Raw genomic sequence first — 115,343 nt, forward strand, 5'->3', positions numbered from 1 at the left:
CAAATTGGCATGAGCGTTCGCACCTTGCAGCGCTGGGTACACCCTTGTGGGCACGAAGGAGACCGGCGTGTCAGCACGCTACGTGCGCACAGCGTGCCGCCAAACCAGCTCAGTCAAGCTGAGCGAGAGGCCGCGATGAGCGTGCTTAACAGCGAGGAGTTCAAAGATTTGCCACCCAGCCAAATCGTGCCTCGCTTGGCCGACCAGGGCAAGTACGTGTGCAGTGAATCGACGATGTACCGACTGCTCCATTGCGCCCAGCAGATGGGCCATCGCCGCCTGGAGCGTGTGCCGCGCAAGGTGAGCAAGCCGCGCGCATTGGTCGCTACCGAGCCCGATCAAGTCTATTGTTGGGACATTACCTATTTGCCCACTCAGGTGCGAGGAATGCATTTCTACCTCTACCTTTTTGTGGATATCTTCAGCCGAAAAATTGTCGGCTGGCAGGTATTTGATTGTGAGAGCGCACAGCTGGCCGCCGATTTGCTTCGTGATATCTGCGAGCGCCAATGCATTCCCGAAGGGCAGCTCACGGTGCATTCAGACAATGGCTCGCCGATGAAGGGTGAGACCATGCTGGCGACAATGTGGCGCTTGGGTATCACGCCTTCGCGCAGTCGGCCCTCAGTCAGCAATGACAACCCCTACTCGGAATCGCTGTTCCGAACACTGAAGTTCCGCCCGCAGCTACCTCTGGGGCCCTTTACCGACATCTTGCATGCGCGCCGCTGGGTGACAGATTTGGTCCATTGGTACAACACCGAGCACAGGCACAGCGCCATTCGTTTTGTAACCCCAACTCAGCGCCACGCAGGGCTTGACGGGCCAATGCTTGCAAAGCGCAACGATGTTTACGCCGCTGCACGACAGGCCAATCCGAACCGATGGTCCGCAACTGCACGCAATTGGCACCCGGTCAACGAAGTCCACCTCAATCCCCATACCCCTAAACCCACGGAGAACAAAAACTTACGAAAAGCAGCCTGAACCACCAAAATAAATGCGACAACTAGCTTGAAAACGGCCGGTTCGAGAGCTTGAGGTTCATGGGCAGGTCCTCAGTGAGCCACCTGTGCCCATCCTTGAACCCGTCCATCCCCGTGTCTGGGTGCTCATGCAACGTACCTCCAGCTTCGTCGCTGATGGGATCACGCCCGGCTTCACCGTACGCTACGCCCACCCGCCCAGGTCACCCCAGCATCTGACGCATGGCCTTGCAGCTTTGCACGTCCTCAGACTCTCACTCTCGTTCGGTCCTTCACGGTCTCCATCCGGCCTTGTGGGCCTCGTACTGCCGCTACTACGACCTCTGCTGACTTCTCGCTCCGGCTAAGCCGTCGCCCTTTCAGGCACAAGGCGAGATCTCCCCAGGTAAGGGTCGCACACCTTCATCGCACAACCGCCGCATTTACGCCACCTCGCCTTGGTCACAAGAGCTTTGCAGTAATGGGCCTGCTCGCCCTGCTTGGCAACGCCTTCTATGCGGTTCTTGTTCATCGGCTCACGATTTACGCTCCACGCTTCCTTCCCACGCTCGGTCGCCCTCACGCAGTTGCGCTTCACTTTGCTCACTGTGACCAGCTCGCAGCGGGACTTGCACCCGCAGGTGTGCGCCCATGCTGGGCGCACCCCAAAAAACGTCGGACTCTTCGAGTGCCGACCTACGGGGATGCATTCGTAGGTCGGTGGTCGAAGACCCCGACATGAGCTTGTGACGAAGACGTTTACTCGGCTTTGATGTTGGCCGCTTTGACCACCGCCGCATAGCGCGACAGGTCACGCGCCATGTCGCGGCCAAATTTTTCAGGACCACCGGGGCTGGCGGTGATGCCCAAGGTGTTCAAGCGCTCGCGCACCGCCGGGTCGTTCAGGACCGCGTTCAGCTCGGTGTTGAGCTTGTCCACAATCGCCCGGGGGGTTTTGGCCGGAGCCAGCAGGCCCACCCAGGAGTTGATGTCGAAATCGGGCACGCCCGATTCGATGAAGGTGGGCACATCGGGCATGGACGGGGCCCGTTGCGCGCTTGACACGGCCACCGCGTGCAACTTGCCCGCCTTGACGTGCGAAATGGCACCCGCCACGGCGGTGTAGACCAGCGGGATGGTGCCGCCCAGCAAGTCGGTCATGGCCTGGCCACCGCCTTTGTATGGGATGTGCGTGAGGTTGGCACCTGTGCGCTGTTTGAGCAATTCGCCCGCGATGTGCGGCGTGCCGCCCGTGCCCGATGTGCCATACGACAAACCGCCCGACTGGGTTTTGGACAAGGCGATCACTTGTTGCAGGGTTTTGGCGGGCACACCGGGGTGCGACACCACAATCAAAATCGCGTCGCCGATTTTGCCGATCGGGGCAAAGTCTTTGGCGGTGTCAAAACCCACTTTGGGAAACACATGCGGGTTGATCACCAAGGTGCCGTCAAAGCCCAAGAGCAAGGTGTAACCATCGGGTTCGGCCGAGGCCACCATTTGCGTGCCAATGTTGCCCGAGGCACCAGGTTTGTTGTCCACGATCACCTGTTGGCCCAAGCGCTTGGACAGCTGCTCCGCGATCAGACGGCCGCTGGTGTCGGTCACCCCTCCCGTGGCAAAGGGCACGACCAGGCGGATCGGTTTGCTGGGGTAAGTAGATTGCGCAAAGGCTGTGCCTGCGCCCAGCGCCAAGCAGGCGGTCACGCTGGTGCTCAGCAAGGTTTTCAGCCATTGGCGGCGGGGTGAAGCGTTCAGTCTGGACATACAGATCTCCTGATGAATGGGGTCAAGTGAAGGCAGAGGGTTGGCGAACTGCGGGTATGTTTTTTTTGCAGGATATTGCCCTGCAAGCGATCACCAGCTGTGCGCAAGCGCCCATCGCCAGCAGGGCTGGCTCCTACGAAGGGCGTGACTTGGGAGATCAGCAGCAATTTACGGGCAGGGGACTTTTGCAGGAGCTTGCCCTGCAAGCGATGGTTTATGGGCTGCATGGGGTCGTGCATCTCGCCGATGCTTATTCGGTTTCGGCGTAGCGTTTTTCAAACGCCCACACATCTTCAAAACCCATCAAACGCGTGAGGTCGGCAAAGTCATACAGCGCCGTCTGGCCACCGGCCGATGAGCCCGTGTCCTTGAACTGCTGGTACACCTGCGTCATGGCCTGCACACCTGCCAACAAGGCCGTCACCGGAAAAATCGCGATCTTGTAGCCCAGCGCCTCCAATTCGGGGCGGGTCAGCACCGGCGTGCGGCCCTTCTCCACCATATTGGCCACCAAAGGCACATCAAAGCTCTGGCCGATGCGGCGCATCTCTTCTTCGGACTCGGGCGACTCGACAAACAAAATGTCGGCCCCCGCTTTGGCATAAGCCTCGGCCCGGCGCAGCGCCTCGTCCAGGCCCAGCGTGGTGCGGGCGTCGGTGCGGGCAATGATCAGAAAATCTTTCGACGCACGCGCATCCACCGCCACCCGAATCTTGCGCACCATGTCTGCGGTGGGAATCACGCGGCGTCCCGGCGTGTGGCCGCACTTCTTGGGAAACTCCTGGTCCTCCAGCTGAATCGCGCAGGCTCCGGCGGCCTCGTAACCGCGCACCGTGTGGCGCATGTTGAGCAAGCCGCCATAGCCCGTATCGCCATCGGCCATCAAGGGCGTGCGCGCCATGCCCGCCATGGCCGTCACCCGGCCCACCATGTCGCTGTAGGTGGCCAGACCCGCATCGGGCAAACCCATGTGCGACGCCACCGTGCCGTAGCCCGTCATGTACAGCGCATCAAAACCAAAACTGTCGGCCAGACGCAAAGACACCATGTCAAAAACGCCCGGCGCGACCACCAAGCCCGGTTGATTCAAACGCGCACGCAAGGCAGAGGTTTTTGTGTTCATGAAGGCACGGCTTTCCAAAAGGATGTTCAAATCTGCGGCTCAATTTCCTCATTTCAGCAGAAGAAAACTCCATGGACTTGCACCTAAGCGACAAACATGTGTTGATCACCGGCGGCAGCAAAGGAATTGGCCTGGCCTGTGCCCACGCCTTCTTGCAAGAAGGTGCCAAAGTGAGCCTGGTCTCGCGAAACATCGCCAACCTGAGCGCCGCACGCGCCCAGCTGCAAGCCACCTTCCCCGCCGAGCACATCCACACTGTGGCCGCCAATTTGCGTGATGCGCAAGCCGCCCTGGTCGCCCTCGATTCGGCCGAAGCCGCATTCGGCCCCGTCGACGTGCTGGTCAACTCGGCCGGCGCTGCCAAGCGCACCACCGCGCCCGAACTCACCCCCGAAGCCTGGGCCGACGCCATGCAGGCCAAATACTTCACCTACATCCACATGATCAACCCCAGCATCCAGCGCATGGCCGCACGCGGGCAAGGCACCGTGGTCAACGTGGTCGGCAACGGCGGCAAAGTCGCCAGCCCCATGCACCTGCCCGGCGGCGCAGCCAACGCAGCCTTGATGCTGGCCAGCGCTGGCCTGGCCGCCGCCTACGGCCCGCAAGGCATCCGCGTCAACGCCATCAACCCGGGCCTCACGCGCACCGACCGCCTGCAAGAAGGCATGGTCACCAATGCACGCATGCAAGGCATCAGCATCGAACAGGCCATGCAACAAGCCGTCGACAAAATCCCCCTGGGCCGCATGGCCGAGCCTGAAGAAATCGCCCACGCCGTGCTCTTTTTGGCATCGTCCAAAGCCAGCTACATCACCGGCATCTGCATGAGCATGGACGGCGCGCTCAACCCCATCGTGGTCTGACAGCGCCATGAACCACTCACGCACCCATCGCCTGCTGTGCAGCCTGCGCCAATGTGTGGCTACGTGCTTGCTGGCAAGCGCGGCCAGCCTGGCCACTGCACAGGCCCCACTGCCGCCCTTGCAAATCGTGCCTTCGGTGGACGTGCCGCGCTACATGGGCACCTGGCACGAGATCGCCAAATACCCCAACTGGTTCCAGAGAAAATGTGCCAGCAGCACGCAAGCCACCTACAGCCTGAAAAACAATGGCCGGGTGCAAGTGCTCAACCGCTGCAAAACCGACAAAGGCGAATGGATAGACGCACAAGGCGAAGCCCGCCAAATCGGCGGCCCGACCTCTGCGCAACTCAAGGTGCGGTTTGCGCCCGAGTGGCTGTCATTCATTCCGCTGGTGTGGGGTGACTACTGGATCATTGAACTCGACCCAGACTACCAATGGGTGGTGGTGAGCGAACCCCAACGCGAGTATTTGTGGATCTTGTCGCGCACACCACAGATGCCTGCCGCCACCTACCAAGTCCTGCTGGACAAATTGCAACACCGGGGCTTCGACCTGAAACGGATCGAGGCCAGTCTGCCGTAAGGCGCATTGCCCTTGAACATGTCGATTTTGTTGCCCCCGACCTGCAACAGGCTTTGCCTCGTAGGCGGGCAGCTTCAGAACCCGACAAGCGCCTGAACCAGAACCACCGATGTCGCAGCTGAAGCTACCGACCTGTTGATTCGGCCCGATGAAGTCTGAACCGTTCACAAGCGACTGATCGCCAGCAGGGCTAGCGCCCACAAGGTGCAAGATTGTTTCATTGTGCAGACTTCATTGAAATGGTGTCAGTACCGCATGTCCAGATCGATCAGCAGTTGGGCGCAGACATCGGTCGTAGAACCATACACCGCATACGTGTGCGCACCGTCGCTCACCGTGGTGCCTGTGTGGGCCCACTCGCTGGCTGTCAACTGCACGCTGTCATTGGCATCTCCGGTGAGCTTCAGTACATGTACACCGTGGGTGGTGGCGATGCCCATCACGTCGGCCAAGGTCAGCTTGACGGTGTTGGCGAACGTGTCATTGCGCATGTCAATGGCAGAAACCATACCCACATTACCCAAACCAGACAGGTCGAGGTTGTTGCCGCCCGTCAAGGTGAACAAGTTGGACGTGGCGTTTTGCACCATGAAGCCCACATCTGCCACGCTGTGCCTTGCGCCGTCGGTGGTGGTAAAGCTCGACGCCATTTGCACCAAATTACCGTTTTGTTGCACGCTGCTGTTGTCATGATTGAGGTTGATGCTGGCAATGTGCTCATCGGCCAAGGTGTGCAACTCGCCTGCATCGGTGACGCCATCGCCATTGGCATCCACCCACACACGCAACTTGTCGAAGTTGGCGTCTTGCGCGTCAATCTTGCCGTCATGGTTGCTGTCTTGTGCTGACAAAGCGACCCAGCCGTTTGAGGCCAAAGTGCCGTCGGCCAACACCGTGTGATCGCCAAACAGCTCTGCGCCACTGTTGATGCTGCCGTCGCCGTTCAAGTCCATGGCCAACAAGCCGTCTTGCTTGCTCACCCAGCCCACGTTGATCTTCTTGCCAGTGTTGAGCAAATCGAACTGCGTGCCTTCGTTCAAGCTGGTGGTTTGCACGCCGTCGCCGTTCAAGTCGAGCACCAGCGGTGTTGATGCCAGCGTGATGAAAAATGTGCCCGAAGTCTGCAGCGTACTGCCCAGGTTCATATCTTCCAATTGCGCCTCAATTTGGTATGTACCTGCCGACATGAGGCCCGAAGGAACAGTCCACGACCAATTGGTGCCTGTCACTGTCGCTGGCTGTAGCGCTTGAGTCGGAACTTCACCTGGGAGTCTCCACAAAATACCCACAGTTTGAGTATTTGCCAACGCACCGACCAACACACCATGGAATGTCGGCGTCAACCCGCACACCAAAGAGCCACTGCCCATGCGAAGCGTCGCCCCCGAAGCCACCACATCCGTGATGGTAATTTGGTCATAAGGACGCCACGTCACCGTTGAACTTGCGTTGCTTGCCAAGTTACTCACGATCTGGGCCGCCGTGATGGCGTTGTTGCCATTGATAAAGGCATCAACACTCGTCCCGCTGTAGGTTGGGACAGCCGAAAAGTAAGAAGCTTGAGACAGCACATTACTCAGACCCGTCACCGCGTAAGAAACAACATTGCCGGTCGTGCTGGCAGTTGTGAGCTGCGCCGTCGTTTGCCCAGCCAAATTCTCGCCAGAGGCGTAAATGGTGGCACCATTGAGTCGCAGCCCCCAGTCAACTCGGCTATACGCAGTGATTGAGTCGATGCGGTAATAAGCGCCCAAGTCCACTTGCACCCACTGCTCACCCTCCTCGCTGGCCTCCAGATAAGTGCTTGTATTGTTATCTGTCATCGCTGCCGAACTGGTGGTGCTGGTGGTTTGACCCATGCCATAAGTCGCTGCCTTACCAGTGGCCACATTCACACCGCCAGACATCACCGAAATTTCGGAAACATCAAACGCAGCATTCTGAGATAAAGGGTCAATCGCAGCAGAGCCGTCCACCGTCTTACGCACCATGACATAACGCACTACGGGCTTCAACTTGGTGTCGTAGCTCCAGTTGCCAGATGCATCGGCCACCACCGAGCGCGCAGTGCTGTTGACGGTTAAGTTCACCGTGGCGCCTGGGTTGGCTGTGCCCGTCAAAGGCACAGCCTCGTTCATGGCCACAATGTTGTCGGTGGACACCGTGTTGATCGTCACAGCACGAACCACCAGCTCTGAAATGGTGTCTGTGGCACTCGAGAAAGCGGTCGTGCCACCGTTTGTCTCGGTGGAAACGTAGCTGCCTTCCGTGCCTGTGGTTTGGTCCCACGCGCGAAAAGTCACGTCATTGGCGGTGCCCGAGTAAGCCGCCGTTGGCTTGAGGTAAATGCGGTTGTCTGCGTCAGAGCCCAACAGCAGAGCGTTGCTGTCACTGGCGGTATCGGTGAATGCCGTCCAGCTGGTGCCGCCGTCGGTGCTGTAGTACAGCGTGCCATTGGCCACGCCAGTGATGGCGATGCCTTTGGCAGCGCCTGCATCCACATCTGTTGCACCACCGACCAAGTCGCTGACCAAGGAGCCCACTGCGCCAATCGGATCGGCCGAGTCTTGCATGACGGCAGGCAAGGCAAGCGTGGTGTCTGCCAACACCGGCGCGTCGTTCACTGCGGTCACGTCGAACACAAACATATTCTCCCCCGTCATGGTGTCCTTGCCACCATTGACCGTGCCACCGTTGTCTTGCAATTTGAAATAAATGCTGGCGTAGTCTTCACCGCTGGCGTTCGCAGCCGGTGCGTACACCAGACCGCCCAAGTCCGCCACCGCAATGCTTTGGCCTTCGGTGACCGCTGTGCCATTGAGCTTGAGCGTACCGGCGGTGGGCAGCGTGGTGATGATGACCGCTTGCAGCGCATTGGCCGGTGAGTCGCTGCCATCCGCAAACGAAAAGTCCAACGCCGGAAAGTTTTTGCTGCCGTCTTCCAAAATAGTGACCCTGGTGCTGCCACCTGTGGGCGCGTCGTTGACTGCGGTAACGTGGATCGTCAGTGTGTTCGCAACTGCGCTGGTGTCCACACCACCGTTGAGCGTGCCGCCGTTGTCTTGCACTTTGAAGCCAATGGTGGCGTAACCCGCACCGTTGGCGTTGGCGGCTGGGGCGAAGACGAGGTTGCCCAAGTTCGCCACCCCAATGCTTTGGCCTGCGGCGACTGCTGTGCCATTGAGCTTGAGCGTGCCTGCGGTCGGCAGTGTGGTGATGATCACTGCGCTCAGTGCATTGCCGTCCACATCAATGAAACCAAAGTCAGAGGGTGCAAACGTTTTGCTGCCATCTTCGAGCACGGCAATGGCGCTGCTGGTGCCGGTAGGCGCGTCGTTGACCGGCGTCACATTGATCGTCAACGTGTTTGCAAAGGCGCTGGTGTCCACACCGTAGTTAGCCGTGCCGCCGTTGTCTTGCACTTTGAAGCCAATGGTGTCGTAACCGGCACCGTTGGCGTTGGCTGCTGGGGCGAACACGAGGTTGCCCAAGTCCGCCACCGCAATGCTTTGGCCTGTGGCGACCGCTGTGCCACCAAGTTTGAGCGTGCCTGCAGTGGGCAGCGTGGTGATGATCACCGCGCTCAGCGCGTTGCCATCGACATCGCTGAAACCAAAGTCCGATGCGGCAAAGGTTTTGCTTCCATCTTCGAGTACGGCAATGGCGCTGATGGTGCCGGTAGGCGCGTCGTTGACCGGCGTCACATTGATCGTCAAGGTGTTGGCCGCTGCACTGGTGTCCGCACCGCCGTTAGCCGTGCCACCGTTGTCTTGCACTTTGAAGCCAATGGTGGCGTAACCGGTACCGTTGGCGTTGGTTGCTGGGGCGAAGACGAGGTTGCCCAAGTCCGCCACCGCAATGCTTTGGCCTGCGACGACCGCTGTGCCGTTGAGCTTGAGCGTGCCCGCGGTCGGCAGCGTGGTGATGATCACTGCGCTCAGTGCATTGCCGTCCACATCGCTGAAACCAAAGTCCGATGCGGCAAAGGTTTTGCTGCCGTCTTCGAGCACGTCAATGGCGCTGCTGGTGCCGGTCGGCGCGTCGTTGATCGGCGTCACATTGATCGTCAAGGTGTTGGCTGTGGCACTGGTGTCCGCACCGTCGTTAGCCGTGCCGCCGTTGTCTTGCACTTTGAAGCCGATGGTGGCATAGCCCGTACCGTTGGCGTTGGCTGCTGGGGTGAAGACGAGGTTGCCCAAGTTCGCCACCGCAATGCTTTGGCCTGCGGCGACCGCTGTGTCATTGAGCTTGAGCGTGCCCGCGGTCGGCAGCGTGGTGATGATCACTGCGCTCAGTGCGTTGCCGTCCACATCGCTGAAACCAAAGTCCGATGCGGCAAAGGTTTTGCTGCCATCTTCGAGCACGGCAATGGCCGCGTTGGTGCCTGTAGGCGCGTCGTTCACCGCCGTCACATTGATCGTCAACGTGTTGGCCACAGCGCTGGTGTCCACACCGCCGTTAGCCGTGCCACCGTTGTCTTGCACTTTGAAGCCAATGGTGGCGTAACCGGTACCGTTGACGTTGGCTGCTGGGGCGAACACGAGGTTGCCCAAGTCCGCCACCGCAATGCTTTGGCCTGCGGCGAACGCTGTGCCGTTGAGCTTGAGCGTGCCCGCGGTCGGCAGCGTGGTGATGATCACTGCGCTCAGTGCATTGCCGTCCACATCGCTGAAACCAAAGTCAGAGGCTGCAAAGGCTTTGCTGCCATCTTCGAGCACGGCAATGGCCGCGTTGGTGCCGGTAGGCGCGTCGTTGACCGGCGTCACATTGATCGTCAAGGTGTTTGCAACTGCGCTGGTGTCCACACCGTCGTTAGCCGTGCCGCCGTTGTCTTGCACTTTGAAGCCGATGGTGGCATAGCCCGTACCGTTGGCGTTGGCTGCTGGGGCGAACACCAGGTCGCCCAAGTTCGCCACCGCAATGCTTTGGCCTGCGTCGACCGCTGTGCCGTTGAGCTTGAGCGTGCCCGCGGTCGGCAGCGTGGTGATGATCACTGCGCTCAGTGCATTGCCGTCCACATCGCTGAAACCAAAGTCCGATGCGGAAAAGGCTTTGCTGCCGTCTTCGAGCACGGCAATGGCCGCGTTGGTGCCGGTAGGCGCGTCGTTGACCGGCGTCACATTGATAGTCAACGTGTTTGCAACTGCGCTGGTGTCCACACCATCGTTAGCCGTGCCGCCGTTGTCTTGCACTTTGAAACCAATGCTGGCGAAGCCCGTACCGTTGGCATTCGCAGCCGGTGCGTACACAAAGCCGCCCAAGTTCCACACCGCAATGCTTTGGCCTGCGGCGACCGCTGTGCCGTAGAGCTTGAGCGTGCCTGCAGTGGGCAGCGTGGTGATGATCACCGCTCTCAGTGCGTTGCCATCGACATCGCTGAAACCGAAGTAAAAGTCGGCAAAGGTTTTGCTGCCGTCTTCCAAAACAGTGAATGTGTTGTTGGTGCCCGTAGGCGCATCATTGACTGACTTGACAGTAATGGCCACAGTGTCGCTGTCGGTCACGCCTTGGCTGTCGGTGGACAGGACGGTGATCGCATCAGGTCCGTTGTAGTTGCCAGCCCCGGTGTACTTGAGGCTGGCCAGTGTGGCGTTGATGTCCGCTTGGCTGCCGCTGAGGGTCAGGGTGCCTGTGCCGTTGCTGCCTGCGCTGATGGTGGCGGAGCCTGCCAGCGTGACATTGAGCTTGCCCTTCAACACGCTCAATTTTGTGGAGGTCAAGTTGCCGTCAGCGTCATTGACCATCAGGCCGATGTTGATCAGTGGCGTGTCTTCATCTATTGCTTGTGCATCAGGCAATGTGTTGATGGGCGCGACGTTGAGGTTGACGGCGTAGTTTTGCATGGCGTTGGCCACTGAGCCGCCAGTACCAGTGATGCGGCCTTCAACTTGCGTGTTGACATCTGCCACCAGTTGGGCGGAGGGCACGACGATCCGGAAGTTTCCGTAGCCATCAGCGGTGCCGGTGTATGCGTTGCCGTTGGCCATGATGGTGACGATGTCATTGATGACAAATGCACCAGTGACTTGACCCTCGATGATGGTGCCACCGTTGCTTTCTGCGCTATGGATGATGTTGTCGACGGTGATGGGATCAATGCTCAAACCCGTTTGCTGACCTGCAGTGCTGCTGCTTTCGACGACATAGTCTTGTGCTGCAACAGCGGTTTGTTTGTGGCTGCCCACGGTGGCGGCAATACGGGCTTCGACTTTGGTGTCTGCATCCGCCACCAGATCTGCCGTGGCGACGTCGATGTTGTAGTTGCCGTTGGCACCCACTGTGCCTGTGAATGTTTTGTCGTTCACACTCAGGGTGACCACGTCACCTGCGTCGAAGCTGCCTGTCGCTTTGCCAGCCAGAGTGGTGGTGTTCATACCGCTTTTGTTGACGGTGATGATGTTGTCACCGGCCACAGGATTCAGGCTGAGTGCGGTTTGAAGCGCATCGGGCTTGTTGTCCACGGTGTAGAGGCGTGTCTTCGTGTACGTCGTGTAATTCCACGCACCGTCATGAGCCAGGACACTGGCGACCACCTGGGTATTTGCCGCCAGCTCTGTAGCAAGTACACCAGCCATGGTGTATTTTCCTGCGGCATTCACCGTGGTGCTATAGAGCGTAGCTGCGCCACCCACCTTGATGGTGACCACGTCGCCAGATTTGTATTCTCCCGTCACGGTTCCGGTGATGGTCACCGTGCCTGCGGTTTCGCTGACGGTCAGGAAATCGTCACCTGTGATGGCGTCGATCCCGATAGAGCCCACTGGGGCGGTGGTGTCCACTGTGATCGCAAACGCCGCACTGACATTGGTCGTGCCGTTGGTCGTGGATTCGGCGGTCAAGTTTCGCTTGCCCTCGGCTAATTCTGTTGCTGGGGTAAAAGACCAGTTGCCGTTGGCGTCCGTTGTGGTCGTGCCCAGCACTGTGCTGCCATCTTTGATGGTTATGACCGAGCCCGCTGGCGCCTTGCCTGTCAACGTTGGAGTCTTGTCATTGGTCACCCCCCCATTGACCAGGGCTTCCGAGGCGTCATTGGGGTTGCCCTCGTTGTCTGTGACGCTGCCAATGGTGGTGCTTGCAAGGGCTGTCGTGGTGCCCGGTGCAGCCGCAGCGGCTGCAACCCCCACGCCCGCCAGCCCCAACGTGCCCATCAAGGGATTGACGCCAGCAACCAGCACCCCTACCGCAGCGCCTGCACCACTGACCTCTGAGCCCCCCAGTGCCTGAGACACCGCCTGCATGCCCTCATTCAAGTGCCCGATCATGCCGTCTTCATTGGGGTCTTGTGTCAGGTATTCATAAAAATTACCGTTTTCTGCCCGACCCACCATCCCGTTGTAGCCCTTGGCCATGACCTCGTAGTAGTCCTCGATGATCAGATCCGCATCCTTGCTGCCTTCAAAGATGATGTGCAAGTGCTTTCCCACCCGTTTGGCCTTGATGCTTTCAGGTGCAAAGCTTTGGCCTTTGCCTATTTCCTGCAGTTGGTATTTGTCGCCAGCAATGGCTTTGATGCGCAACGCCTTGCCTTGGTATGACGCGCCTTGTTCTATCTCCAGAATTTGATTTTTTTCTGTAGTGGCCGTGTTGATCAGGACTCTGAATTTTTTTGACATTTTTTCTGCTGTATCAAAACTTTGTGCCATGGCGAACTTGTCTTACCGTGCCATGGCACTCGAAAATTGGCGAATGAATGTGGAGGCGATGAATGAAGGTGAGCCCTCTTGAGCGAATCATCCAAAGGGCGCTGACCTTAGCGCCTGGTGCCGCTGATTTCAACCATCACGCGCCGGTTGGGGCTGTTGCAAGCTATATCTGCTTCTGTGGCGGCACGTCCACAAGTGCTCACCACAAGCGCACTGGACCCACGTCCTTGCGCTGTGATGCGGCTCGATTGCAGTCCGTTTTCTTGCAAATATTCTTTGACTGTCTGCGCGCGCTCAAACGACAGTCGTTCGTTTTGCTGCTCTGAGCCTATAGGATCTGCATACCCAATCACCCTCACGTGATTGACAATGCTGTAGTTGGCCCGAACGTTGTTCATCAAGTTGTCCAGCACTACACGTCCTTGCACACCCAAGGCTTTGCGGCCCGAACCAGCAAAATCAAACAAAGCATCTGCACCCAAGCTCATGGTTTGCACCGGTTCCTTGGGCTTGGGCGTTTCAGCGACTGAATGGCGGCACACCTGTGCAGGGGTGACGCGTGAGAGGGTGTGAATTTGCTCACGGCTACCCGCTATTTCCAGCAATGCCTCAGCTTCGCGGACAGGCTGCAACACCTTGATCACACCATCCTCGACCACACGCACATACTGGTTACCGCCAGCTTGCAACTCTAAAGCGCTGATGCTGTCGTATCTGTCCTTGTCTTGACTGCCAACCTTTACTGGTTTAACCCCCAAATTGACGGCACCGGGGTTGACGCACAAAAAGCTGTAAGCGTTACGCTCCAAGGTTGCGTGATACATGTCATTGAAATAGATGCTGGCACCGCCTTGAAAGCTAGAGGTGTTGGCTCTGTAGAAAATCAAACGTGTTTGCTGCTTGGCCACGGAACCTGGCGCCACAAATGCCTCACCCAGCTCGAATGCACCTGCGTTCTGGGCGCTGCTGGTGACGCTGCTTCTTGGCGTGCTTTGCGCCTGGGCCCATGTCGGTGTGATGACGACATCCATCGCAACGAATGCGCATACAAGGACAAATAATTTTGAAAAACATGGTTTCTTTGCTGAAGCGGGTGATCTTTCTTGGCTTGTCATGTGTTTGTTTAGTTTGAAATCGATGGTTTCACTTCACGCAATTTTTTCCGCCCACTTATGAAATTTTTTGTATTTCACAGCAAATTAAAAATAATTATTTTCAGCGTGATGTTTGTTTTTTGTTGGTTTTAGAATCTGATTTGTCGATTGTTGATATTAATTATTTAATACTTCTTATGAATTAATTCTATTTCTTTTTTAGTGCTCGTTTGCGTAGAAATTGTCTCTTCCGCATCTCTTGAATTTTTGCTGCGCACCGCAAAGATTGCCTTCATCCTGTTGATCCGGCCTTGTGAACTTGGCAGAGTCACTTCAATCTTGCACCTTGTGAAAGCTCGCCCTGCTGGCGATCAGACGCTGGTGGACCACATGCTTTTCGCTTGGCTGGCAAGCGCCCACAAAATCTTCCCAGCGGGCAACACAAGGCTCAGACTTGATCAGGCCAAATCTATAAATCCGTGACTTGATGCACGAAAAAATGTTTTTTCTCTATTGAAATCAACAACTTACCCGTCATGAACTCTTCACGCTGAAGGTGACCAACTCATGACCGTTTTTTTATCAAGAAACGCCCCACCAAATCGGCGGCCCGACCTCTGCGCAACTCAAGGTGCGGTTTGCGCCCGAGTGGCTGTCATTCATTCCGCTGGCGTGGGGGTGCTACTGGATCATTGAACTCGACCCAGACTAGAAATGGGTGATGGTGAGCGAACCCCAACGCGAGAATTTGTGCCCGTGTCGCGAACACCGCAGATACCTACCGCTACCTACCAAGCCCTGCTGGGCAAGTTGCAAAACTTGGGCTTCGCCCTGAAACGGATCGAGGCCAGTCTGCAGCGATGTCGGGGTCTTCGACCGTCGACCTACGGCGTGCAGTTCCCCAGGGCGGCTGTTGGTAGGTCGGCACTCGCAGAGTCCGACGTTTGCCTGCTCAAGCGTTGGTTTTTGAAGCAAGCAATAACTGTTGTTCAACCAACGTCGGGGTCTACGACCGCCGACCTACGGCGTTCATGTCCCGCAGGGCGGCTGTTGGTAGGTCGGTACTCGCAGAGTCCGACGTTTGCTTGCTCAAGCGTTGGTTTTTGAAGCACGCATCAGCTGTTGTTCAACCAACGTCGGGGTCTTCGACCGCCGACCTACGGCGTTCATGTCCCTCAGGGTGGCTGTTGGCAGGTCGGCACTCGCAGAGTCCGACGTTTGCCTGCTCAAGCGTTGGTTTTTGAAGCACGCATCAGCTGTTGTTCAACCAACGTCGGGGTCTTCGACCGCCGACCTACGGCGTTCATTTCCCGCAGGGCGGCTGTTGGTAGGTCGGTACTCGCAGAGTCCGACGCTTGCTTCTCAAGCGTTGGGTTTTGAAGCAAGCATCAGCTGTAGTTCAACCAACGTCGGAATCTTCGACCACCGACCTACAGCGTTCATGTCCCGCAGGGCGGCTGTTGGTAGGTCGGCACTCGCAGAGTCCGACGCTTGCCTGCTCAAGCTTTGGTTTTTGAAGCACGCATCTGCTGTTGTTCAACCAACGTCGGGGTCTTCGACCACCGACATACGGCGTGCAGTTCCACCAGGGCGGCTGTTTGTAGGTCGGCACTCGCAGAGTCCGACGTTTGCTTGCTCCAGCTTTGGTTTTTGAAGCACGCATCAGCAGCTGTTCAACCAACGTCGGGGTCTTCGACCACCGACCTACAGCGTTCATGTCCCGCAGGGCGGCTGTTGGTAGGTCGGTACTCGCAGAGTCCGACGTTTGCTTGCTCAAACTTTGGTTTTTGAGGCAAGCAATAACTGTTGTTCAACCAACGTCGGGGTCTTCGACCGCCGACCTACAGCGTGCAGTTACCGCAGGGCGGCAGCTTGGTGGCCGACGTTGACTGACTTGACGCAAGTCGAAATCAGTGCGCCTCTTCCGTCGCGCGCACCTGGCTGAGTTGCGCCCCGGCCTGCAGTCGCTGCGCGGCGTCCGAGAAGTTGTGCGCCGCCTCGGCCAGATCGTCAGGGTCCAAAGTCGTGGGTTTGTAGACCGGGCTACAAGACACCTTTTGACCCAGTGCCTGGTAAAAAACTGCCGCTAGGCTGGCCGATGCACCATACACACTGCGCATTTGACCCGCCACCATCACACGCAAGGTGTAACCGTATTTGCCCTTGACGCAATCGGCCTGAGTGATGTCCTTCAAATCGATAGCAAGCACTGATGTGCCCGTGTCGTTCTCTGAAATCAGCAAATTCTGGTCGGTCAACAGCCAAAGACCGCGACCGGCCAGCACCACACGGCCCAACACATAAGCCAAGACCCGTTCATCGGGCTGGATGTGGGCGCGCATTTGGTCCACATCGGTTTGTTTCAGCAAACTGGCCCCGTAGGGATTACAGCCCTCGATCAAGAGCTCGCTCAGTTCATTGCCATTTTTCAAAAAATCCATCCAAGCCATAGGTACCTCCTCAACAACGCGACATGTTCGTGCATGCGTGAGTTTGTGTTGGCTACTGCCCAGAAATAGGCACTGATACAGCAAGGTTAATGCGCCGATCTTGCGCAGTTGCGGGGCACTACTTCCGATGCATTGATTCCACCCTGTGAGTAATCAATGCTCAAGGATTTTGTTGGCTGTCGAAGACCCCGACATAGGGCCTGTGCCGAACCCATCATGTCGGACTCTTCGAGTGCCGACCTACTAACAGCCGCACTGCGGGAACTACATGCTGTAGGTCGGTGGTCGAAGACCCCGACGTTGGTTGAACAACAGTTGATGCTTGCTTCAAAAATCAACGCTTGAACAAGCAAACGTCGGACTCTGCGAGTGCCGACCTACGAACAGCCGCACTGCGGGAACTGCATGCTGTAGGTCGGTGGTCGAAGACCCCGACGTTGGTTGAACAACAGCTGATGCTTGCTTCAAAAACCAACGCTTGAACAAGCAAACGTCGGACTCTGCGAGTGCCGACCTACGACATCAATGCTCAAAGATGTTGTTGGCTGTCAAAGATCCCGACTTGGGGCCTGTGTTGAAACCCATCATGTCGGACTCTGCGAGTGCCGACCTACTAACAACCGCACTTCGGGAACTGCATGCTGTAGGTCGGTGGTCGAAGACCCCGACGTTGGTCGAACAACAGCTGATGCTTGCTTCAAAAATCAACGCTTGAGCAAGCAAACGTCAGACTCTGCGAGTGCCGACCTACGAACAGCCGCACTGCGGGAACTGCATGCTGTAGGTCGGTGGTCGAAGACCCCGACGTTGGTTGAACAACAGCTGATGCTTGCTTCAAAAATCAACGCTTGAGCAAGCAAACGTCGGACTCTGCGAGTACCGACCTACGAATTCAATGCTCAAAGATTTTGTTGGCTGTCGAAGACCCCGACATAGGGCCTGTGACGAACCCATCATGTCGGACTCTGCGAGTGCCGACCTACTAACAGCCGCACTGCGGGAACTACATGCTGTAGGTCGGTGGTCGAAGACCCCGACGTTGGTTGAACAACAGCTGATGCTTGCTTCAAAAACCAACGCTTGAGCAAGCAAACGTCGGACTCTTCGAGTGCCGACCTACCAATTCAATGCTCAAGGATTTTGTTGGCTGTCGAAGACCCCGACATGGGGCCTGTGCCGAACCCATCATGTCGGACTCTGCGAGTGCCGACCTACGGGGTGACTGGATGCAAACTTGTCGGTCTTCAACATGGCGTACCCACATTCACGCAGACAGCGTGGGCAATTGCCGCAAGCCTCAAGGCACCTGAATCGACTCCAGGTACTTCAACAAAGACACGATCCGGTTGCGGGCGGACCACTCGGCGGTGGTGGCTGAATCGCCGGGCTGGCCCATGGCGCGGGCCTTGAATTCAGTGCCCCAAACCGGCATTTCGCGCGAACCATGCCGACCGCCATCGCCCGACCAGCGGCCGTCAATCACTTCCCACATCAGGTCTTGCGGAAACTTGCCGCCGTGACGTTGTGTAATCCGAGTCAGGTCGGATGGCGGTTTGACCAAAAAAGACCGCACCGGGCCATCGCCCTTGCCTGCAGCGCCGTGGCAACTGGCGCAGTTGTCCTTGAAATCTGCGCGCCCCAATGCCGCTGATGTTTGCCCCCAAGACGACGACGTGATGGCCAAAATACTGGCGATCAAGGCTTGACTCATAGGCGGATGTTTCATGCTGATCCTTCAAAGTGGAAAGACCCATCATCGAAAAATCAACGTCCCTGCACTGTGCGACGAAACACACAATCTTGAATGGACAATGCGCCAAACAGACCCCATCGCCGCTGCCTACAAAAGCCATTCAATGCAGCGCACCGCCTGAGACCTTCACATCTGACTGCCCCATGGGATAGGCCTGCGCCAACAAAGCCAGCGCCTGCGACACCCCAGCTTGCTGCACCGCCAAAGCCATGCTCGGCAAAGCAGGTCCAGGCCATGAAGCTGCCTGTTCAGGCAACAAAGGCAAATGCATGAAACCACTCAAAGCCCCCCGCCCGGCCAATGCATGCTGCAAGGCATAAAACACCTGATTGCACACATAGGTGCCCGCCGTTTGCGAGACCGACGCAGGAAATCCCGCAGCCTTCAATCCGACCACCAAAGCCTTGATCGGCAAGGTGCTGAAATAAGCCGCAGCCGCCCCAGCCACCACCGGCTCATCAATCGGCTGGTCACCCGCGTTGTCAGCAATGCGCGCATCCATCACATTGATCGCCACCCGCTCCACCGACAAATCACTGCGCCCCTCGGCCTGGCCCAACGCCAACACAATGTGCGGCTGCAGCGCCTGCAAAGCCTCATTCAGCGCCTGGCTGGCCTTTGCAAACACACAGGGCAACTGCACCGCAGTCACCGCTGCGCCGTGAATGAAAGTCCCATGCAAAGCCCGCGCCACCTCCCAAGAAGGATTGACGCGCTGCCCACCAAAAGGCTCGAAGCCGGTCACCAAAATACGAACAGTTGCAGCGTCTGCCATGACACGTCTTTCATGAAATGTGGAGTCCCATCATGCCCGAAGCGCGTGCTGCATTTCGCGTCATTGCGAGCGCAGCGTGGCAAGCCAGTTGCTGAGGCCGTTCTGCGCGTCAGTGCTGGTGCAAACGACACTGCTGGATTGCCGCGTCGCAGGCGCCTCGCAATGACGGAAATTTGGCTCCTCGCCATGACGGGAAGTCGGCTCCGCGCGATGACAAGCTCGTGTCATTGCGAGCGAAGAGTGGCAATCCAGTTGCTGAGGTTGTTCTGCGCGTCAGTGCTGGAGCAAACGACACAGCTGGATTGCCGCGTCGCAGGCTCCTCGCAATGACGGGAGATAGCGCCATGGTGCGCCACTTGCCGGCGGGTCAAGCGGACACCAGTGCTTTGTACAAGTCTTTTTGTGTCACACCACAAGATGGGGCGGTTTCCACGATGATGCGGGCAAGCAAAGCGGTACTCATGGCACAAGACAGTTCATGCAGTTGGTGTTGCTCGATGATTTCTTTCAGACCCTCGGCAAAGTCTTATTCGTTTTGGTAAGTGGTGGTGTTCATATTCAATTTTCTTGGTGTTGTGTTGATCGAATGAGTTGACAAATATTTCTGTGCCAAGCCACATATGTCGGGGTCTTCGACCACCGACCTACGGCGTGCAGTTCCCTTAGTTGGCTGTTGGTAGGTCGGTACTCGAAGAGTCCGACGTTTGCTTGCTCTAGCGTTTTTTTTGAAGCAAGCATCAGCTTTGTTAACCCAACGTCGGGGTCTTCGACCACCGACCTAGGGCGTGCAGTTCCCGCAGGTAGGCTGTTGGTAGGTCGGTACTCGAAGAGTCCGACGTTTGCTTGCTCATACGTTGGTTTTTAAAGCAAGCATCAGATGTTGTTTGATCAACGTCGGGGTCTTCGACCGCCGACCTACAACAGGCAACGCCTCGCAGGTCGGCTGTAGGTAGGTCGGTACTCGAAGTGTCCGACATTGCAAAACAACCTGGCTCGATTTACTTGCTCTTGCAGAACTGCGTCCACATGCTGCGCAATGCTTTTTCCATGTCGCGGGTGTAGGTGTCGACGTTCCAGGCGGGCAGGGCCAATTGGCGGTCGCGCAGGCCTTGTTTGAGCTTGAGCAAGGACTGGCGGTCTTGGGCCATGCGGGCGGCGATTTGCACGTATTCGGCATCGTCTTTGGCCACCCACTCGGGCAAGGCGGCGGCGCGCATGAAGCTGGCGCCCATGCGTGAGACGAAGTTGTTGCCTTCCTTGACGACCACCGGCACGCCCATCCACATGGCTTGCAGCGTGGTGGTGCCGCCGTTGTAGGGCACGGGGTCCAGGGCGATGTCCACGTCGGCGTATTCGGCCATCATGTCGGTCAGGCCGACCGGGCCGCGGAACTCCAGGCGCGAGGCATCGACGCCTTCTTTTTCCAGACGTTCGCGGAACACCTTGATGGCCGACTCGTCCTTGAAGCTCGGGGCCTTGAGCAACAAGCGCGAATCGGGCACCGCCTTGAGCACCTGCGCCCACAGCTTGAGCGTGTGCGGCGTGAGTTTGGGCACGTTGTTGAACGAGCCGAAGGTCAAAGGTCGCTTGGCGTGTTCTTCGTTGTATTTCGGGAAGGGGTAATTGGCTTCTGGCGCGTAGCAGAACACCGTGTTGGGCAAGCGCATGACCTGCTCGGTGCACAAGGCTTCGGCACCCTGGGGCACCACCACCGAGTCGGCCAGCATCCAGTCGATGTTGGGCACGCCAGTCGAGCCGGGATAACCCAAAAATGTGGCCTGCACGGGTGCCGTGCGCTGCGCCAACATACCCACGCGCTGCAAGGACGTGTGCCCAGCCAGGTCCATCAAAATGTCGATGCCATCGGCCTCGATGCGGCGCACCAGCTGCACCTCGGTCAGTGTGGCGCACGACACCCAATGGTCCACACGCTTGCGGGCCAGCTGCGTTTGCTCATCGTGCGAGACACCCGTGTGGTAAATCGTCACTTCAAACTGCGTCTTGTCCAAGCGCGCCAGCACTGGCTGCATGAAAATATTCACCGGATGCTGGTGGTGGAAATCACCGCTGACCATGCCCAACTTCAGGCGCTTTTTCGGGTCACGGTCGTTCTTGAAACTGCTGGCCGCACGCGCGTTCTGGCCCAGCGGTGCAAACAAATCGCGGTGCAACTTGGCCACTTCTTGGGCGGTCAGTGAATCGCTGTACAAAGAACTCATCGCTGCACTCGAACGCATGGCCGAACGCGGGCCTTCCTCTTCGGACAACTCGCTGTACAGGCGCATGGCCGTGTCCGCATCGCCCAAGCGACCGGCCACCGAAGCGCGCATCGACTTGGCCCCTGGCTGCGGTGCAATCGCCTCGGCTTTGGCCAGGGCTTCCATGGCCTCTTCCATCATCCAGCTTTCGGCATACGAGTGCGCCAAATTCCAATACGCCGGGGCGCTGTTCGGGTGCAACTCGACGTTGCGCTTGAGCACCTCTTGCGCCTCGACCCACAAATTGTTTTGAAACGACTGCGCCGCCAAACGCGACAACACTGTCTCGGACGTGGCCACCGAAGCGCGTTCAAACGCACGGTGTGCCTCTTCATGCAAGCCCAGACGCATCAGGATCTCGCCCAGATCAATCTGCACATCGGCACGCTCATTCACATCGGGCTCGGGCTTTTCAATGCGCATCATGCCCAGCGTCTGGCGCATCGATTCCAGCGCACGCGCCGTGTCGCCACGCTCCAGGCGGTAACGCGACATCAGGCGGTGCACCTGGCGAATGCCGCCGGGCTTTTCAGAAGCCAATGGCAAAGCGCGGTGGTATTGCGCAGCCGCCTCTTCAAAGCGGCCCGCATCTTCCAGTTCACGCGCCAGCGACAACACGCCTTCCCAACGGTCTGGCGCCACCATCACGGCACGCTGATAACTGATCAAAGCCTGCGCCGGAATGCCCAGCTGACGGCACAAATGCCCCGCTTCCAGCCACGCCGTGAAATGGTTCGGATTGGCCTTGAGGATCTGCGCAAACAACTCACGCGCCTGCTTGGGATCGTTCATGCGCACCGCGCAACGTGCCAGCTGCAAAGCCGCAGGCTCCATGGTCGGGTCGCGCTGCAAAGCTTCTTCAAAGGCCTTGCGTGCATCCACCAGATTGCCCGAATCCATGAGCGCATTGCCCAGATTGAAAAACACCACGCCAGGTGCGCCGCTCATGGCTGCGGCCTGTTTGTAAACCACCAAGGCCTCTTGCACCTTGCCATCGCGGCGCAGCTGCACACCCTGGTCCACCAATGCACTGATCTCTTTCGGGATCACGTCCGTCACTTCTTGCATCTCTTGTGTCATGTCATTCACTCCTTGTTGGGGTCTTGTTCAATCGTTGAAAAAAATCAGCAGCCTGCTTCACAAACAAGCCATCCACTGCACCAAGTTCTCCTTGGGCAAAAACACATGGTCGCGAGCGCGGTCATTGGGCACCACCTGCAGTTCGGCATTGAGCCAAGGCGCCTGCGGCTTCATGGCAAAGTGCACATAGTCAAAACGCTGCACCAGGCCCTGCCAAAAACGCACATCCGTGCCCTGCAAAATCTCGCACACCAGCGCCGGGCGCCAGTGGTGCAGCACCTGCATGGCACCGGTCAATACTTCTGACTCGGCCGTCTCCACATCGATCTTCATGAGCAGCGGCTGGCCGGGCGTCATGCCCTGCGTCAGGCTGGGCATCAAGTCATCGAGCTTGCGCACCGGCACCGCCCGCTGGCCCGAATGCTGGCTGCGGAACTTCGGATTCAACGAAGCCGATGTCTCCACCAGCCCATGCTCGGTCGTGGGCATGAACAACAAACCCTCGCCCGCCTGCGCACCCAAAGCCACCTGATGCAGCGTGATGCGCTCAGACAACTCCGAGATGGTCACGTTCGCCTGCAAGACCTCGACGATTTCCGTCACCGGCTCGAACGCATGCACATGGCGTGCGCCGCAAGCGGCGGCCAGCAAACTGTAAAAACCCGTGTTCGCCCCGATGTCGATCATCAAAGGCTGCAAGCCGTGGCACCAGCGTGCCAACAGATCGGGCAACGGTGCCTCATACGCCTGCCAACCATCGCGCTGCATCTGCTGCGCCACCTGATCGCGACCGCCGCAAGAATCCATCCAAAAGCGCGCATGCGCGCCCGCTGCCACCACCGGCGCTGTCACATCCGCCTGGATCAAATGGTTAATTCGCATGCGCTTCTCCTGCAGGATGAGGCAACATGAAATCGCTGCACTGATCGCCCAGCACTGTGCGCCAGGCCAATTCCAGCTCTTGTTCAAAACGCGACTCGGTGTAATGCGACACCGTTGCCTGCCCCATCAACACCCGCATCTGCGCCTCCTCGGCAGGCAGCTCCAGGGCCTTGGCCACGGCATGGGCAAAGCCCTCCAGATCGCCGTCGGCCACCCAAAAACCGTTGTCCGGCGTGGCGTATTCCTGCCCCCCTTGACCGTCAAAACCACACACCAACGAACCTGCAGCCATGGCCTCCAAAGGCGGCAAACCCAGGCCCTCGTAATGGCTCAAACTCGCAAACACCTGCGACTCGCCCAGCACCTGCGCCACCTGCGGGCGCGCCATGTTGCTGATCTCCACCCAAGGCACATCGGCCAGGTGCGGGTGCAAATTGGCAAAGATCTGACGCAACAACATGCCATCCACCGGCCGCTTGCGCGGCATGAACGCCACCTGGCGCTTCTTGGGCTTGTCCGCCCCTTGCGCAAACACCGGCAACACAAAAGGCCGAACCACTTGCCAGTTCAGCTGCGTGCCCAGGCGGCCCAGCATCTGCGCCGTGAAGCGGCTGCAACACAGCCCCCCCGCCAGCCCATAGGCATTGAGCGCCTGCATCGACGCGAAACTTTGAAACGTGTAATAGGGATTCTGGTTGTGCATCACCTTGCGACAAGGCAAAGCCGCAAACTTCTCCCAGGCCGAAGGCGGCGTGATCTCGGGCAGCACCAACACATCGTCAGGCTGAAACACCATCGCATCACCCAGCTGCACCATCGGCACCGCATACGGCCGACTGGGCACAGCCACCTTGGAGCCGTCATCGAGCAGCGCAAAAGCCCGCCACCCCTTGCGCCGCAAAATCGCCACATGCTGAAAATTCACCAACTCGCCCCCGGCAGCCACCGGCAAACGACAAGCGTAATAAATAGAAGGCTTCATCTGGAAAGCCCCCCGCATGCATTCATGGTCATCCGCATCCCTTCAATCCAAGTCATCACCTCGTCAACTTCCCACAAACGTGACGCTTCTGTCCATAAATTGACATAAAGCGCAAATTTAATGGAAGTTTTTAAAACCAGAATTGGTTTTGTTTTTTGGCGATTAAATTAATTTGTTTTGAAGATATCGATAAATACAGCAAGAAAAAACCCCCAATTGGGTAATTTCACGGGAAGTTTTTGAGCCTGCAACTATTTTGCTGGCTGATCAGGAAGATGTCGGACTCTTCGAGTACCGACCTACGAGGGCGCGGTGCGCGCAGGTCGGTGGTCGGAGACCCCGAGGTTGGGTTGTGATGGCCGCGATGGGCAAGCGGTATGCGTAGGTCGGTGGTCGAAGACCCCGACGTTTGGCTGAAATGGCACGAATGGCAGGGTGAGCGATGGGGTGGATCGGGCGTCCATGTCGGACTCTTCGAGTGCCGACCTACGGGGGCGCGGTATGCGTAGGTCGGCGGTCGGAGACCCCGACGTTTGGTTGCAATGGCACGAATGGCCGGGGTGGGAGATGGAGTTGTTCTGGTGCCAACTTCACGGTGAGGGGCTGAGCAGACGTTCGGCCAGAGTAACGAACACGGTGCGGGCTTCGACGAATGGGACGGATTCGCCGAAGACCAATTCATTGACAAACTGGCGGTAGTCGCGCTCAAAACTGTTGGGCTCTTTGTGCAATGCCTGCAGCACTTCGCGCATCTGGCCGACGGGGTCGCGCTCGAACTCGGGGTATTGATTACGGTACTGCGCGGCATCACCAGCCACCAGCGCGCCGAAATGGGCGTGGGGCAATGCGCTCATCAAACGATCATGACTGGCTGCAATCGCGCGCACATCGTAGAGGTGACGCACCAGGCGGTCGTCGTAAGCCGCACGGTTACGTCCTGCACGCGCCTCGGCGGTGCGGCGCAAAAAAGACAAGACCTTTTCGGCCAAGGTCTCATCCACACTGATGCACTCGATTTTGAAGTCATCCGTGGGCGCGTCCAGCAACTCATCAAGAATGGACCGTATCGGCAGGGGCGCCGTGGGCAGCATCGGTGGGCGGGCGTTGAACTCCACCTTGATCTCGGGTCGCAAACTTGCGACAGGCGAAAAACGGCTCGCGTAATGCAAATTAAGCGCCACATAACTGTTCTCGTCACGCGCCACGATCTGCTCTGGCGGCACATGGAATCCGGCGTCTTGCAGCACCTGGACCAAGCGTTTTTTGAACTGACTGAGGCGCTTGCTGCGGGCAGTGCGCGACAGCCCATCGGGCACGACCAATTTGAAATCCACATCCTCGGACATCCGCTCGATCAGCCTGTGCGCTTTGGACAAACATGTGCCCCCGCAAAACACCAGCTGAATGCCATCGTTGTCGGTATGAGCGATGTGGCGAATGGCTTGGGTCAGGATAAGGTCTTTTTCCAGAATCGCCTCAGCCAGCGACGTCAGCCCTTCACCGATGACGTCCTCAATCCAATCATGCTCTTGCGTTGTAATTGTTTTCATAGCGCACCGTGCTGATTCCAACTGTGATCTTGCGGGTAATGCGGCGATGACCGGTATCGAACGTTGTGCGCACCGGAATCTGCGTGGTCCGGCCTTCTGCATAAGCCCGCTGGGCTCGGCCCAACTTGACAGGCACATCGAGCTTTTCAAGCGCCTCCAGAGCCAAATCGGCAAGCGACACACGCGGCACCGGTTTACCCGAAATCGTGCTGGGCCGCGCCTTGGCATAGGTGCCGTAACCCAAACGCACAATCTTGCCATCGGCGATCAGCTCCTTGAGCACCCGGCTGATCTGGCTGGGGCTGCCCATGCGCTCAAAATCCGCACGCATGACCACCTCACCCTTGCGCAAAGCAATGGACCGAACCATCTTGTCTTTCAAACTGTACCGACTCATCGCGCCCTCCCTGGTGATGCAAACAATGCTCATGCACTATATATGAAATCGAGATATTTGCAGGGGTGATATGGCAGATGTCGGACTCTTCGAGTGCCGACCTACGAACAGCCGACCTACGGGGGCGCGGTATGCGTAGGTCGGCGGTCGGAGACCCCGACGTTTGGATGAAATGGCCGCTTCGTCAGGCAATCGCCAGCAAGCCCTTGTGCTGGATCACGGTGAGCAGGCGCAGGGCGGGGCCGCCGGGTTTTTTGATGCCGCGTTCCCAATCGGACACCAGGTTTTTTGACACATTCAAATACCTTGCAAACACAGGTTGAGAAATGTGTTCACGCAGCCGCAAAGCCTTGATCGCCTCGGGGGCCAAAGGCTCAATGGGTGTCAGGCACGACTCGTCAAATTCGCGCATGGTTTGGCGGCCCACTGCACCCACTTCATGCAGCGCCTCCATCGTCTCGTGGACAGCGGCAAGCGCATCGCTTTTGTATTTTTTTACCATCTCAATTCACCTCTTCAAACTGACCATTGTTTACGCGATGGACGGCGTTCAAAAGATCGCAGGGTGCTATCGCCAGCAGGGCTGGCTCCTACAGGGGGCAGGGCTTTCGGTATTCGCAGGTCGGTGGCTTTAGCCCCGACAGTGGTTGAGCGGGCAACGTCGGACTCTTCGAGCACCGACTTACGGATACCAAAACGCATATCGGTGCGGAGACCGAATACGCATCCCGGCACGCATGCAGAAACGGTATTCGGTATGCGTAGGTCGGTGGCTTTAGCCCCGACGGTGGTTGAGCGGGCGCACATTTATCGCCAGCAGGGCTGGCTCCTACGGGGGTGTGGAAAAAAACCGGCCACGGAGCGTGTTTGTTATCTTGGGCTGACGAGGTGGCCGCTGACAAATTTGTGAAGCAAACTGGCTGCGAACGTTTGATAAGGAACGCCCTCCTCCAGTGCGCGGGCCTGGAGGTTTTTCAAGTCTCGGCTTGAAATTCGGATATTCAGGCGCTGGTCTTTTTTGAACGTGGCCTCGGCTGCAGCGCGGTGTTTTTTGATTTGCGCCGAAGCATTGCGCACCGATTTCAGCGTACCGGCCTCCAAGGCCTGGAGGATCTCCAACTCTTCGTTGTCGTAGCTTGGTTTTTTCTTCATCACTTGCTCCTGTATTGCCGCATCGCCTTGCCACTTGGGATGATGGTTTTTAAAAAAATTTCGGTTTCGTTTTCAACGAATGGTACGGCGTAGACGTATTCATCTACCTGCACAAGCGAAATCAACTGGCCCGGATACTTGTCTTGATTGGGATGCGCGACCACATCAATTTCATTGCCGTTGGTAATTTCAAAAACAATCCGTTCAAAAGAAATGCCGCGTTCACGAATCAACAGATGGTTTTTTTCAGCATTCCAATTGTAAATTTTCGGATTCTGCATGTGTGCATTTTAGGCACACATAAAAAGTACCGTCAATGGCATGGATAAACGTCTGATTTTTTTACACTTCTGAATGAATGAGACGTCGACGTCGGACTCTTCGCGTGGCGACCTACGATGACGATCGACGGCGTTGCGAAGCGAAGCGGAGTTCGTGTGTAGCACCCCGTCGGAACGCGGGGGATTTTCGAAGCGGAACGATTTCGCACCATCGGGATACGTGGCATTTGTTTTTCGTAGGTCGGTGGTCGAAGACCCCGACGTTGGTGGTTTGGCCAGCGTTGATCGCCAGCAGGGCTGGCTCCTACAGGGGGAGCACACGCGGTGCTCGTAGGTCGGTGGTCGGAGACCCCGACGTTGTTTGAAATGGCACGGATGGCCGGGGTGGTCTTTGGGGTGGATCGGGCGTCCACGTCGGACTCTTCGAGTGCCGACCTACGGGGATGCGGTATGCGTAGGTCGGTGGTAGAAGACCCCGACGTTTGGTAGAAATGGCCGCCATGGGTGATGGGCAAGCGGTACGCGTAGGTCGGTGGTCGGAGACCCCGACGTTGGTTGAGCGGCCAACGTAGGACTCTTCGAGTGCCGACCTGTGAGAGAAGTCAACACATGCGCGTTATGTGTGGCGCAACCTTGTGCAAACTTACAGGCACTCAGTTTTGCATGCCGACATCGTCTTCGTCATTGATGTCACGCATGGCTTTCTGTATTTGAAAATACAAGCTTGGAAGGTCACGCTCGATTGTTTTCCAGACGATTTCAAAGTCCACCTTGAAGTAGCCATGAGCCACAGCGTTGCGCATCTGATAAGCAAAGGCCAGCGGCAACTCAGGATGCTCGGCAACGAAACTTGGATAGTGCTTCCCGATGTTGTTGCTGGCCTCACCGATGACCTCAAAATTACGAATCACGGCATCCTGTACCAACTTGCTGCCCAGAAATGCCAATTCGTCCATGTCAGAGACATAATCTTCGATGCGCTAGATGGCTTCGAGAATGTGCGCGAGGTAGTCCGTCAAACGCTGTTGATCACGCGTCATACCGGTCGGGCCTCGGCAAGAACTTGGGCACGGAATTTTTCGGGTAAGGCATTGGGCGTCAGCACATCAACCGGTACTCCCAGCAGTTGCAGCAGCTCATGACGAATGGCACCGATGTCGAACAGCGTAGTTTCGGGCGTCGGGTCAATCAGAATGTCCAAATCGCTGCCCTCCTGATCATCACCGTGCAGCACAGATCCAAACACCCGCGCATTGCTGGCGTGATGACGCTCGACCACTGTGCGAATAGTGACTCGGTGCATTTGAAAAGCATCTGAAGGCTTCATGCGATTACCCCAAATTGGACGACTTTTTTGATCATACAGCCCGTCATCCAAAGGCTTGATGCATTGCGTTTTTTCTGCGCCGTTATCGGTAGCCAAAGGGCAAACTGAAACGGGATTCATCGGTGATAGAAGTTGATGGGCGAGTTGAGCGACGGTGATTGAGTGGGCGTCCATGTCGGGGCTAAAGCCACCGACCTACGAGGGGAATGCGTGACATGAAACAGCATGTGGTGTTCGCAGGTCGGTGGTCGGAGACCCCGACGTTTGGTTGAAATGGCCGCCATGGGTGATGGGCAAGCGGTATGCGTAGGTCGGTGGTCGGAGACCCCGACGTTTGGTTGAAATGGCACGGATGGCCGGGTGGGAGATGGGGTTGATCGGGCATCCATGTCGGACTCTTCGAGTGCCGACCTACGGGCAAGCGGTATTCGTAGGTCGGCGGTCAAAGACCCCGACGTTTGGTTGAAACAGCGCGCAATCTTGATGAGCTTGCTAACTTGGAGGAATAGATTTCAGATGGCCAGATGTTGCGTATCCGGTTGAATGGCCAGGCGCAGGCCTAGGGCTTTGAGCACCACAAAGAGGCTGCGCAATTCGGGGTTGCCTTGCGCTGAAAGGGTGCGATAGAGCTGGTTCGCGTTGAGCGCTGTTTCCTTGGCAACGGCGCGCACACCGCCGTGGGCGTTTGCGATCTGACGCAAAGCGACCAACAAATCAGCAGGCTCGCCGTCTTGCAGCAACTGAGTGAGGTAATCGGCAGCGAACTGCGGGTCGTCCCGAAACAGCTCCACCATGGCCTCTTCGTGGCTTCGATCTTTCATTTGTCAGGCCTCCGTTGCCAGTCTTTCCAATACCCAATGGCCCGCTCGATGTCGGCATCTTGGGAACCCTTGTCACCACCGCAAACCAGCAGCACAACCACGTTGCTGGCCAACGCGTAGTACACGCGATAACCAGCGCCCTGATCGATTCGCAGTTCCCACACCCCTTCGCGGCAGGGCTTGTGGTCACCGAAATTTCCACCCTCTATCCGATTGATTCGTTTGACCACTTGCACCTTTGCAATGGGGTCACGCAGCCTCTTCAACCACTCCTGAAAAGGATCTCGCGCATCTTCAGTCAGGTAATGGCGGACGGTGAACATCGTCAAATTATCGTCTATAAACGACAAAATTCAAGCACATCAGGACATGTCGGACTCTTCGAGTGCCGACCTACGGGCGCTGTGCTCGTAGGTCGGCGGTCGTAGACCCCGACGTTGGGTTGGAATGGCCGCAATGGCCGCTTCGTCAGGCAATCGCCAGCAAGCCCTTGTGCTGGATCACGGTAAGCAAGCGCAGGGCGGGGCCGCCGGGTTTTTTGATGCCGCGTTCCCAATCGGACACCAGGTTTTTTGACACATTCAAATACCTTGCAAACACAGGTTGAGAAATGTGTTCACGCAGCCGCAAAGCCTTGATCGCTTCGGGGGCCAAAGGCTCAATGGGTGTCAGGCATGACGCATCAAATTCGCGCATGGTTTGGCGGCCCACTGCACCCACTTCATGCAGCGCTTCCATCGTCTCGTGCACAGCGGCGAGCGCATCGCTTTTGTATTTTTTCACCATATCAATTCACCTCTTCAAACTGGCCGTTGGCCATCAACAAGGCCAACTGATCCTGCGACAAATTCAACACATGACGCGCCATCAAACGGAACTGAATTTCTTCTTGCGCCGTGATATTTTCCAACTCGCTCTTGGCATAACCGTAGACAAAAAAACACCGCTCATCTTTGCGAAACAACAGGATGCTGCGATAGCCTTTTGATCTGCCCTGCCCCGGCCTGGCGATGCGCTGTTTGTAGACCCCTGAACCCAAATCGGCATCGAACAAACCTTGCGATACGCGATTCACAGCGTCCAAGAGATCGTCCGACGAAATTCTTTCTTTTCGAGCAAAACGTGTGAACCACGCATTTTTAAACACCTGCATTTTTGTCCCCCTGCCCTCTTTCCAAGTGTCACACAAAGTGTTATCCAAGTCAAATGCAGGAATGGTGCTGTCAAAAGGCTATGGGTGATTAGGGGCACTGTGGGTGATCGGGCATCCATGTCGGACTCTTCGAGTGCCGACCTACGGGGAAGCGGTGTGCGTAGGTCGGTGGTCGGAGACCCCGACGTTGGTTGCAATGGTCGCGATGGCCTACGGGTTGTGTGCGTGTTTTGGGTGATGGTTTTGGGTTTGTTGCTGGATTGGTGGGTGTTTACAAATTAAAACAATCGGAATTGGTGTGGTTGGTCATTTTTGGTAATGATGATGGATACTTAAGGTGTCAATCGGGGAGGTTGTTAGAAGTTATTTTGTAGGTTGTTGGGTTGGGTTTTGACGTTGTGGGTGGGCTGGCAATGTCGGACTCTTCGAGTGCCGACCTACGAAAAGCCAACGGTTCGCATACGAGGAAACGGTATGCGTAGGTCGGTGGTTGGAGACCCCGACGGTTGGTTGGAATGGTGTGAATGGTTGGGTTGGGTTTTGACGTTGTGGGTGGGCTGGCAACGTCGGACTCTTCGAGTGCCGACCTACGCGGACAGGCTTGCTGGAGGCGGGGTAAAAAAAACCCGCCATGGGGGGCGGGTTTTGGGGGGAGAGAGCGGCGTTGTGGGTGGGGCCAGCAACGTCGGACTCTTCGAGTACCGACCTACAAGGACCGACCTACAGGGGGTCGACCTGTAGGACAGCCACGGTTACACCTGGCTCACTGCCAATTGCTGGTCAATCAGCAGTTGGGCGGCGCTGGTGTTGTGGTTGTAGGCCACGTAGGTGGTGCCGTTGGCGACGACGTTGGTGGCGTCGGCGGTCCAGTTGGTGAGGTCGGAGAGGACGACTTTGTCGCCGGTGTCGCCGTCGATCATCAGCTGGTTCTTTGTCACCTTGGCGGCCAGGCCGCTGGTGGTGTTGCTGGCGTTGAACGCGTTCGATGTGTTGGCGTGTTGCAGCACGTCGAACAGGTTCAGTTTCAGCGTGTTGTCGCCGGAGCCGCTCACATCGACCTTCTCGATGTTTTGCACCACGTTCGGGGCCAGGGCTGTCAGGTCCAGCACCAGGCCAGCGCCGTCGAGCTTGAGCGTGTCGATGCCCGTGCCGCCGTCGACGCGCATGATGTTCTGGCTCGTGCCCGTCGTGCCCAGCTGGGCCAGGTTGTCGGCGTTCAGCACCAAGGTGTCGTCGCCACGGGCGCCATACAGCACGTCCGCGCCACCGCCGCCAATCAGCGTGTCGTTGCCGTCACCGGCCACCAGCTGGTTGTTGCCTGTGGTGCCTGTCAGCGTGTCGGCGCCTGTGGTGCCCAAGGCGTCGCCATTGGCCGTCTGGAACGTCATGCTGTCGAGCTTGTCCACGCCACCGTAGATCACGCGCACCACACCGGCGTTGGTCAGTGTGCCCACATTCTCGCCCTGATAGGTGGCGATCACGATGTCGGTCAAGCCATCACCGTTGAGGTCTTCAGCCGAGGCGACCGAGCGGCCCAACTGCTTGCCGGCCGTTGCGCTGAAACCGTCGATGCGGAAGCCCTCGGATGCGGCCATCTCTGGCAAGTTGATCGCGGTGGTGGCCGTGCGGCCATACACCACATAGGCACCGCCCACATTCACGCCATTGATCGCCATGACATTGTTCGACACAACCATGTCGGCCAAGCCGTCACCGTTGAAGTCACCGATCACATCGGCATCCCACAACTTCGAATCTGGATTGCCTGTGGTGTTGGGCCCTGCGCCGTTGATGACAAAGCCACCGCTGCCTGCGGCCAACTGGGTCACGTTCACCGAACTCATGTTCGACTTGCCAAACATCACATACGCAGTCGTCTCACTGCCGTTCAAGATCATGTCGTCGAAGCCGTCGCCGTTGATGTCACCGGAGTTGGCCGAACTGTACAGACTGCCGATGACAAAACCCTGGCTGGTGCCCGCACCAGTCAGCGTCGCGTTGGTGATGTTGGTCATGGCCGAGCCGCCAAAATACACATACGAAGGGGTGACGGCGAAACCTTGTGTCGGGTATGTGGCCACCACAAAGTCGTTGTAACCGTCGCCGTTGAAGTCGCCATTCATGGTCGAATTGCGGAAGCCCGAGTGATTGCCCGAGTTCGGTGTGATGGTGATGCCGGGCAGGGACGCAAGAGCCACGGTGCCCGTTGGTGCCAGGTTCGAGCCGCCATACACCAGAAAGTTCTTGAAGCTCACGACATCGTTGAACAAGAGGTCCTCATACCCGTCGCCGTTCACGTCACCCAACACACTCGGTGCAGACAGCTCATTGGACGATGTGATCTTGAAGCCAAGGCTGGCCACCAGGGTTGCCGGGGTGATCTTGCCGGGGCTGCTGGTCGCACCATACACCACATAGCTCGTCGTGCCACCGCTGACCATGATGTCATTCATGCCGTCGCCGTTGATGTCACCCGCACGGGTTGTTTCTGCACCCGAGCCAGGGGCCACGAGGAAACCATTGGTGTTGCCCGGCGCTGTCAAGTCCGACAGGTTCAGTGCCGTGTTGCGGTTGCCGCCATACACCACATAGCGCTGCGACACCAGGTCCAAGATCATCATGTCGGCATAACCGTCCCCGTTGACATCGCCCACGTTGATCACGCCGACGTTTCCGTTGCTGAGCCCGATCTGCGCGCCGGACGTGCTGCCGTTGATGAGGAAGCCCTGGCTCATCGCGGTCAGGTCAGACAGCGGCAAGTCATATTTCCAGTTCAAGGTCAGGGGTGCAGTCAACGACGTGTTGCCACTGACCGCACTGGTCACCTCGGCAGTGACCGTGACCGAGCCAAAAGGCTGGCTTTCCACCATGGCCTGCGACACCATCACATCCACATACTGGTTGGTGATGTTCGTGGCCGACAGCGTGCCCACATTGATCACCTGATCGCCATAACGCACGACCAGCGTATCGCCCGCCTGCGTGGGCATAGGCGCAGCTCTCGACACCGTGGCCAGCTGCACCCGCACAATCGTGCCCGGGTTGGCCGTGTTCACTACCTCGGTGTAATACAAGGAGTTGTCCACTGCTGGCGAGCCAACTGTGGTGGGCCAAGCTGAATACCCCATGCTGAACTGCGCCTCGGGCACACCGCTGATGCTGCTCGCCGTGGCGGTCGGGGTCCATTGCTGCGCACTGATGATGGGCGTGGACGGCAAAGTGAAGTCCACGGCAATGGGCTGACCATCCGATTGCGAGACCGCCGTTGTGCCGTCGAGCAGCGTCACGATGCCGTTCACATTGGCCTTGGTGCCCATGGGCGTCACGGTCGTCAGTGCAGCCAAAGGCACCGTCACATCGACATAGTTGGCCGCCACATCGGCAGCGGTCAACACCACGGTGAACTTCTGGCCGCCCCAGTTCAGCTCAATCGTGTTGCCAACGACCGCGCCCGTGTCGGCCAGCGTCACGCGCACCGGGGTGCTGCTGTCGCTGTTGGCCTCGGGCACGTTCAGCACACCGGCCAACTCGTTGGCGCTGGTCATGATCGTGGGCGAGATGTACAGCTTGACCGTGTCTGCCACCAGCACCTGGGCCATGGCCAAAGACAAGTCTTCCAGCACACGGTAAACCTTGCCACCGTTTTCGACCTTGCCCATGTTCTGCCAATTGCCGCGCAGGTACAAATCGCTGCTCGTGGTGCCATCCACCACCACTTGCGCGCCGGTGTTGACCGCACCCCAGTTGGCGGGGCCGCCGGTGGCGCTGGCTGTCCAGCCCGTGGTTGTGTTGAACGGGTTGTTCTTCTCGGACAGCGTCAACACATCCATCACACCCATGGTGAGCTTGGCGCCCGTGCCCGTCATGTTGAAGCGCTCGATGCTCTGAATCGCATCATTGCTGATGGCCTTCAGGTCCAGCACACCGTTGAACTCAATGGTGTCCACACCATTGCCGCCGTCAATGCGGGCAATGGCCTGGGCCGTGTTGCCCGTGTTGGTGCCCAACGCCGTGATGTTGCTGGCGTTGATGACGATGGTGTCGTCACCACGTCCGCCATACAGCACGTCTGCACCGCCTGCGCCCACCAGCGTGTCGTTACCGTCACCGGCCATGATCTGGTTGTTGCCTGCTGTGCCCGTGAGCGTTTCGGCGGTGGTGGTGCCGATGAAGTCGCCGTTGCTGGCCTGGATCACCATGTTGTTGATCATCGATGGGCCGCCAAACACCACACGGGTCACACCAGCGTCTGCGCGTGCCGGGTTGATCGGGTCCGATTTGGGCGATGTGATCACCAGATCGGCAAAGCCATCACCGTTGATGTCGCCGCCCGCCGTGACGGACTGGCCAGTGCCACCGAGGTCGCTGTAGCCATTGATGCGGAAGCCCTCTGAAGCGGCCAAGGCCGACAAATGCATTGCCGTGGTGCCTGTACGGCCATAGACCAGAAAAGCAGACCCAGTCGTCAAACTGTTCACAGTCGACACGTTCGAGCTGATCAACATATCGGCCAGACCGTCACCGTTGAAATCACCCACCACATCGACATCGCTGATTCTGAAGATCGAGTTGATGAAGAAACCACCTGAACCGGCAATCAGTGACGACACATTGATCGGCGCATCACTGGTTTTGCCAAACGCCACAAAAGTGCGCGTGCTGCTGCCTGAGTCGTTGCCTTCGTTGATGATCAGATCGTCCAGACCGTCACCGTTGATGTCGCCCGCATTACCGGTGGTGAAGGAATTGATGTTGGTCAATCCCGTGATGGAGAACCCTAAACCCGAACCGGCTGCACTCAGGGCTGTGGTGGTCATGCCACTCAAAGCCGGGCCACCAAAGTAAACATTGACACCGTTGGTGGCCGCACTGCGCATGCTCACAGCCACATCGCCATAGCCGTCGCCGTTGAAATCGCCCTGCAAAGGTGGGATCTTGCTGGCAATACCCACATCAGAACCAGTGGGTGTGTTGATGATGAAGCCACCACTCCAACTGCCGGTAGAAATTGTCGGCAAGTCGATGTTGCCATTTGTTGAGCCGCCGTAAATCACATAAGTGTTGCTGGTGCCATAGCCATTGCCACCGCCTTCTTTCAACATGACATCGTCATAGCCATCACCGTTCATGTCGCCAATCACGTTGATGCTTTGGATGAATTTTTGTCCCGAGAAGGACAGGCCGTCGGTGGCCTTGAAGTTGCTGAGATGGACGGAGCCCATGCTGCTCGTCTTGCCAAAGTAAACATACGATGGTGTGGCAGGATTGGCGTAGTTGATCGCGATGTCATTCAAGCCATCGCCGTTGACGTCGCCTGACGTCGTGACATACGAGACTTGCATGCCGTTGATGATGTATCCGTTGGAGTTGCCCACAGCCTGCAGGCTCGACAACTCCACATTGGCCAGACCGGGGCGGCCGTACACCACATACATCGTTTGAAGGTTATCGCTCAGGGAGAAATCGTCGTAGCCGTCACCGTTGACGTCACCCACGTTGATCACGCCCGCGCCTTGCGCGCTCAGGCCCGACTGGTCGCTGGCCGCACGGCCATTGATGTTGAATCCGCTGGCCGTTGTGGTCATGGCCAAGTCATAAGACCAGTCCACCGTCAACGACGGGGCTTGCACGCTGTTGCCACTGACCGCGCTGGTCAGCGTGACCCCCACCACCACATTGCCAAAGGCCTGGCTGTCGATGGTGGCAAAAGGCACCACCACATCCACATACTTGGCCGTGATGTCGGCAGCTGTGATGGTGTACTCGGCCAATGTCTGGTCGCCCCAGGTCATGGTGAGCTTGTCACCGGCCAGCGCCGGGCTGGTGGCACCCGCTGTGCCCGCTGTGGGCAACTGCACGCGCATGATGGTGCCGCTGTCGGCGGGGTCGGACGCCTCGCTGTAATACAGCTTGTTGTCCGGCGACACACCCGTTGACGCAGTGATGCTGGCAAACGGTGTGGCGTGCTTGTCGTAATACGCCTCGGGAATACCGGTGAGCGCACTCGTGTTGCCCGCACCCGTGGCGGCCCAGGTGAGTGAGTTGATGGTCGGGGCCGATCCGGTGATGAAGTTCACCGGCACAGGCACCACATCCGATGCCGACACGGCGGTGCTGCCGTCCAGTAGCGTCACGCCCACATCCACGTTGGCAGCTGAACCAATGGCCGTCACCGTGGTCAGTGTGGCCGTGGGCACGGGCACATTGGCTGTGCCTGCGGCAATGTCAGCGGCGGTCAGGGTGTAGCTGATGGTCTGGCCGCCCCAGTTCAGTTGCAGGGTGTTGCCTGCCACTGCGCCGGTGTCGGCCAGGCTGATGGCCACGGGCGTGCCGCCGTTGCTGTTGGCTTCGGCCAGGTTCAGGCTACCGGCCAGTTCGTTGGCCGTGCTCAGCACGCTGGGTGCCATTTGCACTTGCACGTCGTTGTAGACGATGACTTGGGCTCTGCCGGTGGCGCTTTGCAGCACTTTGTAGACCTTGCCACTGTTTTCCACGGTGCCGATGTTGGACCAGCTGTTGCCCAGGCTCAGGGTGTTGGTGCTGTCACCGTCCACCACCACTTGGGCATAACTGTTGATGGCGCCCCAGTTGGTGGCGCCGCCGGTGGCGCTGGCCACCCAGCCGGTGGTGGTGTTGAAGTTGTTGTTCTCGCTGGCCAGACCGATCACGTCGAGCTTGTTCATCTTCAGCTTGTTGCTGTTGCCGTTCAGGTCAAAGCGGTCGATGTCGTCGATGGCCGCGGTGCGGATCGCGGTCAGGTCCAGACTGGCTTTGTCCAGGCGGATGGTGTCGATGCCGTTGCCGCCGTCAATGCGGGCCACCGCTTGTGCGGCGTTGCCTGCGTTGCGGGCCAGCATGGCCACGTTGTCGGCATTGAGCACGAACACGTCGTCGCCCTTGCCGCCATACAACACGTCGGCGCCGCCGCCACCCACCAGGGTGTCGTTGCCGTCGCCTGAAATCAGCTGGTTGTTGCCGCTGGTGCCGGTCAGCGTGTCAGCGGCGGTGGTGCCGATGACATCGCCGTTACTCGCTTGCACCACCAGCGACGAGACTTCAGAGAAGCCACCAAACACCACGTAAGACCTGCCTTCGGTCACGGTGTTGGCACCGCTTGGGTCGGATTTGGGCACACCCACCAACAGGTCGGCAAAGCCGTCACCGTTGACGTCGCCTGCCGCCGTGATCATGGCCTGGCCCATGGCGCTTTGCACGGTGCCCTTGGGGTTGATCTGGTTGGCAATGGGCACAAACTTGTTGAGGTCGGGGATTGTCAAATCGACTGCGGTGTTGCCCGTCTGGCCAAACACCAGGTAGGAGCGACCTTGCGAAGAGTTCACGGCCAAGTCGTCCAGGCCGTCGCCGTTCACGTCGCCCACATTGGACAAGAAGCCCATGTAGCCGTCGAGGGCAGACGAGCCCTTGACCACAAAGCCTTCGCTGCTGGTGCCTGCGGCAATGGCGCTGACACTGACCGAGCTGCCATCGGCCTTGCCAAACACCACCACAGCGCGGTCGTATTGGGTGACGGACACATCGTCCAGACCGTCGCCGTTGACGTCGCCAAGCATCTGGATTTTGGGGGTCTGGTCCACGCCCAAGGTCTCCAGGCCTTGCACGGCATCGGTGATCTTGAAGCCGTTGGTGCCCGCTGCAGCCGTGAGGCCCGACACGCTCAGCGTGCTGCCATTGGCTTTGCCAAACACCACATAGGCCGAGCCACCCACCTTGCCAAAGGTACCGGCCACCACCAGATCGGCCAGGCCGTCGCCGTTGACGTCGCCGCCACCGCCCACGCTGCCCATGGTTTGCGGCCCATCGCCGTTGATGAAGAAGCCATTGCTCATGGACGCGGGGTTGCTGCTCATGTGCGGCAGCACCACATTGGGCGTGTTGGTGCCCGTGGTGCCAAACATCACAAAGGCGCGGCCATTGGTCGTGTCGGTGTTAGCCCAGCTTTCACCCACGATGAAGTCGTTGATGCCGTCGCCGTTGACATCGCCCGCATCGAACAGGCCAATGTTGGACGGCAAACCTGCGCCACCGAAACGGGGTCTTACATCGGTTGAACCTGCGTAGGTGTAGTTGTTATTGCCCATGCCGGCGCCCGAGTTGGCGTCGATGACCATGAGGCCCTGACTCACAGCGGTGCCGCCCTCAATCTTGCTGACATCGACCACCGAGCCATCGGTACGGCCATAGACCACAAACACGCGGTTGCCACTGCCGTCAGGGTTTGTCGCCGATTTGGCCATGGTCAGCATGACGTCGTTCAGACCGTCGCCGTTGAAGTCGGTGCTGGCCGAGTTGTAGTACAGGCGGCCTACGTAACCGGGGCTGGAGATGGCAAAACCCTGGGTGTTGCTGCCCGCGTCCAGCGTCGACAGTTCCACCTTGGTGTTGCCGGTCTGGCCATAGACCACATAGGTTTTGAAGTTGATGCTGTCGGCAACCAGCACATCGTCCAGGCCATCGCGGTTGAGGTCGCCCACGCTGACCACCGTGCCGCCCACAGCGTTGTACTGGTTGTTGACCGCGCCAGTGGTGCCAGCGGCGCCCCCACCGTTCAAGACATAGCCATAACCTGGCGCAGTGGGGCTGCCCGGAATGGCCAGCGGCAAGTCAAAGGCAAAGTTGACGTCGACCGAGGCCAGCGCCGATTCGGCCCCGCTGGCGGTGACGATTTGCGCTGTCACGTTAGCCATGCCATAGCCCTGGCTGCGGATGGTGGCCTCGGGCACGGTGAAGTCCACAAACTTGGCCGTGATGTCAGCGGCCAGCAGGGTGTAGCTGATGGGCTCAGCAGTGCCCCAGTCCAGCAGCACGGTGTCGCCCGCCTTGGGCGGCACAGTACCTGTCATGGGCAGCTGCACGCGCACCACGGTGCCGGTGCCTAAGACTTCCGAGTTGTAGAGTGCGCTGTCCACAGCCACCCCCGCCGGTGCAGTGGTGGGCACGGTGGTGGTTGGCAGCGCGTAGTTGGCCTCTGGAATACCCGTCAGGCTGCTGGAGTTGCCCGCGCCGGTGGCGGCCCAGGCGGTGGCGCTGATGGTGGGCGCGGTGGCGGTGATGAAGTTGACCGGGATGGTCTGCTGTTCACCCGCCGACACCGTGGTCGTGCCGTCCAGCAAAGTCACCGAAGCGGGCACATTGCCGGTTGTGCCCATGGCGGTCACGGCAGTCAGTGTGGCTGTGGGCACGGGCACATTGGCGGTGCCTGCGGCAATGTCAGCCGCTGTCAGGGTGTAGCTGACGATCTGGCCACCCCAGTTGAGCTGGATGGTGTTGCCTGCCACCGCGCCGGTGTCGGCCAGGTTGACGGCCACCGGTGTGCCGCCGCTGCTGTTGGCCTCGCTGGCGTTCAGGCCACCAGCCAGCTCGTTGGCGCTGGCCAGGATCTGTGGCGGCATGAACAGGCGCACGCTGGCTTCCACCAGCACCTGGGCCATGGCCTTGGTGCTGTCTTCCAGCACTTTGTAGGTCTTGCCGTTGTTTTGCACAGTGCCCACATTGGTCCAGCTGCCTGCCAGGTACAGGTCGCTGGTGGTCGTGCCGTCCACCACCACTTGCGCGCCGGTGTTGACCGCGCCCCACTTGGCGGGGCCGCCCGTGGCGCTGGCTGTCCAGCCGGTGGTGGTGTTGAAGGGGTTGTTCTTCTCGGACAAACCAACCACCTCAAGCGCCGACAACTTGAGCACCGTGCCGGTGCCGGTCAGGTTGAAGCGTTCGATGCTCTGGATGGCCGATGGGCGGATGGTGGACATGTCGAGCACGGCGCTGTCGAGCTGCAGCGTGTCGGTGCCGTTGCCGCCGTCCACGCGGGCAATGGCCTGCGTGTCGTTGCCGCTGTTGCGGGCCAGCATGGCCACGTTGTCGGCGTTGATGACGAGGGTGTCGTCACCCCGGCCGCCATACAGCACGTCTGCACCGCCTGCGCCCACCAGGGTGTCGTTGCCGTCACCGGCCACGATCTGGTTGTTGCCCGTGGTGCCGGTCAGGGTGTTGGCAGCGCTGGTGCCAATGGCGTCGCCGTTGGCGGTCTGGAACGTCATGGTTTCCAGTCGGTCCACACCGCCGTAGATGACGCGCGAGACACCGCCCGAGCCGCGTGTGGCGTCGGGGCTGTCGTTGCGGGCGTTGACGATCAGGTCGGCAAAGCCGTCACCGTTGACGTCGCCAGCAGCGCTGACCGACATGCCCATTTGCACAGATACGGTGCCGCCGTCGATGCGGAAGCCCTCTGAGGCCGCCAGATCGGTCATGGTGACCGAGGTGCCGCTGGTGCGGCCATAGACCAGGTAGGCACCGCCAGTGGTCTTGTCGTTCATGGTCATGTTGGGGTGGCCCACCACCATGTCGGCCAGGCCGTCGCCGTTGAAGTCGCCCACCACGTCCACGTCCATGGTGTTGCTGGCCGTTGTATGGCCCACGATGACAAAGCCACCGCTGCCCGCTTGGATGGCGCTGAGGGTGACCGGCGCATCGCCTGTTTTGCCAAACATCACATACGAAATCTTGGAACCATCGTTGAAGATGATGTCGTCCAGGCCGTCACCGTTGACGTCACCGGTGGCTTGGCCCAAGGCCGAGTAGCTCTCCACGCCAGTGGCCGTCATGGCGCTGATGGCATAGCCTTTGCCGTTGCCTGCAGCCGACAGGGCGTTGACGTTGAATGCGCTCAGGTTGGAGCCACCAAATACCACGTAGTTCGTTGCGGGGTTACCCGAGGTGTTCATGCCCGTGAGCATGAAGTCGCTGTAGCCGTCGCCGTTGAAGTCGCCCACCTGGGTGGCGTCAGAGCCGCCCATCTTCTGACCGCTGCTGCCAATGTAGAAGCCCAGGCTGGAGCTGCCGGTCACCCCTGTTGGCAGGGTGATGTTGCTCATGTTGGTGCTGCCATAGAGCAAGAAGTTGCCATAGGCAACACCTGTGCCGTAGCTGTTGTCGTCAGCGATGTTGATGAGCACGTCGTCAAAACCGTCGCCGTTGACGTCACCGACCACGCTGCTGGCGCCCAACATGTTGGCGTGGGTGATTTTGAAACCGGCCGATGCGGGCATGGTGTTGATGGGTGAAACCAAGCCCATGCTGCGGGTGTTGCCCAGCACCACATAGTCGCTGTAACCGGCGTAGCGCACCAGGATGTCGTTCAGGCCATCGCCGTTGAAGTCGCCGGCCAGCGTGTTGTGCGAGCCGGTGCCGTTGCCCGTCAAGATGAACCCGTTGCTGTTGCCAGCCACTTCCAGTGTGGACAACTCCACCGTGGACAGGCCGGGTTTGCCATACACCACGTAATGGGTGTTGCCCGCCTGGTTGGTGAAGCCCATATCGTCGTAGCCGTCGCCGTTGACGTCGCCCACATTGACCGAGCCTTGCTGGTAGCCGTTGGAGGCGAGCTGTTCGCTGGCGGCCCGGCCATTGATGGCAAAGCCGTTTTCCAGGCTGGTCAGGTCCATGGTGGGCAGGTCATAGGCCCACTTGACGTTGAGCGGCGCGGCGTTGGAGGTGCTGCCTGTGGCGGCACTGACGATCTGAGCCAACACCGGCACGATGCCAAAAGCCTGCGTTTCCAGCACGCTCAGGGGCACGGTGACATCGACATATTTGGCCGTGATGTCTGCCGCCGTGAGTGTGCCCACCTGGATGATCTGGTCTCCCCACTTGAGGGCCAACGAGTCACCCGCCACGGCTGGCACGCTGGCACTTGCGGCCGCTGTCGGCAGCTGCACGCGCACGATGGTGCCTGCGTCTGCCGTGTTGCTGACCTCGCTCAAATAGAGCGTCAAGTCGCTGGCGTTGCCGGTGATGGTGCTGAAGGTGGGGTTGTGCTTGTCGTAGAAGGCCTCGGGAATGCCTTTGAGGCTGCTGGTGTTGCCTTCGCCCGTGGCGGCCCAAGGCACGTTGCTGATGGTGGGCGCGGTGGGCACGGGGACGTTTTCGATGGTGACGGGCAGCGCCGTGGCCGGGCTGGTCAAACCAGATGGGCTGGTTTCGGTCACGCTCAGCGCGTTGGCACCTGTGGGCAGCGGTGTGGTGGGTGTGATGGCCCATGAACCGTCGGGTGCCACGGTGGCAGAGCCAATCACGTTGCCTTGCGGGTCGGTGATCTTGATGGTGTTGCCGGGTGTGCCGGTGCCGCTCAAAGTAGGCGTGTTGTCGGTGGTGCTGCCGTCGCCCTTGGTGCCGCTGTCGGTGGCCGGGTCGAGCTTGGCCCCTGGGGCGGCTGGCGCAACTTCTACGGCTGCGCCTTCGATGGTGATGGGCAGTGTGGACGGTGCGCTGGTTTGGCCGTTACCGTCGGTGGCAGTGATGGCCAGCGGTGTGGTGCCTGTGGGCAGCGGTGTGGTGGGCGTGACGGCCCATGACCCATCGGGCGCCACGGTGGCGGTGCCAATGATGTTGCCTTGCGGGTCTTTGATGGTGATGGTGTCACCCGGTGTGCCGCCCGCGCCGCTGATGGTGGGCGTGGTGTCGGTGGTGCTGCTGTCGCCTTTGGTGCCGCTGTCGGTGGCGGGGTCGAGCTTGGCCGCAGGCGCTGCTGGGGCGCCCGCTGGTGCCTCGATGGTGATGGGCAGTGTGGACGGTGCGCTGGTTTGGCCGTTGCCGTCGGTGGCGGTGATGGCCAGCGGTGTGGTGCCAGTGGGCAGCGGTGTGGTGGGCGTGACCGACCAGCTGCCATCGGGCGCCACGGTGGCGGTGCCAATGACGTTGCCTTGTGGGTCTTTGATGGTGATGGTGTCACCCGGGTTGCCGCCTGCGCCGCTGATGGTGGGCGTGTTGTCGGTGGTGCTGCTGTCGCCTTTGGTGCCGCTGTCGGTGGCGGGGTCGAGCACGCCCTTGGGCGCGTCGGGGCCTGCAACGATGGTGTTGATGGGCAACTCGATCAGCAGCTGGCCTTGTGTGGTGCTGTGGTCGTAGATTTTGTAGGTCTTGCCGCCCAGCACGACTTGGCCTTTGTAGTCCCACTGGCCCGTCAGGCCCGTGTTGCCTTGCACGCCAGCGGTGCCAGTCACGCCGTCCACGGCCAGGCCGGTCATGTCCACGGTGTCGGTCAGGGTGCCGTTGACCACAAACTGCACTTTGCCTTTGCTGCTGGTGGAGCCCGTGGCCGCAATGTTGCCAATGGCGGTTTGGGTGGTGGCGGTGAAGCTGTAGCCGGTCAGCTCGGTGCCGCCCAGGCTGAGCACATTGTTGGCGTCAAGCGTGACTTTGCTGGTGCCTTGCAGCTGGAAGACTTCAATTTCTTGAATGGTCTTGACGGTTTGGTTGTGCGTCAGGGCCACCAGGTCGAGCGTGGTGCCAGCGGCCAGTTTGAGGGTGTCGACCTTGGCGCCGCCGTCGAGCATGTTGCCGCCTGCTGCCAGCAGGGTTTGCAAGTTGGTGCCTGCGCTGATGGTGTCTGCGCCGTCCATGGTGTCGAGCACGCCGCCGGTGAAGGTGAGCGTGTCGGGGTTGGGGGTGGCGCCGCCAAATGCGCCACCTGCGGTCAGGCTGACTGCGGGTGCCACGGGTGCGAAGACCATATCGTCAAACGCCACATCGGAGCCATTCCATGCGGAATACGACTGGAAAGTGAGCGGGATCGAGCCGGTGATGGGCGCTGTGTAGCTGATGTGAATGACACCTGCCGAACCGGCTTTGGTGGTCATGATGGTTTCACCATTGATCACCACGTCCATGGCGGTGCGGTTGCCGCTGTCCGACACCACTTTGATGTACTGCGTCATGTAGTCAAAGGTGAAGTCATAGGTCTGACCTTGCACCACATTGACGCTTTGTTGCCAGATCTTGAACGGCGCAGCTGCTGTGCCTTTGCCATCCATGCTGGCCAGGAAATACTGGCCGTCAAACAGGCTCAAGGCGGCGGCAGCCGTGGGTGACGTAGCAGCCACCGTTTCGTCATACCAGGTGCCATGGGCATAGGTGGAGACGGGCGATTTCGTCAGTGGGCTGGCTGCGGGAGTGGTGGTTTTTGTCTGGATCGAATAGAAGGCAATCGAGTAGTCCAGGACTGTGGAATATGCGGCTTCGCTGGTGATGGCGCTGTTGCCCGCAGAGAAGTCACCGTTGACGATGCCGTTGACCAATGTTTTGACGGTCCACATATTGGACGAGACGCTTTGGTTGCCCAAAGAGTCCAGCTGTATCGCCACAAAGCTGTCGCTCGAATTGGAGGTGCCTGTCAGGCTGCTGACCGTCCACTTGCCATCAGCGCCCACCACGGCGGTACCCACCATGTTGTTGTAGACGTTGTCATAAAGCTGAATGGTGCTGCCTGCCGTGCCCGTGCCGCTGACGCTGGACAGGGCGTTTTTGGTGGCTCCGGTGTTGGCCGCATTGACGCCGGTGGCGCCCACGCTGACCTGTGCCGAGTCCAGCACGCCGGTGATGACGGGTGCCGCTTCGGTGGTGTCCAGCGTGACCAACTGGCTGACCACGGGGCCTGCCTGGTTGGTGCTGTTGACCACTTTGGCGGTGTAGGTCCAGTTGGCGTTGTAGCCATTGGTGTCGGTGATGGCCCATTCGGTGCCGTTGACCACGGCGTTGCCAATGAGTTTGCCGTCTGCAAACACTTGCACGGTGTCGCCAGTGCCCAGGGGTTGGGCGATGTGGCCCGACAGCAAGCGGCCTGCGCTGGCGTCGTTGGTGGTCCAGTCGGCGTTGGCAGCGGTCAGGCTGCTGTCCTTGGTCATGCTGGAGAAGGTGGCCGTATTCGGTTCGATGGTGACGGGCAGTGCCGTGGCCGGGCTGGTCAAACCCGATGGGCTGGTTTCGGTCACGCTCAGTGCGTTGGCACCTGTGGGCAGCGGTGTGGTGGGCGTGATGGCCCAGCTGCCGTCTGGCGCCACGGTGGCAGAGCCAATCACGTTGCCTTGCGGGTCGGTGATCTTGATGGTGTTGCCCGGTGTGCCGGTGCCGCTCAAAGTGGGCGTGGTGTCGGTGGTGCTGCCGTCGCCTTTGGTGCCGCTGTCGGTGGATGGGTCGAGCTTGGCCGCAGGCGCTGCTGGGGCCACGGCTGCCGCTTCGATGGTGATGGGCAGTGTGGTGGGTGGGCTGACGTTGCCAGACGGGTCGGTGGCGGTGATGGCCAGCGGTGTGGTGCCTGTGGGCAGCGGTGTGGTGGGCGTGATGGCCCAGCTGCCGTCGGGCGCGACCATGGCGCTGCCAATGACGTTGCCTTGTGGGTCTTTGATGGTGATGACGTTGCCGGGGGTGCCCGAGCCGCTCAGGGTGGGCGTGGTGTCGGTGGTGCTGTTGTCGCCGGGGGTGCCGCTGTCGCTGGTGGGGTCGAGCTTGGCGGCCGGGGCCACGGGGGCCACGGTGTCGACGACGACGGTGATGACCAGCGGGTTGGTGCTGGTGTTGCCGGCCGGGTCGGTGGCGGTGACGCTCATGGCGTTGATGCCTTCGGGCAGCGCGGTGGTGGGCGTGGCCGCCCAGGTGCCGTCGGCCGCGACGGTGGTGGTGGCAATGACGTTGCCTTGGGCGTCTTTGATGGTGATGACGTCACCGGGCTCGCCTTTGCCACTGAGGGTGGGGGTGTTGTCGCTGGTGGTGTTGTCGCCTTTGGTGCCGGTGTCGCTGGTGGGGTCGAGCACGGCGATCAGGCCCACGGGGGCTGTGGTGTCGATGGTGACGGGCAGCGTGGTGGAGGGGCTGACGTTGCCAGACGGGTCGGTGGCGGTGATGCCCAGGTTGTTGAGGCCTTCGGAAAGCGGCGTGGTGGGGGTGATGGCCCAAGAGCCGTCGGGTGCAACCACGGCGGTGCCGATGACCGCGCCTTGTGGGTTTTTGAGGGTGATGGTGTCACCCGGTGTGGCACCCGCGCCGCTGATGGTGGGCGTGGTGTCGGTGGTGGTGCTGTCGAGCTTTTTGCCGCTGTCGCTGGTGGGGTCGAGCACGGCGGCGGGTGCGGCCGGTGCGTTGGGGTCGATGACCACGGTGACGGTGAGCGGGCTGGTGATGGTGTTGCCTGCCGGGTCGGTGGCGGTGGCGCTCAGGGCATTGGAGCCACTGGCCAGCGGTGTGGTGGGTGTGACGGACCAGCTGCCGTTGGCAGCGACCACGGCGGTGCCGATGACCACGCCGTTGGCGTCTTTGATGGTGATGGTGTCGCCCGGTGTGCCACTGCCCGACAGGGTGGGCGTGGTGTCGTTGGTGGTGTTGTCACCTTTGGTGCCGCTGTCGCTTAAGGGGTCGAGCGCGGCAGTCAGTGCGCCTGCGCCGGTGTTGGCGGGCGGCGTGGTGTCGATGGTGACGGGCAGCGGCGTGGGGGCGCTGGTGTTGCCTGCGGGGTCGGTGGCGGTGACGCTGAGCGCGTTGGTGCCTTCGGGCAGGGGTGTGGTGGGGGTGATGGCCCAGGTGCCGTCGGGTGCCACGGTGGCGGTGCCGATGACGTTGCCTTGCACGTCTTTGATGGTGATGGTGTCACCGGGCGTGGCGCCGCCGCCGCTCAATGTGGGCGTGGTGTCGCTGGTGGTGCTGTCGCCTTTTTTGCCGCTGTCGCTGATGGGGTCGAGCACGGCCGCAGGGGCTGCGGGCGGTGTGGTGTCCACGGTGACGGGCAGCGGGCCGAAGGGGCCGACGTTGCCTGCCGGGTCGGTGGCGTTGATTTGCAGGGCGTTGGCGCCTTCTTTGAGCGGTGTGGTCGGCGTGATGGACCAATGGCCTGAGGCATCGACGATGGCGGTGCCGATGACTTGTCCGGTGGCGTCTTTGATGGTGATGAGGTCACCAAAGGTGCCGGTGCCCGAGAGCACGGGGGTGGTGTCGTTGGTGGTGGCATCACCCAGTTTGCCGCTGTCGCTGATGGGGTCGAGTGCGCCGGTGGGTGCGGGCGGGGCGACGCTGTCCACGGTGACGGGCGAGGTGGTGGCCGGGCTGGTGACGCCGCCTACGGTGGCGGTGACGCTGAGCTGGCTTTGGCCTTCGGGCAGCGGGTTGGTGGGGGTGGCGGACCAGGTGCCGTCGGGTGCGACGGTGGCGCTGGCCACGACTTGGCCGTTGCTGTCTTTGATGGCAATCAGGGCGCCGGGGGTGCCGGTGCCGGAGAAGGTGGGCGTGTTGTCGGTGGTGATGCCGTCGCCGGGGGTGCCGGTGTCGGTGACCGCGTTGAGGCTGACCACGGGGATGGTGTTGTTGACGTTGAGCGTAGCGGGGTCGGTGGCGACGTTGCCTGCGGCGTCGGTCAGGGTGGCGACCACAGGGTAGGTTTGGCCGCTGGTGAAGGCGCCCAGGGTGCCGCTGGCGGGGGTGGCGGCGTTGGGTCCGGTGACGGGCAAGTTCCAGTTGCCCAGTGCGTCGGGGGTGACGTTGTAGGTGGCGCCGTTGACGGTGACGGTGAGCACGTCGCCTGCGGTGTAGCTGGCGGGCACGGTGCCGCTGAGCACCACGCCGTCAGGGTTGGCGTTTTGGTCGTTGGCGGTCACGCCGGTGGGCACGCTGGTGTCCACGGTGATGGGCAGCGGGGTGGGTGCGCTGGTCTGGCCGGTGGGGTTGGTTTCCGTGACGCTGAGGTTGTTCAGGCCTTCGGGCAGCGCTGTGGTGGGCGTGATGGCCCATTGGCCGTTGGCCGCGACCACGGCGGTGCCGATGGTGTTGCCTTGTGGGTCTTTGATGGTGATGGTGTCACCGGGCGTGCCGGTGCCGCTGAGCACGGGGGTGCTGTCGTTGGTGGTGCTGTCACCTTTGGTGCCGGTGTCGCTGACGGGGTCGAGCACGGCGCCGGGCGCTGCGGGGGCAGGCGGTGTGGTGTCGATGACCAGCGGCAGCGATGTGGGCGCGCTGGTGTTGCCAGCAGGGTCGGTGGCAGTGATGGCCAGGTTGTTGATGCCGTCGGGCAGCGCTGTGGTGGGCGTGGCGGCCCAGGTGCCGTTGGGCTGGACCACGGCGGTGGCAATGACGTTGCCTTGCGGGTCTTTGATGGTGATGGTGTCGCCAGGCGTGCCGCTGCCACTGATGGTGGGGGTGTTGTCGTTGGTGGTGTTGTCACCCAATTTGCCGCTGTCGCTGATGGGCGCGAGGATGGCCGCTGGGGCCACGGGGCCTGCGGTGTCCACCACCACGGTGACGAGCAGCGGGTTGGTGGTGGTGTTGCCAGCCGGGTCGGTGGCGCTGACGCTTAAGGGGTTGCTGCCGGTGGGCAGCGGTGTGGTGGGGGTGATGGACCAGTTGCCCGATGCGTCGACCACGGCGGTGCCGATGACGGTGCCGGTGGCGTCTTTGATGGCGATGACATCACCGGGGTTGCCTTTGCCGCTCAGGGTGGGCGTGCTGTCGCTGGTGGTGTTGTCGCCCTTGGTGCCGGTGTCGCTGGTGGGGTCGAGCGCGGCCGTGAGGGCACCTGCACCGCCTGCACCGCCTGCACCACCGCCTGCGCCTGTGCCGGTGGCGGGCGGCGTGGTGTCGATGGTGATGGGCAGTGTGGCCGGGGCGCTGGTGTTGCCAGCGGGGTCGGTGGCGGTGGCCGTGAGGTTGTTCAGGCCTTCGGGCAGCGGTGTGGTGGGTGTGATGGCCCAGGTGCCGTCGGGTGCGACCACGGCGGTGCCGAGCACGGTGCCGTCGGGTGCTTTGAGGGTGATGGTGTCGCCGGGCGTGCCGGTGCCGTCGATGGTGGGGGTGTTGTCGTTGGTGGTTTTGTCACCCTTGGTGCCGCTGTCGCTGCCGGGGGCCAGGTTGGCACCGGGGGCGGCTGGGGCCAGGGTGTCGATGACCAGGGGCAGCGTAGCCGGTGGGCTGACGTTGCCTGCGGGGTCGGTGGCGGTGACGGCCAGGGCGATGGGGCCTTCGGGCAGCGGTGTGGTGGGCGTGGCGGCCCAGGTGCCGTCGGGTTGCACGGTGGCGGTGGCAATCACGTTGCCCTGTGGGTCTTTGAGGGTGATGGTGTCACCCGGTGTGCCGGTGCCGGTGATGGTGGGGGTGTTGTCGTTGGTGGTGCCGTCGCCTTTGACGCCGCTGTCGCTTGGGGCAGACAGAACAGCTGCCGGGGCGGCAGGGCCTGCGGTGTCGATGGCGATGACGAGCACCAGCGGTGCGCTGGCGGTGGTGTTGCCTGCCGGGTCGGTGGCGGTGACGACCAGCGGGACGCTGCCGGTGGGCAGCGGTGTGGTGGGCGTGATGGCCCAGGTGCCGTTGGCCAGCACAGTGGCGGTGCCGATCAGGTTGCCAGCGGCGTCTTTGATGGTGACGGTGTCGCCAGGCGTGCCGGTGCCGCTGAGCGTGGGCGTGGTGTCGTTGGTGGTTTTGTCACCCAATTTGCCGCTGTCGCTGGTGGGGTCGAGCACGGCAGTCAGGCCGCCTGCGCCGGTGGTAGCCGGTGCCGTGGTGTCGATGATGACGGGCAGCGGCGCGGGGGCGCTGGTGTTGCCTGCCGGGTCGGTGGCGGTGATGGTCAGCGCATTGGGGCCTTCGGCCAGCGGTGTGGTGGGGGTGATGGCCCAAGTGCCGTTGGCAGCGACCACGGCGGTGCCGAGCACGGTGCCGTCTGGCGCTTTGAGGGTGATGGTGTCACCCGGTGTGCCCTGCCCGCTCAGGGTGGGCGTGGTGTCGTTGGTGGTTTTGTCGAGCTTGGTGCCGCTGTCGCTGGTGGGGTCGAGCAGGCCGGTGGGCGCTGCGGGCGGTGTGGTGTCGATGGTGACGGGCAGCGGTGTGGGGGCGCTGGTGTTGCCTGCCGGGTCGGTGGCGGTGACGGTCAGGGGGATGGTGCCGTCTGGCAGCGCTGTGGTGGGCGTGATGGCCCAGGTGCCGTCGGGTGCCACGGTGGTGGTGCCGATGACGTTGCCCTGAGGGTCTTTGATGGTGATGACATCACCGGGCGTGGCACCGCCACCACTCAAGGTGGGCGTGTTGTCGTTGGTGGTGCTGTCGAGCTTTTTGCCGCTGTCGCTGGTGGGGTCGAGCACGGCCGCAGGCGCTGCGGGGGCCGTGGTGTCCACCGTGACGGGCAGCGGTGTGGCGGGGCTGGTTTGGCCTGCGGGGTTGGCTTCGGTGACGCTGAGGTTGTTGAGGCCTTCAGTCAGCGGTGTGGTGGGGGTGATGGCCCAGTTGCCGTTGGCGTCGACCACGGCGGTGCCGATGGTGTTGCCTTGGGGGTCTTTGATGGCGATGGTGTTGCCGGGGGTGCCGGTGCCAGACAGCACGGGGGTGTTGTCGTTGGTGGTGTTGTCGTAGAGCTTGCCGCTGTCGCTGACCATGTCGAGCGCTGCTTCTGGGGCGGCGGGTGCAGCACCCGCACCGGCTTCGATGGTGACGGGCAGGGGCGTGGCGGGGCTGACGAAGCCTTCGGGGTCGGTTTGGGTGATGCTGAGGTTGTTCAGGCCCAGGGGCAGTGGGTTGACCGGGGTGGCGGTCCAGGTGCCGTTGGGGGCGACCACGGCGGTGGCGATGACGTTGCCTTCGGGGTCTTTGATGGTGATGGTGTCACCGGGGGTGCCGCTGCCGCTCAGGGTGGGGGTGCTGTCGGTGGTTTTGCCGTCGCCCACGGTGCCGCTGTCGCTGATGAGGGCGATGGCGGCGGTGGGTGCTGCGGGCAGCGCGTGGATGGTGGCGGCGGGCTGGATCAGGCCGTCGGTGCCGGTGAAGGTGATCTCTTGGCCTGCGGCGGGTATTTGCGCCGTGGTGAGCGGCACGGTGAAGGTGCCGGTGGCGTCGGCCACGGCAGTGGTGGTGCCGCCGCCAGGCAGTTTGACGGTGACGGTGCTGCCCGGCAGGGCCTGGCCGGTGAGCACGGCGCCGGTGGGGGTGATGGTTTGTTCAACGATGGTGATGTCACCGAGCAGCCAGCGGTTGAACGGGGTGTCGATGGTGAAGGTGTTTTCTGGGTTGGTGCCGTCGGTGACGCCTTTGAGGGCTTCGAGGGCTTCGATGCGGCCAGCATCCACCATGGCGGCTCCGGCAGCGCTCAGGGTGCCGTTGGCTTGCACATGGCCTTGCAGGGCGTCGAGGCTGGCGTCGATGTTGCCGTTGATGGCGTCCATGCCCGAGAGTTTGGCCAGCACGAGGCCGTATTTTTCTCCGGCAGTGAGGACGACCATGCCGTCGGCGTCGTAGCGGTCGGTGGCGGTGAAGTCGTTGCTGTTGGTGGTGGTGGGTTGACCAATGATGTTCACACCGGCCATGCCCAGTGCCGAGGCGACGTTGGCGTTGGCGGTGGCGATGGCGGTGGTGCTGACGGGCGTGGTGGCGCTGTCGCTCACGCCTGCGGTGCGCACGGCCAGTTCGGTGACGGGGGTGATGTAGATGGTCAACACCGAGTTGAGGGCGTCGGGCACCTGGAAGTTGGGCTGGCCGAATTCGGCCACGCCCATGGCGCGCAAGGTGGTGTCAAACGATTTGCCTGCGGCGCTGACTTCGTCGATGTAGTTGACGGAGGTGCCGTTGGCGTCGACGACCTTGACGAGGATGGCACCCCGGTAGTCTTGTTTGTTCTCGACATCGAGACGCCAGGTGCCGTCGGATGCGAGCGTGGTTTGGCCCAGCAGGGTGCCGGTGTTGTCGTAGACAAAGACGGTGGCACCGCCGGTGGCGTTGGTGCTGACGAGGTTGTCGGGCTGGCCGGGCTTGAACACGAGTTGCGAGACGAGGCCGGGGTCGGTGAGGATGAGGCCGCCGTCGTTTTGAGCGCCGGGTGGGGGTGCGCTGCCGTTGCCGGTGACGTCGGTTTCTGTGGTGCCACCGGTGCTGGTGCCGGGGATGGAGCCGGTGCCTGTGCCTGTGCTGGTCGTACCTGTGCCGGTGCCGCTGGTGATGGTGGGGTTGCCGGTCAGGCCAGGGTCGGCAAGCATGATGTCGCCGTCATTGCTGACGCCGGGTGGCAGTGCGCTGCCGCTGCCGGTGACGTCGGCTTCTGTGGTGGTGCCGGTGCTGGTGCCGGGGATGGCGCCGGAGCCGGTGCCTGTGCTGGTTGTGCCGGTGCTGGTGCCCGGGCCGCTGGTGACGGTGGGGTTGCCGGTGAGGCCGGGGTCGGTGAGCATGAGGCCGCCGTCATTGCTGACGCCCGGTGGCAGTGCGCTGCCGTTGCCGGTGACGTCGGCTTCTGTGGTGGTGGTGACGATGGGCGCTGTGGTGCCGGTGCTGGTGGCTGTGGCGTCAGCGCTGGTGACAGGCCCGGCATAGACGCCGCCTTGGATGATGAGTTTGCCGACCTGCGTCTGGATGGTGATGGGCAGCGCGGTGGGGGCGCTGGTGTTGCCGGACGAGTCGGTGGCGGTCACAGCCAGGTTGTTCAGGCCGGTGGGCAGGGGCGTGGTGGGTGTGGCCGTCCAGGTGCCGTCGGGTTGCACGGTGGCCGTGGCAATGACGTTGCCTTGGGGGTCTTTGACCGAGATGGTGTCACCCGGTGTGCCGGTGCCCGACAAGGTGGGCGTGGTGTCGGTGGTGGCTTTGTCGCCTTTGGTGCCGCTGTCGCTGATGGGGTCGAGGATGGCGCCGGGCGCTGCGGGCGCGATGGGGTCGATGACGATGGCCAGGGGCAGGACGTTGCTGGCCGTGATTTGGCCGGCCGGGTTGGTAGCCACCACGGTGAGCGGGTTGGTGCCTGCGGGCAGCGGCGTGGTGGGCGTGGCCGCCCAGGTGCCGTCGGGTTGCACGGTGGCGGTGGCAATGACTTGGCCTGCGGCGTTGGTGATGCTGACGGTGTCGCCAGGGGTGCCGGTGCCGGTCAGGGTGGGGGTGGTGTCGTTGGTGGTGTTGTCACCTTTGGTGCCGCTGTCGCTGGGGCCTGACAGTGCGGCTGTGAGCGCACCAGCGGCCGGGGCCACGATGGTGATGGGCAGCGGTGTGGGGGCGCTGGTGATGCCGCTGGGGCTGGTTTGCACCACGCTGAGGTTTTGCAGGCCCAGGGGCAGTGCGGTGGTGGGGGTGGTTGACCAGGTGCCGTCTGGGGCAACGGTGGCTGTGGCAATCACGTTGCCTTGGGGGTCTTTGATGGCGATGGTGTCGCCGGGCACGCCGGTGCCGCTCAAGGTGGGCGTGGTGTCGGTGGTGGTGTTGTCACCCACGGTGCCGGTGTCGCTGGTCAGGTCGAGCTTGGCACCGGGGGCGGCGACGGTTTCGGCCTGGATGGTGATGGGCAGTGCGGTGGGGGCGCTGGTGTTGCCGGCGGGGTTGGTTTCGGTGACGCTGAGGTTATTCAGGCCCAGGGGCAGCGGGTTGGTCGGGGTGGCTTGCCAGGTGCCGTTGGGTTGAACCACGGCGGTGGCAATGACGTTGCCTTGGGGGTCTTTGACGGTGATGGTGTTGCCGGGTGTGCCGGTGCCGCTCAGGGTGGGCGTGGTGTCGGTGGTGGCTTTGTCGCCTTGGGTGCCGCTGTCGCTGATGGGGTCGAGGATGGCACCGGGCGCTGCAGGGGGCGGCGCGACAGGGGTGGCGCTGATGCTGAAGCTGGCGATGTTGTTGGTGTCGGCACCGTCTTTGTTGAGGTTGCCTGAGGCGTCGCTGAATTTGTCGCTGGTCACGAACAGCATGGCGCTTTGGGCACCGGCGGTGGGCGTGAAGGTGGCGGTGTAGACGAGCGGGTTGGTGGGGCTTTGGGCAAAGCCGGTCAGGGTGCCACCCATGACGGTGATGTCAGCGGCGGTGAAGTCGCTGGTGGCGTCAGACAGGGTGAAGGTGACGGTGGCGGTGTCGCTGGTGGACATCAGCGATTTGTTGGCGCTGACGATGACGGTGGGGCCTGCGCTGTCGATGGTGACGGGCAGCGGCGCGGCGGGGCTGGTGTTGCCGGCCGGGTCGGTGGCGGTCATGGTGAGGGCGTTGAGGCCTTCGGGCAGCGGTGTGCTGGGTGTGGCGGCCCAGGTGCCGTTGGGGGCGACCACGGCGGTGGCAATGACGTTGCCTGCTGCGTCTTTGATGGTGATGGTGTCGCCAGGCGTGCCGGTGCCGCTGAGCGTGGGGGTGGTGTCGTTGGTGGTTTTGTCACCCTTGGTGCCGGTGTCGCTGGTGGGGTCGAGTGTGCCTGCGGGGGCGGCGGGGGCCAGGCTGTCGATGGTGATGGGCAGCGTGGTGGGGGGGCTGGTGTTGCCGGCCGGGTCGGTGGTGGTGACGGCCAGGTTGTTCAGGCCCTGTGGCAGGGGCGTGGTGGGTGTGGCCGTCCAGGTGCCGTCGGGGCCGACGGTGGTGGTGGCAATGACGTTGCCCTGGGGGTCTTTGACGGTGATGACGTTGCCGGGGGTGCCGGAGCCGCTCAGGGTGGGGGTGGTGTCAATGGTGATGTTGTCGGTCAGCAGGCCGCTGTTGCTGCTGGGCGCGAGGATGGCCGCTGGCGCTACGGGCGCGACGGTGTCGACCACGATGGTGATGGGCAGCTGGGCGGTGGTGCTGGTGCCTGTGGGGCTGGTGGCGACCACGTTCAGGCTGTTCATGCCTTGGGGCAGCGCTGTGGTGGGGGTGGCCGTCCAGGTGCCGTTGGGCTGCACGGTGGCGGTGGCGATGGTGTTGCCCGCGGCGTCTTTGATGGCGATGGTGTCGCCGGGCGTGCCGGTGCCGCTGAGCGTGGGGGTGGTGTCGTTGGTGGTTTTGTCACCCTGGGTGCCGCTGTCGCTGGTGGCGTCGAGTGTGGCAGTCAGGGGGGTGAGTACGGCACCAGAGCTGATGCTGTAGGACAGGGCGTTGTTGGTGTCGGCACCGTCGAGGTTGATGTTGCCTGCGGCGTCGCTGAATTTGTTGCTGGTGACCAGCACGGCAGCGCTGCTGGCACCGGCTGTGGGGGTGAAGGTGGCGGTGTAGACGAGCGGGTTGGTGGGGCTTTGCGTCAGGCCGCTGAGGCTGCCGCCGACGACGGTGATGTCTGCGGTGGTGAAGTCTGAGCTGGCTTCACTCAGGGTGAAGGTGACGGTGGCGGTTTGGCCGGTGGTGAGCGCTGTGGCAGGGGTGCTGAGCGCAATGGTGGGCGCGCCGCTGTCGATGACGATGGGCAGCTGGGCGGTGCTGGTGGCACCGGTGGGGCTGGTGGAGACGACGCTCAGGTTGTTGAGGCCTTGGGGCAGTGGGTTGGCCGGGGTGGCGGTCCAGGTGCCGTTGGGCTGGACGGTGGCGGTGGCGATGACGTTGCCAGCGGGGTCTTTGATGGCGATGGTGTCACCGGGCGTGCCAGAGCCGCTGATGGTGGGGGTGGTGTCGTTGGTGACGTTGTCGGTGGTCAACCCGCTGTTGCTGATGGGGTTGAGGATGGCGCCCAGGGGCGATGGGGCCACGCTGTCGATGGTGATGGGCAGCGGTGTGGCGGGGCTGGACTGGCCAGCGGGGTTGGTTTCAACGGCGCTGAGGTTGTTGAGGCCTTGGGGCAGTGGGTTGACCGGGGTGGCGGTCCAGGTGCCGTTGGGCTGGACGATGGCGGTGGCAATGACGTTGCCAGCGGGGTCTTTGATGGCGATGGTGTTGCCAGGCGTGCCGGTGCCGCTGATGGTGGGCGTGGTGTCGTTGGTGAGTTGGTCACCTTTGGTGCCGCTGTCGCTGGTGGGGTCAAGGATGGCGGCGGGGGCGGCGGGCGCGGTGGGGGCGGCCGTTGCGTTGATGCTGAAGCTGGCGAGGTTGTTGAGTTCGGCACCGTCTTGATTGAGGTTGCCGGAGGCATCGGCAAATTTGTCGTTGCCCACGAAGACCATGGCGCTGCGTGCACCGGCGGCGGGGGTGAAGGTGGCGGTGTAGACGAGCGGGTTGGTGGGGCTTTGGGTGAAGCCGCTCAGGGTGCCGCCGATGGCGGTGATGTCGGCCAACGTGAAGTCGCTGCTGGCGTCACTCAGGGTGAAGGTGATGGTGGTGGCTTCACCGGCGGCCAGCACGCCTTTGGGGGCGCTGATGGCGATGGTGGGTGCGCCGCTGTCGATGGTGATGGGCAGCGCTGTGGCGGGGCTGGCGGGGCCCGTGGGGCCGGTTTCGATGACGCTCAGGTTGTTCAGGCCCTGGGGCAGCGGGGTGCTGGGGGTGGCTTGCCAAGTGCCGTTGGCCGCAACAAGGGCGGTGGCGATGGTGTTGCCAGCGGGGTCTTTGATGGCGATCGTGTTGCCGGGGGTGCCGGTGCCAGACAGGGTGGGCGTGGTGTCGTTGGTGGCGTTGTCACCTTTTGTGCCGCTGTCGCTGATGCCATTGAGGGTGGCACCGGGGGCTGCGGGAGCAACCGGTGTGGGTGGCACGACCGCGCTTTGGATGGTGAGCGGTAATGCGGTGGGGGTGCTGGCCATGCCCGCCGGGCTGGTTTCGATGACGCTGAGGTTGTTCAGGCCCACGGGCAGTGGGTTGACGGGCGTGGTCATCCAGGTGCCGTTGGCCGCCACCACGGCGGTGGCGATGGTGTTGCCTGCCGCGTCTTTGATGGCGATGGTGTTGCCGGGCGTGCCGGTGCCGCTGAGCGTGGGGGTGTTGTCGGTGGTGGTGTTGTCCCCTGGGGTGCCGCTGTCGCTGGTGGCGTTCAGGATGACGCCGGGGGCTGCGGGGGTTGCGGGGGCCACGGCAGCTTCGTTGATGCTGAAGCTGGCGAGGTTGTTTGGGTCGCCGCCGTCTTGGTTGAGGTTGCCTGAGGCGTCGGTGAATTTGTCGCTGGCCACGAACAGCAAGGCGCTCTTGGCGGTGGGTGCGGGGGTGAAGGTGGCGGTGTAGACCTTGCCGCTCCCCACGAAGTTGCTGAGCGTGCCGCCCAGCAGGGTGATGTCGGCCAGGCTGAAGTCGGTGCTGTCTTCGCTGAGCGAAAAGGTGACGGTGGTGACTTCACCGACAGCGAGTGAATTTTTGGCGGCGCTGATGGCGATGGTGGGGGGAGTGGCGTCGACAGCGGGGGCAGTGACGGGGGGGAGGTTGGTTTTGAGGCTGACGGCGTTGTTGATGTCGGTGCCGTCTTTGTTGTTGTTGCCTGAGGCGTCGGTGAAGCGGTTGCTGTCGACCTTGACGCTGGCGGTGCTGGCACCGGCGGTGGGCGTGAAGGTGGCGGTGTAGCCGGTGCCGGAGCCCTGGAAGTTACTCAAGGTGCCGCCGGTGACGCTGATGTCGCTCAGGGAGAAGTTGCTGCTGGCTTCAGACAGGGTGAAGGTGATGGTGGCGGTTTGGCCTGCCAGCAGGTCGACTTTGTCGGCGCTGACGATGATGGTGGGGGGCGTGACGTCGAGACTGATCGTGAAGTTGGCGGTGTTGTTGGCGTCTGCGCCGTCGGCGTTCTGGTTGCCCGAGGCGTCGGTGAATTTGTTGCTGTCCACGGTGACGCTTCCGCTGATCGCACCGCCTGTGGGGGCCTCCAAGCCGCCCAAGACGGTCACGTCAAAGGCCGTGAAGGTGGCGGTGTAGACCAGGGGGTTGGTGGCGCTTTGGGCAAAACCGCTGAGCGTGCCGCCGGAGACGGTGACGTCAGCGGCGGTGAAATCGGTGGCCAGTTCGCTCAGGGTGAAGGTGATGAGGGCGGTCTGCCCTCCAGCCAAGGTGGCTTTGTCTGCGGTGACCGCAATCGTGGGCGGGGTGGTGTCGATCTTGCACTGGATGGCGATCGAGGCCATGTTGTTGAGCTCCATGCCGTCTTGGTTGAAGTTGCCTGCGGCGTCGGTGAAGCTTTCGCTGGCAATGAAGAGGGCCGCGCTCAGGGCGTTGGGGTTGGGCGTGAAGATGGCGGTGTAGACGAGCGGGTTGGTGGCGCTTTGGGCCCAGCCGCTCAGGGTGCCGCCGATGACGGTGACGTCGCTTTGCGTGAAGTTGCTGCTGGCTTCTGACAGGGTGAAGGTGATGAGGTCGGTTTCACCAGTGAATATGCTCGTTTTGGTGTTGCTGATCATCACCGAGGGGGCGGTGGTGTCTGCGGGGGCGTCGGTGTTGACCAGCAGGCCCACGCTGAAGGAGACGGCGTTGTTAGCGTCGGCACCGTCTTTGTTCAAGGTGCCTGCGACGTTGCTGAAGACGTCGTTGCCGACCATGACGAAGGCACTCGACACGTTGGCGCTGGGCGTGAAAGTGGCGGAGTAGCTGGTGCCCGAGCCGGTGAAGTTGGACAGCGTGCCACCAATGGTTGTCACGTCAGCGGCGCTGAAGTTGGTGCTGGCCTGGGACAGGGTGAACGACAGGGTAGCGGTCTCGCCCATGACCAGGTTGTTTTTGCTGGCGTTGATGGCGATGACGGGGTTGGTGCTGTCGTTCATGACTGTGCTTCCTGCTGTTGTTGTGTTGCTTGCGGTGTTGGCCGCTGCCAAACATCGCCCGTGAGCGTGAGGGGCTGTGTTGTTAATACGCCTAATTCAAGCGTGAAGTTGTTGCTGCTGATCGTCATGTCCGTACCCAGGTGTTGGTCATCGGTTTGTTTTTTTGTGTTCGCTGTCACGCCTGTTTTGGCTGCAATTCCAGCACTGCGCATTGCCCCCTTGCAGGCTCGAAAAGCCCCGCAAACCGATTCGCCAAAGCACCTCACGCCCCTCTGTAGAAGGCCGATCGGTGCTCCGCTGGCGATGACATCCGAAATTCATTTTTCTCTCATGATTTCGATCTTTTCAGACTCAAAAAACGACATATCTACCAATGTCTTATCTATGAATATTTGACGGATTTATTGATTCAAACTTCAAGATATTGGCAAAAATGTCATTTATAAACCCCCAATTGGGGTGGACCAGATGATGTTCTTGCTGAATTTTTTGTCGCAATTTGTCTTTACTGACAATTTGGATGTGCGGAAAGGAACTCGCTTATGGGTGCCACGGTGGCGTCATTGCAAGGGCAGCGAAGGGGTATCCGTAGGTCGGCGGTCGAAGACCCCGACGTTTGGTGGAATTGGCCAGGTTGGGCGGCGAGCGGTATTCGTAGGTCGGCGGTCGAAGACTCCGACGTTCTTTTGAAATGTCGCGAATGGCCCGGGTGGGCGATGGGGGTTGTTCGAGCTTCTATGTCGGACTCTTCGAGTACCGACCTACAAGCTGCCGTCAATACGCGCCCCCCCCTCCCCGTCATTGCGATCGAAGCGTGGCAATCCAATTGTGGTGGCCCGGTTGGGCGGCGAGCGGCATTCGTAGGTCGGCGGTCGAAGACCCCGACGTTTGCTTGAAATGTCGCGAATGGCCCGGGTGGGCGATGGGGTTGTTCGGGCATTCATGTCGGACTCTTCGAGTACCGACCTACCAACTGCCGTCAATACGCGCCCCCTCCCCGTCATTGCGATCGAAGCGTGGCAATCCAATTGTGGTGGCCCGGTTGGGCGGCGAGCGGCATTCGTAGGTCGGCGGTCGAAGACTCCGACGTTTGCTTGAAATGTCGCGAATGGCCCGGGTGGGTGATGGGGTTGTTCAGGCATCCATGTCGGACTCTTCGAGTGCCGACCTACAAACAGCTGACCTACGGGGACCGATATGCGGGCTCGTTTTGGGTCAGGTTCCGCGCTTGAAGTCGTGGTACTTCTGGACCCAGGCCAGTAACTTTTGCGGCGTATGGGCGCGTTTCCATTCGCCCGCTGCGTATTTGTTGGCCTCGGACATGGTGGGGTAGGTGTGGATGGTGCCCAAGATCTTGTTCAGGCCCAGGCCGTGTTTCATGGCCAGCACGTACTCGGCCAGCAAATCCGCCGCGTGTGTGCCGACGATGGTCACGCCCAAAATTTTATCTTTGCCCGGCACGGTGAGCACCTTCACAAAACCGTGCGCTTGGCTGTCTGCGATGGCGCGGTCCAGATCGTCGATGCCGTACTTTGTCACTTCATAAGGGGTGTTTTTCTCTTGGGCTTCTTGCTCGTTCAGGCCCACACGCGCCACCTCGGGGTCAATGAACGTCGCCCACGGAATCACCGAGTAGTCGGCCTTGAACAACTTCCACTCGCCAAACAACGCATTGACGGCCGCGTACCACGCTTGGTGGGCTGCGGTGTGCGTGAACTGGAAGGGGCCAGCCACGTCGCCTGCGGCGTAGATGTTTGGGTAGATGGTTTGCAGGTACTCGTTGGTCTGCACGGTGCGGTGCGTGGGAATGCCCAGGTCTTCCAGGCCATAGCCCTGCAGCCGCGCCACGCGGCCCACGGCGCACAGCAGGTGGTCAAACGGAATGGCCTGCTCTTGACCGTTGTGCTCGACGATCAGGTATTTTTCGTGTGTGGTCGCGACAGCATCATTTGTCATCGCGTGCGAAGCGTGACGATCCATGGATGGCTTCGCTGCGCTCGCTATGCCTGTGGAGGGGCGCAGCTCGCAGCGCAGCGCCTTGTGACCGGTGAGCACTTGCACGCCATCGGCCTGCAACGCGGCTTGGGCGAGTGCGCTCACCTCCGCGTCTTCGCGCACCATGAGGCGTGCGCCCATTTCCACTTGGGTGACGTGTGAGCCCAGTCGCGCGAAGCTTTGCGCGAGTTCGCATCCGACTGGGCCACCACCCAGCACCACCAGGCGCTGGGGCACTTCATCGAGCTGGGCGAATGCGTCCCACAGCGTGTCGCTGGTCACATAGCCCACTTCGTCCAAGCCGGGCAGTGGCGGCACGAAGGGGCTGGCGCCAGCGGCGATGACGATGCTGCGGGCAGTCAGTCGTTGGGTTGTGCCGTCGTTCAACGCCACCTCCACCGTCCACGGGTTCACTAATCTGCCGTAACCCTGCAGCACCTCCACACCCAAGCCGGTGTAACGCTCAATGCTGTCGTGTGGCTCGATCGCTTTGATCACATCGTGCACGCGCTGCATCACCGCTTTGAAGCTGAAGCTCGGGGCCGCATCGCTCAGGCCGTAGTTCGACGCGTGGCGCATTTGGTGCGCTATGTTTGCGCTTTTGATCAGCGCTTTGCTGGGCACACAGCCGAAGTTCAGGCAGTCGCCGCCCATCTTGTGCGCCTCGATCAGCGTGACCTTGGCCTTGACGGCTGCCGCGATGTAGGCGCTGACCAAACCGCCCGCGCCGCCGCCGATGACGATCAGGTTGCGGTCAAAGGTCTTGGGGCGCTGGTCGGCCCAGGGGGCGTAGACCTGGCGCTTTTGCACAGCGGCCACAATGCGGCGCGCCAACAAGGGGAAGATGCCCAGCAACACAAAGCTGCCCAACAGCGCGGGGCTCAAGATGCCCTTCACCGAATCGAGTTGCGCCAACTGCGTGCCCGCGTTCACATACACCGCCGTGCCCGCCAGCATGCCAATCTGGCTGACCCAGTAATACGTCCACACCTTTATGCGCGTCAGGCCCATGAGCAGGTTGATCAAGAAGAACGGCACGACCGGAATCAGGCGCAACGTGAAGAGGTAAAACCCGCCCTCTTTGTCCACACCGGCATTGATGTCGGCCAGGCGCTGGCCAAAGCGGGCTTCCACCCAGTCGCGCAACAAAAAGCGCGACGCCAAAAACGCCAAGACCGCGCCCACGGTGGACGCAAAGGACACGATCAGCAAACCCTGCCACAAGCCAAAGATGGCCCCACCGGCCAAGGTGATGACCACGGCCCCCGGAATGGACATCGCTGTCGCCAGCACATAGATCAGGAAGTACACCGCCGCCACCGTGAGCGGCTGCTCGGCGTGCAATTGGGCAAAACTGGCTTGGCTGGCTTTGAGTTGCTCAAAGCTCAAGAAACGCCCCAAGTCCAGCGCCACAAACGCGCCGATGGCCAGCGCCAGCGAAAGCAACAACACAGTTTGACGAAGGCGCATGAAAGGGGAACTCCTGATTGATCCGGCACGTTGAAGTTTGACATGCGTGACCAATGTCATCTCGCAGGTCGGCACTGGCAGAGTCCGACATCATGGGTTTCAGCAAAGGCCCATGTCGGGGTCTTCGACCACCGACCTACGAATCACCTCCAACTCGTAGGTCGGTACTCGAAGAGTCCGACATGGATGCCCAAACAACCCCATCGCCCAGCCGGGTCATTTCCGCCATTTCAAACCAATGTCGGGGTCTTCGACCGCCGACCTACGAAAACACCCATCTCGTAGGTCGGTACTCGAAGAGTCCGACATGGATGCCCGAACAACCCCATCGCCCCGCCGGGTCATTCGTGCCATTTCAAACCAACGTCGGGGTCTTCGACCGCCGACCTACAACATCTTTGCGCATTAATTACTTCACATTGCCGAATCATTAGTGCGCAATGACGTGGCGAGAAGTTACAGGTGATCGCCACCACCCGAGCAAACCAACTGCCAGGCCAGGTATTCCGAGCGACGCAGCCGGTAACGGGCCACGCTGCCTTCGTGCAACTGCTGCAGCGCCTCGGCCAGCATGTGGGTGAACGCGTCCTGGTCGGCGGCGGGCACCTGCATGCGCGCCACCACAGTGGCCAGCGAGTCTGGGCTGGGCGCTTGCAGGCCTTTGACCACCGCCTGCACGGCCTGAATCAGCGCCTCGCGGTATTTGATTTTGAGGGGGTCCGGCTCGACCATGGTCTGGGTGATGGCCAGATAACGCTGGCACGAACGCTCATACGCCCACACAAACACGTCGCGCAACAAATCGACCTCGTTGAGCTCATACACCCCCAAAGTGCCTTCGATGTAAGCCCGCTCGGGCACGTCGATGAACGACAAAGGGCAAAGGTTTTGCTGGATCAGCGGCATGTTGGCGGCAATGCGCGACAAGCGTTTGTTCACATCTTCAAACGGCTGCAAATAGGGCAGCTGCACCATGAGGAAAAACGCCTGCTCAAACGGATCGGGAATGGCGGCAGCTTTGCTCAGCAGCAGCTCAAAACAATCCTCAATCACCTGGGGCATGGCAAGGGGATGGAACACCGTGCCCGAAATCTCCACCACGCGCCGACGCAGCCTGCCACTGGCCTGCGGGTCGCGCATCAGTTCTTGCGACAAGACGGCATGCAGATTTTTGAATGTGAAGGCATCAAAGCCCACCTCGTTCGTGTCCTCAATGAGCATCTCGATGGCGGCTTTGTGGTTCAGGATCATCTGCGTTTCGATGGCGTCCTTGCCCTGCGCGGCCTGACCATGCTCGATCAGGTTTTGCGTGTCCAGGCGGCTGTAGGTGTTGCCCTCCAGCCGCGATGAAGCCCACGACAAATCCACCAACAAACGGCCCAAGATGTCGCGGGCGTAGGTGCCTGCGGGTCGCTCATGGGCAGGCGTGCGGCCCATCTCGTGCAACTGGCTTCGCAAGTCAGCTGGCAAATAGAACGTGACGCCCGGCTGATACGCCTCCAAAAACTCACGCCGATAACCCACCGGGCGGCGGAGCATCAACGGCTGTCGAACCCGATCACGGATGCGGGCGCCTGCGGGCGAAACCGGCAGATCGGGTTCCGCCTCTGCCACGCCGACAGGGGCAATCACGCCCCGGCCACCGCCCGCAAGTTGCGACCAGGCCAGCGCCACTGGCTTGTAGACCAGCGCAATGCTCTGCCCCTCAGACGCGATCCGCTTCGCATCGATGAGTTTGAGCAAGCGGCGTTGCAAGGAGCGGCGGTTCAGCGACCCTCCTTGGCGCTGCGCCATGGCCAGCTCGATATCGGCAATGCCGATGCCGCCGGGGTGCGCGGCCACGATGGATTCGATCAATTGCAATTCGTCGGCGGGGGTGATGCGGGGCATGGGGTGGCCTTTGGGGGCAATTTGTCGCGCTCAGGGGGTTTAGGGCCACCAAGGGTGACAGTATTGGCCGTCATTATGTCGCGCAATGTGTCGTGCTTGCAAGCCATTGTGTCGCGGCAGCTGATGGGCTATGTGGTGTGAACTGGCTGCCGGTGCCCATAATGCGGTGAATCAGTGGTGCATTCACCGCAGAAAGTGCGGTGAATAAAGTAGGTTTTCGCCGCATCAAGTGGCCTTTCTACTTGAGGCAAACCTCAGCCGGGGGTCATTCGGTAGCCGACTGCGATGATGGCGTCCAGGCTGTTGTGCTTGAGCATGCGCCGGACGGCACCGCCACCTTCGTTTTGAACTACCGAGAAATCCACGGCAGTTGCCGATTCCACCAGTTCGCCTTCGGCGTAGATGTTCTTGAGGTGCAAGCCGACGTTATCGGGGATGGTCTAGAACAGTTCGGCCATCAAGCGGTGCGGCAGCCACAGCGTCTCCGCGTGGATGCCCGCCGCCTGCGCGGCCTCAATGGCTTGCAGCGCGGTCTGATAACGGTTGGTGGCGTGCCGCAAAAAACACATCCAACACGGACATGGAATATTCCGTGGCCGTGAGGTTGGACTTGGCACGGAGCTGATCGGCGGCTTCCCACAAGCTGGTATTAATTTACGCGATGTTGTGGAAGACGTTGGCGGTCATCTGTGCGGGGGCTGATTGTTGTTTTTGGCGGTTTGCCAGAGGGGCGCATGGACTGATGCCACCCACCGCCAAGCGGCTCCTTGGATGCGATACTAGAAAGTTGAAGGGCGCAACACATGGCCGTCCAAAAATCAGAAGTTTTCAGGAGGCTTTCCCATGGCAACAGACTTTGCCTTTCGCAAAAAAGCGATGAAGGAGCTGCCCACCAGCACCGGCGTTTATATCTTGTGCGATTTGGACGAAGTACCGATTTATGTAGGGCAGTCCAAAGATGGCATCCGCTCACGCGTATCGAGGCACTTGACTTCGGCCAGGTCGGACATCATTGCAAACCTCCAAATTGATGTGTGGGAAATTGCCTATGTTTGGGCCTATCCCATTGCCGATGTTCAGGACATCACACCCACTGAAAACCGTCTGTATCACCACTTCAATAAAAAGTCGAAATTAATGAACGGCACGGTGCCCCGCACACCAGAGAAAGCGCCCATTCCGAAGGCTTCCGTCAAGGTGCAAGTGATGTCAGACAAAGAAATTGCTGAACGAAAAACACCGGAACAACGCTTGCCTCGTCAAGCCAACCACTACGCACAAATCGTGGGTCACTTTTTGGCAGTGAAAAATTCGACGCAAATTGCCGGCGCTATGGACGCACACTTTCAGCGCCTGAACAAGTACCACTCTTTGCTGGTTAAATCGGCAGTGTCTTATTCGGACGACGGTGCAGAAAGCTGAAAGTAACGCAACACGAGCGGCTCGGTAGCACTTAAAATAACTGTACAAATAGACAGCATCGAGTGATCAACATGCACAGTTTTTACGAATTTTTTGCTGGTGGCGGTATGGCTCGGGCTGGACTGGGTTCGGATTGGCAGTGCTTGTTTGCCAACGACATCAGTGCAAGCAAGGGGCATTCCTACAAAGCCAACTGGGGTGACGAGCACCTTTCGGTCAAAGACATTTACAACGTACAAGCCAAAGATCTTCCGGCAAATGCTGACATGGCATGGGGCTCATTTCCCTGCCAAGACCTTTCACTGGCGGGTGATGGTGCCGGACTGGAAGGTGAACGCTCTGGTGCATTTTGGGGATTTTGGAAATTGATCTGCGACCTCGATGCCGAAGGCCGTAAACCCAAGATGGTCGTTTTGGAAAACGTGTTCGGCGCTCTCACTTCGCGGGATGGCAAAGACTTCGAACTGATTGCCAAAGCCATCGCATCACAAGGCTACCTGGTGGGTGGCATGCTGATCGATGCCATTCACTTTCTGCCCCAATCCAGGCCACGCTTGTTCATCGTGGGGGTCGATGCCCATCTGAAATTGCCCGAGTTCTCGCACACCCACACCCCCAACCCCGCATGGCACCCTGCCGCCATGATCCGAGCGCACAACCGTTTGTCGGGTGAGGCCAAAGCTGCATGGCGTTGGTGGTCGGTGCCTCAAAACGAGAAACCCCTGCTCACACTTGAGAGTTTGATTGAAACCCATCCGCAAAGCGTGCAATGGCATTCTGAAAAAGAAACACGGCAACTGCTGGACATGATGGCACCTCTGCACCGCAGAAAAGTTCTTGCAGCTCAAGCATCCAAATCGCCTCGCGTGGGCACCATTTACAAACGCACACGCGACGGCGTGCAAAGAGCAGAGGTTCGCTTTGATGGCATTGCCGGATGCTTGCGCACGCCAGGTGGTGGCTCCAGCAGGCAAACCATCATGGTGGTTCACGGCAACAGCATCAAAAGTCGCTTGATTTCATCTCGCGAAGCAGCTCGTTTGATGGGCCTGCCCGACGACTACAAATTGCCCGAAAAATACAACGAGGCCTACCACCTCTTGGGCGATGGGGTGGTGGTGCCCGTCGTCCAACATTTGAGCCAACATCTCTTGCTCCCCATCGCCCAACTGAATCGACTGTCGAGCCATCAAGGTCAGAAGCTCCCTCGCGCAGCCTGAGTTTGAAATGAAGCTTGGGTGGTGACCACCTCACCCCAACCTCCTATACCCCCACCAAACCCGTATCCCCGTAGTGACGGCAAACACAGTGATGGTCTCGGTGGCTTCGGTGAGGCCCCCTAAAAAGTAAAAACTTTTGCCCAGCAAGGCGGTGTGCGTCAGGCCGCGTTTTTCGGCCAGTGCGGAGAATGCCAAAAAGCTGCTGCCGGTGCCAATGAAGCTGACCAGCAAGGCCGCAGCGGGCCACGCTGCCGTTCAGGCCGTCGAGCAAACGCAAGGCCTGCAGCAGCTTACAATTATCTCAAACATGCTATATTTCTGGAATGAAGTGGGACATCAAATATCACGATGAAAAGTTACAGGCTGATGTGCTGGCTTTGCCGCCCGGTATTTTGGCAAGGTACTTTCATTGCACTGATCGAATGATGGAATTTGGCCCGGATTTGGGAATGCCCCACACGCGGGCCATGAGTTCAGGGCTTTTTGAGCTGCGTTTGAAGTCCCGAGAAGGTATTGGTCGTGTATTTTTTTGCACGGTGGTGGATCGCAAAATTGTCATGCTCCATCAGTTTGTGAAGAAGACCGACAAAACACCGCCCAAAGAATTGGCACTTGCGCGCAAGCGTATGAAGGAGTGGAAAGATGTTGACGCATAAACAACTGCGCACCCAGGCACTGGCCGATGCGGCCGTCAAAGCAGAATTTGACAAGCTGAGCGATGAGTTTTCTCTTTTGGATGAGTTCTTGAAGGCCCGCACGTCGCAAGGCCTGACCCAAGCGCAAGTTGCTGAAAAAATCGGAACCACCCAATCTGCTGTGGCGCGCATGGAGTCCGGCAGTGGCAAGCACTCGCCCTCATTGGCAACGCTGACCAAGTATGCAGATGCCTTGGATTGCAAGCTGGAGATTCGGCTGGTTCGCAGGCCTCGGGCAACTGGTAATTTACCAAGTCGTGCCAAGCAGGGCACACCCAAGCCTGTTGCCGCATAAGCTCTGAGTGCCTTACCACTGCCTGCTCATACCCAACCCGCATCCCCATTCAATTGAAACCCGCTTGCCTAAGCCCGCAAGCTCTTCTGCCGAATGTGCTGGTAAACCAATTGCGCCACATCCGCTTTGTCTTGTGGCGTGTAGGGTGGCTCGGGCAGTGACAAGTAGACCTGATCCATGATGAAGGTTTCCACCTCGGCTTGGGTCTGTTCTTTTTCGGTCCAGCGGTCGAGCGGGGCAATGACCGCCATCACGCTACACAGAGCGCATAAAATCGAAATCGTTGGTCGGTTAAGAACTTCAATGCAAGGAACTCGCATGTTCAAGTTCGAATGGGATAATCAAAAAGCGCAAAGCAACTTACTTAAGCACGGCGTGTCTTTTGACGAAGCTGTCAGCGTTTTTGGAGATGCTTTAGCCTTGACTTTTTCAGACTCTGATCACTCAATGGACGAAGACCGCAGTCGAACCTACGGAATATCAACCAAAGAACGACTGTTGGTGGTCGTTCACACTGAGCGTCGCAACAGCATTCGAATCATCAGCGCAAGAAAGGCAACCCGGTATGAAAAAGACATCTACAAAAATGGCTGATCTGGATATTCCCGAATTGAAGCGCGATCAACTGGGCAAGGGTGTTCGCGGCAAGTACCTGAAACATTTCGTGCAAGGCAGCAATGTCGTGGTGTTGCAGCCCGAAATTCTGAAGGCGTTTCCGACTTCTGAAGCCGTCAACAAGGCTTTGGCCAGCATGCTGGCTTTCGCTCACGAAACGCAAGTTTTATCTGTCCGTACAAAAACCGCCACGCGCAAGCGCTTGGCGGCTTCATGATCGAAATGTGCAACATCAGTGCGCCGCGCACGCACAGAAGAGGTGGCACTTTATGAATGCTATTGTTCTGGCACGCTGAAGTTTGAAATGTGTGAGAAATGTCACACGTAGGTCGGTACTCGAAGAGTCCGACATGGATGTCCGAACAACCCCATCGCCCAGCCGGGTCATTCGCGCCATTTCAAACCGACGTCGGGGTCTTGCCTATTGATTCGGCCCGGTGAAGTTTTGAATGCATCAAAGATCTTGTAGGTCGGCGGTCGAAGACTCCGACATGGGCCTTTGCCCAAACCAATAACGTCGGACTCTGCGAGTACCGACCTACAAGATGTCCTTTCTCACACATTTCAAACTTCAGCGTGCCGGATCAATAAGCCCGCAAGCTCTGCTGCCGAATGTGCTGGTAAACCAATTGCGCCACGTCGGCTTTGTCTTGTGGCGTGTAAGGTGGCTCGGGCAGTGACAGGTAGACCTGATCCATGATGAAGATTTCCACCTCGGCTTGGGTCTGTTCTTTTTCAGTCCAGCGGTCGAGCGGGGCAATGACCGCCATCACGCCCGCCAGCAAATCGCGGCTGGCTTGTTTGATGCGTTCGCGTTCGGTCTTGTTCAAGTCACCGCGTTGCACCAAATCAAACAGCGCCAGCTGGTCTTCACTCAAGCCCTCTTGCACAGCGCGTTGCTGCTCCACGTCCAGCGCGGCCATCACATCCAGCAGCTTGGCAAAGGTGTCTTCGATGGTGGCGCGGTCTTTGTCTTGGTTGTAGGCGGCGATGATCTCTTGGTACTTTTTCTCGTAGTTCATGCGCAGCGGGTTTTGCGCCAGCATCTGCGCCAGCTTTTCTTCCACGATCTGGCGAATGTCTTCAATGGCCGTGGCCTTGCGTTGCACCTTGCTGGCAAATTCGTCGCGCAGCTTTTCCATGTTGATCTGCGACAAGTCCACCGTCAGGCCATTGGCCTGATCCACACCGGATGCATGCGTGGCAATGGCTTCGTTGACGATGCGGCGCAGCTCTTTGAGCAACTCGCTCACATCGGCGGTGTCGCGCCGCTCGCTCAGCTTTTTGTAAATCGCTTCGATGTTGTCGTGCCGCTCGGCATAGACCAGCGCTGATGGTTCCACCAGAAGCGCCTTGAAACGGCTGAACACCACACGCGACAAGATTTCATACCGGCGCTTGGTCTCGTCGCTGGTGTAGACCGCATTCACCGCATCGGCCAGCAAGCCAATGCGCGCAAAACCTTTGCTGCCCAGCAGGCGGCTAGCGTTAAAGCCCAGGCCCATCAAATGCGCCTCGGTCACGGCAATGGCATCGGCGAGGGCCGCCACACGCTCTTCAATGGGGGCCACAATCTCGGCCTCGCCGCCATCGTCGCCCAGCGCGTATTGCGCCAAGGCTTCGCGCAGGCTTTTGAGCATGCCGTTGTAATCCACGATCAGGCCAAAGTCTTTGCCCGGATACACCCGGTTGGCGCGGGCAATGGCCTGCATCAGGGTGTGTGCCCGCATGGGTTTGTCGATGTAGAGCGTGGACAAACACTCCACGTCAAAACCCGTGAGCCACATGGCACACACCACCGCCACGCGGAACGGGTGTTTGGGGTTTTTGAAAGCGGTTTCCACATCCACGCGCTGGCCGTCTGCCGTCTCAAACCCCAGCTTCATCACCTCGCGGTGGGGAATGATGTCGAAACCCCACTCCTTGAAGTCGGCCACCTCGTTTTGCGCCTCGCTGATGATCAGCTCGATCAGCGTCTCGTCCATCCAAGTGGCTTTGGCCAGCAGGCGGTCGCGCTGGGCGTGCAGCACCTGCCGCATTTCGTCATCGGTCGCGGCGTTGATGGCTTGTAGCTTGTGCTGCGCATCGGCGCGCACGGCGGCGGCTTTGGTTTTCCAGAGCGGCCCGATCAGCTGCAACATGCGGGCGCAAGTGATCTTGTCGATGCACACCAGCATGGCCTTGCCCGCTTCCCAGCGGGTGCTGCAATGGTCGACAAAGTCAGCGGCGATGCGCTCCAGCCGCTCGTCGGCGGTCACCACTTCGTAGTCTTTGCCCAGCAGCTTTTCCAGCAAGGCCGTTTGGTCGGTGTCCAGATCGGCGGCGTCCACCGCTTCGGCAATTTTGTCGTTCAAATCCAGCTTGGCCAGGCCCAGCTTTTCGCCCCGGTTCTCGTACACCAGCTTGACGGTGGCGCCGTCTTCTTCGCTGCGCTTGAAGTCGTAGCGCGACACGTAGTCGCCAAAAATGCGCTTGGTCAGTTGGTCGTGTTTGAACAGGGGGGTGCCCGTAAAACCGATGAACGCCGCATTGGGCAGCGCCATGCGCATGTTGCGGGCCAGCTTGCCCGACTGCGTGCGGTGCGCCTCGTCCGACACGACGATGATGTCGTCGCGCTCGCTGTAGGGCGCGTCGGGCTTCACCTCTTGGTTGAACTTGTGGATCAGGCTGAACACAAAGCGGTGGTTCTCGGCCAGCAGGCGCTGCAGCTCGCGGCCCGAGCTGGCACGCGGCGTTTGCTCGTCGGCCACGCCGCATCCGATGAAAGTCTTGTAAATCTGGCTGTCCAGATCGTCGCGGTCGGTCATGAACACAAAGGTGAAATTGCCAGGCACCGTGCGGCGCACCTTCTCGGCAAAAAACGCCATCGAATACGACTTGCCGCTGCCCTGCGTGTGCCACACCACGCCCAAGCGGCCCAGGTCGGGGTGCGCCCGTTCGATGATTTGCAAATACTGCGGCAACGGCTCTGCGGCCAGGGGGTAAAGCACTTGCGGCTCATTGGCCGCTGTGCTCAAGCTGGCAGGCAGCTCAACAGTGCGCTGCGTCAGCCGTGTGGGGAACTCGCGCTTCAAAGTCTCTTGCCGCAGCACCGAGGCCACCGCCTGGTTCACCCCCAGCAGCTGGTGGTTGCGGGCTACCACCTTGCGCGTGTGGCCTGCCTTGCTGGCGTCAAACAAGATGAAGTTTTCCAAGATGTCGAGCAAGCGGTCTTTGGCCAGCATGCCATTCAGCAAGACCTCGGCCGCCACATTGCCCACATCGTTTTCGCTCAGGCGCTTCCACTCGCCAAAGTGTTCCCAAGTGCTGGTGATGGAGCCAAACCGGGCGTTGTGCCCGTTGCTCACCACCAAAAATGCGTTGTGGTGAAAGGCGTGCGCCACCACGTTCTCGTCCATGTAATCGCGCAAATTGCCGTCAAACCCGGCGCGGATGTTTTTGTAAACCGCCTTCAGCTCAATGAACACCAACGGCAAACCGTTGACGAAACACACCAAGTCAGCGCGGCGGTTGTAGTTGGGCGTGCGCAAGCCGGTCAGCTTGAGTTCGCGCACCACGAGAAAACGGTTGTGGGCCGGGTTGCGAAAGTCGATCACCTTGGCCTGCGTGTGGCTCAGCTGCCCCTGCGCATTCTTGAAGCTCACCGGCACGCCATCACGCACCAGCTTGTGAAACGCCTGGTTGTGCTGCAAGAGCGAGCGCGAAAAGTCGTGGTGCGTCAGCTGCGCCACCGCGTCTTCGATGGCAGGCGGCGGCAGCTGCGGGTTGAGCCGGGTCAGCGCCTCGCGCAAGTCGCGCACCAACACCGCCTCGCGCTCACTGCTGCGCCCCAGCGTGCCGGTGGGACCAAAGCTCTCTTGGTTGAAGGCATAGACGCTGTCCCAGCCCAACTCACGCTCCAAGTGCTCGGCAAACGTGGCCTGCACCAGGCGGTCTTCACTGTTGATGTCGGTGTAGGCCATGGCATCTATTGGCCAAAGCCACGGTTTCTAAAGGACAAACTGCAGATTTGTCCTTTAGAAAAATTCATACAGATCAACGACTTACTAATTTCTATCAACCCGAAAGGTCTTTGCCTCTTCATGATTCACCCTGTTTTGTCTTTTAGAAACCCTGCTCATCTATCAGATGGTGGCACCCCGTAATTCGAAACACCCTTGTCCGAACAAGCGACCAATCGATCCTTGCGCCAGCAACTTGGGCAATTGCGCGATGTCTTCCAACAGCGTCAACACGCTGTCACCCGTAGCAGGATCATGGTTGGCCACGGTGATGAAGGGCACCATCTGCGTGCCCATGGCGTCCAACAGCGCCGGGTTGTGCGTGGTCACCAGCACATCCACCCCCCGCGCTGCACCCACGGTTTTCAGCATGTCGAGCAACAACTTGGCCCGGGATGGGTGCAAGCCGTTGTCCACTTCTTCAATCACCAGCAAGCTGTACCGAGGGCGCGTGAGCAGCGCCGTCAAGATGGCCAGAAAACGCAGCGTGCCATCCGACATGCCGCGAGCATCCACGGTGGGTGGCGGCCCTGCGTCCAGCCAGTGCTCTTCGCAATACAGCATGGCGTCTGACTGGAATTTGCCGACTGTTTCGGCATACACGCGCCGAATGTCTCGTTCAGGCAGCTGGCTGGCGTATTGCGTCAGCACAGCCTCTATTTCTTGTTGTTTGTCTTTCGGCAATGCGGCCAACACACCTGCAATGTTGGAAGCGTCTGATTCCAGCTTTTCAGACAAAGCCGAGAAGCCGCGCATGTGCGAAGGGATCGGGTCCAGGATGAAGATTTCACGCAGACTTGAAATGACAGCTTGCACACCATCCTGAATTTCCTGACGTAGCTTTTGACCCATCAACTGAAACAGGATGGAGTTGGCACGGCTCAGTTGGCGTGGGGTGCCCTGTTTTTCGTTGTAAAGGCGGGCGATGATGGTGGGAGCATCGTCTGTGCACGCATCGGTGCGCAGCAGTTGGATATGGCCTGCCTCTGATTTACGACGTCCGTCTTTGCCCGCCCTGAACTTTGTGCGCGTGAGCTTTTCAGAAAACAGATCGCACCGGCTGTCGGTGATTTTTCCTTCCAGCCTGTATTCGTAATCGGTGAGTTCATCAGAACGGCACACCACACTCAATGCAAACACAGAACCCGGCTGCCGCGCCGCCCACTCCACACCGCCGCGCAAAGGGGCTTGTGTGCCATCGCCCTTCAAGGCCGAGGTGAGCATGGAACCCGAAGCCACCCGATTGAGCAGCCGCAATGCGTCGAGCGCATTGGATTTGCCGCTGGCATTGGTACCTACCAGAACCGACAAGGGATCAATGTGGATGGAGGCGCTTTCGTAGCTCTTCCAGTTTTCCAGTTTCAACTCGGTGATCATGTGTGCTCCAGCAGGATTTGCTGACCGAAAGGATAAGCCATGCTACGGCTGAATCGGCCGACCTCAGCTTGCTCGGCAAATGTGGCCTGCACCAGGCGGTCTTCACTGTTGATGTCGGTGTAGGCCATGGTGTCTATTGGCCAAAGCCACGGTTTCTAAAGGACAAACTGCAGATTTGTCCTTTAGAAAAATTCATACAAACCAACGACTTACCAATTTCTATCAACCCGAAAGGTCTTTGCCTCTTCATGATTCCCCCTGTTTTGTCCTTTAGAAACCCAGCCCATCCATCCGGTGATTGATCCGGCACCTCCGTCGGTGGCTTTGGCCCCGACGTGTTGCCTTCGTCGCAGGCCAATATAGGGTCTGGAGCCGCCGACGGAGAAAAGGTGATGGGGCGCGGTCGATCAGGCGGCTTGGCCGTGGAGGATTTCTACCGGGAGTGCGCCGTTGGCTCTGGCGTCCAACACGACAACTTCTACGGCCGTGCCATCAGCGGCATAGCTGACATGTGTGTTCCAGTCCTGGGACACCTCGCGTGCAATGGGTTTATCCGAGAGATGAATCACCAAGATGTCATCTTGGTCGTAGTAGGTGGTTTTCATGGGTTAATCCTCCAATACAAATGCGTGCATGACGGTTTTAACGACCAAGGCGTCTTCGAGGACCAACACCGCGCCGCCCACTCCACACCGCCGCGCAAGGCGGCTTGCGTGCCGTCGCCCTTCAAGGCCGAGGTGAGCATGGAACCCGAAGCCACGCGGTTGAACAGCAGCAATGCATTGAGCGCATTGGATTTGCCGCTGGCATTGGTGCCCACCAGAACCGATAAGGGATCAATGTGGATGTCGGTGTAGGCCATGACGTCTATTGGCCAAAGCCACGGTTTCTAAAGGACAAACTGCAGATTTGTCCTTTAGAAAACTCCATACAAATCAATGACTTAGAAATTTCTATCAACCCGAAAGGTCTTTGCCTCTTCATGATTACCCCTGTTTTGTCCTTTAGAAACCAGATCAATGAACGGGTGTCTGCCTTGGTTTATTGACGAAAATTTGACGCGCATTTGGCTCAAATTTGGTTCGCATTTGGCTCATTTGGAGCACTGAGCCAAGAAAAAAATCATTTGAAATCAATGACTTGCCAGATGACCACTTTGGTATTTGGCTCACTGAGCCAAATACTTGATGTTGATTCAGCGCTTTTTGAGCCAAATCACGCCAGCCAACCGACTTGCCCGTGACGGTTCGCAGGGATTTCAGGTCGGTGTGCTGGTCTTCGCGGGTCATACGGCCAATTCTCCGTTCATCAGGCGGGGCAGCAACAGGTCGCGGGCTTGGCGGAGTTTTTGGTTTGTTTCGTCCAGCTTGTCCAGTTGCGCATGAATCGACTCCACCGTCTCGTGGAACGAACGCAACAAAGTTTCTGGCGGGTGAAGCATCGTGCGGCTGTATGCAAAATCGCGATTCAGGCCAGGGACTGCGACGTCGGTGCTGATGAAGTGCATGTGCTTGAGCACGTAGTAAAGGTACAAGCTGCTGCTTTCGGCACTAACGAAATAAACGGTGTCGATGGGAAAGAAGCTTTTGCTGGACCAGTAAACGCTGCCCACATTGCCTTTGCGGCCCAGCACGATGGCAGGGCCTTGGACCAGTGGTTTTTCGTGAGTGCCGACGATGCCGCTGGAGCCGTAAACCGGGTAATCTCCTTCGACGCGCAATTCAGCTTTGAGGGCTTTGCCGTAGTTGAGCGTGATGGACTCACCCAAAGTCTTGCGCTCCCACCCCTGCGGCACGCCGTCCACGATAGAGGTGTGCTCATGGCCGGGAAAGCGCAGGCGCACAAACCATTCGCGGTAGAGCTGCCGTGCCGAGTCTTCAAGCAGGGCCATGCGGCGGCGGTTGTTGTCGATGAGGTCGTCGTAAGTAGAGAGCGTTTCAGCAATCGCTTTCTGCACATTGATTTCAGGATAGCGGACAGGCATTGCCGCGACGATGCCCGCGCTCAAGTTGAGCATGGTTGAACCCACCGCATGCTGCAAGAGCCACTTGGTGACATGCTCTTGCTCCATAAAGTAATAGAGGTACTCTGGAACCAAATGGTCTCCATTCAACTCAATCTTCAGGCAGCCAGTACCGCAAAGCCAGCCGTCCTGCTCATCTCTGATGAACGCACGTTTGGTGATTTCACCTCGGCGTGGCAACACAATAGACCGTGGCTTGAGTTTGTGGCGTTCAAGTCGTGTAGCAGTTTGTTCTGACACCCTTGCAACCGTTTCGCTTGAAATGCCGCCGTCCGTAATGTCTTTGGGCATGACGACGGGTATGCCCTCGGCCTCGTACTCAGCTTGGTGCAGCTGTGATCCAAATGGCCCTGTCTGGATCAAGCCACCATCCAGCTTGGTCAACGCTCCAAGCGTTGAGTCTTGCCAACTCATACCCCCAGCCCCTCAAAGTTGGCCGCAATCTTCGCCGCCAGTTCCACCGCCTCGCGGTTCAAATCCGTCAGCTCCACATGGATGTCGCGCAGGGTTTGTTCAAAGTCGAAGTCTTCGTCCACCTCGGCCGGGGCCACGCCCACGTAGCGGCCGGGGGTCAGGCTCCAGTCGGCGGCTTCGATGTCGGCGCGGCTGACGACTTTGCACAGGCCGGGCACGTCTTGCATCTCGGCATTGGGAAAACGCTCTTGCAGCCAGACCATTTGGCGGTGGGTGTAGGCGCAGGCCTTGAGTTGCTCCACGGCGGTGTGGCGGGCTTCGTCGAGTTGCTTGAGGCTTTTGTTGACGGCGCGGCGGTCGAGCAGGTCGGCGGCGGCTTGGATGGCCGCGTCTTTGTCTGACTTGCCTTCGTGTTGGCTCAGCTGCGCGGCCAGGGCTTGCGCTTGTTGTGCGCTGCGGGCGGCGAGTTTGTAGAGCAAGTCAATTTGCTTGACCATGCCCTTGGCGGCTTCGGCTTGTTTGTCAAAGCTTTGGCGCAGTTGGATTTGGGTGGCGTTGTCGGTGCTGGCTTGGGTGCCGCTTGCCGTCACTGTTTTGCCAAACGCTTGCAGGCCGGTGACCAGGCTGGCGCGGTCGGTCATGAAGGCTTGGGCGGCTTGGCTTTGCTCGGCCAGTGCGGCTTGCAGTGCGTTCAGGCTTTCTTGGGCGGGCTGCGGTGCGTCTTTCAAAGCGCTGATGGCTTTGCTGAGGGTTTGCAGCGCCAGTTGTGATTGGGTCAGCTGGTCCAGCAGCGGGGTCAAGGTGGCGTCCACGCCTTGGGCCTCGGTGTTCAGGCGGGTGATGTAGCTGTGCACCAGGCTCAGGTAGCGGCTTTGCTGGCCCCGGTAGAGCCAGACGATGGCGCTCAGGTGGGCTTGTTGCTCGGGCGAGAAGTCGTAAATCTTGCGGGTGACTTTGCGGTAGACGTTGCGGGCGTCGAGCATGAGCACTTTGTCTTTGAGCGCTGCGGGTTTGGACCGGTCAAAGTGCCACAGCTCGCAGGGCACGGTGCGGGTGTAGAAGAAGTTGGAGCGGATGGCGACCATCACGTCCACGTCGCCGGTCTCGACCAGTTTGCGGCGCACTTCTTTTTCGCCATGGCCTGCGCTGCTTGCTTGCGATGACATGACAAACCCGGCGCGGCCCGTGGGCGACAAGTAGCTGTGAAAGTACGAGATCCACAGGTAGTTGCCGTTGGAGACGTGTTTGTCTTTGTTGATGCCGGGCAGGCCAAAGGGCAGGCGGCGGTCGGTCTTGATGGCTTCGGCATCGACCTTGTCGACGTTGAAAGGCGGGTTGGCCATCATGAAGTCGACGTTGCCCCACAGCGGCTTGCCATCTTGCAGGCGGTGTGGGTCGTCGTAGAAAGTGTTGGCTTCCTGGATGTCGCCTTCGAGCCCGTGCACGGCCAGGTTCATCTTGGCCAGGCGGATGGTGGTGGGGGTTTTTTCCTGGCCGTAAAAGGTGACCCGGTTCATGGTCTCTTGGCCCGACTGCTCGATGAAGTGGCTGCTCTGCACGAACATGCCGCCCGAGCCGCAAGCCAAGTCGGCCACCACGCCGTGGTCGGGCTCGATGATGTTGACCAGCGTTTGCACCAGCGACGGCGGTGTGAAAAATTCGCCGTTGTCTTGCGCGCCCTGCATGGCGAACTTCATCAAGAAATATTCGTAGATGCGGCCAAATACATCGCCCGTGGCATTGCGCAGGGCTTGGCTGTCAAAACAGCGCAGCAGGTTTTCGAGCAGCTTGTTATCAAAGCGGTCGTAGTCTTTGGGCAGGCTGCCTTGCAGCGGCGCAAAGTCGGCCTCGATCGCGTTCATGGCCGCGACCAGTGCACCGCCCAAGCTGCCCCCCGAAGGCAGGTTGAGCAAGGTGTCGTAGCGTGCGGCCTCGGGCAGCATCAAAGCGCGGCGCTTGATGAAGTCGCCCTTGACCAGCGGGCGCTTTGGCATGGTGCCCGCCGCCTGCGCGGCCTCAATGGCTTGCAGCGCGGTCTGGTAACGGTTGGTGGCGTGCCGCAAAAAAATCACGCCCAACACCGGCATGGAATATTCGGTGGCCGTGAGGTTGGAGTTGGCACGGAGCTGATCGGCGGCTTCCCACAGGCTGGTTTCAATTTGCGCGATGTTGTGGAAGGCGTTGGCGGTCATCTGTGCGGGGGTTGATTGTTGTTTTGGGGGGGTTGCCGGAGGGGCGTTTGGGCGGGGTGGCCAGCGGGAGGGCTGAATGATTATGCCCAGCTTTGGGTTGCGCTTTGGGTTGGTTTGGTGGGCTCATGGGGGTTTACGCGTAAAGGCGTTTTGTAGTTAATTTTTGTTATTTATTTGGTTATAGTTGGGCGCTTCGGGCCTGCTGCGCTGGATGGTGCGGGTGGGCATGTTGCAAGGGGTTGGATGCCGGGTTTGGGCTGCAAATTTATACCTGCATGTACATGCAGTGTCTGGCCTGAAACCCATGTCGCAAGCCGCTTGCGACGATTTCAACAACAAGATGTATCGACACGGGCCGGGTGTATCAACCGGGTTTTGGGATCTACATCACGTTAGGAATCTGCAAAGCACCTCTCTTTGTTGTTCCTATTTTTTATTCAGAGGTGAAGGAAAAAATTATGCCTTTTTATGCCATAGAAGCTGTAGCCTACGACAAAGATGGACGCAGACTAAACGGAAATACTCACAATATTGAAGCAGACAATCAACGAGATGCTATTGAAATTGCAAAAAGTCGGCAAAAATCTCAAGTTGGAACTGTTAGAGTAGAAACGAAAATTCTTCGTGTATCAGATCGAAAATGATTTCAAGAATATGAAACTTGAAGTAGTTTGTGCAAAAGCCTAACGAGTAAGGATAGGTCGCGCGAAGCCGCGACCTGATCCGTTTGTTGGACGAGCCCGGTTCTGGGCGGTGGTTTTTGCCCTACAGAAAACATCTTTTTTGTCTTGCCTGTGCAATTGAGCTTTCACTTGGCTCAAGCGATCTGACGGCGGTGCGTCGGGTGCCCTTGCGGCACTTTTTTGGCAGTGTGAGGTTGTTTTTGGCCGTGCTCATTCACAGTGCTTTTGGGGCACTGTTGCGCGTTCTTCAAGCTGAGATCGGCCGTGTCACTGGTTCGTGGTGGCCTGACTGTGTTGCGGTGGCGACGCATTGATCGATGGCAAGATTCGGCGGCGCAGCACCCTCATGGCACCGGCGCAGCACGCGCACTTCCATTGCGCACGAGGCGTGGTCTGAGATGTCGCTGATGGGGTTGCGGTACCACTTGGGCTCCTGAACACCAGCAACTTCAGCAAGCTGATCAGCCTTTTGCTGTTCGGATGCAAGAAACCACAGTTGCGCGCCCTTCTAAAGCAACAAGAACGCTGAAATAGTGGGTCAGTTGTGCGGGCGAGAGCTTGTCAATTGCAAAATCAAAGTAGTCGCCCATGCACCGGATTGCACGAGCGTAAGCGTCAATGGTCTTGGGCTGCAGGCCTTTGAGCTTGAGGGGTTGCAGGTGGGTGCGGTACGCCCTGGAAAATGGTTCGGGGAAAGTGGCGGGGTCATAGCCACCGGGTCACATCGACATGGGCAAAATCCAGAAAAGTTGAAGATCACATGCCCCACAATTTAGGCATGAACCTACAGCTTACGAATTCACCAACAGCCGTTGCGGCACACCCGCTCCGCGTAGCGGCTTCGTCCAACCCTTCCATCGAGAGGACGTCACCCGGCAAGTCAGGCGCTTCCTCTCATGTCAAACGTCAGCCATCGCAAGGTAAGTAGTCGCCATGGATACTTCATCGTAAATAAATGCATTCAGTACCGCATCAGAAATAGCTTCCGCAATTTATGTCTAAATTACGCAACGGTCACCCCTCGTTAGGTTTTCATCATGCTTAAGTTTCTCGGCAAGCTACTCAACAGAGATTTCACAACCCCGACAGAGCCCATAGAAACCAATGTGCCAGACCACGAAATTTGGGAACTTCTAAATCCGACGAACAAGGCGGAGATATCGCAAAGGAAAAAGAGCCTGAAGGCGTTCATCCAATTTGCAACGCGCCAGTTGCAAAAGACTGAATCTCAACGCTTGAGCAGAGTTGCAATGCGAGCTTTAGATGACTCGTGCGACTCGTTCGATGCTTTGGGCGAAATCATGTCCGGTGATGATGGTCAACGGCGTGGGAAATGGGTTTTTATCCAATTGGATTGCAAGGCACGCGAGGAAATCGTTTGGCAGGTTTCAGAAATTCTGACCACATTCGGCATCAGAGAGCGCTGGGCACACGATTGCATCACCGAATTCCGCTCGGTACCCGAATCACTGCTGGCCTTGTCCGACTGGCTAGCCGAAAGAGACCTTTCGCTTCTGCACTTCGAGACGAACTCAGATTCCTATTGTTCGGTAATTGTCAGGGCATCAGAAAGTTCTGCTGCCAAAAAACTTGCATTGGCGGCGCAACTCACACTTTACGATCATGCGGAGTTTTCGCTCGCGAATACCTAATGGATATGTTCATATCGTACGAAGCTACGATATAAACAGTTGTTGGAGGCGTGAAGTGGACCCCATAGTAAGGGCAACTTCTCTGGTGCGCCGTGGCTGGTATCAGCTGCAGCGTCCCGTCGGTTAACCTCACCCCAACCGCCAATACCCCCACCAAACCCGCATCCCCGTGGTGATGGCACACAAGCCCGCAAACCCATAAGCCAACACCGCAAAGTGTTCAGGCCAAATGCACATGGCAGCAAACACGGTGATGGTCTCGGTGGCTTCGGTCAAACCACCCAAGAAGTAAAAGCTTTTGCCCGGCAAGGCGGTGTCCGTCAGGCCGCGTTTTTCGGCCAGTGCGGCGAACGCCAAAAAGCTGCTGCCGGTGCCGATGAAGCTGGCCAGCAGGGCCGCAGCGGGCAGCGCGTTGGTCGCGGGGTTGGCCACTGCAAAGGCCAGGGGGATAGCGGCGTAGAACACGAAGTCGAGTGCGATGTCCAAGAAGCCGCCCGCGTCGGTGGGCTGGGTCAGGCGGGCCACGCTGCCGTCCAGGCCGTCGAGCAAGCGAGAGGCCAGCAGCAGCGCCAAGCCCCACCACCACGCTTGCAGGGCAATGGCCACGGCGGCGGCCATGCCGATGGCAAAGCCCAGCCAGGTCAGGGCGTCGGCGCTGATGCCTGCGCGCACCAAGCCGCGGGCGGCGGCGTTCAGCGCGGGGCGCAAGAGGGTTTGGGCGTGGCGGTCAAACATGGGTTGGGCTTTCTTCGGTGGCGGCGCGCAAGTGCACCACGCGCTGCGGGTCGGCCACGTCTTGTTCGTCGTGTGTGACCAGCACCACCGGGATGCGCCGTTCGCGCACATGCGCAAACACCCACGGGCGCAGCTGGGCGCGCAAGGCGGCGTCGAGTTTGGAGCGTGGTGGGCTTGCCTGCTGTGTCCACCCATTGGAAATTGGACAAAGTTATTGATTCGGCCCGATGAAGTCTGAGCTGCGTGTTGCCCGTTGGGAGGATTTTGTGGACGCTTGCCAGCCCAGCGAAATGCCTGTGGTCCACCAGCGTCTGATCGCCAGCAGGGCTAGCTCCCACAAGCTGCAAGATTGAAGTCACCTTGCAGACTTCACAGGGCCGAATCAATAGGGCGAACGGCGCCGACAACAAGCCATCGCGTTTCATGGCGGCAAAGTTTTCGCCGTTGATCCAGATCAGGTCCACCGTGCCTTCGGTGTCTTTGCGTCCGGCTTGCTTTTCGGCACGCACGCGCTTGACCACATCGGCCGCGTCGCTGATCTTGACGTGCTGCAGTTTGACGCCAAAGTCACGCTGCAACTCGCCCGCCACCCATTGCAGGTAAGCGTTGATGCGTTCGCTGCCTGCCCAGGCGTTGAAATACACCGTTTGGCCACGGGCGGCGCGTTCGGTGTCGGGCCAAGCCGTGGTCGATGGCGTGGCCGCCTGTGCCAGCACAGGCGTGACACTGGGCACCAGCACAGCCGCGCCCAACAGCGTGAGAGATTGGCGACGGTTGAACAGGTTCATGGGGTCATCCGAGTCAGTTGCCCAAAACGCTTGATTCTCGCTGACCCGAGGTATGGGCGGAGGACTCGCTCAGGCCACCGCCCCCGAGCCATAACGGCCCTGCAACAACTGCCCGGTTCTGAAACGCTCCAGCGCATACGGGGCCAAGGGCACATCGGTGGGCAGGCCCAGGGCTTGCTGGGCCAGCACCCGGCCCACGGCGGGTGAGAGTTTGAAGCCGTGGCCCGAAAAACCAAAGCCCACCACCAGACCCGGGACCTCGTTCACACCGCCCAGCACCGGGTTCCAATCAGGGGTCACGTCGTACACCCCGGTCCATGACGAGGCCAGACCCGCTTCGGCAAACGAGGGAAAGCGTTCTGCCACCTGCACGCCCAAGTGCGCCACATCGTCCATGGAAATATCGCCTTGGGTGTTGTCTGGCCCGCTCAGGCTTTCTCCGGCAGTGCCCTCGCTCACCAGCATCTGCCGCCCGCCATAGCTGCGGCAATACAGCATGCCGGGCGAGCCCAAGTCTTTGTAGACCGGCATGGCATAGGTGTAGGCCTCGGGGCCTTCAAGCGACATGACCTTGTGCCGCTCGGGCGTCAAAGGCACCTGAATGCCCGTCCATGTGGCCAATTCATGCGCCCAGATGTTTTGTGTGCTGACGACGACAGGCGCATGGAACACCCCGCTGGCCGTTTCCACGCCACTGACGCGGCCTTGCTGCAGCAGCAATCGCGTGACGCTTTCGCCTTCCATGAACTTGACCCCGCGCCTGCGGGCGGCGCGGGCGTAACTGGTGGCCACCAGATAAGCATCGGCAAAGCCCGCATCGGGCTCAAAGCCGATCAAGGCGGCATCGTCAAAACGGCAGATGGGCAAGCGTTCGCTGGCCTCTTGAGGGCTGAGCCTGCTGAGCGCAATGCCACGCGCCTCTTGTGCGGCCAGGGCCTCGCGCAAGGGGGCCAACTTGGGGCCTTCGGGCGAGGCGATCAAATAACCGCAACGCACCAGGCCGGCACTGGCGTCTTCGTCTTGCAGGTGTGCGGCAAAGTTTTCAAACACCGACCAGGACTGCTGCGCCAGCGCCATGTTTTCCACCACCGAATAGTGGGTGCGCAAAATACCGCTGGACTGTGAGGTGGTGCCCGCGCCGATCTGATCGCGCTCGAGCACCAGCACACGTTGAGCGCCCAAGGCCGCCAGGTTGTAGGCCACCGAGGTGCCGATCACGCCCGCCCCGATCACGATTGCATCCCATGAACTCACATCGCACTCCTGTTGTGGAACACCAGCCTAAGGTGCATGGCCGATTAGTGCATCAGTTTTGCATTGGCTGATCATCAGCATCAGCCTTGGCGCTGATGCCTTCAGCGGTCTTCGTTCACGCTGAGCAAGTTGGCGGGAAGGTTCAGCGCACTCACCCATTCGCGTTGCAGCTCGCGCACCGCCACCCGCACCATGGCCGCAATGTCCTGGGCCAGGGGGCCCAATTCGTCGGGCCGGTACACCATGTAGAAAGTGCGCTGCAGGGGCGGGTAGGCCTTGCCCTGATGCCGCAAGGCTGTCAGGGGCACACACTTCAGGTGCATGGCGTGGTAGCGCGACTGCCACAGGCACAAAGGGGTGGTCAGGGCGATGCCCAAATCCTCGCGCACCAAGCTCAGCAAGGGGTCGGTGGCATCAAATTCAAACACCTGCTCGATGTCGGGGTCGTGGCGGGCCAGGTAGGCATCGACCAGCGCCCCCATTTTGGAGCGAGTGCTGTAATGCATGAAGGGCCGCAAACCACTGAGCTGCTGCAAAGACGCCAAAGGCGGCACCTGGAAGTCCGAGGGCACGGCCAACAAAAACTGTTCTGAAAACAAGGCCAGACATTGACGCCCGGCGGCAGGCTTGGGGTCGTCGGTGGTGATCAGCACGTCCAGCTGGTGGTTGTCAAACTGCTCGGCCAGGCCCGGGTTGATGCCCGACACCAGGCGCAGCCGCTGCACACGCCCGGCCAGGCCCCGCACCATTTGTGGGCCAATCGTGGCGGCAAAGGAGTCCACACACCCAAGCCGCAACAAGCTCCTTTTGCTGCGGTGAAGAGCGCGCACCGTCTCGGTCATGTGGCTGGCACGCGAGAGCAAGTCACGCGCTTGGACATACAGGCGCTGGCCCGAAGCCGTGGGGTGGGCCGGGCGCGTGGCCCGGTCCAGCAGTGAGGCGCCCAACGACTCCTCCAGCTGCCGCACATGTTGGGACACGCCCGCCTGGGAAATCTCGAGCCGCTGCGCCGCCGCCGACACGGAGCCGGTTTCCACCAAAGCCACCCAACTGCGCAACTGTTCCCAGGAAGGGGGCATCACTTTGTCTGAAGCACGTTTTTTCATATTGATTCGGCCCTGTGAAGTATTCAATGCTAAAGGTGTTGTGAGTCGGCGGTCGAAGACTCCGACAGGGGTCTTTGCCGAAACCACCTACGTCGGACTCTGCGAGTGCCGACCTACGAGATGGCATGTCTCACGCATGGATGTCGTAGGTCGGCGGTCGAAGACTCCGACAGGGGTCTTTGCCGAAACCAACTACGTCGGACTCTGCGAGTGCCGACCTACAAGATGGCACTTCTCACGCATGGATGACGTAGGTCGGCGGTCGAAGACCCCGACATGGGCCTGTGCCCAACCCCATAACGTCGGACTCTGCGAGTGCCGACCTACGAGATGGCATGTCTTACACATGGATGTTGTAGGTCGGCGGTCGAAGACTCCGACGTGGGCCTGTGCCCAACCCCATAACGTCGGACTCTGCGAGTGCCGACCTACGAGATGGCATGTCTTACACACGGATGTCGTAGGTCGGCGGTCGAAGACTCCGACGTGGGCCTGTGCCCAACCCCATCATGGATTTTGTAGGTCGGCGGTCGAAGACCCCGACAGGGGTCTTTGCCGAAACCAACTACGTCGGACTCTGCGAGTGCCGACCTACGAGATGGCACTTCTCACACATGGATGACGTAGGTCGGCGGTCGAAGACCCCGACATGGGCCTGTGCCGGAACCAATATTGTCGGACTCTGCGAGTACCGACCTACGAGATGGCACTTCGCACACATGGATGTTGTAGGTCGGCGGTCGAAGACTCCGACGTGGGCCTTTGCCGAAACCAACAATGTCGGACTCTGCGAGTGCCGACCTACGAGATGGCACTTCTCACACATGGATGTTGTAGGTCGGCGGTCGAAGACCCCGACGTGGGCCTGTGCCCAACCCCATAACGTCGGACTCTGCGAGTGCCGACCTACGAGATGACACTTCTCACACATGGATGTTGTAGGTCGGCGGTCGAAGACCCCGACGTGGGCCTGTGCCGGAACCAATATTGTCGGACTCTGCGAGTGCCGACCTACGAGATGGCTCTTCTCACACATGGATGTTGTAGGTCGGCGGTCGAAGACTCCGACAGGGGCCTGTGCCCAACCCCATAACGTCGGACTCTGCGAGTACCGACCTACGAGATGGCACTTCTCACACATGGATGTCGTAGGTCGGCGGTCGAAGACCCCGACGTGGGCCTGTGCAGAAACCAATATTGTCGGACTCTGCGAGTGCCGACCTACAAGATGGCACTTCTCACACATGGATGACGTAGGTCGGCGGTCGAAGACTCCGACAGGGGCCTGTGCCGGAACCAATATTGTCGGACTCTGCGAGAGCCGACCTACGAGATGGCATGTCTCACACATGGATGTCGTGGGTCGGCGGTCGAAGACCCCGACAAGGATCGGCGCCGAAGCAGGCAACGTCGGACTCTGCGAGTGCCGACCTACGGGGACCATGTATTCGTAGGTCGGTGGTCGAAGACCCCGACAAGGATCGGTGCTGAAGCCGAAAGTGTCGGACTCTGCGAGTGCCGACCTACGGGGACCGTTTATTCGTAGGTCGGTGGTCGAAGACCCCGACGTTGTTTGGCCGCCGATACCGCCCGATCAGAAGCGCAAGCGTTGTCGCCAATGCACACGCATCTGCATGCCAGTTCAAGCCCTGCCCACCAAGCGCAGCACCCCCTGCCACTGTTGCGCCCAAAAACCGCGGCCGTAGTCGCGGCCCTGCTCCACCTGGTCGCGCACGCCGGTGGGGTCATAGCGCAGCTGGAAGTCGGCGGTGCCAAAGAGCATGTCCCACCAGGGCAGCAGCACGCCGAAGTTGCAGCCGCCCAGAACGGTTCGTCCCTGCACTTCAGACTCATGACCGATGCCGATGCTGTGGTGCCTGCGGTGAAAGCGCGGGCTAACCCACAGGCGCTCGCCAATGCGGCCAAACCAGATGCGAACATTGGCGTGCTGGAAGTTCTCGCTCAATTGGCTGATGGCCACCAGGGCCACAAACTGCCCCGGCCCCACCCCGATGAGCACGGCCACCGCCGACAAAATCAGACTGGTCACGATGTCGTCCAGCAGGTGGTTGCGGTTGTCGCTCCACATGGTCATCTGCCGCTGCGCGTGGTGCATTGAGTGCAGCGCCCACCAGGTGCTTGACTGGTGTTGCGCCCGGTGAATCCAGTAGTGCACAAAATCAAACACCACCAGATACACCAAAAAGCTGACCACGGCGCCGTCACTCACGCCGGGCCACAACTGGTCCAGGTGCCAGGTGGGCAGGCCCATGACGCGCAGCAGGCCCAGGCCTTGCTCGAACAGCGCTTCGAGGCTGAAAAACATCGCCAGCTTGAACAGCCCCAAGCGGTGGATCAGGGTGTAGAGCATGTCCACCCGCACGGCGTGTTTGTCCTGCACGGACTCGGCGGGCCACAGGCGCTGCATGGGGCCCAACACGGTGACCATGACCAGGATTTGCAGCAAGCCGACCACCACCCAGCCACTGCCTTCGTAGGCTTTTTCCAGCAGGTTGTCTTGCCCCATGGCCAGAGTCAGAGGTTGAACCACCTCTTCAAACAACAGCTGTTGCAAATCAGAAAAAAAGTCGATCAGCGCGTCCATGCCTCACCTTTGCGCGTCGGTCTGCCCGGAGAGTTTCAGGGGCTGTTGAAGAATCCACTCGCGGAACTGTGGGTGTTCACGCAGGGTGGCAAAGCACAGGCCGCGGGCCTTCAGGCCCACGATCAGCGGCTCCAGCACTGCGGGTGCCCAAGGGTCTTGGCGCGACCAAATGCCCAGGTGGGCCATCAAGACGTCGCCTGCCCGGATGTTGTTGAGGGCTTTTTTCAGCAATTGCGCATTCGGATAGACGTCGCTGGGCAATTCGTCCCCCAAAAAGCCCGCATCAGCCCAGCCCACATGCGCAAAACCGCACTGCTTGGCTGCGGCCAGCAAGCGCGGCGAGGTTTTGCCGCCCGGTGCCCGAAACAGTGGCAAGGGGGCTTGCCCAGTCAGCACTTGCAAACGACTGGCCGCTTGACGCAGGTTGTCGCAGTATTCCTTGGCCGACCACACCAGATCATGGCCCGCCTGCGCGCCCGACGAGGGGCGAATGCGAAAGCTGTCAGCGCCCAGATCGGCCCTCCAGTACGCGTGGTCCCAGGTGTGAGAGGCAAAGGCATGGCCTTCGGCGGCGCGGGCCCGCCACCAGGGCGCCCAGTGCTGGCCCAAAGTGCCGTCACCTTCACGGGTTTTCTCCTGGGCGGCAAAAAAAGTGACCTGCACTTGCTGACGCTGCAACACTTCGGCAACCAGTGGTGCCACGCCCATGTGGCCGGTGTCAAAGGTGAGGTAAACGGGTTGGGTGCAGGCCGCCGCCAGGGTCAGCGCGGGCGCGGCGCTGGCCAGGCCTGCGATCAAGGCGCGAACGGCTTTGTCAGTTCCTGGGCGCATGGTCCAGCGTCCACACCCCGTGGGGCGATTTGCCCACGGGCACTTGGCGCACCACTTTGCGGGCAGCGATGTCAATCACCGTCAATTTTTTGGCCCAACGCGACGCCACCAAAATGAATCGACCATCGGCCGTGACCTCCATGCAGTCCGGGCCTGAAGGTGCCGGCAATTCGGCCACCACCTGCAAAGTGGCGTAGTCGATCTGGCTGATGGTGTTGGCCACGCGGTTGCTCACAAACACATGGCGTTTGTCGCCCAGCGCCCGAAAGGCGTGCGCGCCTTTGCCGGTGGGCAGCATCTTGATCAAGCGGGGCTGAGCGCCCGTGATGTCATAAACCTCCACCCCGGTACCGCCGGTGATGCCCACGAGCAGCGTTTTGTCGTCCGGGGTGCCAAACACGTCGGCGGGCATGGTGCCCGTGCCGATGCGGGACTTGAGCGTTTGCGTGGCCAGATCAATCGAGATCAGCTCATTGCCGTCTTGGATGGAAACCCAGGCGGTGGTGCTTTTGCTGTCGATCCACAAGTGACTGGGGGTCTTGCCGGTCTTGAGACGCTTGGCCAGGGTGAGTTGGTGGCCGTCCCAGCGGTAGATGTCGACATGGTTCAGGCGGTTGGCCGCCGTTACAAACCACTTCATGTCGGGCGAAAAGCGCAGGTGATAAGGGTCCAAAATGCCCGTCACGACACGCTGGATTTGCGCCGTGCGCGGGTCAATGAAGGTCAGCGAGTCGCCCAGGGCGTTGGCCACAATCACCGATTTTTCATCGGGTGTGAGGTACAGGTGGTGCGGCTCTTTGCCCGTGGGAATTCGCTTTTTCTCCGTCCAGGTCTGGGGATCGATCACGCTGACGTTGCCGTCCAGCGAGTTGAGTACAAAAACCGGAGCCGGACTGGTCGCCGCCATGGCGTGAAACTGGAAACACAGGGCTAAAAAACCCAAAAATCGGATCGTACGGGACAAAGAAATCACAAAATCGCTTTCAAAATCGCTTTCAAGTGTAATCGGCCCGACTTGAGGAAAGCAGATGCAAATCAAAAGCACCGCAAAAATGACCGTTTTAGGCCTTGAGCTGGAAGTGCAAAGCCTGTCCGCCTCCGCCCCCACCGATGCGCCCACCCTGGTTTTTTTGCACGAAGGGCTGGGCAGCGTCGCCTTGTGGCGCGACTGGCCGCAACAACTGTGCGCGCGTCTGGGCTGTGCCGGGCTGGTGTATTCGCGCCAAGGCTATGGCCAGTCGCAAGCCACGCCCGATGTGCGGGGCGCATCGCGGCAAGTCGATGGGCAGCGCCACGGGTGCCTGCTGCCCGACTACATGCACCACGAAGCGCTGGTGGTGCTGCCTGCGTTGCTGCAGGGTCTTGGCATTGAACGGCCCGTGCTCTTGGGCCATTCGGACGGCGGCACCATCGCGCTGATCCACGCCAGCCGCCACCCGGTGGCAGGCTGCATCGTCATGGCACCGCATGTCATGGTCGAAGACATCTCGGTGCAGGCCATCACCGCCGCGCGTGAGGCCTTTGAACACGGCCCCCTGCGCCATCGCCTGATGCCCTTTCATGCCGATGTGGACTGCGCCTTCTGGCAGTGGAACGATGTCTGGCTCAGCGAGGCTTTCCGTGGGTTTGACATCCGGCCCGAACTGCAAGGCATCACCGCGCCCTTGCTGGCGATTCAAGGCGAAGCCGACCCCTACGGCACCATGGCCCAAATCGACGACATCACCCGGGCCGTGCCGCATGCACAACTGCTCAAACTGCCCGATTGCGGGCACTCGCCCCACCGCGACCAGCCCGAGGCCGTGGCACAAGCCGTGCAAGCGTTTGTTGAATCACAAGCCACCGACCTGCAAGAAAACGGCATTGCGTAGGTCGGCACTCGCAGAGTCCGACATGCCTGCGTGAGCTGCTGCGTTTTTTGGGCGTTACAGCCTCGCAAGCATCCGTCGGAGTCTTCGACCACCGACCTACAACACGCTCCCGTAGGTCGGCACTCGAAGAGTCCGACGTTGCGGGTTTTTCTCAGGCCCATGTCGGGGTCTGCGACCACCGACCTACATCGCTGCCCCCTCGTAGGTCGGCACTCGAAGAGTCCGACGTTGCGTGCTTTGGCCAAAGGCCCGGACGTGGGCTCAGGGCTTAAGCAAAGCCAGGTCTTCCTCTGTCAACCAGCGCCACTGCCCCGAAGGCAGATCCCCCAAGACCAGACCGCCGATTTGCGAACGGTGCAGGCCCTCAACCCGGTTGCCCACCGCCGCCAGCATGCGTTTGACCTGGTGGTATTTACCCTCGGTCAGGGTCAGCTTCAGGTGCAACTCGCCCACAGCCTCGCAGGCTGCGGCTTTGACCGGCTTGGGGTCGTCGTCCAGCACCACGCCAGACAAGAGCTTGTTCACCATATCGGGCGTGATCGGGTGCTTGGTGGTGACCTCATACACCTTGGGCACATGGTGCTTGGGCGAACTCATTTTGTGGATGAATTTGCCGTCATCGGTCAGCAGCAGCAAACCCGTGGTGTCTTGGTCCAACCGCCCCACCGCCTGCACGCCCTGCACAGCAGCCTTTTGCGGGCGCTGGCGCAAGGGGGGTGGCAGCAAGGTGTAGATGCTTGGCCAGGTTGAGGGTTTTTGCGAACACTCGGTGCCCGCCGGTTTGTTCAGCAGCACATAGGCGTGCTCCTGAAATGGCCAGTCGGCACCCTGCACCTGGAAATGCAGGCCTTCCGGCTCGAAGAATTCGCCCGCATCGGTCACGGTTTCACCGTTGACTTGCACATAGCCTTGCTGCACGAGACCTGCACACACCCGGCGGGTGCCAAAGCCCTGGCTGAACAAGATGTCTTCCAGGCGCATGGGTTTGAGGGATTTGGCTTTCATGGGGCATGATTGTCGCCTCGAATTCGCCCCAAACACCCCACCTTGCCGGAGACCCTTGCCCATGAACGCAGCCCTGGACACACTGACCCGCATGACCGACACGCTGGCAGCCTGCCAACAAGGCGCTTTGCCTCAAACCGACATGATCCGCCAATGGCGCAGCAACGCGGCCAGCCTGCCTTTGCCAGACAAGTTTGGGGACGTGCTGGCCAACTTGCTCGACCGCATCGAAGCCAGCGCCCTGTTCAGCGAAGAAAGCTGCTCGTTCAGCCAAAAAGACTTGTTCGACAGCCTGCAGCTGTGGGCCGACAAGGCACGGAGTCGTCTGGCCAATTCGTAGGTCGGCGGTCGAAGATTCCGACATGGGGTGATTGAGTGGCATGGCCTGCTTTACCGCACGCGGTGAACTGGGCAGACGTCGGACTCTGCGAGTACCGACCTACGGGTTCCGCGCCCGTGAAACTGCCAGAACACGGCCCGCTCTGTTGGTCGGCGGTCGAAGACTCCGACATGGGGTGCTTGAGTGGCCTGGCCTGTTTTACCGCATGCGGTGAAATGGGCAGACGTCGGACTCTGCGAGTACCGACCTACGCGATCCGCGCCCATGCAAACCGCCAGAACACCCCCCAACGACAACGGGCCCCGAAGGGCCCGTTGTGTTGTGCAAAGCGGCTGAATTACTTCAATGCCTTGAAGCGCACGCGCTTGGGTTTGGCCCCCTCTTCACCCAGACGGCGTTTCTTGTCGGCTTCGTACTCTTGGTAGTTGCCGTCAAAGAACACCCACTGGCTATCGCCTTCGGCGGCCAGAATGTGGGTGGCAATGCGGTCCAGGAACCAGCGGTCGTGGCTGATGACCATGATCGAGCCTGCGAATTCCAGCAGCGCGTCTTCCAAGGCGCGCAAGGTTTCCACGTCCAAGTCGTTCGAGGGTTCGTCCAGCAGCAACACGTTGCCGCCTTCGATCAGGGTCTTGGCCAGGTGCAAACGGCCGCGCTCACCGCCCGACAACATGCCGACCTTCTTTTGCTGGTCGCCACCGTTGAAGTTAAAGCGCCCGCAATACGCACGGCTGGCCATCTGGAACTTGCCCACGTTGATGATGTCCAGGCCACCCGAAACGTCTTCCCACACGGTCTTGTTGTTGTCCAGATCGTCGCGGTTCTGGTCCACAAAGGCCATGCGCACGGTCTGGCCGATCTTGACTTCGCCGCTGTCGGGCTGCTCTTTGCCCGCAATCAACTTGAAAAGGGTCGATTTACCGGCACCGTTGGGGCCGATGATGCCGACGATGGCACCCGCAGGCACCTGGAAGCTCAGGTTGTCGATCAGCAAACGGTCTCCAAAAGACTTGCTGACGCCCTTGAACTCGAACACTTCATTGCCCAGACGCTCGGCCACAGGGATAAAGATCTCCTGGGTCTCGTTGCGTTTTTGGTAGTCGTGGTCGCTCAACTCTTCGAAACGGGCCAGACGCGCCTTGCTCTTGGCTTGACGGCCTTTGGGGTTGGCGCGGGCCCATTCCAGTTCTTTTTTCATGGCCTTGGAGCGGGCATCTTCGGTGCGCTGCTCGGTGGCCAAACGGGCATCTTTTTGCTCCAGCCAGCTGGAGTAGTTGCCTTTGTACGGAATGCCGGAGCCCCGGTCGAGTTCCAAAATCCACTCGGCGGCGTTGTCCAGGAAGTAACGGTCGTGGGTGATGGCCACCACGGTGCCTGAAAAACGCTGCAAAAACAGCTCGAGCCAATCCACTGATTCGGCGTCCAAGTGGTTGGTGGGCTCGTCCAGCAGCAACATGTCGGGGCGCGAGAGCAGCAAACGGCACAGGGCCACGCGGCGTTTTTCACCGCCGGAGAGCTTGCCAATGATGGCGTCCCAAGGCGGCAGGCGCAGCGCGTCGGCCGCGATTTCGAGCTGGTGCTCGGACGCGTCACCCGCGGTGGAGATGATGGCTTCGAGTTGGGCCTGTTCGGCGGCCAGCGCGTCAAAATCGGCGTCTTCTTCGGCATACGCGGCGTACACCTCTTCCAGGCGGGCCTGCGCAGCCTTGACTTCGCCCATACCGCTTTCCACAGCTTCACGCACGGTCTGCTCAGGCTCCATCACGGGTTCCTGCGGCAAATACCCGATCTTCAGGCCCGACATGGGGATGGCTTCGCCTTCGATCTCTTTGTCGATGCCGGCCATGATCTTGAGCAAGGTGGACTTGCCCGAGCCGTTGGTGCCCAGCACGCCGATCTTGGCTCCGGGGAAAAAGGACAGTGAAATGTCTTTGAGAATATGACGCTTGGGCGGCACGATCTTGCCGACCCGGTTCATGGAAAAAACGTATTGAGCCATTTGAAAACCCTGAATAAAAATTGGCAGAGACTGAACACCCCGTGGGTGCCAGCTCAAGACCTCAAGCCGGTAGATGGGGGCGTGTGGTGTCTGTGCAACCCGGCATTATCCCAGACAGACACGGTTGCCGGTATCGCCAAGGCTTGCGGGGCGCTGGCACAGGCCTCACAAGGCGCGTTCGGTGATGCGCCCGGCCCGGCTGGAAAACTGCACCAGGCTGTCCATGGCTTCCAGTTGCACCCGGGCGCTGCGCTGGCCATAGACCTCGGCCCGCAACCAAGTGCACTCGGCGTCCAGCAATTCGTCAGACCCCAAACTGCACCACCAAACCCGGCCTTCGCCGTCCCAGCGGTAGCCGCGTGCCTTGAGTTTGTCCTTGGCCTCAAACGGGGCGCCCGTTGCGCGCAGCTTGTAGCGGGTCTGCCCGGCACCCGCCAAGAGGCGCGACAAACCGGTCAAACCATCTCCCAGGGGCGAAGCCAGCACCTGCAGCAAGGCGTGGCAATCAACCTGAGCCCGGTGCGCGTCGTAAAACCAGCCGCGCTCAGACGCCAAAAACTCCAGCTTGGCCGAACCGCTGCCCTCTTTTTTCCAGTCAATGCCCATGAAAGAGCAATTCCAGGCCTTGCGGGCAAACACCGGCAGCCGGGCTTCGACAAAAGGCCGGTCAAACCCGGCGTTGTGCGCCACGATCAGATCGGCCTGCTCCACCAGCGCGGTCACCGCCGCATCGTCAATGCGCTGTCCCTGCACCATGGTGTCGTCAATGCCCGTGATGTCCTGAATGGCCGGTGGAATCGGCTTGCCCGGGTCTTCAAACGACTCGTAAATGGAGACTGACCCCACCGGCAAACCCGTGGCCACATCCACCTGCACCGACAACATGGCCAGCTCGATGATTTTTTCGTTTTTGCTGTCCAGCCCGGTGGTTTCGGTGTCCAACACGATCACGCGCTGCGTGGCCTGCCCCTGCAAGCCGCCATAGTCGGCGCACGGCACCAAACGGCGCAGCACCCGAAAGTCCGGGTGCTGGGCCAGGGCCTGGGCCATGGCTTCGGGGTCGGCACTGGCATGCGGGCTTTCTGGCGGGGAGGGCAAGTTGCTGGGGGCCTGCGCCGGGTTCTGGCTGGATGCTGTGGGTGTGTCAGCCAAGGCGTGTGCGTTAGCCAAGGCAGGAGAGACGGGCACAACCATGGGCAAGGCTGCGGCCGGGGACACGGCCACCGGCTTGGCCATCCGGGGACGCCCCGCCTTCTTGGGCCTGTCCACCCCGCCCGGCTCGAAGCCGAAAAAACTCATCTGATCGGTTTTGTTCATAGGCCGAGATTAAACCGCGACTTCGGGCACATCGGCCCACGAAATTGATCCTGAGCTTGCGGGCATGTGTAAGGCACTCATGAAACAGCCAACTCTGAAATGTGTTGAATCTTGATCAGCAGATCCGGCAAACGCGCCTGGCTTGCGCCATCGGGTGGCAAGTGCCCAGGAAGGGCATCGACAAAGCTGCGCTCTCCCAGCAAGTGTTGAAACTGTGCAGCCAAATACACACGCAAAGGTACAAGGCTGTCTTGGCATTCGTTCAGCAAGGAAGCACGGCCATCGATCACGCTGATGATGTCGCCCATGTCGTGGCTGAACAAATAATCGCCACCGCCTCGGCCATAAAACGCCTCGAGCTTGGTGGCTATGAACTCTGGCGCACGCAGAACGCGTATGGGCACGCCACTGGGCAGCGCCAACGTTTGGGCTGTGGCCACGCCCATGCGGTACCACCGGTTGGTAAAGCCCAAAACTTCTTCTTGTGTAGGCATCAGGTCTACGGCCACGCCATCCACCCGCCAGCGGCACACAGGTGCATCGGGGCTTTGGTCTTGCACAAAGCCCAAGTCTCGCAACTGATCCTCAAAGCGGTAATAGTCGGCCAAGGCTTCGGCGTTGGTGACGATGTCCACATCGTCCGTGCGGCGAATGGGCGGCATGGCCAAATCGGTGATGAGCAAACCTGCGGCTGCACCGCCCACAAACACCAATTAACTGCACAGCTCGGGACCTAAACTGCGGGCGACATGCTCCAGCATGGCCACGTTCGGGTCATTGGGGTTGAATACCTGCATCAACTGGCCCAGCGTTTGTCCAGCTCGGCAATGGCCAAAGCACGCTCGCGCATGCTGCCCCCGCGCACGGCATCCAGCAAAGCCAGCAGCTCGTACAAGGCGGGGTTGTTTTTGGCGGCATCGGGCACCGTGGGATACAGCGGGTAAAACACCACGCCGCGTGCCGTGCCATCTTTGTGCGGCCAAACGGGCGCGGGCTCGGTGCTTTGCACAATCAATTTGTTCAATGGGGCTGCCGCATGCGCCGTGGGCATGCCCCGCCCCATGGGGCCATGTGTGACCGGAAAGCTATAGCGCACGCCATGCTGCACAAACAAGCGCAAGGCATCTAGCAGCACCACGGGCTTGCCTGATTCGTCTTTGCGGGCCAGTTGCGCGGCCACGGCACGGTCTACGCCCGCGTGAATTTCGGAGGCCGTGAGCTTGAGCTCTTCAGCCAAAGCGGCATACGTGGGCATACTTTCAGCACCCAAAGACAAACGCAACAGCACCACCACGTCTTGGGGGCGCAGCACCATTTGGGGGTTGGAAATTGTTCGGCTCATGGGGCGAGTTTAGTCGTTTATTCGCTATTCGCGAATGGCGAATAAATTCACAAACCGGGTTTATGCCGCCTGAGCAAATCGCAGCAAGGCCTGTTCGTCATTGGATGCAGCAAACTCCGCGCCCATGCTGGCGAGATCGCGGCGAACTTCCTCAAACGCAGCAAAGCGGTCAGTCTGGACAGGGGGTTGCGTCACAGCCAAAAGCATGGATTTGGGCATAGCTTTCACTCGTTCCAAATGACGCAAGCGGCCCAGCCATTGGTTACCGTGGTCCAGTATGCGCAGGGGGTCTTCATAGGCCAAGTGCATCGGCTTGATCACCCGCAAGGCCTTGCCACCCGCATCCAGTTCGGCAAACGGCACCTTGAATTGCAGGCCATCCACACCCAGTTTGGCGCTTTGGAATCGGTCGCCCAAGCCCTCACGCCGCAGCACGCCACGAACCGCCTTCTCAATTAGTTTTTCCTGGTATTCGGGCGTTGCAAAGTCGTGATCAACATAGTGATCGAACAATTCTTGCAGCTTGGCCTGGGGTGACTCCGTCATCACGGCACGCACGGCAGAAAACCGAAACAAGGCCTCGCGTGGTCGCACCAAATCATCAAAAATCCATGGCGCTGATCCGTTGGCCGCCATGTCACGGGTGCGGGCCATTTCCTCTGCAAAGGCTGCTACGCCCTGCGCAAAAACCCGCCGATCCAGTTTGTCAAAAAACCCGCTCAGACGACGCCACTTGTTGGAAAGCTGAAAGTCGAAATAACGTGCCGTTGGCGCAACCATGACGATGCCGACGTTGGCGAACTCCTCCGTTTCTGCGTAGGGCAGAAAACGAATGATGGAATAACGGGCGACGTGTGTCATTGGAAACCTCTCTCAAGCCGGGCACGAAGCGATAACCGGCGCTTGATCGATTCAAAGTCTACCTTAACAGGCAAAGTCCGCTCCTCGCCATCCAGCCACAGCCATTCCGGCGGTATGGCCTGTACCGCAGCGTCAAAACAAGACAGCGCAGCATCCAGCCGCTCCGATGTCTCTGCGCGGCAAACCAAATCATCAAATACGGTGTCGGACTCTTGGCGGAAAACGTGCGTTTCAAAAAACGACGCTTCATCAAAATCAGCATCGAACGCCAAATTGTGATCTATCACCAGCAGCTTGGTCTGTGCCGCATTCCAAAGCAAGTTGGGATTGCCTCCGTGAGCTGACAGCGTGCGATCTGCGTTTTCCACCCACCAATCAAAAGCCAAGAGCATGCGCCGCTGCTGTACATCAACGCGCTTGAGCTGCGTCACGGCAAACTCCTGCACCCCGGATTTCTGCGCAGAGCCAAATACCGCACCATGCCCCAAGGCGGCAATTTCTGGCCCCAGCGCAGACACCAGCTCGGGTGGCACCTGCAACAACGTGAACGCGGGTATGGGCAAGCCCAACTGCTGCGCCAGATGTGCACAAATCCACTCAGCGATCAAGCCCCGCTGCGTTGTCTCCCGACCTTTGGCAACGTACAACACATCATCTTCGGCACGCACCAGAAAGGGTCGCGTCATGCCTTGCTCCAGGCGCCGCATGATTTCGGTGACTTGCAAAGTGGTCATCAGGAATGCCTTATTCGTCAGCAAACAAGCAGCGGTGCTCGGACTTCAGTCCCTTGCCCCATGGAGGCAAAACAGATCGCCCGCGTCCAGAAGTCTTTTTGGGCAAAGCCGCTGTGGTGCGTGGCCAGGCGCGGCTTGATCGGGTCGCCCTCGCCAATGTAGAGCCAGTCACCCTCGCCGTCTTCACGCGGCCCCAGCAGCAGGTACACGCCCGTTTGCTGCAGCTCGGGCCGGTTGGCCACGCTGGGTTGCGCCCAAGCCGCACGCGGGAACACCAGCGCACGGCCCACCCAGTTGGAGCGCTCGACGATGCGCAGGCCGTCGGGGTCGCCGTCGGCGACGAAGATGCGGAGGGAGAAGGGAGTGGGCATCATGCCAGTGGATTGGCAACCGTGCGATACGCCTGATCTGGTCGATTGCGCACGTCAGGGTATCGCAGTTCCAACACACCATCTTTCACCATGGCCGTCAAGAAACGGGTTTGCAGCTTGTCCGCGTCTCGATCCACCAGTGCTGCGAGCTCAGAGGTCGATAACCATCGACCGGCACACAGTTGCCTGACAACAATTTTCAGTTGTGGCACCGGCAGTTTTTTGTTTTTCCTGGCGGGTTCTGCCATTGGCAAAAGCGCCAATACCTCGGCTGACAAACCAGCCAATCGGTCGAATTGGGGGGAGTCCCAGCCGAATTGGGGGGAGTCCGGCGGCAATTGGGGGGAGCTTTGAGGGGAGTCCCCCGCCAAATGACGGGAGTCCCCGCCCAATTGGGGGGAGTCCCCCGCCACGCGGTAGCTGGCCCAGCGACGCTGGTTTTGCTGCGTCAGCAGGCCATCGCGCACCAGGGTTTGCAGCACGCCGGTAATCTCTTTGGAATGCTCACCAGTGATTTCCTGCATGCGGGCATTGGTCACGCTGCCTTCTACCTGGGCGGTCACCACCGCTTGCACCGCTGTGGTGTCCAGCATGGCAAACCGATCGCCAAAGCGCTGGCGCAAGGCCAAGTCCACCTCGCCCGGAATCAAGCTGACCATGGGCAGCACCAGCTTCACACGGTCGGGCTGCAAAGACTCTTCGAGCCGGGGCGAGCGCCAATGCTGCGCACGCCAGCCCGCCCGGATTTTGTCCATGCCCGAGCCCGCCTTGTCGCCACCCCCCATGAGCTGAAACATCAGCTGCAGGCTTTTGTTGCGGCATTCGCTCACGCCGCCTTGCAGCAACTGCACCCGCGAGACCAGAAGCGAACCGGGGTTGGACAGTTCAATCCTGTCCGGGTAGCGCTCGATCACCACACCGCCTTGACCCCGGTGGTCGGCGTGCACCAAAGCGTTGACCACGGCCTCGCGCAGTGCCTCGTGCACGGCGGTGTCGTCTTTGCGGTACAGCTCACGGTCCAGCTGAAAAGGCATCTTCAAGTCGCCCGATAAACGCTGCATGACCCGCAGATAAAATTGGAAAAGGTTGTTTTCCCAAGTGCCATCGGGCACCACGCGGTCGGTCCAGCGCACGGCGGGGTCGTCGGACATGCGCTCGCGGTAGTCCACATGAAAACCGGGCAAGGCATCGCGAAGCGCCTCAAAGCGGCCAAACATCAACAAGCCTGCCACGGTAGCCCCTTCCAGTCCCGTGGCGCGGTCGCGGCGCAAGGCGCTCAGCTTGGTCAGCAGCGGCGCATCATCCAGCAGCAACCAAGGGTGGTCCGGCGCACGGGATGCAAAGCGGTTGCGGTATTGCTTGACCGTGTCGGGGTCAAAGTCTGGCAGGCCAAAATGCTCCACGATGTGCGAATCGGCTGGCGTGTCGGACTGGTCGGCCAGCATGCGGCGCACCTCGTCGTCCGAGCAGCGGTAGTCGCCCTCTTCGGCACGTCGGTAAGTGCCCGTCATGGGGTTGGGCCCCACAAACACCGGGCGCTGCAGCCGCGAGGCACGCGGCACGTTCACCACCACAAACTGCCTGCCCTCGTCTTCCACCGTGCGCACATCGTCGTCGCGCAGCAGGTTGGCGCTGATCTTGTGCCGGTCGTTCAGCTGGCTCCACAGCACCGTGCGCAACTGCGCGGCATCGGGCACGCCCTCCCACACCAAGCCAGACGCCTTTTCGGCCACACCCAACACAATGGTGCCGCCCTGGGTGTTGGCCATGGCGGCATACGACTCCCAAAAACTGCCGGGCATGCCACCACGAGCAGATTTGAATTCGGTGTCGATGCCTTCGGTGCTGGACTGTAGGGCGGTGAAGATGTCTAGTTGTCTCATGCTGACTCAATCTCCTGCAAGGACTTGAGCGACCGCCCCTGCGCGCCCTTCCACTCCAGCCGCCCGTTGGCACTGCGGCCGAGCACCACGCTGGCCGCTGTGCTGGGTGAACTGAAGGCATAGTCCTGTGTGAATGCGTAGGTGTTGCCTTGCTCAACCATCACACCCAGCACCTGCAATTGCTGGCGCATGGCCAACGTGCCGGGCGGAACCGAAGGCACCGCTTGCACCGCCGCCTGCGACCCCGCCTTGACCACAAAGCCCTGTGTCGACTCGTAGCCATGAGCCAGCAAGCCTTTGCCCTTGCAGGTCAGCTCGGGCGCGCTGGCGGCAGGGGCTTGGGGTGGTTGCTCGAAGGCATGCACGCCCAACACCGGCAGCATGCCCAGCATGTGCTGCAAAAACACCTGCATGTCGGCGCGGTCGGCTTCGCTGAGGGTGGGCTCGGTGGGTTGGTTGGCGTTGTCCAGCGGCACGCGCTTGGCCTGCTTGGCCAGTCGAATCAGGTTGGTCTCTAAAAACTGCACATGCGCTTTGTTGAGGCCCTGCCCCATGGAGACAAAACAGATCGCCCGCGTCCAGAAGTCTTTTTGGGCGGTGCCGCTGTGGTGACTGGCCAGGCGCGGCTTGATCGGGTCGCCCTCGCCAATGTAGAGCCGGTCACCCTCGCCGTCTTCACGCGGCCCCAGCAGCAGGTAAACGCCGGTTTGCTGCAACTCGGACCGGATGACCACGCTGGGCTGCGCCCAGACCGCACGCGGAAACACCAGCGCACGCCCCACCCAGTTGGACCGCTCGACGATGCGCAGGCCATCGGGGTCGCCGTCGACGACGAAGATGCGGAGGGAGAAAGGAGATTGCATTTCCTGCGCCACTTTCAAACTTCGTCAAACCGAAATAGGCCAAAGATCTATTTCAAACTCTTTAGCAGGTACGGCCCACTCAGTGACGGGGCCAGAACCGTGCGGATAAACTGTTGAATAGGCAAAAACCAAATGCGATGCAGGATTTGATCTTTGAAGATTTTTTAGACTTCTTACAGCAATCGACGGGCGGCCTGATCGAAAATCAACAAAGCTCAACTCACGCCTCACACCAAGGATTTCACGAAGCAACTTTTTGGGGATGTGCGCCCAATGCTTAGCTTCAACACCAATGAAAACTTGATTAGATCTAGGACGAGTGATTGCATTAGGGTCACAAACCAAAATGTCGAGTTCGTGGTATTCACCGCGAGCCGATGGCTGGGGTAAGCCAGTCAAATAAAATGAGCTTAACCCAACGAACTCTACGTCCGTCCATATATTGGCTACATGCACATTATTTTGAAGCAATTCAATGTATGAGTATGAAGTATTTATTGGGCCGGGTGCGGCCTTCAGACACACGGCCCCATTAACTACTCGAAAATGGTAACCCGATGCCTCAAGCAGATTAAGCAACTCAGCCAAGACCTTAGCTTCATACAGCTTACTTGCTACCATGCCGACCAATGAGGCTTGCAATCCAGAAGCGGAGCCCAATGTTGAGTTAAATATTTTTGTAATTGAATTTATAGCGTTCGCAGTTTGTTTGGGTGTCATTACGGTCGTTCTCCTCTAGGCCGAGCTGGAGGACCTTCGCCATTGTCAGCAGGTAGTTCAATTCCAAGATCACTCATAACCTGAACCAGCTCCTCCCTCAGGGTTTCGATAGAACAGTAATCCGCCATGTTCTTAACAATGATGGAATTTATAGGATTAGAATTGCGTCTGATTTCCGGATCACCGCCAGCTAAGAGCTGCCAACTCCATTTTTCTTTACCCAAACAACGCTCAAGACTATCTTGACTACTTTGAACGGACTCCCGCTCAAAAACTTTTAAATACGCATGAAGCAAAGAAAAATAGCGTTCAAGCATCTCAACACTAGACTTCAAACCATTCTCTATGAGCAATTCACCTATTTCGGCATCCAGTGCGCCAAAACCAAACTCTCGTACTTTCGCACGCAAGTGCTCAAGCACCTGACTAGCATCTTCAACACTCAGCCTCTCATAATTTGAATTCATACCGCCCCTTCCTTATAGTTACATTCGCTTGAAAATTAGAATCACAGTAAAATCCAAAACTCCAATGAATTTACACATCAATATCTGATGACCAATCCGGAAGCTGAAGGTTTAATTGCTCTTCTGCTGAATTTTTTCGAAACATCTGAGGTGCCTTAACGTCATGCACCTTAGTAACCGCATAGCCTGCAATTTCAATTTCACCAGTGTCGTCTTCACGTTGATGGACTTCAAAATCACAAAGCAATGTTGTTCCATTCTGAAATTGCACTTTTTGGCTTGCGACTTCAGATCGGAATGTGTCGTCTTGCAACTCAAAACTGACAGTCTTTTTCTCAAAAATACCTCTCCACTTGATTGAACCCGATCTCAACACTGGGGAAACAATTTCAAGTAGGAGGCCTTCATAAACAAGAGGTTCGAGGTTGGCTTTTGCGATTACAAAATTTCCGAAATCTGATCTAGGTACAACTTTATCAGCGGTAACTTTGTTGTGCGAAGGAGCAAATCCAACTGCATCAATTTTTGAATCTGTGAGTGAAGCCTCGTAATAATTTGAGCGACGTCGAGCAATTTTCTTTCGTGCCAGCAGTGCCTGAGCGATGTCATCCGCAGTTGGCGCTTTCTCAAGTGGAAGTGCAAGACTTTTCCCGACCTGATTTTTCTTCTCTTCAAGATCAGTCGCAGCATCCTCTTTTTCTTTGATTTCAAGTTTGATCTTCTTGATATTCAATTCATTGAGCTGCGTTTGTTGGCGTGACTGCTTTATCTTGTCGAAGTACAAAGGCGCTCCAAGTAAAGGACTCAGAAGTGCCATGACTGTTGCAATTTGCTCTTTATTTTGAAAGACCAGATCCAAATACTCAACAAGACCCCCCTCACCGAAGGCATGAGTCTCAACGTGAACTGGCAAACCAAGAACTGCAGCAACTTCTTTCAACAGGGCAAGTAATTCACCTTCTGCTCGATTGCGAACAATTGCATCCATCCGATGGGCACCACCATTAAGGTGATAGTGAATCTTGAATTCACCTGATCTCAATGATTCTTTTTGTACCTCTCCCAGATTACAGCCCACAGTTACCCCCTTGTTAGATAAATGCCTTAGACAGTGTTGACTGCCGCAAGGACTGAGCACGCAACAGGTTGTTTTCAACCTCGGTCTCAATGCCCCTAAGAATGGAAAGCTGACGATCCAACTCTTCGAGAATTCGCAACTGCTCGGCCATTGGCGGAACCGGCACAACAAATTGCCGAATATGTGCCAAGCCCAAATCGGGCTGGGCTGTCGCACGCACATCGCGTTTGATCTGGCGCTGGACGACATCCGACCGCAATGCTGCGATCAGAAAACGAATGGGAACAAAGCCACGGACGGGCTTGAGAATGGCTACGCTGTATGAAGCCTGAAACGGCCCATCAATGCTCACCTCTCGAACCTCACCCACTGTGCCGTAGCGAGACAAAAGCAAATCACCACGCTCAGGCTTGACCTTGCGACACAGCCCTTCGTAGTCCGCAGCAGTGATCAGTTTTGCTTTGGAAAAGTCAATGCCTTCGTCACCAAAAAAGTCTTTGGTGCTGATGTAGGGAATACCTGATTCCTGAGCCTTCGGCATCTTGTGGTCGACGTCAGCAATTTGCAAATGCAGCTGCTCCAAAGTAGCCCAAGCCCAGCCCTCAGATAACGATACATCCGACTCCTGCGGAGGTTCTGGCGTTTTGTATTTACCTCGTCCAACCCATTGCACTTGCCTAGCCGCTAGCGTGCTTTGTAAAAGCTGTTCGCCTGCCTCGTAGCTGCGGCCTTCGCGTTGGGCGATGCTGGCTTCGGTTTCGACGAGACGGCCTTCGACGGCGGCTTTGAGGACGGAGGCTTTGTAGCGTTTGAGATTGGCTTTGACGCGCTGGAGGTTGGCGACGGCTTCGTCGAGGCGGGAGAACTGTGTTTCGATTTCAGAGACTATCCGACGTTGTTCGTCCAGATCGGGCAGCACAATTGGAAAATCAGCCAACTGGCCCTGACTGATGGATGCCATGCCCACGACCTGCTGAGCGTTGTTGGCAAAGTGCCTGCTGCCGCGTGCCAAGAGCTGATAGTTGATAAATTTTGGCAGCGCCTTCGTTGTATCAAGCCGAACGCGAATGTTTTTACTCTCGAAAACACTGAACTCCATTGCTGAGGAAATAACCGCAGTCTTGCCCACCAGCTCGCGACTATTAACCCGATTGACGAGCAAGTCACCATCCAACAATCCATAGTCCAATTGCTCTGAGGCTGACACCTTCATTCGTTTGATATCGCGCCAAACAATCTTGCCGGATTCAATGTTGTACATGCGAAGGCATGGCACGCCATCATCTGTGTACTCGGATGCTGGCTTGTAAATGCCGTTTTTCATCGACGCAACCACGTCGCCCAAGCGAACCAACTGCATCACGCCACCAACTCCCGATTCATCGTCTCAATCACCTGCGTCAACTCCGCACCAAACAGCTGGTGCACTTTGCCCAGGCCGCCTTCGCTGTTGAAGGGGGCGTATTCAAAGTCATCAGGCTCAATGCCCAGGTTCGCGGCGATGTGGTCTCGGATCATTTCTAGCCAGTGCAGTTGTTCGGGGGTGAATGGATTTTCGCCTGCACGGGCTTGGGTGGCTTGGGCCAGCCACGCGTTGTAGTTGCTTTGCACGCGCTCGGGGTAAGGCACCAGCTCGTTGTCTTGCTGCATGGCAAAGCGCACCAGGCTGACCAGGTCGGTCAGCAGGCGGCGCTGGCTGGTGCCCTTCACCTTGGTTTTGTTCAGCGCGGCATAGGCTTGCCACAGCTGCCCCTCGTCAATCAAATGCGGCGGTGCGTGCAGCGCGTCGGCCAGGGCTTTGATGTCGCGGTAGGTCAGCGGGGCGCGGCTGGGGCGGTTGTACAAAATTTGCAGCGCGGTGATTTCGTCTTTGTGCTGGGCAATGAATTGCTCAAAGTTTTGCACCAGGCCTTTGGCGCGTTCGCTGGCGGCTTCGCTAAAGCCCGCGTGCAGCAGCGTGTCTTGCGTGACGATGTCCACCACCTGGTCGGCCTTTTGGCGCAGCTGCAATATCAGTGTGCGCAGCTCCGGGTTGGCAAAGGGTTTGGCGGCTTCCACCTTTTTGGCCTCAGCTTCAAAGGGCGATGTGTCTTCATGAACGTTCAGCGCTTGCACAATGCCACTGGCCATGTCGCGCAGGCTTTTGCCGCCACTGGCCTCTAGCACTTTGGCGTGGTCGGCGGGGCTCAGGTCTTTGTCCAGTCGGGCCAAGCGGGCGGCCACGCTGCTCAGCACTTCGTCTTCCACGTTACCCAAGCTCACGGCTTGCAGTAGTTTGTCCAGGGGCACGGTTTTTTTCGTGTCCATGGGGCGGCTGTCGGTTTTGTCGCGCTCGCACACGCCCACGGCGTCCACGATCACAAAGTGATCTTTCACTTTGGCATCGGGCGTCACGGCTTGCAGGTCGGCCGGGTTGCACACGCGCACGCCACGACCTTTCATCTGCTCAAAGAAGCTGCGGCTTTTGACCGAGCGCATGAACACCACAATTTCCACCGGCTTGATGTCGGTGCCGGTGGCGATCATGTCCACCGTCACGGCCACACGCGGAAAGTAGCTGTTGCGAAACGCGCTGATCAAGTCTTCGGGCTTGGTGCCCGTGGTTCGGTAGGTGATCTTTTGCGCAAACTCGTTGCCCTTGCCAAATTCTTCGCGCAGGATTTCTACGATCTTTTCGGCGTGGTTGTCGTCTTTGGCAAAGATCAGCGTCTTGGGCACCTCGGTGCGGCCGGGGAAGATTTCGGTATGCAGCCTGTCGCGAAAGGTGGTGATGACTTTGCGAATCTGGTCGGGCGTTTGCACGCTGCGGTCGAGCTCGGCGGGGTCGTATTCAAAGTCTTCGTCCAGCTGCCAGGCGCTTTTGCGGCGGGTGGCTTTGTCGACGGTTTCCAGCCAAAAGCCCTTCTCGACCTTGGCACCTTTTTCGGTCACTTCGGTCTGGATGCGGTAGACGTCGTAATTGACGTTCACCCCATCGGCCACGGCCTGGGTGTGGCCGTATTCCATGACCAGGTTTTGGTTGAAGAAGCCAAAGGTTTGTTTGTTGGGCGTGGCGGTCAGGCCCACCAGATAGGCGTCGTAATACTCCAGCACTTGCCGCCACAGGTTGTATATGCTGCGGTGCGCTTCGTCGGTGACCACGATGTCAAACAGCTCAATCGGAAAGGCCGGGTTGTAGCCAATGGGCTCGGGGTCTTTGAAAAGGTTCTCAGCGCCCTCGGCGCTTTCTTCGTCGGCCTCGGGCGGCAGCTCTTTGCCTTTGAGCAAACTGAACATGCGCTGGATGGTGCAGATGACCACGCGGGCGCTGGTGTCCACCTGGTTGCCCTGCAGGTGCTGCACGATGAACTCTTCGCCAAACTTGTAGCTGTTGTAGGGACTTGCGTATTGGTCAAATTCTTTTTTGGTCTGGCGGGCCAGGTTGGCCCGGTCCACCAAAAACAGCACGCGCCGCGCACCACCAAACTTGATCAGGCGGTAAATGAAGCTGATGGCCGTGAAGGTCTTGCCGCTGCCCGTGGCCATTTGGATGAGGGCTTTGGGTTTGTTGGCGGCCAGGCTTTGTTCGAGGTTGTGCACTGCCAAAATTTGTGCGGGCCACAGCTGGTAGTTGGCGCCGCCCTGCCCCCATTGGGTGATGAGTTGGGGCATGTCGCGCATGCGGGCCAAAAAGGTGGACGGTGCATCGTTGGCCGCCAACGGCCCTGCTGCGGGGGGCAACATTTGCAACCACTGCGCCAGCAGCTCGGGCCTGAAGAACGCAAACACCCGGCGCGAGCGGGGCTGTGGGTCCAGCCCATTGGTGAATTGGGTCTCGACCCCAGTGGACTCAAATAAAAACGGCAGCGGCCTGCGCCAAGCGGGCAAGGCGGCGGGCAGGCCTTGGGCATAACGCCCAGACTGGACTTCAACGCCTTTGAGCGTGGTGCCTACTTTTTTGGCTTCGATCACGCCGCAAGCTTTGCCGTTCACATACAACAGGTAGTCGGCAAAGCCGTGCCCGGTGTTGAGCGGGAATTCCCGGATGGCCACGCCCTGGGCCGCATGCAGATTGACTTGGTCGATGTTGCAAACGTGCCAGCCAGCGGCTTGCAGAAGTTGGTCAATCTGGTTTCGGGCTTTGGCTTCTGGTGTCATGCCGTGAAGTTGAAAGTACTTTTTAATTAATTACGTCTGCATTCTAGGCGGCACACGACAGCAAAAAGCCCCGAGATCGTTCAGAAAGTCGGGGCTTGAAGAGAATATTGACCCCGCCCTGTGAAGTTTGCAGGGTGACTTCAATCTTGCACCTTGTGGGAGCAAGCCCTGCTGGCGATCAGACGCTCGTGGACCACAGGCTTTTCGCTTGCAGGGCAAGCTCCCACAAAATCCTCCCAACTTGCAACACACGGCTCAGACTTCATCGGCCCGAATCTATAAGCAGTGACGGGGCAAAAAATTCAAACTTCAGCGTGCCGAATGAATAATTTTCAGAGAAAACGCAAAAGGATCAATCGAGTTTGATCCCCAAATCCACCGCCAGCTTGATCCAGACGGGCACTTCGCCCTCCCAGTCTTTGCGGGTGTCGGCCAGGTTTTTGGGCTTGTTGGGGATGGCGAAGGTTTCGCGCAGTTTGGCGGCCTTGTCGGTATTGGCCCAGGCCACGGCTTCATCGGCCATGCGTTTGAGCACCGCTTCGGGCGTGCCCGCAGGAGCCACCAGGGGCAGGCCGCCTTCGAGCGTGACGAGTTTTTCGGTGTTACCTTGCTCGGTCAGTGTGGGTACATCGGGCAGTTTGGGCGAGCGGTAGCTGCCCGTCACGCCAATCGGGCGCACGCCGCGGGTGGACACGGTGTTGAAGGCCTGGAAACTGCCCACGGCGATTTGCAACTGGCCCGATGCCACATCGAGCCACATGGGCGCTTCACCCCGGTAGTGCACCGACTGGATGCTGGTGCCTTGCTGGCGGTTGGTCTGATCGGCCAGCATGTGGGGGTAAGAGCCCGGCGCATAGGTGCCCATGGACGTCGGGTTCTTTTTGGCCCAGGCCACGAACTCGGCCATATTCTTCGCCGGAATCTTGTCGGGGATGCCCACCACCAGCGGCCCGGACGGGAACACGGTCACAGGCGTCAGGTCTTTGTCCAGGTTGTAGGGCAGCTTGGCGTACAAAACGCGGTTTTGCCAAAAGGTGCCTGAGGTACTCATGCCAAAGGTGTAGCCATCGGCGGGGGACTTGGCCACAGCATCAATGCCAATGATGGCCCCCGCACCGGGTTTGTTTTCGATGACCACCGGCACCCCCAGCTTGCCCGACAGGTATTCGCCGTAATTGCGGGCATAGGCATCGGTCAGGCCGCCGGGCGGAAAGGCCACCACGATCTTGATGGGCTTGGCGGGCCACTTGGCCGCTTGCGCCCATGCAGAGGACAAAGCCCCGCAGGCGCACAAGGCAGCTGCGGCCAAGGCGGCGGATTGAACCAAGTGACGGCGTGTGTGCGTGGACTTCATGGTGAGGTGCTTGCAAGGGTGTGAATGTGCCGTTCAGTCTAGGGGACCCACCGCATTCCTTAAATTGGGGTTTGAACCCATGCGCCAAGAATGATGTCGGATTCTGCAAGTGCCGACCGGCCGGAAGCCCACTGGTCAACTTGTGCGACAATGCATCTCGTTGCGGCCTCCAGTTGCCGGAACATCAGCACTTCTGCTGGGGCCTGACCCAGGCAACGCTCAAAACAAGCGCCTGCGGTTTCCATGCCCACCCCAAGACTTATCGGCCAACACTGGTAACTGCCAACAGCAGTTGAATGAGCCGATACCTGCGCCGGACATGGCGCTCTGTAAAAATGAACTTTGAAGAATTGAATCTGGCCCCGGCCATCATGCAAGCTGTGCGCGAGCTCGGCTACGAAACCCCAACGCCTATCCAGGCACAAGCCATTCCAGCCGTTCTGGCCGGACAAGACTTGTTGGCGGGCGCACAAACGGGCACCGGCAAAACCGCCGCCTTCACCCTGCCCATGCTGCACAAGCTGAGCCTGAGTGAGCCCGGCCAAAACCGCTTTGGCGGCAAAGCCATCCGCGCTTTGGTGCTCACGCCCACCCGCGAATTGGCCGCCCAGGTCGAAGAGTCCGTTCGCGACTACGGCAAATACCTCAAGCTCGACTCCACCGTGATCTTTGGTGGTGTGGGCATGAACCCACAAATCAACAAGGTCAAGCGCGGCGTCGACATTCTGGTGGCCACACCGGGCCGTCTGCTGGACCTGCAAGGCCAGGGCTTTCTGGACCTGTCGACAGTTGAGATGCTGGTGCTGGACGAAGCCGACCGCATGCTGGACATGGGCTTCATCCACGACGTGAAAAAGGTGCTGGCCCTGGTGCCCAAAGACAAGCAGAGCTTGCTGTTCTCGGCCACCTTCAGCGACGAGATCCGCGAGTTGGCGGGCAACTTGCTCAAGAACCCGCAAAGCATTCAGGTCACGCCCAGCAACACCACGGTGCAGCGCATCACACAGGTGATCCACCCCGTGGGCCGCAGCAAGAAAAAAGACGTGTTGCTGCACATCATCCAAAAGCACGACTGGAGTCAGGTGCTGGTGTTCACCCGCACCAAGTTTGGCGCCAACAATGTGGCCGACTTCCTGACCAAAAACGGTGTCAAGTCCATGGCCCTGCATGGCAACAAGAGCCAGACCGCCCGCACGCAAGCGCTGGCCGGTTTCAAGAGCGGCGACATCCGCGCATTGGTGGCCACCGACATCGCTGCACGCGGCATCGACATCGAAGACTTGCCACATGTCGTGAACTTTGAAATCCCCAACGTATCCGAAGACTATGTGCACCGCATTGGCCGCACAGGCCGCGCAGGCGCGAGCGGTGAGGCCGTGAGCCTGGTCTGCTTGGACGAAGAAGGCTTCATGATGGACATCGAGCGCTTCACCAAACAAGAGATTCCAGTCCAGTTGCTCGAAGGCTTTGGCCCCGAGCCAGGCGAGATTGCCGAGCCCATCGCCATGGGTCGTCAGACCCTGTGGGGCGGTGCAGGCAAGCCCCCAAGCCGTGATGTGATGGCCGCAGCCGCCAAGGCCGCACGCCAGGACATGATGCAACGCATCCGCGACAACAAGGCTTCTGGCGGTGGTCAGGGCCCGCGCCAGCCTCGCGCCGAAGGTCAGGGCCAGCCCCGCCCTTCGCGCAATGGTCCAGCGCCATCGCGCCGCAACAACCCCCAAGGCGATGCACGCTTTGAAGGTCAGGGCGAAGGTCGCCGTGAAGGCGGTGGCTTCCAGGGCGGTCGCGGCGAACCACGCGGCGATGCACGCTTTGACAACAACCGTGGCGAAGGCCGCAACGGCCCGCGCAACAACGGCCCACGCCCTGAAGGCCGTGGCCCCAATGCCAACCGTGGCCCAAGCCAAGGCGGTCGCCGCCAGGATAGCGACGAGTTGCCACGCCACATTGACCCGCTGAAAACCACCCAATTTGCCCGCCTGGACTTGCCCAACCGCAAGCCCGTTCGCACCAGCGGCCAGCCTGACCCCACACGCACCAGCATCGACAGCCTGGCCAGCGGCAACCGCCGTCATGGCGGTGGCAATGGTGGTGGTGGCCGTGGCTTTGGCGGTGGTGGCGGTGGTGGCCGAGGCTTCGGTCGCTGATCCACGCACATTCCCCCAAAAGAGCCCGCTGATGCGGGCTCTTTTTTTGTGTCAACTGCTGCGGTATGAACCGCTGAAAACTGCTGGACTTGGGCGCGCGCGATGCGGGGAAAAGCTGCCAATACCCTGCAGACTTGACACAAAACAGTGCCTTGCTGCTGCGCCTCATGTATGATCCGCCCGCCACTGCAACATAAACGCAGTGGCATTCGCTAGGGGTGTTGAGGACCGTGAGGTCTTCGACTGAGAAAGTCCCTTTGAACCTGATTGAGGTAATCCTCGCGCAGGGAAGCTAGTCCAAAGAACGGTGCCCCCTTCAGGGTGCGTCACGTTCCCAGCCAGCCGACCTGCCATAACGTTAAAGGAAAACGTCATGGCATTTTTTTCGCCCGACATCACCGCCCACGACCTGTGGACCGACATTGAGGCTGTTCGCACACAGTCGCCCTTGGTGCACAGCATCACCAATCTGGTGGTCATGAACCTGAACGCCAATGTGTTGCTGGCCGCAGGGGCATCGCCCGTCATGGCCCACGCCCACGAAGAAGTCAAAGCCATGGTCGGCATTGCGCAATCGCTGGTGCTGAACATCGGCACGCTCGACCCGTATGGGGTGGACAGCATGAAAATCGCCCTGGCTGCTGCGCACCAGCGCGGCATCCCGACCGTGCTGGACCCTGTGGGTGCAGGCGCTACGCCTTACCGCAACCAGACCCTGAATGAATTGCTGGATGTGGCCAGCCCCAGCGTGATCCGGGGCAATGGCTCTGAAATCATGAGCACCGCCAACGCGGCTATTCAAACACGCGGCGTGGACAGCAGCGCCAGCGCCAACGATGCCTTGGGCGCAGCCCGGGCTTTGACCGCCCGCACCCTGGGCACCGTGTGCGTGAGCGGCGAAACCGACCACATCGTGGACGCCCACCAGCGCTGGGCGCGACTGTCCAACGGCCATGTGTGGATGACCAAAATCACTGGCGTGGGCTGCTCGGCTACCGCACTGATCGGCGCTTTTTGTGCCGTGCAAGCCGACGCCTGGCGTGCCACCACAGCGGCCATGGCGCTCATGAGCATCGCAGGCGAAGTGGCGGCAGAAAAAGCCCAGGCCTGCGGCCAGGGTGTGGGCAGCATGGCCGCCATGCTGCTGGACGAATTGCAGTTGCTGGATGAGGCCACTTTCAAGGCCAGGCTGAAGCTGCAAACCGATTCGCTCTGAACGAACGGTTGCCATCATGAAACACTGGAAGAGCGAAAGTCTTCGCCTCTATCTGGTCACCGACAACGCCCTGTCCAAAGGCCGTACCCTGACCGATGTGGTCACGGCGGCCGTGGCAGGCGGTGTGACCTGTGTACAACTGCGCGAAAAAAACCTGTCTTCACGGGATTTTCTGGCCCAGGCCTTGGCCATCCAGGCCGTGCTGGCCAACACCCAGGTGCCCTTGGTCATCAACGACCGCATCGACATCGCGCTGGCTTGCGGTGCCGACGGTGTGCACCTGGGCCAAAGTGACCTGCCGGTGGCGCAAGCCAGGCGACTTTTGCCTGCGCATGTGTTCATTGGCTGGTCGGTCGAAACACTGGCCGATGTGGCACGCGCCCACAGCTTGCCGGTGAACTATCTGGGCGTGAGCCCCGTGTTTGCAACCCCCACCAAACCCGACACCGAAACCCCGTGGGGGCTGGAAGGTTTGCGTCTGGCCAGACAAACCACAGCCTTGCCGTTGGTGGCCATTGGCGGCATCCACATGGGCAATGCCCAAGAGGTGTTGCAAGCCGGTGCCGATGGCCTGGCCGTGGTCAGTGCCATTTGCTCAGCCGACGACCCACGCCATGCCGCCGCCCAGCTGCAGGCCTTGAGCCAAGCGCATTTTCAGGAGGGCCATTGACCATGCAGACTTCGACCTTCACCCACGAATACCCGCGCGTGTTGTCCATTGCCGGATCGGACAGTGGCGGCGGCGCAGGCATCCAGGCCGATCTGAAAACCTTTGCCGCTTTAGGCTGTTACGGCATGACTGCCATCACCGCCTTGACGGCTCAAAACACCCAGGGCGTTCGGTCCATTCAGGGCACAACGCCGGCCATGCTGCTCGATCAGATTGACGCGGTGGTCGAAGACATTGGCGTGCATGCCGTCAAGATCGGCATGCTGCACTCGGCAGACATCGTGCAAGCCGTGACGCAGGCCATCGACAAGCACCAACTGAGCCGCATCGTGCTCGATCCGGTCATGGTGGCGACCAGTGGCGCCGTGCTCATCAGCGATGACGCTCTGGCCGAGCTGGTCAACCAGCTGTTTGGCAAGGCCGCCCTCATCACGCCCAACCTGGACGAAGCCGCCTTGTTGGTCGGCCACCCGCTGCACAACGAAGCCGACATCGAAGTGGCCGCCCGGCAACTGCTGGACCAAGGCGCGCCAGCGGTCTTGCTCAAAGGCGGGCACCTGGCAGGTGATGTGGTCAGCGACTTGTTCATGACCCGCCATGGCCAATCGTTCTGGTTGCGTGCTCCGCGCATTGCCAGCCCCAACACCCACGGCACGGGCTGCACCCTGTCATCGGCCATTGCCGCCCACCTGGCCTTGGGCGATTCGCTGGCAGACGCCGTGCGTGCCGGACACGCCTTTGTGCGTATCGCCCTGGCCGCAGGCGCCAGCGTCCGCACTGGCGCAGGCAGCGGCCCGCTGAACCATGGCGCAGCCCCGCGCCCGATGCAACTCTTACCCCTTTGAATGAAGACACCCCATGTCCAACCACTCTCTTTCCAATGACGCACTGGCGCCGGTTGCGGACGTCGAGCGCGTGTTCACAGGCGTCTCGCACGCCTCGCTCTGGTTCAGCCTGGGCGTGGGCCTGCTGGTCATGCAGGTCGGCGCTTACCTGGTGCCTGCCATGGGCACTCAAGACGCCATGCTGGCCATCGTGCTGGGCTCCTTGCTGGGCTCGGGCTTGCTTGCCTGGGTTGCCAAAATCGCTTGCGACAGTGGCTTGTCGAGCGCGGGCCTGATCCACCGGGTTTATGGCCCGTCGTTTGCCCGACTGCCGGTGTTGCTCAACATCGTGCAGCTCATTGGCTGGACCACGTTCGAGCTGGTGATCATGCGTGACGGCACCCACGCCATCACCCAAAAAGCCTTTGGCTTGGATCTCTCGCCCCTGTGGACCACGGTGCTGTGGGGCGGCGTGCTGACCTTGCTGATGACGGGCTCCATGCTCACCCTCGTGCGCCGATTTGTCAGCCGCGTGGGCCTGCCGCTGGTGATCTTGTCACTGCTGTGGCTGAGCTGGCATTTTGTGGGCCTTGCGCAGCAACAGGGCTGGGCCGCCTTCATGGCCCGCCCGGGCAATGGCTCGATGGGCATGCTGTCCGCCATGGATCTGGTGATGGCCATGCCCGTGTCCTGGCTGCCCCTGGTGGCGGACTATGCGCGGCATGGGCGCACCGGAGCCAGCACTTTGCGTGGCACCTGGCTCGGCTATGCCCTGGCCAATGTCTGGTGCTATGCCCTCGGCGTGCTGGTGGCCAGCGTGTCCGAGCCTGGCACCGATCTGGTCACGGCCTTGCTGCTGGCGCAAGGTGGATTGCTGGCCCTGGGTTTGATCTTGCTGGACGAACTCGACAACGCCTATGGTGATGTGTATTCGGGCGCGATGTCGTCGCGCAGCCTGCACGCCAGCTGGTCTTTGCGCCGCTGGGGGGTCACCATCGCGGTCTTGTGTACCGCATTGGCCCTGGTTTTGCCCATGCACAGTCTGGAGCCTTTCTTGCTGATGCTCAGCTCGATTTTTGTGCCGCTGTATGGCGTCATCCTGGGCAGGCTGGGCACCACATCTGCCCCAACCGGCACGACGGCCAAAGGCATGAATGTACCGGCCGCTGCCATCTGGTTTGTGGGCATTGCGGTGTTTCACGCATCTGCCCACTGGACCCCTCAATGGGGCTCGGCCATTCCGAGCCTGATCGTCACCTTCGCTTTGGCCTTGGCCACGCGTTCTTCCAACCCAGAAGCTTCCCCCCAATGAAAACGTTCAACACTTTCCGCGCCTCCCACATCGCCAGCGCTGTGGCCCTGCTGGTGCTGGGCCACGCCCATGCGCAAAACACCACAGAAATCACCATCACCGACACCGCCCCCTCACAGGTGAGCGGATTTGGTGATGTGCCTTTGAGCAAAGCACCCTTCAGCGCCGTCAGTTTTGACCGCCAGACGCTGCAAGACATCGGCGCGCAACGCGTCTCGGACGCCCTGCGCCTGGATGCCAGCGTGAGCGACAGCTACAACTCGCCCGCTTATTGGGACATGCTGAGTGTGCGTGGCTACACCCTGGACAACCGCTACAACTACCGCCGAGAAGGCCTGCCGATTTCCGCCGAAACCATGATCCCCATGGACAACAAGGAGCGCATTGAGCTGTTCAAAGGCACCAGCGGCATCCAGGCGGGCACCAGCGCTCCGGGCGGGCTGGTCAACTACGTGGTCAAACGCCCACCGACCGCGGCCAACGAAACCATTCGCAGCGTGAGCGCCAGCTACGGCCCGGGCAAGAGCAGCAGCGTGGCACTCGACCTGGGCGGTC

General features: G+C 59.8%; 82 protein-coding genes and 1 riboswitch (1 of these 83 running past the window's edge). Of the genes, 23 read left to right on the forward strand and 59 right to left on the reverse strand.

The window, feature by feature from the left end; translation table 11 throughout:
* On the forward strand, positions 1–987 hold a 987-nt coding region (locus tag H663_RS27950; protein ID WP_116695828.1), incomplete at its 5' end, for an IS3 family transposase.
* 737 nt (positions 988–1,724) lie between these two features.
* On the opposite strand, the gene H663_RS27960 is transcribed toward H663_RS27950, so the two are convergent.
* Complete coding sequence (locus tag H663_RS27960; protein ID WP_053173460.1) at positions 1,725–2,732, reverse strand: Bug family tripartite tricarboxylate transporter substrate binding protein; 1,008 nt, start codon at positions 2,730–2,732, stop codon at positions 1,725–1,727.
* A gap of 56 nt (positions 2,733–2,788) precedes the next feature.
* Here H663_RS27960 and H663_RS27965 point away from each other — a divergent pair, with 56 nt between their 5' ends.
* On the forward strand, positions 2,789–3,001 hold the full coding sequence (locus tag H663_RS27965) for a hypothetical protein (protein WP_053173458.1): 213 nt from the start codon (positions 2,789–2,791) through the stop codon (positions 2,999–3,001).
* Here H663_RS27965 and H663_RS27970 read toward each other — a convergent pair.
* Positions 2,983–3,855 carry an isocitrate lyase/PEP mutase family protein gene (locus tag H663_RS27970; protein ID WP_053173668.1) on the reverse strand — a complete coding sequence of 291 codons (873 nt, stop codon included), beginning with the start codon at positions 3,853–3,855 and terminating at the stop codon, positions 2,983–2,985. The two genes, H663_RS27965 and H663_RS27970, sit on opposite strands and share 19 nt — an antisense overlap.
* A 71-nt stretch (positions 3,856–3,926) precedes the next feature.
* Between H663_RS27970 and H663_RS27975 the strand changes: the two genes are divergently transcribed.
* Both H663_RS27975 and H663_RS27980 read left to right on the forward strand, forming a co-directional pair.
* Entirely contained in the window at positions 3,927–4,721 is a 795-nt protein-coding gene (locus H663_RS27975; RefSeq protein WP_053173457.1) for an SDR family oxidoreductase, read from the forward strand.
* A gap of 7 nt (positions 4,722–4,728) precedes the next feature.
* Positions 4,729–5,304 (forward strand): lipocalin family protein, encoded by a 576-nt coding sequence (locus H663_RS27980; protein WP_053173455.1) that lies wholly within the window; start codon positions 4,729–4,731, stop codon positions 5,302–5,304.
* A 245-nt stretch (positions 5,305–5,549) separates the two neighbouring features.
* On the opposite strand, the gene H663_RS27985 is transcribed toward H663_RS27980, so the two are convergent.
* Together H663_RS27985 and H663_RS27990 are read right to left on the reverse strand one after the other, a co-directional pair.
* Positions 5,550–12,917 carry an Ig-like domain-containing protein gene (locus H663_RS27985; RefSeq protein ID WP_165803879.1) on the reverse strand — a complete coding sequence of 2,456 codons (7,368 nt, stop codon included), beginning with the start codon at positions 12,915–12,917 and terminating at the stop codon, positions 5,550–5,552.
* A gap of 137 nt (positions 12,918–13,054) precedes the next feature.
* Positions 13,055–13,771 (reverse strand): OmpA family protein, encoded by a 717-nt coding sequence (locus H663_RS27990; protein WP_165803880.1) that lies wholly within the window; start codon positions 13,769–13,771, stop codon positions 13,055–13,057.
* Positions 13,772–13,847: 76 nt separating this feature from the next.
* Between H663_RS27990 and H663_RS41575 the strand changes: the two genes are divergently transcribed.
* Positions 13,848–14,123 carry a hypothetical protein gene (locus tag H663_RS41575; protein ID WP_165803881.1) on the forward strand — a complete coding sequence of 92 codons (276 nt, stop codon included), beginning with the start codon at positions 13,848–13,850 and terminating at the stop codon, positions 14,121–14,123.
* Positions 14,124–15,951: 1,828 nt separating this feature from the next.
* Here the strand turns inward: H663_RS41575 and H663_RS28000 are convergent.
* Both H663_RS28000 and H663_RS28010 read right to left on the reverse strand, forming a co-directional pair.
* The gene (locus H663_RS28000; protein WP_053173447.1) at positions 15,952–16,491 is read right to left on the reverse strand and encodes a hypothetical protein; all 540 of its coding nucleotides are present in this window, start codon (positions 16,489–16,491) and stop codon (positions 15,952–15,954) included.
* A 1,297-nt stretch (positions 16,492–17,788) separates the two neighbouring features.
* Positions 17,789–18,217 carry a c-type cytochrome gene (locus H663_RS28010; protein WP_053173443.1) on the reverse strand — a complete coding sequence of 143 codons (429 nt, stop codon included), beginning with the start codon at positions 18,215–18,217 and terminating at the stop codon, positions 17,789–17,791.
* On the opposite strand from H663_RS28010, the gene H663_RS41585 reads away from it, so the two are divergent.
* Positions 18,216–18,365 (forward strand): hypothetical protein, encoded by a 150-nt coding sequence (locus H663_RS41585; protein WP_165803882.1) that lies wholly within the window; start codon positions 18,216–18,218, stop codon positions 18,363–18,365. The two genes, H663_RS28010 and H663_RS41585, sit on opposite strands and share 2 nt — an antisense overlap.
* On the opposite strand, the gene pcp is transcribed toward H663_RS41585, so the two are convergent.
* From pcp to H663_RS28090, 16 genes are all read right to left on the reverse strand, one after another.
* Positions 18,345–19,019 carry a pyroglutamyl-peptidase I gene (pcp, locus tag H663_RS28015; RefSeq protein ID WP_053173441.1) on the reverse strand — a complete coding sequence of 225 codons (675 nt, stop codon included), beginning with the start codon at positions 19,017–19,019 and terminating at the stop codon, positions 18,345–18,347. The genes H663_RS41585 and pcp overlap by 21 nt on opposite strands.
* A 998-nt stretch (positions 19,020–20,017) precedes the next feature.
* Entirely contained in the window at positions 20,018–22,357 is a 2,340-nt protein-coding gene (locus H663_RS28020) for an O-linked N-acetylglucosamine transferase family protein (protein ID WP_053173438.1), read from the reverse strand.
* A gap of 57 nt (positions 22,358–22,414) precedes the next feature.
* On the reverse strand, positions 22,415–23,239 hold the full coding sequence (locus tag H663_RS28025) for an FkbM family methyltransferase (RefSeq protein ID WP_053173436.1): 825 nt from the start codon (positions 23,237–23,239) through the stop codon (positions 22,415–22,417).
* Positions 23,229–24,221 (reverse strand): glycosyltransferase, encoded by a 993-nt coding sequence (locus tag H663_RS28030; RefSeq protein WP_053173434.1) that lies wholly within the window; start codon positions 24,219–24,221, stop codon positions 23,229–23,231. Before H663_RS28030 ends, H663_RS28025 begins: the two co-directional genes overlap by 11 nt.
* Before the next feature lie 590 nt (positions 24,222–24,811).
* Entirely contained in the window at positions 24,812–25,771 is a 960-nt protein-coding gene (locus H663_RS28035) for a nucleotidyl transferase AbiEii/AbiGii toxin family protein (protein ID WP_053173432.1), read from the reverse strand.
* Positions 25,743–26,168, reverse strand: a complete 426-nt coding sequence (locus H663_RS28040) for a DUF6088 family protein (RefSeq protein WP_053173666.1) — start codon at positions 26,166–26,168, stop codon at positions 25,743–25,745. Before H663_RS28040 ends, H663_RS28035 begins: the two co-directional genes overlap by 29 nt.
* 184 nt (positions 26,169–26,352) lie before the next feature.
* On the reverse strand, positions 26,353–26,670 hold the full coding sequence (locus tag H663_RS28045) for a helix-turn-helix domain-containing protein (protein WP_053173430.1): 318 nt from the start codon (positions 26,668–26,670) through the stop codon (positions 26,353–26,355).
* Positions 26,671–27,038: 368 nt separating this feature from the next.
* Positions 27,039–27,320, reverse strand: a complete 282-nt coding sequence (locus H663_RS28050; RefSeq protein WP_053173428.1) for an antitoxin — start codon at positions 27,318–27,320, stop codon at positions 27,039–27,041.
* A complete protein-coding gene (locus H663_RS28055; RefSeq protein ID WP_053173426.1) occupies positions 27,320–27,601 on the reverse strand; it encodes a BrnT family toxin in 282 nt (93 codons plus the stop codon). The genes H663_RS28050 and H663_RS28055 overlap by 1 nt, the downstream gene beginning before the upstream one ends.
* A 653-nt stretch (positions 27,602–28,254) precedes the next feature.
* Entirely contained in the window at positions 28,255–28,578 is a 324-nt protein-coding gene (locus H663_RS28060; RefSeq protein ID WP_240620457.1) for a HepT-like ribonuclease domain-containing protein, read from the reverse strand.
* A 59-nt stretch (positions 28,579–28,637) separates the two neighbouring features.
* On the reverse strand, positions 28,638–28,928 hold the full coding sequence (locus tag H663_RS28065; RefSeq protein ID WP_053173664.1) for a nucleotidyltransferase family protein: 291 nt from the start codon (positions 28,926–28,928) through the stop codon (positions 28,638–28,640).
* 512 nt (positions 28,929–29,440) lie between these two features.
* Positions 29,441–29,749, reverse strand: coding sequence for an addiction module antidote protein (locus H663_RS28070; RefSeq protein WP_053173424.1), 309 nt, complete (start codon positions 29,747–29,749; stop codon positions 29,441–29,443).
* Complete coding sequence (locus H663_RS28075; RefSeq protein WP_083451210.1) at positions 29,746–30,072, reverse strand: type II toxin-antitoxin system RelE/ParE family toxin; 327 nt, start codon at positions 30,070–30,072, stop codon at positions 29,746–29,748. Before H663_RS28075 ends, H663_RS28070 begins: the two co-directional genes overlap by 4 nt.
* Positions 30,073–30,217: 145 nt before the next feature.
* Positions 30,218–30,535: a helix-turn-helix domain-containing protein gene (locus H663_RS28080; RefSeq protein WP_053173422.1), complete on the reverse strand. Its 318-nt coding sequence runs from the start codon at positions 30,533–30,535 to the stop codon at positions 30,218–30,220.
* Between the two features lies 1 nt (position 30,536).
* Positions 30,537–30,950: a type II toxin-antitoxin system RelE/ParE family toxin gene (locus H663_RS28085; protein ID WP_240620453.1), complete on the reverse strand. Its 414-nt coding sequence runs from the start codon at positions 30,948–30,950 to the stop codon at positions 30,537–30,539.
* 704 nt (positions 30,951–31,654) lie between these two features.
* The gene (locus H663_RS28090; RefSeq protein WP_133239985.1) at positions 31,655–59,011 is read right to left on the reverse strand and encodes an Ig-like domain-containing protein; all 27,357 of its coding nucleotides are present in this window, start codon (positions 59,009–59,011) and stop codon (positions 31,655–31,657) included.
* Between the two features lie 102 nt (positions 59,012–59,113).
* Here H663_RS28090 and H663_RS41275 point away from each other — a divergent pair, with 102 nt between their 5' ends.
* On the forward strand, positions 59,114–59,407 hold the full coding sequence (locus tag H663_RS41275; protein ID WP_133239986.1) for a hypothetical protein: 294 nt from the start codon (positions 59,114–59,116) through the stop codon (positions 59,405–59,407).
* A gap of 819 nt (positions 59,408–60,226) precedes the next feature.
* On the opposite strand, the gene H663_RS28095 is transcribed toward H663_RS41275, so the two are convergent.
* The 4 genes from H663_RS28095 to H663_RS42390 all read right to left on the reverse strand — a co-directional run bounded on the left by H663_RS28095 (position 60,227) and on the right by H663_RS42390 (position 64,935).
* On the reverse strand, positions 60,227–62,476 hold the full coding sequence (locus H663_RS28095) for an FAD-dependent oxidoreductase (RefSeq protein WP_053173410.1): 2,250 nt from the start codon (positions 62,474–62,476) through the stop codon (positions 60,227–60,229).
* Positions 62,477–62,932: 456 nt separating this feature from the next.
* A complete protein-coding gene (locus H663_RS28100) occupies positions 62,933–64,366 on the reverse strand; it encodes a Fic family protein (RefSeq protein ID WP_053173409.1) in 1,434 nt (477 codons plus the stop codon).
* Positions 64,367–64,620: 254 nt separating this feature from the next.
* Positions 64,621–64,785: a virulence RhuM family protein gene (locus tag H663_RS28105; protein WP_205872696.1), complete on the reverse strand. Its 165-nt coding sequence runs from the start codon at positions 64,783–64,785 to the stop codon at positions 64,621–64,623.
* Positions 64,786–64,806: 21 nt separating this feature from the next.
* Positions 64,807–64,935 (reverse strand): hypothetical protein, encoded by a 129-nt coding sequence (locus H663_RS42390; protein WP_276309823.1) that lies wholly within the window; start codon positions 64,933–64,935, stop codon positions 64,807–64,809.
* A gap of 274 nt (positions 64,936–65,209) precedes the next feature.
* Between H663_RS42390 and H663_RS28110 the strand changes: the two genes are divergently transcribed.
* Together H663_RS28110 and H663_RS28115 are read left to right on the forward strand one after the other, a co-directional pair.
* Positions 65,210–65,788: a GIY-YIG nuclease family protein gene (locus tag H663_RS28110; RefSeq protein WP_053173407.1), complete on the forward strand. Its 579-nt coding sequence runs from the start codon at positions 65,210–65,212 to the stop codon at positions 65,786–65,788.
* 71 nt (positions 65,789–65,859) lie between these two features.
* Positions 65,860–67,008: a DNA cytosine methyltransferase gene (locus H663_RS28115; RefSeq protein WP_053173661.1), complete on the forward strand. Its 1,149-nt coding sequence runs from the start codon at positions 65,860–65,862 to the stop codon at positions 67,006–67,008.
* A gap of 30 nt (positions 67,009–67,038) precedes the next feature.
* Here H663_RS28115 and H663_RS28120 read toward each other — a convergent pair whose 3' ends face one another.
* A complete protein-coding gene (locus H663_RS28120) occupies positions 67,039–67,239 on the reverse strand; it encodes a hypothetical protein (RefSeq protein WP_053173405.1) in 201 nt (66 codons plus the stop codon).
* A gap of 92 nt (positions 67,240–67,331) precedes the next feature.
* Between H663_RS28120 and H663_RS28125 the strand changes: the two genes are divergently transcribed.
* On the forward strand, positions 67,332–67,664 hold the full coding sequence (locus tag H663_RS28125) for a type II toxin-antitoxin system RelE/ParE family toxin (RefSeq protein ID WP_053173403.1): 333 nt from the start codon (positions 67,332–67,334) through the stop codon (positions 67,662–67,664).
* The gene (locus H663_RS28130) at positions 67,651–67,998 is read left to right on the forward strand and encodes a helix-turn-helix domain-containing protein (protein WP_053173401.1); all 348 of its coding nucleotides are present in this window, start codon (positions 67,651–67,653) and stop codon (positions 67,996–67,998) included. Before H663_RS28125 ends, H663_RS28130 begins: the two co-directional genes overlap by 14 nt.
* A gap of 68 nt (positions 67,999–68,066) precedes the next feature.
* On the opposite strand, the gene H663_RS28135 is transcribed toward H663_RS28130, so the two are convergent.
* Positions 68,067–68,249 (reverse strand): lipocalin/fatty acid-binding family protein, encoded by a 183-nt coding sequence (locus tag H663_RS28135; protein ID WP_053173399.1) that lies wholly within the window; start codon positions 68,247–68,249, stop codon positions 68,067–68,069.
* 67 nt (positions 68,250–68,316) lie between these two features.
* Here H663_RS28135 and H663_RS28140 point away from each other — a divergent pair, with 67 nt between their 5' ends.
* Both H663_RS28140 and H663_RS28145 read left to right on the forward strand, forming a co-directional pair.
* The gene (locus tag H663_RS28140) at positions 68,317–68,592 is read left to right on the forward strand and encodes a BrnT family toxin (protein ID WP_053173397.1); all 276 of its coding nucleotides are present in this window, start codon (positions 68,317–68,319) and stop codon (positions 68,590–68,592) included.
* Complete coding sequence (locus H663_RS28145) at positions 68,585–68,830, forward strand: hypothetical protein (protein WP_116695830.1); 246 nt, start codon at positions 68,585–68,587, stop codon at positions 68,828–68,830. Before H663_RS28140 ends, H663_RS28145 begins: the two co-directional genes overlap by 8 nt.
* A 367-nt stretch (positions 68,831–69,197) precedes the next feature.
* Here H663_RS28145 and H663_RS28150 read toward each other — a convergent pair whose 3' ends face one another.
* The 8 genes from H663_RS28150 to H663_RS28180 all read right to left on the reverse strand — a co-directional run bounded on the left by H663_RS28150 (position 69,198) and on the right by H663_RS28180 (position 78,620).
* Positions 69,198–72,575, reverse strand: coding sequence for a type I restriction endonuclease subunit R (locus H663_RS28150; RefSeq protein WP_053173393.1), 3,378 nt, complete (start codon positions 72,573–72,575; stop codon positions 69,198–69,200).
* 162 nt (positions 72,576–72,737) lie between these two features.
* Positions 72,738–73,991, reverse strand: a complete 1,254-nt coding sequence (locus H663_RS28155; RefSeq protein WP_053173390.1) for an AAA family ATPase — start codon at positions 73,989–73,991, stop codon at positions 72,738–72,740.
* A complete protein-coding gene (locus H663_RS42395; protein WP_276309824.1) occupies positions 73,988–74,119 on the reverse strand; it encodes a hypothetical protein in 132 nt (43 codons plus the stop codon). The genes H663_RS28155 and H663_RS42395 overlap by 4 nt, the downstream gene beginning before the upstream one ends.
* 279 nt (positions 74,120–74,398) lie before the next feature.
* The gene (locus H663_RS28160; RefSeq protein WP_053173388.1) at positions 74,399–74,596 is read right to left on the reverse strand and encodes a DUF2283 domain-containing protein; all 198 of its coding nucleotides are present in this window, start codon (positions 74,594–74,596) and stop codon (positions 74,399–74,401) included.
* A complete protein-coding gene (locus H663_RS28165) occupies positions 74,593–74,853 on the reverse strand; it encodes an AAA family ATPase (protein ID WP_116695831.1) in 261 nt (86 codons plus the stop codon). The genes H663_RS28160 and H663_RS28165 overlap by 4 nt, the downstream gene beginning before the upstream one ends.
* A 154-nt stretch (positions 74,854–75,007) precedes the next feature.
* Positions 75,008–75,280 (reverse strand): hypothetical protein, encoded by a 273-nt coding sequence (locus H663_RS28170; protein WP_053173385.1) that lies wholly within the window; start codon positions 75,278–75,280, stop codon positions 75,008–75,010.
* Entirely contained in the window at positions 75,277–76,428 is a 1,152-nt protein-coding gene (locus H663_RS28175) for a restriction endonuclease subunit S (protein ID WP_083451209.1), read from the reverse strand. The genes H663_RS28170 and H663_RS28175 overlap by 4 nt, the downstream gene beginning before the upstream one ends.
* Entirely contained in the window at positions 76,425–78,620 is a 2,196-nt protein-coding gene (locus tag H663_RS28180; RefSeq protein WP_053173383.1) for a type I restriction-modification system subunit M, read from the reverse strand. Before H663_RS28180 ends, H663_RS28175 begins: the two co-directional genes overlap by 4 nt.
* Before the next feature lie 458 nt (positions 78,621–79,078).
* Between H663_RS28180 and H663_RS41280 the strand changes: the two genes are divergently transcribed.
* Together H663_RS41280 and H663_RS28190 are read left to right on the forward strand one after the other, a co-directional pair.
* Positions 79,079–79,264 (forward strand): hypothetical protein, encoded by a 186-nt coding sequence (locus H663_RS41280; protein ID WP_133239987.1) that lies wholly within the window; start codon positions 79,079–79,081, stop codon positions 79,262–79,264.
* A gap of 1,076 nt (positions 79,265–80,340) precedes the next feature.
* The gene (locus H663_RS28190) at positions 80,341–80,955 is read left to right on the forward strand and encodes a DUF6630 family protein (protein WP_053173381.1); all 615 of its coding nucleotides are present in this window, start codon (positions 80,341–80,343) and stop codon (positions 80,953–80,955) included.
* A gap of 129 nt (positions 80,956–81,084) precedes the next feature.
* Here the strand turns inward: H663_RS28190 and H663_RS28195 are convergent, their stop codons facing one another.
* From H663_RS28195 to H663_RS28225, 7 genes are all read right to left on the reverse strand, one after another.
* A complete protein-coding gene (locus tag H663_RS28195) occupies positions 81,085–81,690 on the reverse strand; it encodes a CDP-alcohol phosphatidyltransferase family protein (RefSeq protein ID WP_053173379.1) in 606 nt (201 codons plus the stop codon).
* Positions 81,648–82,478 carry a type 2 periplasmic-binding domain-containing protein gene (locus H663_RS42055; protein ID WP_205872697.1) on the reverse strand — a complete coding sequence of 277 codons (831 nt, stop codon included), beginning with the start codon at positions 82,476–82,478 and terminating at the stop codon, positions 81,648–81,650. The genes H663_RS28195 and H663_RS42055 overlap by 43 nt, the downstream gene beginning before the upstream one ends.
* A gap of 69 nt (positions 82,479–82,547) precedes the next feature.
* Positions 82,548–83,732, reverse strand: coding sequence for an NAD(P)/FAD-dependent oxidoreductase (locus tag H663_RS28205; RefSeq protein ID WP_053173375.1), 1,185 nt, complete (start codon positions 83,730–83,732; stop codon positions 82,548–82,550).
* A gap of 101 nt (positions 83,733–83,833) precedes the next feature.
* Positions 83,834–84,811, reverse strand: coding sequence for a LysR family transcriptional regulator (locus H663_RS28210; RefSeq protein WP_240620454.1), 978 nt, complete (start codon positions 84,809–84,811; stop codon positions 83,834–83,836).
* Between the two features lie 1,669 nt (positions 84,812–86,480).
* Complete coding sequence (locus tag H663_RS28215) at positions 86,481–87,443, reverse strand: sterol desaturase family protein (protein WP_053174355.1); 963 nt, start codon at positions 87,441–87,443, stop codon at positions 86,481–86,483.
* A 3-nt stretch (positions 87,444–87,446) separates the two neighbouring features.
* The gene (locus H663_RS28220; RefSeq protein ID WP_053174352.1) at positions 87,447–88,274 is read right to left on the reverse strand and encodes a polysaccharide deacetylase family protein; all 828 of its coding nucleotides are present in this window, start codon (positions 88,272–88,274) and stop codon (positions 87,447–87,449) included.
* Positions 88,258–89,244, reverse strand: coding sequence for a YncE family protein (locus H663_RS28225; protein ID WP_476738480.1), 987 nt, complete (start codon positions 89,242–89,244; stop codon positions 88,258–88,260). Before H663_RS28225 ends, H663_RS28220 begins: the two co-directional genes overlap by 17 nt.
* 58 nt (positions 89,245–89,302) lie before the next feature.
* On the opposite strand from H663_RS28225, the gene H663_RS28230 reads away from it, so the two are divergent.
* Entirely contained in the window at positions 89,303–90,145 is an 843-nt protein-coding gene (locus H663_RS28230) for an alpha/beta fold hydrolase (RefSeq protein ID WP_053174348.1), read from the forward strand.
* A 261-nt stretch (positions 90,146–90,406) separates the two neighbouring features.
* Here H663_RS28230 and H663_RS28235 read toward each other — a convergent pair whose 3' ends face one another.
* Positions 90,407–91,126, reverse strand: a complete 720-nt coding sequence (locus H663_RS28235; RefSeq protein WP_053176791.1) for a pseudouridine synthase — start codon at positions 91,124–91,126, stop codon at positions 90,407–90,409.
* Positions 91,127–91,211: 85 nt separating this feature from the next.
* On the opposite strand from H663_RS28235, the gene H663_RS28240 reads away from it, so the two are divergent.
* Entirely contained in the window at positions 91,212–91,490 is a 279-nt protein-coding gene (locus H663_RS28240; RefSeq protein WP_053174345.1) for a hypothetical protein, read from the forward strand.
* 337 nt (positions 91,491–91,827) lie between these two features.
* Here the strand turns inward: H663_RS28240 and ettA are convergent, their stop codons facing one another.
* From ettA to H663_RS28305, 15 genes are all read right to left on the reverse strand, one after another.
* Positions 91,828–93,489: an energy-dependent translational throttle protein EttA gene (ettA, locus tag H663_RS28245; protein WP_053174342.1), complete on the reverse strand. Its 1,662-nt coding sequence runs from the start codon at positions 93,487–93,489 to the stop codon at positions 91,828–91,830.
* A gap of 165 nt (positions 93,490–93,654) precedes the next feature.
* The gene (locus H663_RS28250; protein ID WP_053174339.1) at positions 93,655–94,806 is read right to left on the reverse strand and encodes a 3'-5' exonuclease; all 1,152 of its coding nucleotides are present in this window, start codon (positions 94,804–94,806) and stop codon (positions 93,655–93,657) included.
* A gap of 77 nt (positions 94,807–94,883) precedes the next feature.
* A complete protein-coding gene (locus H663_RS28255) occupies positions 94,884–95,516 on the reverse strand; it encodes a hypothetical protein (RefSeq protein ID WP_205872698.1) in 633 nt (210 codons plus the stop codon).
* An 86-nt stretch (positions 95,517–95,602) separates the two neighbouring features.
* Entirely contained in the window at positions 95,603–96,148 is a 546-nt protein-coding gene (locus H663_RS28260; RefSeq protein WP_205872699.1) for a hypothetical protein, read from the reverse strand.
* 60 nt (positions 96,149–96,208) lie between these two features.
* The gene (locus H663_RS28265; RefSeq protein WP_053174334.1) at positions 96,209–97,009 is read right to left on the reverse strand and encodes a DUF3037 domain-containing protein; all 801 of its coding nucleotides are present in this window, start codon (positions 97,007–97,009) and stop codon (positions 96,209–96,211) included.
* Entirely contained in the window at positions 97,006–97,743 is a 738-nt protein-coding gene (locus H663_RS28270) for a HipA family kinase (RefSeq protein ID WP_083451263.1), read from the reverse strand. The genes H663_RS28265 and H663_RS28270 overlap by 4 nt, the downstream gene beginning before the upstream one ends.
* A gap of 17 nt (positions 97,744–97,760) precedes the next feature.
* On the reverse strand, positions 97,761–98,114 hold the full coding sequence (locus H663_RS28275; protein WP_205872700.1) for a GIY-YIG nuclease family protein: 354 nt from the start codon (positions 98,112–98,114) through the stop codon (positions 97,761–97,763).
* Positions 98,114–99,997 carry an ATP-binding protein gene (locus H663_RS28280; RefSeq protein ID WP_053174331.1) on the reverse strand — a complete coding sequence of 628 codons (1,884 nt, stop codon included), beginning with the start codon at positions 99,995–99,997 and terminating at the stop codon, positions 98,114–98,116. The genes H663_RS28275 and H663_RS28280 overlap by 1 nt, the downstream gene beginning before the upstream one ends.
* Positions 99,994–100,860 carry a GIY-YIG nuclease family protein gene (locus tag H663_RS28285; RefSeq protein ID WP_053176789.1) on the reverse strand — a complete coding sequence of 289 codons (867 nt, stop codon included), beginning with the start codon at positions 100,858–100,860 and terminating at the stop codon, positions 99,994–99,996. The genes H663_RS28280 and H663_RS28285 overlap by 4 nt, the downstream gene beginning before the upstream one ends.
* 24 nt (positions 100,861–100,884) lie before the next feature.
* A complete protein-coding gene (locus H663_RS41285) occupies positions 100,885–101,580 on the reverse strand; it encodes a hypothetical protein (protein WP_133239988.1) in 696 nt (231 codons plus the stop codon).
* The gene (locus tag H663_RS41290) at positions 101,580–102,047 is read right to left on the reverse strand and encodes a hypothetical protein (protein ID WP_133239989.1); all 468 of its coding nucleotides are present in this window, start codon (positions 102,045–102,047) and stop codon (positions 101,580–101,582) included. The genes H663_RS41285 and H663_RS41290 overlap by 1 nt, the downstream gene beginning before the upstream one ends.
* Before the next feature lie 70 nt (positions 102,048–102,117).
* A complete protein-coding gene (locus H663_RS28290) occupies positions 102,118–103,125 on the reverse strand; it encodes a hypothetical protein (protein ID WP_133239990.1) in 1,008 nt (335 codons plus the stop codon).
* Between the two features lie 13 nt (positions 103,126–103,138).
* Positions 103,139–104,485 carry a restriction endonuclease subunit S gene (locus H663_RS28295; RefSeq protein WP_053174325.1) on the reverse strand — a complete coding sequence of 449 codons (1,347 nt, stop codon included), beginning with the start codon at positions 104,483–104,485 and terminating at the stop codon, positions 103,139–103,141.
* A complete protein-coding gene (locus H663_RS28300) occupies positions 104,485–107,262 on the reverse strand; it encodes a type I restriction endonuclease subunit R (RefSeq protein WP_053174323.1) in 2,778 nt (925 codons plus the stop codon). The genes H663_RS28295 and H663_RS28300 overlap by 1 nt, the downstream gene beginning before the upstream one ends.
* Positions 107,263–107,614: 352 nt before the next feature.
* A complete protein-coding gene (locus tag H663_RS28305) occupies positions 107,615–108,616 on the reverse strand; it encodes a Bug family tripartite tricarboxylate transporter substrate binding protein (RefSeq protein WP_053174320.1) in 1,002 nt (333 codons plus the stop codon).
* Between the two features lie 335 nt (positions 108,617–108,951).
* On the opposite strand from H663_RS28305, the gene H663_RS28310 reads away from it, so the two are divergent.
* From H663_RS28310 to H663_RS28335, 6 genes are all read left to right on the forward strand, one after another.
* Positions 108,952–110,766 carry a DEAD/DEAH box helicase gene (locus H663_RS28310; protein WP_053174317.1) on the forward strand — a complete coding sequence of 605 codons (1,815 nt, stop codon included), beginning with the start codon at positions 108,952–108,954 and terminating at the stop codon, positions 110,764–110,766.
* A gap of 204 nt (positions 110,767–110,970) precedes the next feature.
* Positions 110,971–111,073, forward strand: a riboswitch (TPP riboswitch).
* 66 nt (positions 111,074–111,139) lie between these two features.
* The gene (gene thiM, locus H663_RS28315; RefSeq protein WP_053174314.1) at positions 111,140–111,982 is read left to right on the forward strand and encodes a hydroxyethylthiazole kinase; all 843 of its coding nucleotides are present in this window, start codon (positions 111,140–111,142) and stop codon (positions 111,980–111,982) included.
* Between the two features lie 16 nt (positions 111,983–111,998).
* Entirely contained in the window at positions 111,999–112,652 is a 654-nt protein-coding gene (thiE, locus tag H663_RS28320; protein ID WP_053174310.1) for a thiamine phosphate synthase, read from the forward strand.
* Between the two features lie 2 nt (positions 112,653–112,654).
* Positions 112,655–113,497, forward strand: a complete 843-nt coding sequence (thiD, locus tag H663_RS28325; RefSeq protein WP_053174307.1) for a bifunctional hydroxymethylpyrimidine kinase/phosphomethylpyrimidine kinase — start codon at positions 112,655–112,657, stop codon at positions 113,495–113,497.
* Positions 113,498–113,510: 13 nt separating this feature from the next.
* Positions 113,511–114,788, forward strand: a complete 1,278-nt coding sequence (locus H663_RS28330) for a purine-cytosine permease family protein (RefSeq protein ID WP_053174304.1) — start codon at positions 113,511–113,513, stop codon at positions 114,786–114,788.
* Positions 114,785–115,343: the start of a TonB-dependent siderophore receptor gene (locus H663_RS28335; RefSeq protein WP_053174303.1), read on the forward strand. It continues 1,667 nt past the right edge of the window; only the first 559 of its 2,226 coding nucleotides appear in the window; its start codon is at positions 114,785–114,787; its stop codon lies beyond the right edge, outside the window. Before H663_RS28330 ends, H663_RS28335 begins: the two co-directional genes overlap by 4 nt.

The organism is Limnohabitans planktonicus II-D5 (assembly GCF_001270065.2).
GTDB classification, from domain to species: domain Bacteria; phylum Pseudomonadota; class Gammaproteobacteria; order Burkholderiales; family Burkholderiaceae_C; genus Limnohabitans_A; species Limnohabitans_A planktonicus.

Excerpts from the sequence above, each read along its gene's own strand:
- H663_RS27960 (WP_053173460.1), bottom strand. The coding sequence starts at position 2,732 with ATGTCCAGACTGAACGCTTCACCCCGCCGCCAATGGCTGAAAACCTTG.
- H663_RS27965 (WP_053173458.1), top strand. The coding sequence starts at position 2,789 with ATGTTTTTTTTGCAGGATATTGCCCTGCAAGCGATCACCAGCTGTGCG.
- H663_RS27970 (WP_053173668.1), bottom strand. The coding sequence starts at position 3,855 with ATGAACACAAAAACCTCTGCCTTGCGTGCGCGTTTGAATCAACCGGGC.
- H663_RS27975 (WP_053173457.1), top strand. The coding sequence starts at position 3,927 with ATGGACTTGCACCTAAGCGACAAACATGTGTTGATCACCGGCGGCAGC.
- H663_RS27980 (WP_053173455.1), top strand. The coding sequence starts at position 4,729 with ATGAACCACTCACGCACCCATCGCCTGCTGTGCAGCCTGCGCCAATGT.
- H663_RS27985 (WP_165803879.1), bottom strand. The coding sequence starts at position 12,917 with ATGTCAAAAAAATTCAGAGTCCTGATCAACACGGCCACTACAGAAAAA.
- H663_RS27990 (WP_165803880.1), bottom strand. The coding sequence starts at position 13,771 with ATGTATCACGCAACCTTGGAGCGTAACGCTTACAGCTTTTTGTGCGTC.
- H663_RS28000 (WP_053173447.1), bottom strand. The coding sequence starts at position 16,491 with ATGGCTTGGATGGATTTTTTGAAAAATGGCAATGAACTGAGCGAGCTC.
- H663_RS41585 (WP_165803882.1), top strand. The coding sequence starts at position 18,216 with ATGCTGATCCTTCAAAGTGGAAAGACCCATCATCGAAAAATCAACGTC.
- H663_RS28010 (WP_053173443.1), bottom strand. The coding sequence starts at position 18,217 with ATGAAACATCCGCCTATGAGTCAAGCCTTGATCGCCAGTATTTTGGCC.
- pcp (WP_053173441.1), bottom strand. The coding sequence starts at position 19,019 with ATGGCAGACGCTGCAACTGTTCGTATTTTGGTGACCGGCTTCGAGCCT.
- H663_RS28020 (WP_053173438.1), bottom strand. The coding sequence starts at position 22,357 with ATGACACAAGAGATGCAAGAAGTGACGGACGTGATCCCGAAAGAGATC.
- H663_RS28025 (WP_053173436.1), bottom strand. The coding sequence starts at position 23,239 with ATGCGAATTAACCATTTGATCCAGGCGGATGTGACAGCGCCGGTGGTG.
- H663_RS28030 (WP_053173434.1), bottom strand. The coding sequence starts at position 24,221 with ATGAAGCCTTCTATTTATTACGCTTGTCGTTTGCCGGTGGCTGCCGGG.
- H663_RS28035 (WP_053173432.1), bottom strand. The coding sequence starts at position 25,771 with ATGAAAACAATTACAACGCAAGAGCATGATTGGATTGAGGACGTCATC.
- H663_RS28040 (WP_053173666.1), bottom strand. The coding sequence starts at position 26,168 with ATGAGTCGGTACAGTTTGAAAGACAAGATGGTTCGGTCCATTGCTTTG.
- H663_RS28045 (WP_053173430.1), bottom strand. The coding sequence starts at position 26,670 with ATGGTAAAAAAATACAAAAGCGATGCGCTTGCCGCTGTCCACGAGACG.
- H663_RS28050 (WP_053173428.1), bottom strand. The coding sequence starts at position 27,320 with ATGAAGAAAAAACCAAGCTACGACAACGAAGAGTTGGAGATCCTCCAG.
- H663_RS28055 (WP_053173426.1), bottom strand. The coding sequence starts at position 27,601 with ATGCAGAATCCGAAAATTTACAATTGGAATGCTGAAAAAAACCATCTG.
- H663_RS28065 (WP_053173664.1), bottom strand. The coding sequence starts at position 28,928 with ATGAAGCCTTCAGATGCTTTTCAAATGCACCGAGTCACTATTCGCACA.
- H663_RS28070 (WP_053173424.1), bottom strand. The coding sequence starts at position 29,749 with ATGAAAGATCGAAGCCACGAAGAGGCCATGGTGGAGCTGTTTCGGGAC.
- H663_RS28075 (WP_083451210.1), bottom strand. The coding sequence starts at position 30,072 with ATGTTCACCGTCCGCCATTACCTGACTGAAGATGCGCGAGATCCTTTT.
- H663_RS28080 (WP_053173422.1), bottom strand. The coding sequence starts at position 30,535 with ATGGTGAAAAAATACAAAAGCGATGCGCTCGCCGCTGTGCACGAGACG.
- H663_RS28090 (WP_133239985.1), bottom strand. The coding sequence starts at position 59,011 with ATGAACGACAGCACCAACCCCGTCATCGCCATCAACGCCAGCAAAAAC.
- H663_RS28095 (WP_053173410.1), bottom strand. The coding sequence starts at position 62,476 with ATGCGCCTTCGTCAAACTGTGTTGTTGCTTTCGCTGGCGCTGGCCATC.
- H663_RS28100 (WP_053173409.1), bottom strand. The coding sequence starts at position 64,366 with ATGCCCCGCATCACCCCCGCCGACGAATTGCAATTGATCGAATCCATC.
- H663_RS42390 (WP_276309823.1), bottom strand. The coding sequence starts at position 64,935 with ATGTGTTTTTTGCGGCACGCCACCAACCGTTATCAGACCGCGCTGCAA.
- H663_RS28110 (WP_053173407.1), top strand. The coding sequence starts at position 65,210 with ATGGCAACAGACTTTGCCTTTCGCAAAAAAGCGATGAAGGAGCTGCCC.
- H663_RS28115 (WP_053173661.1), top strand. The coding sequence starts at position 65,860 with ATGCACAGTTTTTACGAATTTTTTGCTGGTGGCGGTATGGCTCGGGCT.
- H663_RS28125 (WP_053173403.1), top strand. The coding sequence starts at position 67,332 with ATGAAGTGGGACATCAAATATCACGATGAAAAGTTACAGGCTGATGTG.
- H663_RS28130 (WP_053173401.1), top strand. The coding sequence starts at position 67,651 with ATGTTGACGCATAAACAACTGCGCACCCAGGCACTGGCCGATGCGGCC.
- H663_RS28135 (WP_053173399.1), bottom strand. The coding sequence starts at position 68,249 with ATGGCGGTCATTGCCCCGCTCGACCGCTGGACCGAAAAAGAACAGACC.
- H663_RS28140 (WP_053173397.1), top strand. The coding sequence starts at position 68,317 with ATGTTCAAGTTCGAATGGGATAATCAAAAAGCGCAAAGCAACTTACTT.
- H663_RS28145 (WP_116695830.1), top strand. The coding sequence starts at position 68,585 with ATGGCTGATCTGGATATTCCCGAATTGAAGCGCGATCAACTGGGCAAG.
- H663_RS28150 (WP_053173393.1), bottom strand. The coding sequence starts at position 72,575 with ATGGCCTACACCGACATCAACAGTGAAGACCGCCTGGTGCAGGCCACG.
- H663_RS28155 (WP_053173390.1), bottom strand. The coding sequence starts at position 73,991 with ATGATCACCGAGTTGAAACTGGAAAACTGGAAGAGCTACGAAAGCGCC.
- H663_RS42395 (WP_276309824.1), bottom strand. The coding sequence starts at position 74,119 with ATGGCCTACACCGACATCAACAGTGAAGACCGCCTGGTGCAGGCCACA.
- H663_RS28160 (WP_053173388.1), bottom strand. The coding sequence starts at position 74,596 with ATGAAAACCACCTACTACGACCAAGATGACATCTTGGTGATTCATCTC.
- H663_RS28165 (WP_116695831.1), bottom strand. The coding sequence starts at position 74,853 with ATGGCCTACACCGACATCCACATTGATCCCTTATCGGTTCTGGTGGGC.
- H663_RS28170 (WP_053173385.1), bottom strand. The coding sequence starts at position 75,280 with ATGACCCGCGAAGACCAGCACACCGACCTGAAATCCCTGCGAACCGTC.
- H663_RS28175 (WP_083451209.1), bottom strand. The coding sequence starts at position 76,428 with ATGAGTTGGCAAGACTCAACGCTTGGAGCGTTGACCAAGCTGGATGGT.
- H663_RS28180 (WP_053173383.1), bottom strand. The coding sequence starts at position 78,620 with ATGACCGCCAACGCCTTCCACAACATCGCGCAAATTGAAACCAGCCTG.
- H663_RS41280 (WP_133239987.1), top strand. The coding sequence starts at position 79,079 with ATGCCTTTTTATGCCATAGAAGCTGTAGCCTACGACAAAGATGGACGC.
- H663_RS28190 (WP_053173381.1), top strand. The coding sequence starts at position 80,341 with ATGCTTAAGTTTCTCGGCAAGCTACTCAACAGAGATTTCACAACCCCG.
- H663_RS28195 (WP_053173379.1), bottom strand. The coding sequence starts at position 81,690 with ATGTTTGACCGCCACGCCCAAACCCTCTTGCGCCCCGCGCTGAACGCC.
- H663_RS42055 (WP_205872697.1), bottom strand. The coding sequence starts at position 82,478 with ATGAACCTGTTCAACCGTCGCCAATCTCTCACGCTGTTGGGCGCGGCT.
- H663_RS28210 (WP_240620454.1), bottom strand. The coding sequence starts at position 84,811 with ATGCCCCCTTCCTGGGAACAGTTGCGCAGTTGGGTGGCTTTGGTGGAA.
- H663_RS28215 (WP_053174355.1), bottom strand. The coding sequence starts at position 87,443 with ATGGACGCGCTGATCGACTTTTTTTCTGATTTGCAACAGCTGTTGTTT.
- H663_RS28220 (WP_053174352.1), bottom strand. The coding sequence starts at position 88,274 with ATGCGCCCAGGAACTGACAAAGCCGTTCGCGCCTTGATCGCAGGCCTG.
- H663_RS28230 (WP_053174348.1), top strand. The coding sequence starts at position 89,303 with ATGCAAATCAAAAGCACCGCAAAAATGACCGTTTTAGGCCTTGAGCTG.
- H663_RS28235 (WP_053176791.1), bottom strand. The coding sequence starts at position 91,126 with ATGCGCCTGGAAGACATCTTGTTCAGCCAGGGCTTTGGCACCCGCCGG.
- H663_RS28240 (WP_053174345.1), top strand. The coding sequence starts at position 91,212 with ATGAACGCAGCCCTGGACACACTGACCCGCATGACCGACACGCTGGCA.
- ettA (WP_053174342.1), bottom strand. The coding sequence starts at position 93,489 with ATGGCTCAATACGTTTTTTCCATGAACCGGGTCGGCAAGATCGTGCCG.
- H663_RS28250 (WP_053174339.1), bottom strand. The coding sequence starts at position 94,806 with ATGAACAAAACCGATCAGATGAGTTTTTTCGGCTTCGAGCCGGGCGGG.
- H663_RS28260 (WP_205872699.1), bottom strand. The coding sequence starts at position 96,148 with ATGAGCCGAACAATTTCCAACCCCCAAATGGTGCTGCGCCCCCAAGAC.
- H663_RS28265 (WP_053174334.1), bottom strand. The coding sequence starts at position 97,009 with ATGACACACGTCGCCCGTTATTCCATCATTCGTTTTCTGCCCTACGCA.
- H663_RS28270 (WP_083451263.1), bottom strand. The coding sequence starts at position 97,743 with ATGACCACTTTGCAAGTCACCGAAATCATGCGGCGCCTGGAGCAAGGC.
- H663_RS28275 (WP_205872700.1), bottom strand. The coding sequence starts at position 98,114 with ATGCCCACTCCCTTCTCCCTCCGCATCTTCGTCGCCGACGGCGACCCC.
- H663_RS28280 (WP_053174331.1), bottom strand. The coding sequence starts at position 99,997 with ATGAGACAACTAGACATCTTCACCGCCCTACAGTCCAGCACCGAAGGC.
- H663_RS28285 (WP_053176789.1), bottom strand. The coding sequence starts at position 100,860 with ATGCAATCTCCTTTCTCCCTCCGCATCTTCGTCGTCGACGGCGACCCC.
- H663_RS41285 (WP_133239988.1), bottom strand. The coding sequence starts at position 101,580 with ATGACACCCAAACAAACTGCGAACGCTATAAATTCAATTACAAAAATA.
- H663_RS41290 (WP_133239989.1), bottom strand. The coding sequence starts at position 102,047 with ATGAATTCAAATTATGAGAGGCTGAGTGTTGAAGATGCTAGTCAGGTG.
- H663_RS28295 (WP_053174325.1), bottom strand. The coding sequence starts at position 104,485 with ATGCAGTTGGTTCGCTTGGGCGACGTGGTTGCGTCGATGAAAAACGGC.
- H663_RS28300 (WP_053174323.1), bottom strand. The coding sequence starts at position 107,262 with ATGACACCAGAAGCCAAAGCCCGAAACCAGATTGACCAACTTCTGCAA.
- H663_RS28305 (WP_053174320.1), bottom strand. The coding sequence starts at position 108,616 with ATGAAGTCCACGCACACACGCCGTCACTTGGTTCAATCCGCCGCCTTG.
- H663_RS28310 (WP_053174317.1), top strand. The coding sequence starts at position 108,952 with ATGAACTTTGAAGAATTGAATCTGGCCCCGGCCATCATGCAAGCTGTG.
- thiM (WP_053174314.1), top strand. The coding sequence starts at position 111,140 with ATGGCATTTTTTTCGCCCGACATCACCGCCCACGACCTGTGGACCGAC.
- thiE (WP_053174310.1), top strand. The coding sequence starts at position 111,999 with ATGAAACACTGGAAGAGCGAAAGTCTTCGCCTCTATCTGGTCACCGAC.
- thiD (WP_053174307.1), top strand. The coding sequence starts at position 112,655 with ATGCAGACTTCGACCTTCACCCACGAATACCCGCGCGTGTTGTCCATT.
- H663_RS28330 (WP_053174304.1), top strand. The coding sequence starts at position 113,511 with ATGTCCAACCACTCTCTTTCCAATGACGCACTGGCGCCGGTTGCGGAC.